General features: G+C 70.7%; 94 protein-coding genes and 2 pseudogenes (1 of these 96 only partly in view). 56 read left to right on the forward strand and 40 right to left on the reverse strand.

The window, feature by feature from the left end:
* Positions 1 to 163 precede the first annotated feature (163 nt).
* The 11 genes and pseudogenes from ACIQNU_RS12445 to ACIQNU_RS12495 all read left to right on the forward strand — a co-directional run.
* Positions 164 to 730 (forward strand): annotated as a pseudogene (locus ACIQNU_RS12445) (TadE family protein); the annotation flags it as partial.
* 12 nt (positions 731 to 742) lie between these two features.
* Positions 743 to 952, forward strand: a complete 210-nt coding sequence (locus ACIQNU_RS12450) for a hypothetical protein (RefSeq protein ID WP_401365653.1) — start codon at positions 743 to 745, stop codon at positions 950 to 952.
* A 5-nt stretch (positions 953 to 957) separates the two neighbouring features.
* Positions 958 to 2,301: a CpaF family protein gene (locus tag ACIQNU_RS12455; RefSeq protein WP_401364878.1), complete on the forward strand. Its 1,344-nt coding sequence runs from the start codon at positions 958 to 960 to the stop codon at positions 2,299 to 2,301.
* 79 nt (positions 2,302 to 2,380) lie between these two features.
* Positions 2,381 to 3,322, forward strand: a complete 942-nt coding sequence (locus tag ACIQNU_RS12460) for a type II secretion system F family protein (RefSeq protein WP_401364881.1) — start codon at positions 2,381 to 2,383, stop codon at positions 3,320 to 3,322.
* Positions 3,323 to 3,324: 2 nt separating this feature from the next.
* Positions 3,325 to 4,227 (forward strand): DUF5936 domain-containing protein, encoded by a 903-nt coding sequence (locus tag ACIQNU_RS12465; RefSeq protein ID WP_401364884.1) that lies wholly within the window; start codon positions 3,325 to 3,327, stop codon positions 4,225 to 4,227.
* A gap of 5 nt (positions 4,228 to 4,232) precedes the next feature.
* A complete protein-coding gene (locus tag ACIQNU_RS12470; protein WP_401364886.1) occupies positions 4,233 to 5,576 on the forward strand; it encodes a sensor histidine kinase in 1,344 nt (447 codons plus the stop codon).
* Positions 5,566 to 6,381, forward strand: coding sequence for a response regulator transcription factor (locus tag ACIQNU_RS12475; protein ID WP_401364889.1), 816 nt, complete (start codon positions 5,566 to 5,568; stop codon positions 6,379 to 6,381). Before ACIQNU_RS12470 ends, ACIQNU_RS12475 begins: the two co-directional genes overlap by 11 nt.
* A gap of 141 nt (positions 6,382 to 6,522) precedes the next feature.
* On the forward strand, positions 6,523 to 6,726 hold the full coding sequence (locus tag ACIQNU_RS12480) for a hypothetical protein (protein ID WP_401364892.1): 204 nt from the start codon (positions 6,523 to 6,525) through the stop codon (positions 6,724 to 6,726).
* A gap of 11 nt (positions 6,727 to 6,737) precedes the next feature.
* A complete protein-coding gene (locus tag ACIQNU_RS12485; protein ID WP_401365613.1) occupies positions 6,738 to 7,334 on the forward strand; it encodes a pilus assembly protein TadG-related protein in 597 nt (198 codons plus the stop codon).
* Between the two features lie 15 nt (positions 7,335 to 7,349).
* Positions 7,350 to 7,952 (forward strand): hypothetical protein, encoded by a 603-nt coding sequence (locus ACIQNU_RS12490; RefSeq protein WP_401364895.1) that lies wholly within the window; start codon positions 7,350 to 7,352, stop codon positions 7,950 to 7,952.
* Positions 7,942 to 8,634, forward strand: coding sequence for an OmpA family protein (locus tag ACIQNU_RS12495; protein ID WP_401364897.1), 693 nt, complete (start codon positions 7,942 to 7,944; stop codon positions 8,632 to 8,634). The genes ACIQNU_RS12490 and ACIQNU_RS12495 overlap by 11 nt, the downstream gene beginning before the upstream one ends.
* Positions 8,635 to 8,650: 16 nt before the next feature.
* Here ACIQNU_RS12495 and ACIQNU_RS12500 read toward each other — a convergent pair whose 3' ends face one another.
* Positions 8,651 to 9,154 carry a DinB family protein gene (locus tag ACIQNU_RS12500; RefSeq protein ID WP_401364900.1) on the reverse strand — a complete coding sequence of 168 codons (504 nt, stop codon included), beginning with the start codon at positions 9,152 to 9,154 and terminating at the stop codon, positions 8,651 to 8,653.
* An 83-nt stretch (positions 9,155 to 9,237) separates the two neighbouring features.
* Here ACIQNU_RS12500 and ACIQNU_RS12505 point away from each other — a divergent pair, with 83 nt between their 5' ends.
* A complete protein-coding gene (locus ACIQNU_RS12505; RefSeq protein WP_401364903.1) occupies positions 9,238 to 10,017 on the forward strand; it encodes a class I SAM-dependent methyltransferase in 780 nt (259 codons plus the stop codon).
* A gap of 21 nt (positions 10,018 to 10,038) precedes the next feature.
* On the opposite strand, the gene ACIQNU_RS12510 is transcribed toward ACIQNU_RS12505, so the two are convergent.
* Positions 10,039 to 11,220: a winged helix DNA-binding domain-containing protein gene (locus ACIQNU_RS12510; RefSeq protein WP_401364906.1), complete on the reverse strand. Its 1,182-nt coding sequence runs from the start codon at positions 11,218 to 11,220 to the stop codon at positions 10,039 to 10,041.
* Positions 11,221 to 11,388: 168 nt separating this feature from the next.
* Here ACIQNU_RS12510 and ACIQNU_RS12515 point away from each other — a divergent pair, with 168 nt between their 5' ends.
* Positions 11,389 to 11,748, forward strand: coding sequence for a winged helix-turn-helix transcriptional regulator (locus tag ACIQNU_RS12515; RefSeq protein WP_401365615.1), 360 nt, complete (start codon positions 11,389 to 11,391; stop codon positions 11,746 to 11,748).
* A gap of 282 nt (positions 11,749 to 12,030) precedes the next feature.
* On the opposite strand, the gene ACIQNU_RS12520 is transcribed toward ACIQNU_RS12515, so the two are convergent.
* Both ACIQNU_RS12520 and mgrA read right to left on the reverse strand, forming a co-directional pair.
* Positions 12,031 to 12,369 carry a DUF192 domain-containing protein gene (locus ACIQNU_RS12520; protein WP_401364909.1) on the reverse strand — a complete coding sequence of 113 codons (339 nt, stop codon included), beginning with the start codon at positions 12,367 to 12,369 and terminating at the stop codon, positions 12,031 to 12,033.
* A 546-nt stretch (positions 12,370 to 12,915) separates the two neighbouring features.
* A complete protein-coding gene (gene mgrA / locus ACIQNU_RS12525) occupies positions 12,916 to 13,953 on the reverse strand; it encodes an L-glyceraldehyde 3-phosphate reductase (RefSeq protein WP_401364911.1) in 1,038 nt (345 codons plus the stop codon).
* A 128-nt stretch (positions 13,954 to 14,081) separates the two neighbouring features.
* Here mgrA and ACIQNU_RS12530 point away from each other — a divergent pair, with 128 nt between their 5' ends.
* The 6 genes from ACIQNU_RS12530 to ACIQNU_RS12555 all read left to right on the forward strand — a co-directional run bounded on the left by ACIQNU_RS12530 (position 14,082) and on the right by ACIQNU_RS12555 (position 24,072).
* Positions 14,082 to 14,843, forward strand: a complete 762-nt coding sequence (locus ACIQNU_RS12530) for an isoprenyl transferase (RefSeq protein WP_401364913.1) — start codon at positions 14,082 to 14,084, stop codon at positions 14,841 to 14,843.
* A 348-nt stretch (positions 14,844 to 15,191) separates the two neighbouring features.
* Entirely contained in the window at positions 15,192 to 16,514 is a 1,323-nt protein-coding gene (locus ACIQNU_RS12535) for a PhoH family protein (protein WP_401364916.1), read from the forward strand.
* A gap of 445 nt (positions 16,515 to 16,959) precedes the next feature.
* Positions 16,960 to 17,658, forward strand: coding sequence for a transglycosylase SLT domain-containing protein (locus ACIQNU_RS12540; RefSeq protein ID WP_401364919.1), 699 nt, complete (start codon positions 16,960 to 16,962; stop codon positions 17,656 to 17,658).
* A 145-nt stretch (positions 17,659 to 17,803) separates the two neighbouring features.
* Positions 17,804 to 19,213, forward strand: a complete 1,410-nt coding sequence (locus tag ACIQNU_RS12545) for an AI-2E family transporter (protein ID WP_401364922.1) — start codon at positions 17,804 to 17,806, stop codon at positions 19,211 to 19,213.
* Positions 19,214 to 19,288: 75 nt separating this feature from the next.
* On the forward strand, positions 19,289 to 22,735 hold the full coding sequence (locus ACIQNU_RS12550; protein ID WP_401364925.1) for a PQQ-binding-like beta-propeller repeat protein: 3,447 nt from the start codon (positions 19,289 to 19,291) through the stop codon (positions 22,733 to 22,735).
* A 14-nt stretch (positions 22,736 to 22,749) separates the two neighbouring features.
* Entirely contained in the window at positions 22,750 to 24,072 is a 1,323-nt protein-coding gene (locus ACIQNU_RS12555) for a hypothetical protein (RefSeq protein ID WP_401364928.1), read from the forward strand.
* Positions 24,073 to 24,152: 80 nt separating this feature from the next.
* On the opposite strand, the gene ACIQNU_RS12560 is transcribed toward ACIQNU_RS12555, so the two are convergent.
* Both ACIQNU_RS12560 and ACIQNU_RS12565 read right to left on the reverse strand, forming a co-directional pair.
* Positions 24,153 to 24,686, reverse strand: coding sequence for an alkyl hydroperoxide reductase (locus ACIQNU_RS12560; RefSeq protein WP_401364931.1), 534 nt, complete (start codon positions 24,684 to 24,686; stop codon positions 24,153 to 24,155).
* Positions 24,687 to 24,688: 2 nt separating this feature from the next.
* Positions 24,689 to 25,243: a peroxiredoxin gene (locus ACIQNU_RS12565; RefSeq protein ID WP_401364934.1), complete on the reverse strand. Its 555-nt coding sequence runs from the start codon at positions 25,241 to 25,243 to the stop codon at positions 24,689 to 24,691.
* A 154-nt stretch (positions 25,244 to 25,397) separates the two neighbouring features.
* Here ACIQNU_RS12565 and ACIQNU_RS12570 point away from each other — a divergent pair, with 154 nt between their 5' ends.
* Positions 25,398 to 26,396 (forward strand): LysR substrate-binding domain-containing protein, encoded by a 999-nt coding sequence (locus ACIQNU_RS12570; RefSeq protein ID WP_401364937.1) that lies wholly within the window; start codon positions 25,398 to 25,400, stop codon positions 26,394 to 26,396.
* A 289-nt stretch (positions 26,397 to 26,685) separates the two neighbouring features.
* Here the strand turns inward: ACIQNU_RS12570 and ACIQNU_RS12575 are convergent, their stop codons facing one another.
* The 5 genes from ACIQNU_RS12575 to ACIQNU_RS12595 all read right to left on the reverse strand — a co-directional run bounded on the left by ACIQNU_RS12575 (position 26,686) and on the right by ACIQNU_RS12595 (position 31,581).
* On the reverse strand, positions 26,686 to 28,983 hold the full coding sequence (locus ACIQNU_RS12575; protein ID WP_401365617.1) for an ABC transporter permease: 2,298 nt from the start codon (positions 28,981 to 28,983) through the stop codon (positions 26,686 to 26,688).
* Between the two features lie 80 nt (positions 28,984 to 29,063).
* Positions 29,064 to 29,750, reverse strand: coding sequence for an ABC transporter ATP-binding protein (locus ACIQNU_RS12580; protein ID WP_401364940.1), 687 nt, complete (start codon positions 29,748 to 29,750; stop codon positions 29,064 to 29,066).
* Entirely contained in the window at positions 29,747 to 30,271 is a 525-nt protein-coding gene (locus ACIQNU_RS12585) for a PadR family transcriptional regulator (RefSeq protein ID WP_401364942.1), read from the reverse strand. Before ACIQNU_RS12585 ends, ACIQNU_RS12580 begins: the two co-directional genes overlap by 4 nt.
* A 204-nt stretch (positions 30,272 to 30,475) precedes the next feature.
* Positions 30,476 to 30,742, reverse strand: a complete 267-nt coding sequence (locus ACIQNU_RS12590) for a hypothetical protein (RefSeq protein WP_401364945.1) — start codon at positions 30,740 to 30,742, stop codon at positions 30,476 to 30,478.
* On the reverse strand, positions 30,688 to 31,581 hold the full coding sequence (locus tag ACIQNU_RS12595) for an SPFH domain-containing protein (protein ID WP_401365618.1): 894 nt from the start codon (positions 31,579 to 31,581) through the stop codon (positions 30,688 to 30,690). Before ACIQNU_RS12595 ends, ACIQNU_RS12590 begins: the two co-directional genes overlap by 55 nt.
* A 354-nt stretch (positions 31,582 to 31,935) precedes the next feature.
* Between ACIQNU_RS12595 and ACIQNU_RS12600 the strand changes: the two genes are divergently transcribed.
* Positions 31,936 to 34,212 (forward strand): transglycosylase domain-containing protein, encoded by a 2,277-nt coding sequence (locus ACIQNU_RS12600; RefSeq protein WP_401364948.1) that lies wholly within the window; start codon positions 31,936 to 31,938, stop codon positions 34,210 to 34,212.
* 15 nt (positions 34,213 to 34,227) lie between these two features.
* On the opposite strand, the gene ACIQNU_RS12605 is transcribed toward ACIQNU_RS12600, so the two are convergent.
* From ACIQNU_RS12605 to ACIQNU_RS12630, 6 genes are all read right to left on the reverse strand, one after another.
* On the reverse strand, positions 34,228 to 35,691 hold the full coding sequence (locus ACIQNU_RS12605) for a catalase (protein ID WP_401364951.1): 1,464 nt from the start codon (positions 35,689 to 35,691) through the stop codon (positions 34,228 to 34,230).
* A 126-nt stretch (positions 35,692 to 35,817) separates the two neighbouring features.
* Entirely contained in the window at positions 35,818 to 37,923 is a 2,106-nt protein-coding gene (locus ACIQNU_RS12610) for a SpoIIE family protein phosphatase (protein WP_401364954.1), read from the reverse strand.
* Positions 37,924 to 37,998: 75 nt separating this feature from the next.
* A complete protein-coding gene (locus ACIQNU_RS12615) occupies positions 37,999 to 38,718 on the reverse strand; it encodes a class I SAM-dependent methyltransferase (protein ID WP_401364957.1) in 720 nt (239 codons plus the stop codon).
* Between the two features lie 116 nt (positions 38,719 to 38,834).
* Positions 38,835 to 39,494 (reverse strand): DUF402 domain-containing protein, encoded by a 660-nt coding sequence (locus tag ACIQNU_RS12620; protein ID WP_401364960.1) that lies wholly within the window; start codon positions 39,492 to 39,494, stop codon positions 38,835 to 38,837.
* Positions 39,495 to 40,219: 725 nt separating this feature from the next.
* A complete protein-coding gene (locus ACIQNU_RS12625; protein ID WP_401364963.1) occupies positions 40,220 to 41,605 on the reverse strand; it encodes a class II fumarate hydratase in 1,386 nt (461 codons plus the stop codon).
* 95 nt (positions 41,606 to 41,700) lie between these two features.
* Positions 41,701 to 43,419, reverse strand: coding sequence for a fumarate hydratase (locus tag ACIQNU_RS12630; protein ID WP_401364966.1), 1,719 nt, complete (start codon positions 43,417 to 43,419; stop codon positions 41,701 to 41,703).
* Between the two features lie 234 nt (positions 43,420 to 43,653).
* On the opposite strand from ACIQNU_RS12630, the gene ACIQNU_RS12635 reads away from it, so the two are divergent.
* Together ACIQNU_RS12635 and ACIQNU_RS12640 are read left to right on the forward strand one after the other, a co-directional pair.
* Complete coding sequence (locus ACIQNU_RS12635) at positions 43,654 to 44,352, forward strand: DUF1707 domain-containing protein (protein ID WP_401364969.1); 699 nt, start codon at positions 43,654 to 43,656, stop codon at positions 44,350 to 44,352.
* A gap of 223 nt (positions 44,353 to 44,575) precedes the next feature.
* Entirely contained in the window at positions 44,576 to 44,950 is a 375-nt protein-coding gene (locus ACIQNU_RS12640; RefSeq protein WP_401364972.1) for a WhiB family transcriptional regulator, read from the forward strand.
* A 116-nt stretch (positions 44,951 to 45,066) separates the two neighbouring features.
* On the opposite strand, the gene glpX is transcribed toward ACIQNU_RS12640, so the two are convergent.
* Positions 45,067 to 46,101: a class II fructose-bisphosphatase gene (gene glpX / locus ACIQNU_RS12645; RefSeq protein WP_401364974.1), complete on the reverse strand. Its 1,035-nt coding sequence runs from the start codon at positions 46,099 to 46,101 to the stop codon at positions 45,067 to 45,069.
* Between the two features lie 190 nt (positions 46,102 to 46,291).
* On the opposite strand from glpX, the gene ACIQNU_RS12650 reads away from it, so the two are divergent.
* Positions 46,292 to 46,873, forward strand: coding sequence for a DUF4245 domain-containing protein (locus ACIQNU_RS12650; RefSeq protein ID WP_401364977.1), 582 nt, complete (start codon positions 46,292 to 46,294; stop codon positions 46,871 to 46,873).
* A 131-nt stretch (positions 46,874 to 47,004) separates the two neighbouring features.
* Positions 47,005 to 47,595 carry a malonic semialdehyde reductase gene (locus ACIQNU_RS12655; protein ID WP_401364979.1) on the forward strand — a complete coding sequence of 197 codons (591 nt, stop codon included), beginning with the start codon at positions 47,005 to 47,007 and terminating at the stop codon, positions 47,593 to 47,595.
* A 72-nt stretch (positions 47,596 to 47,667) separates the two neighbouring features.
* Here ACIQNU_RS12655 and ACIQNU_RS12660 read toward each other — a convergent pair whose 3' ends face one another.
* The 3 genes from ACIQNU_RS12660 to ACIQNU_RS12670 form a co-directional block, all read right to left on the reverse strand.
* The gene (locus ACIQNU_RS12660) at positions 47,668 to 47,901 is read right to left on the reverse strand and encodes an exodeoxyribonuclease VII small subunit (protein WP_401364981.1); all 234 of its coding nucleotides are present in this window, start codon (positions 47,899 to 47,901) and stop codon (positions 47,668 to 47,670) included.
* A complete protein-coding gene (xseA, locus tag ACIQNU_RS12665) occupies positions 47,898 to 49,130 on the reverse strand; it encodes an exodeoxyribonuclease VII large subunit (RefSeq protein ID WP_401364982.1) in 1,233 nt (410 codons plus the stop codon). Before xseA ends, ACIQNU_RS12660 begins: the two co-directional genes overlap by 4 nt.
* 83 nt (positions 49,131 to 49,213) lie before the next feature.
* A complete protein-coding gene (locus ACIQNU_RS12670) occupies positions 49,214 to 50,614 on the reverse strand; it encodes an APC family permease (protein ID WP_401364985.1) in 1,401 nt (466 codons plus the stop codon).
* 117 nt (positions 50,615 to 50,731) lie between these two features.
* Between ACIQNU_RS12670 and ACIQNU_RS12675 the strand changes: the two genes are divergently transcribed.
* Together ACIQNU_RS12675 and ppgK are read left to right on the forward strand one after the other, a co-directional pair.
* On the forward strand, positions 50,732 to 51,760 hold the full coding sequence (locus tag ACIQNU_RS12675; RefSeq protein ID WP_401364987.1) for a 4-hydroxy-3-methylbut-2-enyl diphosphate reductase: 1,029 nt from the start codon (positions 50,732 to 50,734) through the stop codon (positions 51,758 to 51,760).
* Between the two features lie 29 nt (positions 51,761 to 51,789).
* Complete coding sequence (ppgK, locus tag ACIQNU_RS12680) at positions 51,790 to 52,539, forward strand: polyphosphate--glucose phosphotransferase (RefSeq protein WP_401364990.1); 750 nt, start codon at positions 51,790 to 51,792, stop codon at positions 52,537 to 52,539.
* 51 nt (positions 52,540 to 52,590) lie between these two features.
* Here ppgK and ACIQNU_RS12685 read toward each other — a convergent pair whose 3' ends face one another.
* Complete coding sequence (locus ACIQNU_RS12685) at positions 52,591 to 53,202, reverse strand: DUF6542 domain-containing protein (protein ID WP_401364993.1); 612 nt, start codon at positions 53,200 to 53,202, stop codon at positions 52,591 to 52,593.
* Positions 53,203 to 53,450: 248 nt separating this feature from the next.
* Here ACIQNU_RS12685 and ychF point away from each other — a divergent pair, with 248 nt between their 5' ends.
* A complete protein-coding gene (gene ychF / locus ACIQNU_RS12690) occupies positions 53,451 to 54,539 on the forward strand; it encodes a redox-regulated ATPase YchF (RefSeq protein WP_401364996.1) in 1,089 nt (362 codons plus the stop codon).
* Positions 54,540 to 54,678: 139 nt separating this feature from the next.
* Here ychF and ACIQNU_RS12695 read toward each other — a convergent pair whose 3' ends face one another.
* Positions 54,679 to 55,266 (reverse strand): hypothetical protein, encoded by a 588-nt coding sequence (locus ACIQNU_RS12695; RefSeq protein WP_401364999.1) that lies wholly within the window; start codon positions 55,264 to 55,266, stop codon positions 54,679 to 54,681.
* Between the two features lie 21 nt (positions 55,267 to 55,287).
* On the reverse strand, positions 55,288 to 55,608 hold the full coding sequence (locus tag ACIQNU_RS12700; RefSeq protein WP_401365001.1) for a DUF4326 domain-containing protein: 321 nt from the start codon (positions 55,606 to 55,608) through the stop codon (positions 55,288 to 55,290).
* A gap of 147 nt (positions 55,609 to 55,755) precedes the next feature.
* Between ACIQNU_RS12700 and ACIQNU_RS12705 the strand changes: the two genes are divergently transcribed.
* Positions 55,756 to 57,954, forward strand: coding sequence for a DEAD/DEAH box helicase (locus ACIQNU_RS12705; protein WP_401365003.1), 2,199 nt, complete (start codon positions 55,756 to 55,758; stop codon positions 57,952 to 57,954).
* 46 nt (positions 57,955 to 58,000) lie between these two features.
* Here ACIQNU_RS12705 and ACIQNU_RS12710 read toward each other — a convergent pair whose 3' ends face one another.
* Both ACIQNU_RS12710 and ACIQNU_RS12715 read right to left on the reverse strand, forming a co-directional pair.
* Entirely contained in the window at positions 58,001 to 60,775 is a 2,775-nt protein-coding gene (locus tag ACIQNU_RS12710) for a discoidin domain-containing protein (protein WP_401365006.1), read from the reverse strand.
* A gap of 143 nt (positions 60,776 to 60,918) precedes the next feature.
* Entirely contained in the window at positions 60,919 to 62,121 is a 1,203-nt protein-coding gene (locus tag ACIQNU_RS12715) for a pyridoxal-phosphate dependent enzyme (protein WP_401365008.1), read from the reverse strand.
* Positions 62,122 to 62,343: 222 nt separating this feature from the next.
* Here ACIQNU_RS12715 and ACIQNU_RS12720 point away from each other — a divergent pair, with 222 nt between their 5' ends.
* The 7 genes from ACIQNU_RS12720 (at position 62,344) to ACIQNU_RS12750 (ending at position 70,985) form a co-directional block, all read left to right on the forward strand.
* Positions 62,344 to 63,948, forward strand: coding sequence for a S8 family peptidase (locus tag ACIQNU_RS12720; protein ID WP_401365011.1), 1,605 nt, complete (start codon positions 62,344 to 62,346; stop codon positions 63,946 to 63,948).
* 423 nt (positions 63,949 to 64,371) lie between these two features.
* A complete protein-coding gene (locus ACIQNU_RS12725) occupies positions 64,372 to 65,484 on the forward strand; it encodes a DUF4190 domain-containing protein (RefSeq protein WP_401365014.1) in 1,113 nt (370 codons plus the stop codon).
* Between the two features lie 132 nt (positions 65,485 to 65,616).
* On the forward strand, positions 65,617 to 66,369 hold the full coding sequence (locus ACIQNU_RS12730) for a GntR family transcriptional regulator (RefSeq protein WP_401365016.1): 753 nt from the start codon (positions 65,617 to 65,619) through the stop codon (positions 66,367 to 66,369).
* Positions 66,370 to 67,065: 696 nt separating this feature from the next.
* Positions 67,066 to 67,248, forward strand: coding sequence for an SPOR domain-containing protein (locus ACIQNU_RS12735; protein ID WP_401365019.1), 183 nt, complete (start codon positions 67,066 to 67,068; stop codon positions 67,246 to 67,248).
* A 30-nt stretch (positions 67,249 to 67,278) separates the two neighbouring features.
* Positions 67,279 to 67,674 (forward strand): (deoxy)nucleoside triphosphate pyrophosphohydrolase, encoded by a 396-nt coding sequence (locus ACIQNU_RS12740; protein ID WP_401365021.1) that lies wholly within the window; start codon positions 67,279 to 67,281, stop codon positions 67,672 to 67,674.
* Between the two features lie 93 nt (positions 67,675 to 67,767).
* On the forward strand, positions 67,768 to 68,211 hold the full coding sequence (locus tag ACIQNU_RS12745; protein ID WP_401365024.1) for an ATP-binding protein: 444 nt from the start codon (positions 67,768 to 67,770) through the stop codon (positions 68,209 to 68,211).
* Positions 68,212 to 68,366: 155 nt separating this feature from the next.
* Positions 68,367 to 70,985 (forward strand): SpoIIE family protein phosphatase, encoded by a 2,619-nt coding sequence (locus ACIQNU_RS12750; protein ID WP_401365027.1) that lies wholly within the window; start codon positions 68,367 to 68,369, stop codon positions 70,983 to 70,985.
* A gap of 58 nt (positions 70,986 to 71,043) precedes the next feature.
* Here ACIQNU_RS12750 and ACIQNU_RS12755 read toward each other — a convergent pair whose 3' ends face one another.
* Together ACIQNU_RS12755 and ACIQNU_RS12760 are read right to left on the reverse strand one after the other, a co-directional pair.
* Complete coding sequence (locus ACIQNU_RS12755) at positions 71,044 to 71,760, reverse strand: PspA/IM30 family protein (RefSeq protein WP_401365030.1); 717 nt, start codon at positions 71,758 to 71,760, stop codon at positions 71,044 to 71,046.
* A 134-nt stretch (positions 71,761 to 71,894) separates the two neighbouring features.
* Positions 71,895 to 74,141, reverse strand: a complete 2,247-nt coding sequence (locus tag ACIQNU_RS12760; RefSeq protein WP_401365032.1) for a TPM domain-containing protein — start codon at positions 74,139 to 74,141, stop codon at positions 71,895 to 71,897.
* Positions 74,142 to 74,287: 146 nt separating this feature from the next.
* On the opposite strand from ACIQNU_RS12760, the gene ACIQNU_RS12765 reads away from it, so the two are divergent.
* Entirely contained in the window at positions 74,288 to 75,379 is a 1,092-nt protein-coding gene (locus ACIQNU_RS12765; protein WP_401365035.1) for a hypothetical protein, read from the forward strand.
* A gap of 66 nt (positions 75,380 to 75,445) precedes the next feature.
* Here the strand turns inward: ACIQNU_RS12765 and ACIQNU_RS12770 are convergent, their stop codons facing one another.
* From ACIQNU_RS12770 to ACIQNU_RS12790, 5 genes are all read right to left on the reverse strand, one after another.
* Positions 75,446 to 76,909, reverse strand: coding sequence for a glucoamylase family protein (locus ACIQNU_RS12770; protein WP_401365619.1), 1,464 nt, complete (start codon positions 76,907 to 76,909; stop codon positions 75,446 to 75,448).
* Between the two features lie 291 nt (positions 76,910 to 77,200).
* Complete coding sequence (locus tag ACIQNU_RS12775; protein WP_401365037.1) at positions 77,201 to 78,400, reverse strand: glycoside hydrolase family 1 protein; 1,200 nt, start codon at positions 78,398 to 78,400, stop codon at positions 77,201 to 77,203.
* Between the two features lie 66 nt (positions 78,401 to 78,466).
* Positions 78,467 to 79,384, reverse strand: coding sequence for a carbohydrate ABC transporter permease (locus ACIQNU_RS12780; RefSeq protein ID WP_401365040.1), 918 nt, complete (start codon positions 79,382 to 79,384; stop codon positions 78,467 to 78,469).
* Entirely contained in the window at positions 79,381 to 80,400 is a 1,020-nt protein-coding gene (locus ACIQNU_RS12785; protein ID WP_401365043.1) for a carbohydrate ABC transporter permease, read from the reverse strand. The genes ACIQNU_RS12780 and ACIQNU_RS12785 overlap by 4 nt, the downstream gene beginning before the upstream one ends.
* A 5-nt stretch (positions 80,401 to 80,405) precedes the next feature.
* A complete protein-coding gene (locus tag ACIQNU_RS12790; RefSeq protein WP_401365046.1) occupies positions 80,406 to 81,659 on the reverse strand; it encodes a sugar ABC transporter substrate-binding protein in 1,254 nt (417 codons plus the stop codon).
* A 380-nt stretch (positions 81,660 to 82,039) separates the two neighbouring features.
* Here ACIQNU_RS12790 and ACIQNU_RS12795 point away from each other — a divergent pair, with 380 nt between their 5' ends.
* Complete coding sequence (locus tag ACIQNU_RS12795; protein ID WP_401365048.1) at positions 82,040 to 83,101, forward strand: acetylxylan esterase; 1,062 nt, start codon at positions 82,040 to 82,042, stop codon at positions 83,099 to 83,101.
* A 76-nt stretch (positions 83,102 to 83,177) separates the two neighbouring features.
* Here ACIQNU_RS12795 and ACIQNU_RS12800 read toward each other — a convergent pair whose 3' ends face one another.
* A complete protein-coding gene (locus ACIQNU_RS12800) occupies positions 83,178 to 84,293 on the reverse strand; it encodes a LacI family DNA-binding transcriptional regulator (RefSeq protein ID WP_401365621.1) in 1,116 nt (371 codons plus the stop codon).
* A gap of 191 nt (positions 84,294 to 84,484) precedes the next feature.
* Here ACIQNU_RS12800 and ACIQNU_RS12805 point away from each other — a divergent pair, with 191 nt between their 5' ends.
* On the forward strand, positions 84,485 to 84,817 hold the full coding sequence (locus ACIQNU_RS12805) for a hypothetical protein (protein ID WP_401365051.1): 333 nt from the start codon (positions 84,485 to 84,487) through the stop codon (positions 84,815 to 84,817).
* A gap of 3 nt (positions 84,818 to 84,820) precedes the next feature.
* Here ACIQNU_RS12805 and ACIQNU_RS12810 read toward each other — a convergent pair whose 3' ends face one another.
* The 4 genes from ACIQNU_RS12810 to ACIQNU_RS12825 are packed head-to-tail and all read right to left on the reverse strand — an operon-like array spanning position 84,821 to position 88,787.
* On the reverse strand, positions 84,821 to 85,651 hold the full coding sequence (locus ACIQNU_RS12810; RefSeq protein ID WP_401365053.1) for a succinate dehydrogenase/fumarate reductase iron-sulfur subunit: 831 nt from the start codon (positions 85,649 to 85,651) through the stop codon (positions 84,821 to 84,823).
* A complete protein-coding gene (locus ACIQNU_RS12815; protein ID WP_401365055.1) occupies positions 85,648 to 87,630 on the reverse strand; it encodes a fumarate reductase/succinate dehydrogenase flavoprotein subunit in 1,983 nt (660 codons plus the stop codon). Before ACIQNU_RS12815 ends, ACIQNU_RS12810 begins: the two co-directional genes overlap by 4 nt.
* A complete protein-coding gene (locus ACIQNU_RS12820) occupies positions 87,630 to 88,451 on the reverse strand; it encodes a hypothetical protein (protein WP_401365057.1) in 822 nt (273 codons plus the stop codon). Before ACIQNU_RS12820 ends, ACIQNU_RS12815 begins: the two co-directional genes overlap by 1 nt.
* Positions 88,452 to 88,496: 45 nt before the next feature.
* Positions 88,497 to 88,787 (reverse strand): hypothetical protein, encoded by a 291-nt coding sequence (locus ACIQNU_RS12825; RefSeq protein ID WP_401365060.1) that lies wholly within the window; start codon positions 88,785 to 88,787, stop codon positions 88,497 to 88,499.
* A 1,920-nt stretch (positions 88,788 to 90,707) separates the two neighbouring features.
* On the opposite strand from ACIQNU_RS12825, the gene ACIQNU_RS12830 reads away from it, so the two are divergent.
* The 12 genes from ACIQNU_RS12830 (at position 90,708) to ACIQNU_RS12885 (ending at position 107,679) form a co-directional block, all read left to right on the forward strand.
* Entirely contained in the window at positions 90,708 to 93,110 is a 2,403-nt protein-coding gene (locus ACIQNU_RS12830) for an ABC transporter substrate-binding protein (RefSeq protein ID WP_401365623.1), read from the forward strand.
* 363 nt (positions 93,111 to 93,473) lie between these two features.
* Positions 93,474 to 95,381 (forward strand): translational GTPase TypA, encoded by a 1,908-nt coding sequence (gene typA, locus ACIQNU_RS12835; RefSeq protein ID WP_401365063.1) that lies wholly within the window; start codon positions 93,474 to 93,476, stop codon positions 95,379 to 95,381.
* A 559-nt stretch (positions 95,382 to 95,940) separates the two neighbouring features.
* Positions 95,941 to 97,572, forward strand: a complete 1,632-nt coding sequence (locus ACIQNU_RS12840) for an ABC transporter substrate-binding protein (RefSeq protein ID WP_401365066.1) — start codon at positions 95,941 to 95,943, stop codon at positions 97,570 to 97,572.
* Positions 97,573 to 97,733: 161 nt separating this feature from the next.
* On the forward strand, positions 97,734 to 98,666 hold the full coding sequence (locus tag ACIQNU_RS12845; RefSeq protein ID WP_401365624.1) for an ABC transporter permease: 933 nt from the start codon (positions 97,734 to 97,736) through the stop codon (positions 98,664 to 98,666).
* Positions 98,659 to 99,615, forward strand: coding sequence for an ABC transporter permease (locus tag ACIQNU_RS12850; RefSeq protein WP_401365068.1), 957 nt, complete (start codon positions 98,659 to 98,661; stop codon positions 99,613 to 99,615). The genes ACIQNU_RS12845 and ACIQNU_RS12850 overlap by 8 nt, the downstream gene beginning before the upstream one ends.
* A gap of 11 nt (positions 99,616 to 99,626) precedes the next feature.
* Positions 99,627 to 100,685: an ABC transporter ATP-binding protein gene (locus tag ACIQNU_RS12855; protein WP_401365071.1), complete on the forward strand. Its 1,059-nt coding sequence runs from the start codon at positions 99,627 to 99,629 to the stop codon at positions 100,683 to 100,685.
* On the forward strand, positions 100,678 to 101,826 hold the full coding sequence (locus ACIQNU_RS12860; protein WP_401365073.1) for an ABC transporter ATP-binding protein: 1,149 nt from the start codon (positions 100,678 to 100,680) through the stop codon (positions 101,824 to 101,826). The genes ACIQNU_RS12855 and ACIQNU_RS12860 overlap by 8 nt, the downstream gene beginning before the upstream one ends.
* 238 nt (positions 101,827 to 102,064) lie before the next feature.
* Positions 102,065 to 103,684, forward strand: coding sequence for an ABC transporter substrate-binding protein (locus tag ACIQNU_RS12865; protein WP_401365076.1), 1,620 nt, complete (start codon positions 102,065 to 102,067; stop codon positions 103,682 to 103,684).
* 31 nt (positions 103,685 to 103,715) lie between these two features.
* Complete coding sequence (locus ACIQNU_RS12870) at positions 103,716 to 104,639, forward strand: ABC transporter permease (RefSeq protein WP_401365079.1); 924 nt, start codon at positions 103,716 to 103,718, stop codon at positions 104,637 to 104,639.
* The gene (locus ACIQNU_RS12875) at positions 104,632 to 105,606 is read left to right on the forward strand and encodes an ABC transporter permease (RefSeq protein WP_401365082.1); all 975 of its coding nucleotides are present in this window, start codon (positions 104,632 to 104,634) and stop codon (positions 105,604 to 105,606) included. The genes ACIQNU_RS12870 and ACIQNU_RS12875 overlap by 8 nt, the downstream gene beginning before the upstream one ends.
* Positions 105,607 to 105,611: 5 nt before the next feature.
* Entirely contained in the window at positions 105,612 to 106,586 is a 975-nt protein-coding gene (locus ACIQNU_RS12880) for an ABC transporter ATP-binding protein (protein WP_401365085.1), read from the forward strand.
* Positions 106,579 to 107,679, forward strand: a complete 1,101-nt coding sequence (locus tag ACIQNU_RS12885) for an ABC transporter ATP-binding protein (RefSeq protein ID WP_401365088.1) — start codon at positions 106,579 to 106,581, stop codon at positions 107,677 to 107,679. Before ACIQNU_RS12880 ends, ACIQNU_RS12885 begins: the two co-directional genes overlap by 8 nt.
* Before the next feature lie 149 nt (positions 107,680 to 107,828).
* Here the strand turns inward: ACIQNU_RS12885 and ACIQNU_RS12890 are convergent, their stop codons facing one another.
* Positions 107,829 to 110,003, reverse strand: coding sequence for a prolyl oligopeptidase family serine peptidase (locus tag ACIQNU_RS12890; RefSeq protein WP_401365091.1), 2,175 nt, complete (start codon positions 110,001 to 110,003; stop codon positions 107,829 to 107,831).
* Between the two features lie 163 nt (positions 110,004 to 110,166).
* Between ACIQNU_RS12890 and ACIQNU_RS12895 the strand changes: the two genes are divergently transcribed.
* The 5 genes and pseudogenes from ACIQNU_RS12895 to ACIQNU_RS12915 all read left to right on the forward strand — a co-directional run.
* Positions 110,167 to 110,361, forward strand: a complete 195-nt coding sequence (locus ACIQNU_RS12895; protein WP_389880896.1) for a hypothetical protein — start codon at positions 110,167 to 110,169, stop codon at positions 110,359 to 110,361.
* 71 nt (positions 110,362 to 110,432) lie between these two features.
* Complete coding sequence (gene mshB / locus ACIQNU_RS12900) at positions 110,433 to 111,350, forward strand: N-acetyl-1-D-myo-inositol-2-amino-2-deoxy-alpha-D-glucopyranoside deacetylase (protein WP_401365094.1); 918 nt, start codon at positions 110,433 to 110,435, stop codon at positions 111,348 to 111,350.
* Positions 111,347 to 111,865: a DUF6113 family protein gene (locus tag ACIQNU_RS12905; RefSeq protein WP_401365097.1), complete on the forward strand. Its 519-nt coding sequence runs from the start codon at positions 111,347 to 111,349 to the stop codon at positions 111,863 to 111,865. The genes mshB and ACIQNU_RS12905 overlap by 4 nt, the downstream gene beginning before the upstream one ends.
* Positions 111,866 to 112,048: 183 nt before the next feature.
* Positions 112,049 to 114,001 (forward strand): hypothetical protein, encoded by a 1,953-nt coding sequence (locus ACIQNU_RS12910; RefSeq protein ID WP_401365100.1) that lies wholly within the window; start codon positions 112,049 to 112,051, stop codon positions 113,999 to 114,001.
* A gap of 234 nt (positions 114,002 to 114,235) precedes the next feature.
* Positions 114,236 to 114,501: pseudogene (locus ACIQNU_RS12915) on the forward strand (DNA-binding response regulator); the annotation flags it as partial.
* Positions 114,502 to 114,578: 77 nt separating this feature from the next.
* Here ACIQNU_RS12915 and ACIQNU_RS12920 read toward each other — a convergent pair.
* Positions 114,579 to 115,343, reverse strand: the 3' portion of a protein-coding gene (locus ACIQNU_RS12920) for a tetratricopeptide repeat protein (protein ID WP_401365103.1). It continues 45 nt past the right edge of the window; the window shows 765 of its 810 coding nt (coding positions 46–810); the start codon falls outside the window, past its right edge; it ends in the stop codon at positions 114,579 to 114,581.

Consider the following 115,343-nt stretch of genomic DNA (forward strand, 5'->3'; position numbering starts at 1 on the left):
GGCGGTGATGGTGCCTGGAGCTTTCCTTCCGTCGCCGGGGCGCGCAGTGACTGTTGAGCGGTCCGGTGGTGCGGCGTTCGGTGTGAAGGTGCCCGGTTCCTTCGATCCGCCGCAGTGGGGCGCAGCCACGGTTGAGCGATGGGGCGGTGGGGTGCTGGCGGTGATGGTGCCTGGAGCTTTCCTTCCGTCGCCGGGGCGCGCAGTGACTGTTGAGCGGTCCGGTGGTGCGGCGTTCGGTGTGAAGGTGCCCGGCACCTTCAATCCGCCGCAGCGGCGCTCAGCCATCGTCGAGCGATCCGGCGGTGCCGAGCACGGCTCAAGCTCCGCGCAGCGGTCGGGTGTTGGGTCTGGACGAGTGCAGTGGCCGGGTGTCAGGCTCGACTCAAGCTCCGTGCAGCGGTTGGGTGTTGGTACCGGATCAGGCCGAGCGCAGCGGCCCGCTGCCGAGGCTGGCTCAAGCTCCGTGCAGCGGCCGGTTGTCGGGTCGGGCCGAGCGCAGCGGCCCGGTGTCGAGCCCGGCTCAAGCCCCGCGCAGCGGCCCGGTGCGGCACGATCGTCCGGTACCGGGTCCCGGTCAAGCCCCGCGCAGCGTCTGCGGCCCTCGGGTGACCGAGGCGTCAGTATTCTCGAATTTGTTGGGTTTCTTCCCATTCTTCTCTTCATCGGGCTCGCCACCATCCAGCTCGGCCTCGTCGGGTATGCCGTCAGTCAGGCCGGGTCCGGGGCGCGGGCCGCCGCTCGGGTGCAGTCGCAGGGGGAGGACGGCGCCGCGGCCGGGCTGGCCGCGATGGACGGCCGGCTGAGCGCCCGGGTCGACCCCGGCGGCGGCCCCGGCACCGGCGACACCACCACCGCCACGGTCACCGTCCGCGTCCCCCTCCTGCTCCCGTTCGTCGGCTCCGGCTGGGAAGTCGAGCGCAGCGTGACCATGCCCAACGACCGGAGGGAGTGAGGACCATGAGCCTGAGGTCCCGTATCAACGCCCCCGACGACGGCGGCGGACCCGGCCGCGAGGACGGCCACCTCGTCGCCGTCTACCGCGCGAAACTCCTCGAAGAGATCGACCTCGCCGAGATGTCGTCCCTGGCAGCCGCCGAACGCCGCGTACGCCTCGAACGCGTACTCGGCCACCTCATCAGCCGCGAAGGCCCGGTCCTGTCGACCGCCGAGCGCACCCAGCTCATCCGCCGCGTCGTGGACGAGGCCCTGGGCCTCGGCGTACTCGAACCGCTGCTCGCCGACGCGTCCATCACCGAGATCATGGTCAACGGCCCGGAGTCCATCTTCGTGGAGCGGGCCGGCCGCGTGGAGCAACTGCCCCTGCGCTTCGCGTCGAACGAGCAGCTGATGCAGACCATCGAACGCATCGTCTCCACCGTCAACCGCCGCGTGGACGAGTCCAACCCGATGGTCGACGCCCGCCTCCCCACCGGCGAGCGCGTCAACGTCATCATCCCGCCGCTCTCCCTCACCGGCCCCACCCTCACCATCCGCCGCTTCCCCCGCGCGTACACCCTCCCCGAACTCATCGGCCTCGGCACCCTGGACGAGCAGATGCTGATGCTGCTCTCGGCGTTCGTCCGCGCCCGTTTCAACGTCATCGTCAGCGGCGGAACCGGCTCCGGGAAAACCACCCTGCTCAACGCGCTCTCCGGCCTGATCCCGCCCCGCGAACGCATCATCACCATCGAGGACTCCGCCGAACTCCAGCTCCAGCAGGAACACGTCATCCGCCTGGAGTCCCGGCCCCCGAACGTCGAGGGCAAGGGCCGCGTCACCATCCGCGACCTCGTCCGCAACAGCCTCCGGATGCGCCCCGACCGCATCATCGTCGGCGAGGTCCGCGGCGGCGAGACCCTCGACATGCTCCAGGCCATGTCCACCGGCCATGACGGCTCGCTCGCCACCGTCCACGCCAACACCGCCGAAGACGCGCTGATGCGCCTCCAGACCCTCGGCTCGATGTCCGAGGTGCAGATCCCCTTCGAGGCGCTGAAGGACCAGATCAACTCGGCCGTGGACGTCGTCGTCCAGCTCACCCGGCACATCGACGGCTCCCGCAAGATCGCCGAGGTCGCCCTGCTCGTCTCGCACGGCCGCGAACAGTTCCGTATCGCCACCGTCTCCCGCTTCGTCCCCCGCCCGGTCGCCGCCGACCGCATCGTCCACGGTCACTTCGAACACCTCCCGCTGCCCCGCCCGGTCGCTGAGAAGCTGTACGGCGCGGGCGAACCGATCCCGCCCGCGTTCGGCGTGGTCGAAAGCCTCGACCTCCTCCCGACCCGGCAGGCCATCGGATGAGCCCCCGTGACCCCCGTGACCCGCGTAGCCCCCGTACGCCTCAGCGCGTCCAGAAAGCCACCCCGGCCAGGAGCCCGGCATGACTGACCCCACCCTCCTCGCCCTCGGCGCCACCGTCCTGTGCGGCACCCTCGCCGTCGCCGGCGTGCACAGCTACGCCTCCGGCCGCGCCCAGCGCCAGGCCCTCGTCGACCGGCTCTCCGGCACCGGACCCCTCCGCGGCGCCACCGGCCGCGCACGCCGCTTCGCCGCCGTCGACCGCAGACTGCGCCGCACCCGCCTCGGCCGCGCCATCCAACTGCGCCTCTCGGCGACCGGACTCGACCTGACGGCGGGGGAGTTCTTCACCTACGTCACAGCCGTCGTCGTCGCCCTCTGGCTGATCGCGGCCTCCGTACTCGCCCCCTTCTTCGGCCCGATCGCCGGGCTTGTCGGCGTATGGAGCGCGGTCTTCTTCCTCAACTGGCAGCGCCAGAAACGCATCGAGGCGTTCATCAACCAACTCCCCGACGTGGCACGGCTCCTGGCCAACGCGACCGCCGCCGGACTCGCCCTGCGCACCTCGCTCGCCATGGCGGCGGAGGAGCTGGAGGCCCCGGCAGGTGAGGAACTGTCCATGGTCGCGGACCAGTTGACGATGGGCCGCTCGGTGGACGACGCCCTCGGCGAACTCGCCGCCCGCCTCCCGTCCCGCGAGCTGGTCGTCCTCGTCACCACCCTCGTCCTCGCCAACAAGGCGGGCGGCACCGTCGTCAGCTCGCTGCGGAACCTCACCCAGACCCTGGAGGACCGCAAGGAGACCCGCCGCGAGATCCGCACCATGCTCTCCGAGGTCAACGCCACCGCCTTCACCGTCCCGCTCCTCGGCCTCGGCTCGCTCCTCCTCGTCAACTCCTCGAACGAAGGAGCGCTCGCCCGCGTCACCGGCTCCCCGGTCGGCCAGGCCCTCGTCCTGATCTCCCTCGGCCTCTACGGCGTCGGATTCGTCGTCATCCGCCGCCTCGGCAAGATCGAGGTGTGACCGTGAACACCACACTGGCCGGCCTGCTGCTCGCCTTCGTCACGGGCGCCGCCGTACTCGGCGTCTGCCTCGGCATCCGCATGTACCGCGCGGAGGCCAAACTCCCCGGCGACCTCGCCCTGGCCCTCGAAGTCGGCGCGTCCCGCGTCTCCAAGGCCGACTCCGCCGTCGACCGCCTCGGCATGCGCCTCGCGCCCACCGTGCTGCGGATGATGGGCCGACGGCGGGTCGACGCCAAACGCCGCCGCATCGACATGGCGGGCAACCCGGGCGGCCTCACCCTCGACCGGTACGCGGCCCGCCGCGCCGTCTACGGCATCTTCGGCACCGTCCTCGGCCTGGTCTTCCTCAGCAACGGCCAGACCCTGTTCGCCGCCTTCACCCTCGCCTTCGGCCTGTTCGCCGCAGACGCCCTCATCTGGCAGGCCGTCCGCGAACGCCGCGCCGTCATCGACCGCGTCCTGCCCGACTTCCTCGACGTCCTCGCCGTCGTCGTCTCGGCGGGACTCGGCTTCCGCCAGGCCCTGGACCGGGTCGCCGAGCGGTACGAGGGTCCCTGGGCGGACGAACTCCGTATCACCCTGCGCCAGATGGACATGGGCGTCAGCCGCCGCCAGGCCTTCGACGAACTGCGCCGGCGCAACGAGTCCGAGCAGGTCTCCCAGTTCGTCTCCGCCCTCCAGCAGGGCGAGGAACTCGGCTCCCCGATCGCGGACACCCTCATCCAGATCGCCACCGACATGCGCCGCACCGACGCGCAGAACGCCCGCCGCCGCGCCGCCAAGACCATCCCCAAGGCGACCATGGTCACCCTCGTCTTCATGCTCCCCGCCACGATGATCCTCATCGCCACGGGCATGTTCCTGGGCTCGGGCACCGACTTCGGCTCGATTCTGGGGAGGTGAGGGAGGTGAGGCGACGTTCCGCGACCTCGGCGCTGGCGACCCGGCCCGGCCCCTGGCCGTCCGCCATAGAGGACGACGCGCCCGCGCCCAGCCTCCGTATCCAGCTCAGCGCCCTCCAGGCCCTGTGCCGCCAGGTGTGCGGCGTCCGCCTCGCGATGATCGCCCTCGGCACCCCCTTCGCGACGACCGGCGCCGCCGACGGCGCCCCGCGCTACTTCGTGCTCGCCGCCGCCGTGTTCAGCTTCATGGGCTCGTACGCGATGCTCCGCGACTGGGAGCGCTTCGGCCCGCGCGTCCTCGCCCACCCCACCCTCCTCGGCGCCGACCTGCTCCTCGGCTCGGTCCTCCTGCTCGCCGCGTCCCCGGCGTCCCCCCTCGGCTACGCGGCCGTCTGCACCCCCCTCCTCTCCGGCCTCCTCTACGGCTGGCGCGGCGCCGGAGTCTTCACGGGCATCCAGATCGCCGTCCTCCTGTCGGTCTACCGGGCCTGGGAGCACCGGCCGGGCGCCGGACCCAGCGCCCTGCTCCTGGCCGGGTTCTGCATCGGCGCCGGCATCATCGGCGTCACCCTGCGCAACCTGATCTTCCGCTTCGGCGCGGCGGGCCAGGCGCTCGCCGAGGCCAACGCCCGGCTCGCCGTACGCGACGCCGTCGAGTCCGAACGCGCCCGCCTGGCCCGCGAGATGCACGACTCGGTCGCCAAGACCCTCTACGGCCTGGCGCTGTCGGCCGACGCCCTGGCCGCGTCGGCGGACCGCGAGGACCCGGCGGCGCTGCGCCACCGCGCCGACCTGGTCGCCCGCTCGGCCCGGCACGCCGCCGCCGAGTCCCGCGACCTGCTCGACGGCCTGCGCCGCCACACGGAGGCGGGGAGCGAAGACGCGGTCGACCTGTTGTCGGAACTAGGTCTGCGCGCCGAGGACTTCACGACCCGTACGGGGATACGGACCCGGGTCGTGCGGACCGGCGCCGACCGGGCATTGCTGCCCGGGTGGGCGGCGCGTGAGGTGCTGACGATCGTGGACGAGGCGCTGGAGAACACACGGCGGCACGCGGCGGCGACCCGGGTGGAGATCTCCCTCGCCGGCACGGGCGCCGACGACCTGACCCTGACCGTCACGGACGACGGCCCCGGCTTGCCACCCGACTCCACCCTCGCCGCCCTGCGCGCCGACGGCCACTACGGCCTGATCGGCATGGCGGAACGGGCCGCCGCGCTGGGCGGGGTGCTGACGTACGGCGGTGGCGGCGACGGTGGCTTTGGCGGTCCGGGCGAGGGGCGTGTGCCGGGCACGGCGGTCACGTTGACCCTGACGGCGCCGAGGGGGTCGAGATCCCATGCCGGATGAGGAGGCCGAAGGGGCGCTGCGGGTCGTGGTCGCGGACGACAACCCGGTCGTAAGGGCCGGGCTCACCGCGCTGCTCGACGGCCGGGCGGGCATCCGGGTGGTCGCCGAGGCGGCCGACGGCGCGGGTGCGGTGGCGGCGGTACGGCGGTGCCGTCCCGACGTCCTCCTCCTGGACGTCCGGATGCCCGGCACGGACGGCCTGGCGGCACTGTCGGCGCTGGCGGGTCGGGTACCGGTGCTGATGCTGACGTACAGCGGGGACGCGGGGACGGTCCGGGAGGCGGTGCGGCTGGGGGCGCGGGGGTATCTGGTGCACGGGGAGTTCACGGCCGGGGAACTGGTGGCGGCGGTGCGGTGGATGAGGGACGGCAGGGGTACGTTCACGCCGACGGCGCGGGATGCGTTGCTGGAGCGGAGGGTGGCGCGGGGGTCGAGTGTCGGGGATCCCCTTATGGTTGGCGGGACTTCGCCGGTGGTGACGTCGATAGCTTCGCAAATGCAACGGGTTGTGGGACAGTTGGAGAGGGCTGGCGAAGGGGACAGGTCGGCGGACCGCTCAAACCACTCGCCACGGTGGGACCGGCGTGCGTACGGCCTGAGTTCTCGGGAGGTGGAGGTCATGGATCTCATCGCGTCCGGCATGAACAACCGGCAGATCGCCGCGGCCTGCTTCATCAGCGAGAAGACGGTCAAGAACCACATCAACCGGATCTTCGCGAAGGTGCAGTGCGTGAGCCGCAGCGAGGCGATAGCGCGGTGGCTGGGCACGGCACACGCGGCAGTGGGGGAGGCGAACCCACGATGACCCGCCACAACGACCCGCCACAAACCGGCCAACTTCCCCCACGGGGGGAGGGTTGGGCCCCTGGACCCACGAGGGAGACTTACTTCATCGCTTACGTTGCCGTGGTCGGCAGTCTGACCGGCCGGAGGGAAAGGACGCGCGATGACGACACGGCTGAGCCGGTGGGCGGGCAGGGTAACCACACGAACCCGGGGACGGAACCGGGACGCGGGCGCGGGGTTCGTGGAGTATGCGGGGTTGTTGATCATCATTGCGGGGATCTTTACGCTGATCGACCAGATCGGTCTCGACGGAATGATCTCGGGCGCGATCCGTACGGCCGTCACGTCCGTCATCGGAGGCTGACTCGGAGTCGTCTGCGATGCGATCGAGGGCAAACCCTTCCGATCTACATTTGGTTGTCGGGGATTCTGCTCTTCGTCGCGTTCGCCTTCTTCGCCTTCGCCCAGGCGGCCTCGGCCCGCAGTGGCGCCCAGTCAGCGGCGGACGCGGCAGCCCTGGCCGCGGCGCAGGACGCTCGTGAGGAACTGGTGCTCGGTCTGGAGACGGCGATAGGGAACGCGGACGCCGACTGGCTCGACTGGCTGGATGGCGACCTCTTCCCGGGGAACGGTGCCGATGCCGCCGCCCGACGCCTGGCGGCACAGAACGACTCGGCGGTCCAAGGCGCCGCGCAACGCGTCGTCGTGAACGGCTATCCCGGCTACCGGGTGGAGATCAAGACCAACTACACGGTCGGAGATTCCATCATCCCTGGCACGGAGTCGATGCGAGCCAAGGCTCATGCCCAGGCCGTCATCAAGCCACGTTGCGACTTCGACCTCGAAGCCGACCCGAAGAAGCCCGTCGTGCTGGACTGTGACGGCGAAACCATCGACATCGATCCCGGGGACTTCCGGCCGGACGATCTGCCCGAGGCGTCCGTCCTGTTCTCCGTATATCTGGCCGAGTGAAAGGAAGCCCCACCGATGAACTTCCGGCACAGCAGGAAGGGCCACAGGGCGGTGACGGCCGCGGCTCTCACGACCGGGCTGGTCCTCACCATGGCCGGCTGTGGCGGTGGAGGTGGCGACGATCCGAAGGACAGCGGCGGCTCGTCCTCGTCAGAGCCGGCCAAGGGCGGCGACGGAGAGAAGGACAGCCCGTCCCCTTCGGCCGGCACCGATCAGATCGTGGCGGAGGTGCGGGGGGAGAACGGCATCACCCTCACCGTCACTTCTGCGGTTCGCGACCCCGGCGGCTTCCTGACCCTCTCCGGCAAAGTGACCAACGGGAGCGGCAAGTTCTGGGTGGCTGCGAACTGGCGGGGCGACGAGCGCGAACTGAGCCCGAACGGCGCCTCCATGGCCGGAGCTTCCGTCGTGGACAGCGCGGGCAAGAAGAAGTACCTCGTACTCAGGGACACTCAGGGTCGATGCCTCTGCACGAAGTTCGAGGGAGGGGGTGTCGACGGAGGGCAGTCGGCCGACTGGTACGCGCAGTTCCCCGCCCCGCCGAAGAGCACGACGAAGGTGGACTTTCAGGTCGGTGCCATGCCGCCGGCCTCTCTGGAGATCTCAGATGGCCAGTAACCAGATGTCCCCGCGCCCCACAACTGCCGGACTCGCCGCCGTGGTCCTCCTCACGACCCTGACCGTGGGCGGCATCGGTGTCGGATCCGCCCAAGCCGACGACCCCACCCCCGGCGCACCCCCGGGCAGCGTCACCAGTGCCGTTCCGCCCGAGGTGGATGCCAACAGTCCGGGGCTGCGGTTGGCGGACGGGGCGACTCTGGCGGATGTCAAGGTGCTCGACATCAAGTCCGTCGTGGAGGACCTCGGCGGTGAGGAACGCCGCGAGGACACCAACCAGGACGTGAAGTTCGCGCTCCAGGCCGAGGTCCTGTTCCCCAAGGACAGCAGCACACTCAACCCGGACGCCCGATCCCGTATCCGCGCCATCGCCGACGAGATCAAGAGCCAGCGGGCCACGAACATCCGCGTGTTCGGCTTCACGGACGACCTCGGCTCCTACGAGCACGGCAAGGTGCTGTCGAAGAAGCGGGCCGACGCCGTCCACGACGCGCTGGCCGCCGACCTCGGCCCCGAGATCACCTACGAGGTCCGCGGATACAGCGAGGACTACCCCATCGCCGACAACACCTCCGAACAGGGCCGCAGGAAGAACCGCCGGGTGGAGGTCTCCTTCCCCCGCGGCGAACAGCCGGCGAGCGAGAGCGGAGGCGACACCGCCGCCGGATCCAGCACCCCCTGACCACAGTCCGCCGTCGTCACCCCGGCCGATGGTCCCCCGTCGCGCCGTCGATCAGCTCCCGCATGACATCGGCATGCCCCGCGTGCCGTGCCGTCTCCTCCACCATGTGCAGCAGCACCCACCGCATCGACACCGTCGCCCCGTGCCACGCCGTCCCCAGCGCGTCCAGCCCCGTCTCCTCGATGGCGGCGTCGGCGGCGGCGCGGGCCCGGCCGTAGAACGCGAGGATCTGTTCCGGTGTCTCGTCCGGGCCGAGCGCCATGTCCTCGGTCTCCGCGTCGAACCAGAGCGGCTCGTGTGCCCGCCCGAACGTCTCGCAGAACCACCCGTACTCGACCGTCGCCAGATGCTTCACCAAGCCGATCAGCGTCAGCCCGGACGGCAGGACCGTCCGCCGCAACTGTTCGTCGTCCAGCCCTTCGAGCTTCCACAGCACCGCGTCCCGATGGCGGTCCAGGCTCACCTGCAGGCTTTCCTTCTCGCCGCCGGTGTAGGGCACCCGTTGCGTCTGTTTCGTCATGCCCGGAACGTAACAGCGGCCTCTGACATCCACCCGGCGATAAACGGTTCGCCAGGTCACGGCGCCCCTGGGACCATCGGAGCATGACCCGTACGCCCCCCGCGCCCCGTACCTTCGACGACCTCGTCGCCGAAGCCGCCGCCGCGCCCGTCGAGGGGTGGGACTTCTCCTGGTTCGACGGCCGGGCCACCGAGGAGCGCCCGTCCTGGGGGTACGCCGGGCTGATGGCCGGGCGCCTCGCCCGTGCGACGGCCGCCCTCGACATCCAGACCGGCGGCGGCGAAGTCCTCGCCTCCGCGCCCGCGCTGCCGCCCCTGACCGCCGCCACGGAGGCCTGGCCGCCGAACGTCGCCCGCGCCACCGCCCTGCTCGCCCCGCGCGGCGTGGTCGTCGTCGCCTCGCCCGAGGACGCACCGCTGCCCTTCGCGGACGGCGCGTTCGACCTCGTCGTGAGCCGCCACCCGGTCAGGGCGCACTGGCCGGAGATCGCCCGGGTCCTGCGACCCGGCGGCGGCTATCTCTCGCAGGAGGTCGGACCGGCGAGCGTCTTCGAGGTCGTCGAGTACTTCCTCGGCCCGCAGCCCGAGGCCACCCGTACCGCACGCGACCCCGGGCGGGCCCGCCGCGACGCCGAGGCGGCCGGTCTCCGGATCACCGATCTGCGCGCCGAGCGGCTGCGGATCGAGTTCCTCGACATCGGCGCGGTCGTCCACTTCCTGCGCAAGGTCATTTGGATGGTGCCTGACTTCACGGTCGAGCGGTACCGGGTGCGGCTGCGTGAGCTGCATGAACGGATCGTGGCCGAGGGCCCGTTCGTGGCCCACAGCAGCCGCTTCCTGATCGAGGCCCACAAGCCGGAGTGACGTAGGGGCGCCTGTCACGGGTTACGCGTGTGCCCCCACCGTCACCTCGCCCACCACCAACTCCGGTACCGCCTCCATCACTTCCCCCACCCGCGCGACCTCCGCCGCCAGCTCCCGTTCCTGGGCCGCCGTCAGCCGGTCCAGGGGCTCCACCGTGACCGTCGCCCTGCGGCCCCTGCGCCGCTGGTGCCAGACCCCCGCGACCTCCCCGTCGACCAGGAGCAGCGGAAAGTTCCCGGCCTGCCCGCCCGCGAGGGCCCGTACGGAGGCCCGGCCGGGGAAGAGCCGCGCGCGGGGGTGGCAGGCGATGCCGTACGCGTCGAAGTACGGCAGCAGCCGCACCCCAGGCACCCCACCCACCGCGCCCGCCGCCTCCTCCTCCGGGAAGTCCGTGTCACCGGCCGCCACCCACGCCGTCCCGCCGCCCGGCACCGGCTCGAAGGGGACCGGTTCGATCGCGCCGGCGACGGCCAGCGACGCGAACAGCTTTCCGGTCCACCCCTGCGGCGCCGCCGCCCACCGGGCGAAGTCGTGGGCGGTGGCGGGCCCGTAGGCGTACAGATAGCGGCGTACGTACGCGGCGACCGCCTCGTCCCGGGGCAGCGGGTCGTGGTGCGGCGGGCGGGTGTACGTGGCCTTGCGGCCCCGGTCGGGTGCGAAGCAGAGGGCGCCGCGCTGGCCGGCGAGGTGCATGACCTGCCGCCAGCGCGGCCACATCCCCTGGAACGCGGGCATCACCAGGTCACCGGCCCACGCCCCGGTACGCGCCACCACCTCGTCGCCCAGTTCGTCGGCGGTGAGCCGGGCCCCGTCGAGCGCGTCGCCGATCGCCGCGACGACCTGCTCGCTCTGCTCGGGCGACATCCGCACCCCGGACGCGAACGAACCCTTCGGCGGGATCGCGGGCAACGCGGCCGACCAGAAGGGGAGTTCGGCGGCGGGCAACAGATGCAGGGTGCCGCGCGGGCCGAAGGTCTTCACGAGGGTGCCGTCCGTCCACAGCGCGTCGCGGACGTTCTGCCGGGTCACGCCGTCCATGCGGACGCCGAGGGAGATCTCCGCCGCGGACATCACCTGCGCGTGCACGCCGAGCATCGCGCCCGCCACCTCGGCAACCGTCGTGTCCTCGGTGGCGCGGATCCGCAGGAACTGGCGTGCGGCGCGCCGGGCCCCGGCCCGCGCCCATGTGATCGTCGGTGTCATGAACGCGAGGCTAGGCACCGATTAGGCCGAGTTCTGTCCGCATTGCCGACACTGACAGACACTGGCAGGTACTGCCCGGCGGTACGTGGCCGGTGACCGGAAGCAGCTTCGGCAGTACTGTCGATCCGGTAAGCGTGGTGCGTGGGCGAGGAGTTGGAGGGGTTGGGGATGGCCAAGGGCAAGGGTCCGTACAGCTGTGGTCTCGACGCCGCCGTCGATGTCGTCGGCGGGAAGTGGAAGCCGATGATCCTGTGGGCGCTGTACGCGGGCGAAACGCTCCGGTTCGGGGAGCTGCGCCGCGCCGTGAGCGGGGTCAGCGAGAAGATGCTGATCCAGCAGTTGCGGGAGCTGGAGGCCGACGGGATCGTGCACCGCGAGGTGTACCGGGAGGTCCCGCCGAAGGTGGAGTACTCGCTGACCGATCTCGGCGAGCAGCTCAACACGGCGCTGATTCCGCTCGGGCTGTGGGGGGAGCGGCACATGGACGAGGTCGTCGCCCGCAAGCACCCGCACCACACCCCGGCCTGAACGGGCCTTGACCGGCCTGGACCGGCCTGAACGGGGTGCCCGATGGCCGGAAATCTCACTCACCGGGCCGCCGCCGAACCGCCCCGCGCGCACCAACCGCACCACCCGCCCCGGAGGGCGTTTTCCGTATCGTTATCGAGCCTGGCTCGCATCAGGGCGCGGCTCCACGTAAGTTCAGACCAAGGTTATTCGCGTCAGCAAAGCTGCGCGGGCGGTACCGCGCAGTGGAGGGGGCTGCGCGGTGCCGGAACAGAGCCAGGGCCGTGCAGGGCCGGTGCCAGATCAGTTTTCGGCCATCTTCAGACGGGTTCCCGGGGTCAGCCCCCAGCCCCTCATGGCCCCCGCCTCGGCCTCCAGGACGTACCGCGCCCGCAGTCGCGGGAGACCGATCCGCCCCGGGCGCATGGTCCGTACGGAGAGCACTCCCAAGTCGCGGTCCAGATGGGCCACATCGATCGCGAACCGCATCCCCAGGGTGTGCACCGACCGCGTCCTGGTCAGCAGAAGTGCCCCGTCGATGCCCGTACGCCCCAGCAGCCCCCGGCGGCGCGCCGCACCCGTCCCCGCGATCTCCAGCGGGACCGCCGCCGCGCGCCCCGGCACCACAAAGCTCGTCGCCACACAGGGGAGGCTAGCCCGCCCGAGCGAGTCCCCCGTCAAGCGGACGTCCCCCCTCGCCTCACCCGGGAGGAGTACGGCACGCGCGTACGACACGCCGGCGCTTCACCCCCGCGCACCGGCGGTTTCACCGGCCGGAACCCGTCTGTCGCGCGCCCTGTGGCGTTGCCGGACGGTAGCGGAGAGTAGTTGTCCGGCGGTGATGCGCGCAGCATCACTTACGAAGGGTTATGGTGGAAACCCCCCCTCGGGCCGGTCCGTCTCCCCCCCCACGGACCGGCCCGTTTTTCTGCCCAGGCCCGCGGGGAAGGTTCCCGGGTTCCTGGAAGTGCCCGCCGTCCCGGGTTATTCGAAGGGCCCGTCCCGGGTTGCTCGAAGGGCCGGCCCTTCGAATCCGCCGCAACGGCGCTCAGCCACCCCACACCTGACCGGCGGTGCCAAGCCCACCTCGCCCCCGCCCCCCGGGAAGACTGAAGGGCGGAGCCCTTCAGAACGGAGCAGCGGCCCCCACCCGACGGCGCCCGACCCACCGGTCCACCGCCGGAGGCACTAGCGGCGACCCGCCCAAATATTCGTCCCCGGCGTAGACACCGCGAACGTGTCGATCTCCGCCAGTTCCTCGTCCGTCAGCTTCGGGCCCGCGAGCGCCGCCACGTTCGCCTCCAGTTGCGCCACGCTCGACGCGCCGATCAGGGCCGACGTCATCCGCTCGTCCCGCAGCACCCACGTGAGGGCGAGCTGGGCCAGGGACTGGCCCCGGCGGGTCGCGATCGCGTTCAGACCGCGCAACCGGCCCACCACGTCCTCGCTCAGCAGATTCGGGTCGAGGGACTTGCCCTGCGCGGCCCGGGAACCCTCCGGAATCCCCGCCAGGTACTTGTCCGTCAGCAGCCCCTGGGCGAGCGGCGCGAAGGAGATGCAGCCCATCCCGGCGTCTTCGAGGGTGTCGAGCAGCCGGTCGTCCTCGGTCCAGCGGTTGATCATCGAGTACGACGGCTGATGGATCAGCGGACGTACGCCCATCGAGGTGAGAATCCGTACCGCCTCGGCCGTCTGCTCACTCGTGTACGACGACACGCCGACGTACAGCGCCTTGCCCTGCTGGACCGCCGACGCCAGCGCGCCCATGGTCTCCTCAAGCGGCGTGTCGGGGTCGAAGCGGTGCGAGTAGAAGATGTCGACGTAGTCCACGCCCATCCGCTTCAGGGATGCGTCGAGCGACGACAGCAGGTACTTGCGGGAGCCCCACTCCCCGTACGGGCCCGGGTGCATCAGATAGCCGGCCTTGGTCGACAGGATCAGCTCGTCGCGGTACGGCGCGAAGTCCTGTGCGAAGAGCTTGCCGAAGTTCAGCTCGGCGGAGCCGGGCGGCGGACCGTAGTTGTTCGCCAGGTCGAAATGGGTGACGCCGAGATCGAAGGCGCGCCGAAGGATCGCGCGCTGCGACTCCAGGGACCGGTCGTCGCCGAAGTTGTGCCACAGGCCGAGGGAGACCGCGGGCAGCCGCAGCCCGCTGCGGCCCGAGCGCCGGTACTCCATGGAGTCGTAGCGCGCCGTTGCCGCCTGGTACAGAGACGTGTCGTTCATGAGTCCGAAACTACTTCAGCGGGCCCGCACCCCACAGCGGCACCCACCCCTCACAGCGGTAGGGTGTCGCCCTCGGGGAAGCCGAAGCCAGGCCCCCGGGGACCCGATTGCCAGAGGGGCTGACAAGAGTGAACTTGCGCGACCTGGTGTACCGGCTCTACGCCCGCCGCGTGGAAGGCCGCCTCGACCACGACCAGGTCCCCAAGCACATCGGCGTCATCCTGGACGGCAACCGGCGCTGGGCCAAGGCCTCCGGAGGCACCACCGCGCAGGGCCACCGCGCGGGCGCCGACAAGATCTCCGAGTTCCTCGGCTGGTGCGCCGAGACCGAGGTCGAGGTCGTCACCCTCTGGATGCTCTCCACGGACAACTTCGACCGGCCCGAGGACGAGGTCGGCCCGCTGCTCGGCATCATCGAGGACGCCGTCACCGGTCTCGCGGCCGACGGCCGCTGGCGCGTCCACCACGTGGGCACCCTCGACCTGCTGCCAGGCCGCACCCAGACCGTCCTCAAGGAGGCGGAACAGGCCACCCACGGCAACAGCGGCATACTCGTCAATGTCGCCGTCGGCTACGGCGGACGCCAGGAGATCGCCCACGCCGTGCGCTCCCTGCTCCTCGACCACGCCCAGCGGGGCACCAGCTTCGAGGAGCTGGCCGAGCTGGTCGACATCGACGTCATCTCGGAGCACCTGTACACGCGCGGCCAGCCCGACCCGGACCTCGTCATCCGCACCAGCGGTGAGCAGCGGCTCTCCGGGTTCATGCTGTGGCAGTCGGCCCACTCCGAGTACTACTTCTGCGAGGTCTTCTGGCCGGCCTTCCGCAAGGTCGACTTCCTGCGCGCCCTGCGTGACTACGCGGCGCGCCACCGGCGCTACGGGGGCTGACCGGGTCCCCGGACGGGCGGTCCCGGGGGGTCACTGGTGACGCGAGTCACCCGACGTTCACCCACGCGCCGTCATATGCCATGGCATGGCCAGGCGTATTGAAGGGAATAAGCCACCCAGGTCGACATCCCGAGCAGTACCGGAAAGGGATGTCGGATCTCAGCGGACGGCATCGGCCGTCCGCCCGGGAGGCTCTTTGCACCAGGTGCACCGTACGTACCGTGCGGACGAGGCAGAGGGCCGGAGTTCGGCCCGTGTCTCGCGGCCCGAACCCGGTTCGTTCCTTCCCTTTGGGGTGCCCCGCGCCGCCGTCGCTCCCCGACCTCATCCGAGGGGGTACGTCCTTCCGTGGTGACCAGCACGAAGCGCCGTCTGCCAGACCGGCGCACCTATGTCCTCGACACCAGCGTCCTGCTGGCCGACCCCAACGCGATGACACGTTTCGACGAGCACGAAGTGGTGCTCCCGATCGTCGTCGTCACGGAGCTGGAGGCCAAGCGGCACCATCCGGAGCTAGGGTATTTCGCCCGGCAGGCCCTGCGCCTGCTCGACGACTACCGCGTCCGGTACGGCCGACTCGACGCCCCCATCTCGCTGGGCGACCTGGGCGGCACACTGCGCGTCGAGCTGAACCACTCCGACCCGGGCGTCCTCCCGGCGGGCTACCGGCTGGGGGACAACGACTCCCGGATTCTCGCCGTCGCCCGCAACCTCCAGGCCGAGGGGTACGACGTCACCGTCGTGTCGAAGGACCTGCCGCTGCGCATCAAGGCGTCGTCGGTCGGTCTCCTCGCGGAGGAGTACCGCGCGGAACTCGCCATCACGGACTCCGGCTGGACCGGAATGTCCGAACTGACCCTCTCGGGTGAGCAGGTGGACCTCCTCTTCGACCAGGAGACCCTGTATGTCCCGGAGGCGGCGGAGATGCCGGTGCACACGGGGCTGACGATCCAGTCGGAGCGCGGCAAGGCGCTCGGGCGGGTGACGGCCGACGGGCAGGTCCGGCTGGTACGCGGGGACCGGGAGGCGTTCGGCATCAAGGGCCGCAGCGCCGAGCAGCGCATCGCGCTCGATCTGCTGCTCGACCCGGACATCGGCATCCTGTCGATGGGCGGCCGGGCCGGCACCGGCAAGTCGGCGCTCGCGCTCTGCGCGGGTCTCGAAGCCGTCCTGGAGCGCAGGCAGCACCAGAAGGTGATGGTCTTCCGGCCGCTGTACGCGGTGGGCGGGCAGGAGCTGGGGTATCTGCCGGGCTCCGAGGCCGAGAAGATGAGCCCCTGGGCGCAGGCCGTCTTCGACACGCTGTCGGCGGTCACCAGCCGCGAGGTCATCGAAGAGGTCACCGCGCGCGGCATGCTGGAAGTGCTGCCGCTCACCCATATCCGGGGCCGCTCGCTGCACGACGCGTTCGTGATCGTCGACGAGGCCCAATCCCTGGAGCGGAACGTCCTGTTGACCGTTCTGTCCAGGATCGGGGCGAATTCGCGGGTGGTGCTGACCCATGACGTCGCCCAGCGGGACAATCTCCGGGTCGGGCGGTACGACGGTGTGGTCGCCGTGGTCGAGAAGCTGAAGGGGCATCCGCTCTTCGCCCATGTCACGCTCACCCGTTCGGAGCGCTCGCAGATCGCGGCCCTGGTGACCGAAATGCTGGAGGACGGGCACATCTGACCGAGAAGTAGGGGTCCGGCCATGACCTGGTGATCGGTCCCGATCCGTCATCTCGTGGTGATGGCACTTATGTTGGCGCCGCCCGGAAGAGCCTGAGAGCTTAGCCGGGCGGCGCCTCCATGTGCGGGAACTTCCCCGAAACTTCTGTGACGAACGAGGTGTGAGCTTTCACACTCAACGCGGAATTGCCTTGCGGCGTCGGGCTGCGGCAGAGTCTGGGTCCTGTCAGGCCCCCGCATACGACACACCTGTATCCCCAGCGATACGGCACCACAGAACTCCATAGCGTCGTCGTATGCCGCCCGAGCACCATGCGGCGCTCCCGTCAAGGGAGTTGCCCACCGGGCCCGTGCCTCCCGTGACCCCGTAGTACGGAGGCCAGTGCCAGGGGCACGATTGCGTCCGCGAGGGTCACCTAAGCGGGCGATGCTGGAAGGACAACCGTGTGAGCCGGATTTCGGTCCGGGGATTCGCAGTGGCCTCGGCCACCGCGGTCACCACTGTCGGCGCCGTCGTGGGTGTTGCCTCGGGCAACCCCCAGCAGCCCTCGAACGACTTCGAGGCGACGGCCGGCGAAGCGACCCTCCTCGCCAACATTCCCGCGGGCCAGCAGGCCCAGGTGCAGACCGCCTCGCTGACCCAGCAGGCCGACGCCCAGGCCATCGCGGCCGACACCGCTGCGAAGAAGTCCGCGGAGGAGACGGCCCGTAAGAAGGCCGCCGAGGACGCTGTCGCCAAGCAGAAGGCAGCGGAGAAGGCCGAGAAGGAGGCCAAGGAGCGCGCGGAGGCCGAGAAGGTCGCCAGCCGTTCCGCCACCCGCGACGCGTCCAGCTTCGCCCCGCAGAGTTCGTACTCGATCGCGCAGATCCAGGCGATGGCCCGCTCGATGGTCCCCGCGGACCAGTTCCAGTGCTTCAGCAACATCGTGAACCACGAGTCGACGTGGAACTACCGCGCGGTGAACCCCTCTTCGGGCGCGTACGGCCTCTTCCAGGCCCTGCCCGCGTCGAAGATGTCCTCGGCCGGCTCCGACTGGCAGACCAACCCGGCCACCCAGATCAAGTGGGGCCTCAGCTACATGGACGGCCGCTACGGCAGCCCGTGCGGCGCCTGGTCCTTCTGGCAGGCCAACAACTGGTATTAGCCCCGGGCACCGCGTACGCGCTCGTCGCGTACCGCTCAACCTTCCGAAGCCCCTCGCCGTCCTACGGTGAGGGGCTTCGGCCCTGTACGGTTCTCTACGTTCCGGGGGAGTGGTGAGCGGGAAAAGCGGGGGAAACGGACAGATCATGGCGCGCGTACCAGGGTGGCTCGACCGGCTCGGGTCGGGGCTCTCCCGCTTCGGCAAGGAACTCGGCGAGGAGTGGGACGCCCGCCGGACGCGCGCCGAGCAACGGGCCGCCGCCGAGGACGACATGCCGGGCCCCGGCGAGGACACCGACCCGACGGTGCCGGACCACGTACCGCCGCCCCCGGCCTACGCACCGGCCATAGCCCCCCGCACCGACCCGGTCGCCGCCGTGCCCTGGGGGCTGCGGGTCGCCGCCGAGGCCGGCTGGCGCCTCCTCGTCCTCGCCGTCGTGCTCTGGGTGCTGATGCGGGTCATCAGCTCCGTACAGCTCGTCGTGTTCGCGTTCGTCGCCGCGCTCCTCGTCACCGCCCTGTTGCAGCCGACCGTCGCCCGCCTCAAGGGGCTCGGTGTGCCGCGCGGGCTCGCGACCGTCCTCACCGCGATCCTCGGCTTCGTCGTCATGGGACTGGTCGGCTGGTTCGTGGTGTGGCAGGTCATGGAGAACATCGACAACCTGTCCGACCAGGTCCAGGACGGCATCGACGAGTTGCGCAAGTGGCTCCTCAACAGCCCGTTCCATGTGACCGAGGACCAGATCAACGACATCGCCAAGAACCTGCGGGACGCGATCGGCGCCAACACCGACTCGATAACGTCCGCGGGCCTGGAGGGCGTCACCGTCATCGTGGAGGCCCTGACCGGGATACTCCTCGCGATGTTCTCGACGCTGTTCCTCCTCTACGACGGCCGGCGGATCTGGGAATGGGTGCTCAAGCTCGTCCCGACCGCGGCGCGGCCCGGTATCGCGGGGGCCGGGCCGCGCGCCTGGCGGACGCTGACCGCGTATGTGCGGGGCACGGTGATAGTCGCCCTGATCGACGCCATCTTCATCGGCCTCGGGATCTACTTCCTCGGCGTGCCGATGGCGGTGCCGCTCGCCGTGTTCATCTTCCTGTTCGCGTTCATCCCGCTGGTCGGCGCGGTGGTGTCCGGGGCGCTCGCGGTCGTCGTCGCGCTGGTCACGCAGGGCCCGTTCACGGCCGTGATGACGCTCGCGGTGGTGCTCGCCGTGCAGCAGATCGAGGGCCACATCCTCCAGCCCTTCATCCTGGGCCGCGCGGTACGGGTGCATCCGCTCGCCGTCGTCCTGTCGGTCGCCGCGGGCGGACTGGTCGCCGGGATCGGCGGCGCCGTCGTCGCCGTACCGCTGGTCGCCGTGGTCAACACGGTCGTCGGCTATCTGCGGGCGTACTCCCGCGAGGAGGTGCTGCGGCGCTCACCGCAGCCGCACGGGGCGACGGCGACGGGTGTCGCGCCGGTCCTCGACGTGCCGGGCACACCGCCACCGAAGGCGCCACCCAAGACGCCGCCCCCGCCGTCCGATCCGGGGCAGATTGACCGGGACTGAACATTTGCCCACCGGCCCATGAAGATCGTTCCGGGGTGGCCGAAAAGGCGCAGTTGATGGCTAACGTCCGCCCATATGAAACGCATAAGCGCAGCGGCCGGGCTCTGTCTCGGGCTGCTGTTCCTCGTGCTGGGCATCGGAGCCCAGCCCGCAGCCGCCCATGTCTCCCGCGAGCACGCCGAACTCGTCGTCGCCACCGGCGACCGCGTGACCAGCGCCCGGCTCATCGTCCACCGTGACGTGGTCCCGCCCGAACGGGCCGGTGCCTGGGCGTCGGGACTGCTGGCGACCGACTGCCCGGCCACCGGGTCCGGGGTGCCCGGCGACGACGGCGGGGTGCCCGGCGGCACCGTGATCGAGCTGGCGTGGAGCTGCCACGTCGACGCGCTCGACCTCGCCCCGCTGCTCGACCGGGGCCATCTGGCCAAGGTCGTGGTCGAGTTCGACGGCACCACCGTCAACGCCTCCGCCGCGCGCCCCCTGGTCGACGCCGCCGGCGCCCACGCGCTGCCGGGCTTCCCCTGGCTCACCGCCGCGCTCACCACGGCGGCGGGCGTCGCGCTGCTGCTCGCCGCGTGGCGGCTGCCGTGGCTGATCGGACGGGTACGGCGGATACACGGCACGATCGCCGGGGTTCAGGGCGGACGCCGGGTGCCGGTGCTGTCCCGGCGCCGCCTCCGGTACGGGGTCGCCGGGGCCGTCGCCCTGTCCTGCCTCGCCCCCGAGGCGGCGTTCGCCGCGACCGCGCAACCGGACGCCGCCCCCGCCACCGTCACCGTCGAGGGCACCGTCTTCCGCGACGCCAACGGCAACGGCCGCCGCGACCGGGGCGAGCGCCCGATGCCCGGCGTCGACGTCACCGACGGCGCCGTCTGGGCCACCACCCGCGCCGACGGCTCGTACACCCTGGCCGTCGACCCGGCCCGCCGCGAGACCGACGTCGTCAGCGTCGTCTCGCCCGACGGCTACACGCCCGCCCTGCGCGACGACTACGTCCCCCAGTTCTTCCACCAGGTCCCCGAGACCGGCGGCACCGGCGTCGACTTCGCGCTCGTGCCCGACCGGAACGCCGCGAACCCGACCGAGACCTGGGTCATGAACTCCGACCCCGAGATCGGCAACCGCACCGACGCGGAGGCCCGCAGCGCGCTGCCGCAGTGGACCGGGCAGGTGCGGGCGATGTCCGAGGTCGACGGCGCCACGATGCAGATCGCCACCGGCGACCTCACCGTCACGGACTACGCCGACGAGCCCCGCCGGCAGGGCGGCTACGACCTGTTCGCGCGCGGCCTGCGCGAGGGACGCCTCGGCCACCCCTTCTACCCCGTGGTCGGCAACCACGACTTCGGCGGCACCGCCACGTCGAAGGGGTACGCCGGAAGCCTGGAGTACTACCGCCGCAACCTCGGCCCCGAGTGGTACAGCTTCGACCGCAACGGCCGTCATGTCGTCGTCCTGGAGGACAACTACGACGCGAGTGGCCTCGCCCCGCAGCTGGAGTGGCTGAAGCGCGACCTGGCGCGGCACGCCGTCGGCAAGCAGGTCCTCGTCTTCGCCCACCGGTCCCTGTTCACCCAGTGGGGCCCCGGCGCGGGCATGCAGCCCACCATCGACGAACTCGCCAAGTACGACGTCCGGATGGTCGCCGCCGGACACAACCAGCAGGCCGAGTTCCGGCGCGGCGCCTTCCAGCGGTCCGTCGAGATCAACAACCAGGGCACCTACGGCATCGACGGCGCCCGCCCCGACTACAAGGTCCTCGACTTCACCGGCATCACCGACGACCCGCGCACCCGCCGCAACGAGGACACCGGCCATGTCACCGGAGTCCACCGGCAGTTCGACATCGACGACGACGCCGCGCTGGTCAGCCCGGCCCGGGGGAGTGTGTACGGCGACCGGTCGGCGATCCCCGTCGAGGTGTACGCGGAGGACGACGGCCGTACGCCCGCCAAGGCGGTGCTGACCGTGAAGGACCGGCGCGGCCACACCGTCGCCCGCCGCACCCTCCGCTTCGGCGAGAACGCCGCACGGCCCGGCGTACAGAACTGCTACACGCCGCCCGGCGGCACGCCCGAGCCCTGCCCTGCGGTCCGTGGCGCCTGGACCCGGGCCAGTGGGGAGCTGCGCGGGCTGCGCCCCGGGACGTACACCGCCGAGGCCGTCGCGCGGGACACCCGGGGCAAGGAGTTCCCCCGGCACCGCTCCACCTTCGACGTCGTACGCGAGAAGGAACTGGCTCCGGTCGCGGCCGGGCAGGACTGGCTGCGGCAGGGCGGTGGTGAGAGCGGGCGGTCCGCGAGCGGCGACGAACCCGGTGCGCGGCTCTCCCTCGACTGGGCCCGGCACACCGGCGAGCAGTTCAACCTCAACGGCTCCGTCATCGCCGGCGGACGCCTGATCGTCGCCTCGCGCGCCTTCGACTCGCCGTACAGCATGATGCTCGCCTACGACCTCAAGTCCGGCCGCGAGCTGTGGCGCACCTACCTCGACGGCGACGCCGAGTCGGCGCCCACGCTGCACGGCTCCACCGTCTACCTGACGACCGGCGTCGGCCGGGTCTACGCACTCGACGCCCGCACCGGCAAGGTCACGTGGGAGGCGATCGACCGGGAGACACGGACCGGCGACACCGTACGCCGCTACGGCCGCGCGGGCGGACCCGTCAGCGTCTTCCCGCTCACCGGCCGGGACCGTACCGTCGCCGTCTACCAGGACTGGGACACCGTCCGCTGCCGCGACGCGCGCACCGGACAGCTCCAGCCGGGCGGGTTCGGCGCGGCGGCCTCCTGGGGCCAGAACCACAGCACGGTCGTACGGGAGCCCGGCTCCGACACCGCCTATCTGCACTCCTCGTCCAGCAACACCGTCATCGCCATGGACCTCGCGACCTGTCGGCAGCTGTGGGTGAAGGACACGGCGGGCGACATCGACAGCCACTCGTCGCCCGCCCTCACCGACCCCGCCACCGGGCCCGCCCAACTCGTCACGCACACCGCGTCCGGCACCCGGGGCCACGACCCGGAGACCGGCGCCGTGCTCTGGGAGGCCAAGCTCGGCGGCGGCAGCGTCTGCGAGCCGGGCCGCGCCCCGCTCACCAGCCCGGCCGTATGGGGCACGGACGCCTATGTCGCGGGCCGGGACGGTGTCGTCCGCGCCTATGACACGCGCGCGGCCGACCCGTCGAAACCGGTGTGGCAGACCAAGGTCGGCTATCTGCCCGGCGAAAGTCCGCTGGACGACAAGTGGCGGGTCGCCATGGGCTGCTCGGCCGGTGACGGCTCACCCACGATGCATCCGCTGGTGACCCGGTCCCTGGTCTACGTGGGTACCTGGGACGGGCGGCTGCTCGTCCTGGACCGCGCGTCGGGCAGGGAGTTCGCCTCGTACGACCTCGGCGCCGGTGTCGCGTCGGCGCTCGCCGTCAGCGGGGACCGGGTCGTCGCGCTCACGGACGACGGGACGGTCCACGTGCTGGCCGCCCGGAGCACCCGGACCTCGCAGACCTCCCGAAGAAGCTGAGGGGAAGCAGCACCATGCGATCACTCCGAATACGGGTGCCGCGCCTGTTCGTCCTCGTCCTCGTCGTCGTCCCCGCGCTGCTCGCCGGCGGCGCGGGGACGGCGTGGGCGCACCCCTTCGGCGTACCGCCCGTGATCCGGGTCGAGGCGCACGGTACGGCCGTCGACACGAGCTGGTCGGCCCGGCTCGACGACGTCGCCGCGCTCCGGAAACAGGCGGACGGGGACCGGGAGGGCTACCTCCGGTCCCATGTCGCCGTACGCCAGGACGGGCACGCGTGCCCGGTGGAGCAGGCGTCAGGGCTTCGGCTGCGCTTCGTCTGCCCGCGCAAGGTGGACCGTATCGAGCTGACGGTCACCGTCCTCACGGATCTCCACCCCGCCTACCGCACCTTGTCCGTGACGGAATCGGGCGGCGGCGGGCTGCACACGGCCGAGGAGCCGACACGGGAGCTGTCGCTCCTCGCGGGTCCGAAACCGGCGACGGCCGCGGGCAACGGAGGCGGCTGGGCCTGGACCTCTGACCTGACGGCTCTTCTGGACCGGGACGCGGCAATTCCGTTCGCGCTGCTCGTCGCGGCGGCGGTCGGCGCGCTGCACGCCCTCGCGCCGGGCCACGGCAAGTCGCTGGCCGCCGGGTATCTGGTGGGTGGCCGGGGTCGACCGCGCGACGCGGTGTGGCTCGGGGTCATCGTGGCCGTGATGCACACACTGTCCGTGGCGGCCCTGGCCGTGGGCTGGTGGCTGGCGACGACCGGCGCCCCGGACCTCGCGGCCGTCACCGGCTGGCTGCAACTCGTAGCGGCGCTGGTGGTGACCGGGGTGGGTCTGAGCCTGCTGCGGCGACATCTGCGGCGGCGGGACGACGGTCACGGGCACAGCCACGGACACGGACACGATCACGCGCACGACGACGGGCACGGTCACGGGCACGGTCACGGGCACAGTCATGCGCACGGCGGCGACGGGCACGGTCACACCCATGTCATCCCCGACGGCGCCTCGTTGCTGACCTGGCGCGGGCTCCTCGTACTCGGGGCGTCGGGCGGTCTGCTGCCGTCGCCGTCCGCGTTCCTCGTGCTGCTCACCGGCCTGCTGACCGGCCGGGTCGCCCTCGCGCTCGCGATGGTGGCCGCGTTCGGCGCCGGGATGGCGGTGACGCTGACCGGCGTCGGCCTGGTGGTACTGCGCGGCCGGGATGCCCTGCTCGGCCGGGTCTCCAGGTCGCCGGTGCTGCGGGTCTGGGTCGGGCGGATTCCGCTCGCGGCAGCGGCGGCGGTCGCCGTCGGCGGCACGCTCGCCTCGGTCCTCGCGGCGGGACAGCTCTTCGCCGGATAAAGGCGAACGGCGGAAGGGCCCGTACGGACGGGAATGTCCGTACGGGCCCTTCACGGCTCGGTCGACAGGTGGACGGACCGTCAGACGGCGAGGACGGCCTCGGCGTCGAGGGTCGTACCGACCGCCTGGAGCACCGAGGCGATCTTCACGGCCTCCTGGACGGTCTCGCGGTCGACGCCCGCCTTGCGGAGCACCTGCTCGTGCGAGTCGAGGCACTGCCCGCAGCCGTTGATCGCGGAGACCGCGAGCGACCACAGTTCGAAGTCGGTCTTCTCGACACCGGGGTTGCCGATGACGTTCATCCGCAGGCCCGCGCGCAGCGTCCCGTACTCGGGGTCCGAGAGCAGATGGCGGGTGCGGTAGAAGACGTTGTTCATGGCCATGATGGCCGCCGCCGACTTCGCCGCCGTGTACGCGTCGGCGGAGAGGCGCGCCTTGGCCTCCGGCTCCAGCTCGCGCAGCACGATCGGGGAGCGGGTCGCGATGGCGCAGGCCAGGACCGTGCCCCAGAGCTGCTGCTCCGGCAGGTCGCTGTTGCCGATGACCGAACCGAGGTTGAGGCGCAGGTCCTTGGCGTAGTCCGGTATGGCGGACTTCAGCTCATCGAGGGCCATGCTCACTCACCGGCCAGCAGCTTGACCGGGTCGAGGGTGGTCTCGCCCTTGGACCAGTTGCACGGGCACAGCTCGTCGGTCTGGAGGGCGTCGAGGACCCGCAGGACCTCCTTGGGGTTACGGCCCACGGAACCGGCGGTCACCATCGTGAACTGGATCTCGTTGTTCGGGTCCACGATGAACACGGCACGCTGCGCGAAGCCGTCCTCGCCCTCGACACCGCAGTCCCGCATCAGCTCGTGCTTGGAGTCGGCGAGCATCGGGAAGGGCAGGTCACGCAGGTCGTCGTGGTCCTTGCGCCAGGCGTGGTGCACGAACTCGGAGTCGCCCGACGCGCCGAGGATCTGGGCATCGCGGTCGGCGAACTCGTCGTTCAGCTTGCCGAACGCGGCGATCTCGGTGGGGCAGACGAAGGTGAAGTCCTTCGGCCAGAAGAACACCACGCGCCACTTGCCCTCGTAGGACTTGTGGTTGATCTGCTCGAACTCCTCGCCGCTCTCCAGCGACACACAAGCAGTCAGGTCGTACGTGGGGAACTGGTCACCGACAGTGAGCACGCGCTCTCCTTGCAGCGTAGGAACCCCTGGATTGCAGGGGTTTCCTGTGGGTTGGACTGGCCACGATGGTGGCACAGGGTGCATTGATTCGGGAAATAGCTAGACTCGGTCGTGTTGATCGATTTCAGTTATCAGTTACGGGGAGTGGCGACCGATGGTCGGAGACGCGGGCAAGCGCGGGGTGCGGGGCGGCGCGGTGCGGGGCGGGCGGGGGCGGCAGCCGAGCCTCGCTCAGCTACGGGCCTTCGCGGCCGTCGCCGAGCATCTGCACTTCCGGGACGCGGCGGCCTCGATCGGAATGAGCCAGCCGGCGCTGTCCGGTGCCGTGTCGGCCCTGGAGGACGTTCTCGGGGTGCGGCTTCTGGAGCGTACGACGCGCAAGGTGCTGTTGTCGCCCGCCGGGGAGCGGCTTGCGATACGGGCCAAGGCCGTCCTGGACGAGGTGGGCGCGCTGCTGGACGAGGCCGAGGCGGTACGGGCGCCGTTCACCGGGGCGCTGCGGCTCGGGGTGATCCCGACCGTCGCGCCCTATCTGCTGCCGACCGTGCTGCGGCTCGTCCATGAGCGGTATCCGCAGCTCGACCTCCAGGTGCACGAGGAGCAGACCGCGTCCCTGCTCGACGGGTTGGCCGCAGGGCGGCTCGACCTGCTGCTGCTCGCCGTTCCCCTGGGCGTGCCGGGGATTGTCGAACTCCCTTTGTTCGACGAGGACTTCGTCCTTGTCACACCCATGGACCACTGGCTCGGCGGGCGCGAGGGGATTCCTCGGGACGCGCTGCGGGAGCTGAAGCTGCTGCTGCTCGACGAGGGGCACTGTCTGCGGGACCAGGCGCTCGACATCTGCCGGGAGGCGGGGCGGGACGATGCGCCGGTGACGACCACGGCTGCGGGGTTGTCGACGTTGGTGCAGTTGGTGGCCGGGGGGTTGGGGGTGACGCTGTTGCCGCGGAGTGCGGTGGCGGTGGAGACGGCTCGTAGTGGCCAGTTGTCGACCGGGTACTTCGCCGAGCCCGCGCCTACTCGGCGGGTGGCGTTCGCTACGCGGGTGGGGGCGGCGCGGTTCGGGGAGTACGGGGCTTTGGCGGAGGCTTTGCGGGGGGAGCTTTTGGGGTTGCCGGTACGGGTTGTGGCACAGCCACCGGTGCTTGGGTGACCCTTGTCTTTCGGGGCACCCGGCACTTGGGGCTGTGCCCACCCGTTCCGCCGTGCGGAACGCCTGCCCACAGCAGGACCGGAGGTCGGCAGTAGGGCGGGGTGTTGCGCACGGCCGGGCGCCTGCCCACAGCGGGAGCGGAGGTTTGCTGTGGGGCGGGGTGTTGCTTACGGCCGGATGCCTGCCCACAGCGGGACCAGGGGTCCGCTGTGGGGCGGGGGTTGCTCACGGCCGGGCGCCTGCCCACAGCGGGAGCGGAGGTCCGCTGTGGGCAGGCGTTGCAGCGGTTCTATTCGGTGCGGAGGCCGTCCGGGCGCATGAGTTTCAGGAGGGGGGGGAGGCTCAGGACGGTTACCAGGAGGACCACCCCCGCTCCTATGCCCGTCATCGACAGCAGGCTCGGCCAGTCGATCGCCACGCTTGAGCCCGTCATCTTGAGGAGCGCCGCTCCCAGGGTGAGGCCCACCACGCTCGCCAGGATCAGGCCGAGCGCGATCGGGAGCGCCGTCTGCCAGAGGACCGACAGGGTCAGCGTCCGGCGCCGCGTACCGAAGGCGATCAGTGCCGAGAGCAGCTTCTTGCGCTCGCGGAGCTGCTCCAGCTGGGAGACCAGGAGGCTCGCGCCGATCAGCAGCAGGACACAGATCGCGCCGACGAACAGGCCCGTACGGATGGACGCGAAGCGCTCGTTCCGCTCCTCCGACACCATGGTCATGGGCTCGGCGATCGGGCTCAGTGACGCCGCCGCGTTGCGGACGATTTCCCGGCCGTCCTCGACCGACGGGTCGAGCTGGAGGTAGACCGTGCTCAGGAGCGCCCCGGCCGCGGCCTTCGGGAGGGCGCCCGGCGTGGCGAGGAGACCGCCGCGCTCGTACCCGGTCGGGTCCTTGCGGGCGTCGACCCACTTGATGTCGTCCGGCAGTCGCCAGGGCTCACCCTTGCCGCCCCAGCCGCTGTAGACGGGGTCGACGTACAGCGTCCGGCCGGACTTGGCGAGCTTGGGCGTGTTCTCGTCGTACTCGGCGTTCCGCACGGCGAAGACGTCACCGTCGCGGCACGACGTCACCTTGGCGACCTCGCGCAGGGCCGCGCACCCGCCGACGGTCAGCTCGGTCGAGAGGTCCGGGGCCTTCCTCCGCTCGCCCAGCGAGCCCACCGCGAGCGGGGTCGTGTGGGTCACGCCCCGCGTGGCCGACAGGACGCGGTCGGCCTCCCCGATCGGGACGTCGCTGGGCAGCGCGACGTTCATCTGGGCCCGCGAGAGGTCGTTGGTCGTCATCTTCGTGTAGTCGCTCTCGACGCCCGCGAACAGCATCTGAAGGGCGATGGCCCCGGCCACCGCGACCGCGATGCCGTTGACCATGCGGGCCGCCGGGCCACTGCTCAGCTGAAGCCTGCGGACGGCCAACTGCCAGGAGACGGAGCCCTTGCCCAGCCGGGACACGACGGCTTCGACGACCCACGGCAGCAGGGCCGTGATCCCGACCAGGACCAGGACGGTGCCGCCGGTGACGAGCCACTGGTTGAACTCGCCGTTCTCGTTGCCCTGGCCGATCATCGGGTACAGCATCCCCAGGCCGCCGAGCGGGAGCAGCAGACGCCACCACAGCCGGCGGCGCCGGGGCTTCGCGGAGCGGATCACACCGAGCGGTTCGATGACGACACCGCGCAGCGCGAACAGGGTCACGGCGACGGCGGCGGCCGGTACGGCGAGGGCGACCAGGAGCGCCAGCAGCGGCGACGGGTTGAGGTCCTGCGGGAAGGTGGAGATGTTGTACACCTGGACGCTGCCCGCGAACTCGCGCCCCGCCAGGAAGAACCCGGTGCCGAGTACCAGCCCGAACAGGGACCCCGCGACCGCCTCGCCCGCGGCGATCCGGCGGGTCATCCGGCCGTCGGCGCCGACCAGGCGCAGCGCGGCGAGCCTGCGGTCGCGCCGCTCGCCGCCGAAGCGGACAGCGGTCGCGATGAACACGCCGACCGGCATCAGCAGCACGATGAACACCATCAGCACGAGCAGCATCAGGACCGGGTCGAGCGGCTCGGACTCGCGGTCCGCACCGTAGCGGTCGAGGCGTTCGACGCGTACCGCGCCCGATGACTGGACGGTCAGCCGGTCGGACCCCGCGTAGTACGCGAGTTCCTGCGAGCCGATCAGACCACTGTCGCCGATGGTGCCGGTGATCGTGGACGGAAGGCGGTCGCGCAGCAGGGCGCCCGCGTCGGACTTCAGCAGCTCGGCGAGCGCGGGCGAGACGACCATCTCGTCGCGCCCGGGGAAGGAGTCGACGCCGGGCGGCAGCGGGGCGCGCGGGCCCTCGGGCTGGAGTACCCGGCCGCGGATCTCGTCACCGCGGTACGTCGTGTCGGTCTGCGCCACGAGGATCGTGTCGTCGGCCTTCGGCGTGGTCGGCGCGGTGTAGGTCATGTCCTGGCGGTCGCGCTCGCGGTTGTGGCGCTCCGCGAGGGCGTTGGGTATGGCGGTGGTGAGCAGCAGCAGTGCCACGCCGAGCCCGACGCCGACGGCGGTGAGCGCCGTCCGCATCCAGCCCTCGCGCCCGCCCGTCACGGCGAACCGGGCACCCATCCTCAGGTCCCGGATCCAGCCGGTCGCGCCGGTCGGCCCTGCGGGACGGGGCGCGGGCCCCTCGTGGTGCGTACGCGTGCTCATACGACGCGCTCCATGTCGCGCGACTTGCCGTCCCGTACGACGATCTCGCGGTCCGAGTACGCGGCGACGCGGGCCTCGTGCGTGACGAGGACGACCGCGGCGTTCGCCGAGCGGGCCGCGTCGGTCAGCAGCTCCATCACGCGCTCGCCGTTGAGGGAGTCCAGGGCGCCGGTCGGCTCGTCCGCGAACAGCACGCGCGGGCCGGTGACCAGCGAGCGGGCCACGGCGACCCGCTGCCCCTGGCCGCCGGAGACCTCGCCGGGGCGCTTGGACTTGAGGTCGTCGACCTCCAGCCGCTCCATCCACGCGAGGGCGGTCCGCTCGGCGTCCTTGCGGCCCGTGCCGTTGAGGCGCAGCGGAAGCGCCACGTTCTCCACGCAGGTCAGCTCCGGTACGAGCTGGCCGAACTGGAACACGAAGCCGAACTCGCTGCGGCGCAGGGCGCTGCGTTCGGAGTCGTTCATCGCGGTCAGATCGCGGCCCGCGTAGGTGATCGTGCCCGAGTCGGGGGTCACGATCCCGGCGAGACAGTGCAGCAGCGTGGACTTGCCGGAGCCCGACGGGCCCATCACGGCGACGACCTCGCCCGGGTGGATGGAGAATCCGGCGCCGTCGAGGGCGGGCGTCGGACCGTACGCCTTGCGCAGGTCGACGGCGGTGAGCAGGGAGCCTGCGGGGGTCATGGGCGCACTTCCTGGGCGAGCTTGTCGAGACGCGCGGCGGTCAGTTCCAGCCAGCGCAGATCGGCTTCGAGATGGAACAAGGCATGGTCGCAGATGAGCTGGTCGGCGAGGTCGCCCTTGCGCTTGCGTTCCGTGAGCATGCGCATCATGCGCAGATGTTCCGCGCGCTGGGTGTCGAGTATGTCGGCGGCGTCGCGGTGGGTGAGCAGCGCGAGGACGACCTTGGTGTAGAGGGTCGACTGGAGGTAGGGCTCCGGTTTCTCGGGGGTCGCGAGCCAGCGCCGGACATCGGTGATGCCGGCCTCCGTGATCGCGTACCGCTTCCGGTCGGGGCCGCCGCCCGCCTCTATCCCGTCGACCTCGACGAGGCCGTTCTTCAGGAGGCGGGACATGGTCGAGTAGACCTGCCCGTAGTGCAGCGGCCGGTCGTGCCCGAAGCGCTCGTCGAAGGCCCGCTTCAGGTCGTAGCCATGGCGGGGCCCTGACTCCAGTAGCCCCAAGAGTGTGTGACCGATGGACATGAGAGCACTCTACACACGATGTATACCCCCCGTGTATAGCCCCCGTGCATAGCCCTTGGAGGGGCGCCGGTCCGCCTGGATTCCCGCTGTACTTGCTGTGGGCAGGCGTTCCGCACAGCGATGGGGGCACCTCCCGGTCGAGCGAAGCCGAGACTGGGGGAGGGTGGGCACAGCCCAAGGCGTCCGGCGCCCCGGAAGGAAAGGTCAACCCATATCCTCGCCCCCGGCCGGAGGCCTCCCCCGCCGGGGAATCGGCTTGGCCGAGCCGGGCAGGCGGCCCGCGTCCGCCAATGCCCGCCGCAACAAGAACTCGATCTGCGCATTCGTACTGCGCAACTCGTCCCCCGCCCACCGAGCCAACGCCTCGTACACCAGCGGATCAAGCCGCAGCAGCACCTGCTTACGTTGCTGCGGAGTCACTGGTACAAGGTGCCCGTGTTGAGCACGGGCTGCGCCGCCCGGTCCCCGCACAGCACGACCATCAGGTTGGACACCATCGCCGCCTTCCGCTCCTGGTCCAGCTCCACGATGTCCTGCTCGGTGATCCGCGCGATGGCCGCCTCGACCATCCCCACCGCCCCGTCCACGATCTGCCGCCGCGCGGCGACCACGGCCCCGGCCTGCTGCCGCTGAAGCATCGCCGACGCGATCTCGGGCGCGTACGCGAGATGCGTGAAGCGGGACTCGATGATCTGCACCCCGGCGGCCTCCACGCGCGCGTGGAGTTCGACGGCCAGTTTCTCGGTGATCTCCTCGGCGTTCCCGCGCAGCGACAGACCCTCCTCGTCGTGCGCGTCGTAGGGGTACTCGATCGCGATGTGCCGTACGGCCGCCTCGGTCTGCGTCGAGACGAACTCCAGGAAGTCGTCCACCTCGAAGCTGGCCTGCGCGGTGTCCTCGACCCGCCAGACGACGACGGCGGCGAGTTCGATCGGGTTGCCGTAGGCGTCGTTCACCTTGAGGACCGCGGTCTCGTGGTTCCGTACCCGCGTCGAGATCTTCGTGCGCGATGTGAGCGGATTCACCCACCGCAGACCGTCCGTGCGGATCGTGCCCCGGTAGCGGCCGAAGAGCTGGACGACGCGGGCCTCGCCGGGCGCCACCATGTTCAGGCCGCCCATCGCGACGAGCGAGCCGATGATCACCAGGATGCCGACCACGATCAGCGTCGCCTTGGCGCCGGTCGCGTCGGTCCCCGCACCCGCTGCGAGCAGCGCGGCTCCCACCAGAAGCCCCGCCAGGCCCAGGAGCAGGGCGAGTCCACCGCCGATGCTGCGCGCCGCGAACTCCCGCACCCGGGGCGCCGGCATCTCGGGCACCCCCGGGCCCCCGTCGGAGCCTCCCGCCGCCCCTGTGGCAGCCGCCTTCGCCGAAGCGGATGAACGATGCATATCGGACATAATTGCGCCCCCGTTTCCCTTGTTTTCCCGTCTCCCGGGCCCCTGTTGGGCCTAGCAAAGTGATATCAGATTAACCGATGCGGCAACCTTCCGCACCCCCCGATCGTCGGTTCCCATGGGACCGGGTGCTGATTGTCACGTCCGGAAAAGGCCGGATCGGCGGACCTTGTCCCGCCCTGCGGTGTTAGCTTCCTGAGCTGACCTCCCGGTGAGACACCAGTGAGAAGCGAGTACGCGCGAGTACGAAGCGGAGAGAACGGACCCATGGGACGAGCCGAAGAAAGACGAGCACGGCAGCGCGGCGCGCGCCGTGCGTCGCGCGGGCGCTCGTCCGACGGCGGTCGCCGGGGCATACGCCGCTTCTTCACCTGGAAGAAGCTCCTCGGTACGTTCTTCGGCCTCTGCCTGCTCGGCATGGCCGGCTTCATCGTCCTGTACATGCTCGTGGACATACCGGAGGGCAACGCCGACGCGAGGAAGCAGAGCAACGTCTACAAGTACAGCGACGGCTCGCTCATGGCCCGTACCGGAGACGTCAACCGTGAGGTGGTCGACCTCGCGCAGGTGCCGATGGACGTGCAGCGGACCTTCGTCGCCCTGGAGAACAAGTCCTTCTACAGCGACCAGGGCATCGACTTCAAAGGCACGGCCCGCGGCCTGATCAACACCCTGTCGGGCAAGGGCAAGCAGGGTGGTTCGACCATCACCCAGCAGTACGTCAAGAACTACTACCTCACCCAGGACCAGACCGTCACGCGCAAGCTGAAGGAACTGGTCATCTCGCTGAAGGTCGACCGCCAGGCGTCCAAGGAGGACATCCTCGCGGGCTACATCAACACCAGCTACTACGGCCGCGGCGCCTACGGCATCCAGGCGGCGGCCCAGGCGTACTACCGCGTCGACGCCAAGGACCTCAGCGTCGAGCAGGGCGCCTATCTCGCCGCGCTGCTCCAGGCGCCGAGCCAGTACGACTGGGCGACCGCTTCGGACACCGGCAAGCGGCTGGTGCAGGGCCGCTGGACCAAGAGCCTCGACAACATGGTCGAGCAGGGCTGGCTCGACGCCGGCAAGCGGCAGGGCCTGAAGTTCCCGGTGCCGAAGGACCCGCGGCCCGCGCCCGGACTCGGCGGCCAGACCGGCTACCTCGTCAAGGCGGCCAACGACGCGCTCCAGAAGCAGCTCGTCGCCGAGGGGCTGTCCGCGTCCGACGCCGAGGCGCAGGTCGAGGCGGGCGGCTGGACGCTCACACTGAACATCGACAAGGCCAAGCAGCAGCAGTTGGAGAAGGCCGTCAAGGCGCAGCTCACCAGCAAGCTCGAACCGAAGTCCCGCACGGTCGACGGGGACGTCCAGGCCGGTGCCGTCTCGGTCGACCCGAAGACCGGTGCGGTCCTCGCGATGTACGGCGGCCAGGACTACGTCAAGCACTTCACCAACAACGCGACCCGCCGCGACTACCAGCCCGCGTCGACCTTCAAGCCGCTGATCCTCGCCGCGGCCCTGGAGGCGGGCGCCGAGACCCAGACCGGCAAGCCGATCACGGCGGACACGGTCTACGACGGCACCAGCGGCCGTCCGGTCAAGGGCAGCGACATCGCCTTCGCCCCGCCGAACGAGGACAAGGTGAACTACGGCCAGGTCACCGTCCAGAAGGCCATGAACAAGTCCATCAACTCCGTCTTCGCCCAGATGGGCGTCGACGTCGGCATGGACCAGGTCATGAAGACCGCCGGCGTACTCGGTATGGACGTCAAGGGCCTGGAGGCCGTGCCCGCGCAGACCCTCGGCTCGATGGGCGCCAGCCCGCTGGAGATGGCGGGGGTGTACGCGACCCTCGACAACCACGGCAAGAAGGTCACGCCGGCCGTGCTGAAGTCCGCCGATCACAAGGACCGCACGGTCGACCTGCCGAAGCCGATCGGGGGCCAGGTCGTCGAGCGCACCACCGCCGACTCCGTCACCTCGGTGCTCACCGGTGTGGTCGACGACGGCACCGGCAGCGCGGTCCGCAACGCGCGGCAGGACGTCGCGGGCAAGACCGGTACGTCCGACGAGAACAAGTCGGCGTGGTTCACCGGCTACACCCCGGACCTGGTCACCTCGGTCGGCCTGTTCGGCGAGGTCGGCAAGGAGCGCAAGGACGACGGGGGCAAGACCCTGGCGCGCGGCGCGCACACCACGCTCCAGGGCACCGCCGGCGGCGGCCGGGTCAACGGTGGTGGCTTCCCCGCCGAGATCTGGGCCGCGTACACCTTCGACGTGATGGGCTCGCCCAGCGAGTTCGACCTCGACACGGACATGGGCGCGGCCATCGCACCGCCGTCGGAGCCGGCGTCCAGCCCGCCGCCGTCGTCGTCCAGCGCGCCCCCGCCGTCGTCCGAGCCGCCGTCGAGCCCCCCGCCGTCCTCCGAGCCGCCGCCGTCGAGCCCGCCGCCGTCGTCGGAGCCCCCGCCGTCGAACCCGGCGACGATCAAGCCGCCGAGCCCGGACCCGACGACGTCGGACGAGAACCCGCAGAACCCGGCCGCGCCACCGCTCTAGGACGACAGACCCTGGTCAGCCACCGTTGACTTCCTTGGCCACCCGGTCGCCGAGTGTCTTGTCCACGTTGCGCCAGTACTGGATGGCGCGGTCGAGGACCGGACGGGACACTCCGTCGGCGAGGTGCCCGCTGATGTTCGACACCAGCCGGTCGCGGGCCGCGTCGTCCAGGACCTGGCGCACCTGCGTCCCGGCCTGACCGAAGTCGTCGTCCTCGGCGTGCAGCTTGTACGCCTCACGGACCATCTCGCCGGCCGTCTCCCAGCCCGCGGGCTCGCCGTACCGCCCGACGTCCGCGGCCGGACCGCCGTACGAGTTCGGCGCGTACACGGCACCGACGTGCGCCGGCTCGTACCGCATGGGGCCGTCCTTGGCGTACGAGCTGACGCGCGAGTGCGGCCGGTTGGGCGGTAGCTGCGCGTAGTTCGGGCCGATGCGGTAGCGGTGCGTGTCCGGGTACGAGAACAGCCGGCCGAGGAGCATCTTGTCCGGGGACGGGCCGATGCCCGGCACCAGGTTCGACGGCTCGAACGCGGCCTGCTCGATGTGGACGAAGAAATCGTCGGGGTTCTTGTTGAGCGTCATCCGGCCGACCTCGATCAGCGGGTAGTCGCCGTGCGGCCACACCTTGGTCAGGTCGAACGGGTTGAAGCGGTAGTCCGGGGCGTCGTCGAACGGCATGACCTGCACGTTCATCGTCCAGGACGGGGCGTTTCCGGAGGCGATCGAGTCGTGCAGGTCGCGTCGGTGGACGTCGCCGTCGGTGCCGGCGAGCGCGTCCGCGTCCGCCTGGGTGAGGTAGTCGATGCCCTGGTCGGTCTTGATGTGGTACTTGACCCAGAACTTCTCGCCGCCGCCGTTGATCCACATGTACGTGTGGGAGCTGTAGCCGTTCATATGGCGGTACGTCTTCGGGATGCCCCGGTCGCCCATCAGCCACGTCACCATGTGCGCGGACTCCGGGGACAGGGTCCAGAAGTCCCACTGCATGTCGTGGTCGCGCACCCCGCTGTCCGGGCGGCGCTTCTGGGAGCGGATGAAGTCCTGGAACTTGATCGGGTCCCGGACGAAGAAGACCGGTGTGTTGTTGCCGACCAGGTCGTAATTGCCGTGTTCCGTATAGAACTTGAGGGCGAAGCCGCGCGGGTCGCGCCAGGTGTCGGGGGAGCCCTGCTCACCGGCGACGGTCGAGAAGCGGGCCAGCATCTCGGTGCGCTTGCCCGGCTGGAACAGGTCGGCCTTGGTGAACTGACTCACGTCGTTCGTCACTTCGAAGGTTCCGTACGCGCCGCTGCCCTTGGCGTGCACCACCCGCTCGGGGACCCGCTCCCGGTTGAACTGGGCCATCTTCTCGATGAGGTAGTGGTCCTGGAGCAGGATGGGGCCGTTGGAGCCGACGGTCAGCGAGTGTTCGTCGCTCTCCACGGGGATCCCGGCATTGGTCGTCGTGTAGGGGACCTTCGGGGATGCCTCGGTCACGAGCGTTCTCCCGTCGTACAGGGGGCTGACGGGGGACATGGGGGATATGTCCCCCGGGTCGTGGTCGCTTCGGCCACGACGCCAGTCAACTCCGCCGACGGGGGGTCGGCAACTTTTGGACCGGGTCTAATTCCGGTTCAGTTCGAACCAGACCACCTTCCCGGTGGACAGCCGCGTCGCTCCCCAGCGCCGCGCCAGCTTGTTGACCAGGTAGAGCCCGCGCCCACCCTCGTCCGTGGCCCGCGCCTGGCGCAGCCTCGGCAGTTGCGGAACGTCGTCACCCACCTCGCAGCGCAGCACGTCCGTACGGAGCAAGCGCAGCGTCACCGGGCGTGACGCGTAGCGCACGGCGTTGGTGACGACCTCACTGACCAGCAGCTCCACCGAGTCCGTGAGGTCCTCCAGGTCCCAGCGGGCCAGCGCGCTGCGCGCGAGCCGCCGGGCACGGCCCGGGGCCGCGTCCTCGGGTTCCAGGAACCAGTACGCCACGTCGCTCGGCGCGATCCCGTCGAACCGGGCGGCGAGCAGCGCGATGTCGTCGTCCCGGTCGCCGGGGCCCAGCATGTCGAGCACGTCGTCGCACAGGGCCTCAAGCGGCGGCGGATGGTCCGCGCCGGTGAGCCGCGCGGTCGCCGCGAGCCGCTCCCTCAGCTGCTCGATACCGGCCCACACGTCCCGCAGCCGGGACTCCACCAGGCCGTCCGTGTACAGCAGCAGGGTCGCCCCGGCGGGCGCATCCAGCTCGACCGCCTCGAAGTCGACCCCGCCGACGCCGATCGGGGCGCCCGGCGGCACCCGCAGCACCTCGGCCCGGCCGCCCAGATGCAGCAGCACGGGCGGCGGATGGCCCGCGTTGGCGATGGTGATGCGGTGCGATACCGGGTCGTACACCGCGTACAGGCAGGTCGCCATGCGGTCGGTGCCGAGCCGCTGGGCCTGCTCGTCCAGGTGGTGGAGCACTTCCTGCGGCGGCAGATCGAGGCCCGCCAGGGTCTGCGCGGTGGTCCGGAGCTGGCCCATGATCGCGGCCGAGGTCATCGAGTGGCCCATCACGTCACCGACGACGAGGGCGACCCGGCTGCCCGGCAGCGGGATCGCGTCGTACCAGTCGCCGCCGACCCGGGCGGTCTCGGCGGCCGGGAGGTACCGGCTGGCCAGCCGCACCCCGGTCGGCCGGGGCAGCGTCTCGGGCAGCATGGTCCGCTGCAACTCGTCCGCGATGTACGCCTCGCGCCCGTACAGGACCGCCTTGTCGATGCCCAGCGCGCTGTGCGTCGCGAGCTGGGCCGCGACCAGCAGGTCGTCGCCCTCGAACGCGGTCCGGTCGGCCCGGCGCAGGAAGATCGCCGCGCCGATCACCCGGCGGCGCCCCCGCAGCGGCGCCAGGATCGCCCGCCGGCCCTCGGGCACGGTCCGGAACGCGCCGAGGAGTTCCGGCAGCGCGGCGTGCGCGGTCGGCGCGTCCGCGAAGACCGGACGGACCCCGCGCAGCACCTCCGCGAGCGCGCCGCCCGGCCGGACCGTGCACAGCTCCGTCGTGCCCGTGACCTCGGGGTCCATCTGCGGCATGGGCAGCGGGCCGCCCTCGGTGTCCCGGTCCTCCGGGATCCGGTCGGTGCGCCGCAGCCGCAGCACGACGGGCCCGGTGGGCCGCTCGTCGCCGACCGGCAGCGGGTCGCGCAGATAGACGAGGATCGCGTCGGCGAACGTCGGCACGGTGGCCCGGCACAGGCCCATCACGATCTCGTCCAGGTCCATGCCCCGGGCGATCCGCCGGGTCGCGGCGCCCACGAACCGCAGCCGGTCGCCGTCCCTGCGCATCGCGGCGGCGCCCGCCGACAGCGGCGCCACGGTGGAGGTGCCGGTGTGCGCGACGGGACCCTCACCGGGCGCCGGAGTGGGGTCCGGGACGACGGGTCGGGTGCGGTGCGGGTCGGGCTCGGCGCGGGACGACTGGGCGTGCTCGGGGCCGGTGCCGGGGCCCGTTCCCGTGTCGGCTCCTTGGCCCGTGCCGGAGCACGCGCCCGTCGCGCCGTGCGCCGGGTCGCCGGAGCGGCCCTGCACGGGCAGCCCGGTTCCCGGCCCTGCCAGCGGGCCGGCCCCCGTCTCCGGGGATCTCGGCTGCTGGGGCGGTTTCGGGGTACGCAGCAGCGCCCCGCGAGGGTCCGCGGGTGCGGGAGGGCTTGCGGCGCCGCTCGGGCGGCCCTCCTGGGAGGTGGGGTGCTCCGTCACGCGTGTCGAATCCGTCCGTCCGGGGCTGCGCGCGGCGCGCGCGGTCAAGGCGTCACCAAGTGCGTCACGCGGTGATCAGGTGCGTCGGCAGTTGAGGAAGAGCTGATGCTCGGGTGGTGCGTCTGCCCTCGCCGGGGCGTACGAGCGGGTGTCCTCGTCCGTGATCTCGAAGCCCGCTCCACTGACGACCTGGCGCAGTTCGTCCCGCAGGAATCCCGATACCCGGATCGACTGCCCCAGGAACGGAATCTCCGCGTCATCCAGATCTGCCTCCACCATCGAGAGCGCCAGCAGGCCCCCCGGCCTGAGCAGCGTACGGAACTGCCGCAGTGCGTACGGTATTTCAGCACGGGGCAGCATCAACAGCGTGAAAAAGCAGGTGATCCCGTCGAACCGGCCGAGCCCCGCGGGGCCGTCGGCGCGCAGTGACGCCAGATCACGGTTGAGGAACTCGGCCTCCGGCACCTGTGCGCGGGCCAGGTCCAGCATGCCATCCGACAGGTCGACCCCGAGCACGGTGAACCCCGCGTCGACGAGCCCGCGCGCGGTCGGCAGCCCGGTGCCGCAGCCCACGTCGAGCACCCGCGCACCCTCCGGCAGCGCCGCCGCCAGCCGCGCACCCGCCGCGATCTGGCCCTCTTTGTGGGGGAAGGCCTCGTCGTAGCGCCCTCCGATGATGTCGAACGCCTTGGCCTGACCCGTCCGGTCCGGGGCCGTGCTGCCGTACGCGGCGTATGCCTCGGAGCCCTCGTACGCCGCCCGCGCCCCGCCGTCCGCCTCGCTGTTCTCGCTCACGTCCTGCCACCCCTCGATGACATCCTGTCAGACCCCGCGCAAGCACCAGGAGTTGCTGCTGTACGCCGTTGCGGAGGACGATCCTACGTTTGAACCATGGGGGCGCATCAAGGGTCTCATGAGGACACATGCGCGGGCGTACGGTCCCAGTCATCCGGCAAGACCGGAACCGGCCACTTCGGGTCCGGTCTCCACTCCTGCCAGCCGTCCGAGAACGGGCGTCCCCACGCATGGATCACCTCGATCGCCGCCTGACCTGCGTCGCGCACTCTCCGCGCCTGCGCGGCGTCCATCAAACCGGCGCGCTGGGCCTCGGCGAACTCGTCCTCGTCGTGCCACCGCCAACTGCGGTCGGAACGCACCGAGATATCCAGGAAGTGGTCCTCCGAGTCGACGCCGCCGGCCCATCGGGTACGTGGTTCCTCCAGGTTCACGTACCAGTTCTTGAACCGCCAGCCCCGCTCCCAGAACAGCCACACCGACCAGGGCTCCCCGGGCCGCGCCAGCTTCAGCACACCGGTCCCCGACCAGCGGGCGGTCTCCACGGTACGCGGCTTGGTGTAGCGCGTACCGAGGGGTTCGTCGTGCACGGGGGTGCCGTCGGCGAGCACCGGCCGCACACAGGAGGTGCCCGGCGCCATCCACACGGCGAGCAGATCACCGGTGTCCTCGACGACAGTGACGGGCCGGCAGATGTGGAACCGGTCCCCACGCCCGTTCTCCCGATAACGCCACAGAACAGGGCTCCCCGGAGCCCACCTCCCACTCTCTGTCATGGCCAGATAGTAGGTGCCGCAGTCATAAGACACGCCACCACACATCCAGATTCCAGCCAACCAACCAGCCCCCACCCACCCCGACGACTCCCACGGGTCCGGCTGCGGGCGGGCGTTCCGCGCATTCCTGCCGGTCCCGCGCCGGACATCCGCCTCCGCCGACTACCTCCGATCCCGCAGCAGACGGCCGCGCCCGCCGCCCCTCGCGGGTCCGGCTGTGGGGAAGCGCCCCGCGTACTTCTGCCGGTCCCGCTACGGACATCCGCCTCCGCCGATTTCCGCCGGTCCTGCGGCGGACGGCCGCGCTCGCCGACCCTCGCGGGTCCGGCTGTGGGGAGGCGTTCCGGGTACTTCTGCCGGTCCTGCGGCGGACGTCCGCCTCCGCCGGCTTCCTCCGGTCCTGCGGCGGACGGCCGTGCCCGCCGACCCTCGCGGGTCCGTCTGTGGGCAGGCGCCCCGCCCACTCCTGCCGGTCCCGCTACGGACATCCGCTTCCGCCGACTGCCTCCGGTCCCGCGGCGGACGGCCGTGCCCGCCGACCCCCGCCGGTCCCGCTGTGGGCAGGCGCCCCGCCCACTCCTGCCGGTCCCGCTACAGACATCCGCCTCCGCCGACTTCCGCCGATCCCGCCCCGGACACCCGCCCCCGTCGCCCCCCCGGTCCCGCTGTGGGCAGGCGTTCCGCACGGCGGAACGGGTGGGCACAGCCCGATGCGACGGGCACCTCTAAGGCTTCGTCATCCCCAGCACGTCCAGCGCAGCGTCCAGCTCCGCGAGAGACAGTTCCCCCCGGTCCACATACCCCGCCTCCAACACCACCTCACGAATAGTCTTCCGCTCGGCAAGCGCCCGCTTGGCCACAGCGGCAGCGGCTTCGTACCCGATGTACTTGTTCAGCGGCGTCACCACCGACGGCGAAGACTCCGCGTACTCCCGAGCCCGCTCCCGATCCGCCGTCACCCCGTCCACCACCCGGTCCGCGAGCAACCGCGCCCCGTTGCCCAGCAACCGCACCGACTCCAGCACATTCTTCGCGATGACCGGCACCATCACGTTCAACTCGAAGTTGCCGGAGGCCCCCGCCACCGTGACCGTCGTGTCGTTGCCGATGACCTGCGCCGCCACCATCAGCACGGCCTCGGGAATCACCGGGTTCACCTTGCCCGGCATGATGGACGACCCGGGCTGAAGGTCCGGCAGCGCGATCTCCGCGAGCCCGGTCCGCGGCCCGCTCGCCATCCACCGCAGATCGTTCGCGATCTTCGTCAGCCCGACCGCGACCGTCCGCAGCTGCCCACTCGTCTCGACCAGCCCGTCCCGCGCCCCCTGCGCCTCGAAGTGGTCCCGCGCCTCGGTCAGCGGCAACCCGGTGGCCGAAGCGACCTCGGCGATGACGGCGGCCGAGAACCCGGGCGGCGTATTGATCCCGGTCCCCACAGCCGTACCGCCCAACGGCAGTTCCGCGAGCCGCGGCAGCGAGGACCGCAGCCGCTCGACCCCGTACCGCACCTGCGCCGCGTACCCCCCGAACTCCTGCCCGAGCGTCACGGGCGTGGCGTCCATGAGGTGCGTACGCCCCGACTTGACGACGTCCGCGAACTCCCCGGCCTTGCGCTCCAGGGCCGCCGCCAGATGCTCCAGTGCGGGGATCAGATCGCGGGTCACGGCGGCGGTGGCCGCGATGTGGACCGAGGACGGGAAGACGTCGTTGGAGGACTGCGAGGCGTTCACATGGTCGTTGGGGTGTACGGGACGGCCCAGGCGCTCGGACGCCAGCGTGGCGAGCACCTCGTTCATGTTCATGTTGGACGAGGTGCCGGACCCGGTCTGGAAGACGTCCACCGGGAACTGGTCGTCCCAGCGCCCGTCCGCGACCTCACCGGCCGCCTCCACGACGGCGTCCGCGATGTCCTGGTCGACCACGCCGAGCCCGGCGTTCACCCGCGCGGCAGCCGCCTTGATCCGCGCCAGCGCCTCGATGTGCGCCCGCTCAAGGCGCTGCCCGGACACGGGAAAGTTCTCCACGGCCCGCTGCGTCTGCGCCCGCCACTTGGCGTGGGCAGGCACCCGCACCTCGCCCATGGAGTCGTGCTCGATCCGAAACTGGTCCATACGTCCAGCATCGCACCCGGCGCACCCCATTCAGCCCGTCCGGCGTTTGAGGACGAGGCCGTTCAGGCCGAAGGGGGTCTGGGGCGCAGCCCCAGCTACCCGAGCCCAGGCCCCCGTACCGGAATGTTCGTGAACGTAGGCTGCGGCGCCGGGTCCTGGAAGAAGTCGTTGCCCTTGTCGTCCACGACCACGAACGCCGGGAAGTCCTCGACCTCGATCTTCCAGACGGCCTCCATGCCGAGTTCCTCGTACTCGACGACCTCGACCTTCTTGATGCAGTCCTGGGCGAGCCGGGCGGCGGGTCCGCCGATGGAGCCCAGGTAGAAGCCGCCGTGCGCCTCGCACGCGTCGGTTACCTGCTTGCTCCGGTTGCCCTTGGCCAGCATCACCTTGGAGCCGCCGGCCGCCTGGAACTGCTCGACGTAGGAGTCCATACGCCCGGCCGTCGTCGGGCCGAACGAACCGGACGCGTACCCCTCGGGCGTCTTCGCCGGACCCGCGTAGTACACCGGGTGGTCCTTGAGGTACTGCGGCATCTCCTCGCCCGCGTCCAGCCGCTCCTTGATCTTGGCGTGCGCGATGTCGCGCGCCACGACCAGCGGGCCGGACAGCGAGAGACGGGTCTTCACCGGGTACTTGGTCAGCTCGGCGAGGATGTCGTCCATCGGCCGGCTGAGGTCGATCCGGACCACCTCGTCCGACTCGTCGCTCAGGTGCTCGTCGGTCGTCTCCGGCAGGAACCGCGCCGGGTCGGTCTCCAACTGCTCCAGGAACACACCCTCGGCGGTGATCTTCGCGACGGCCTGCCGGTCGGCCGAGCAGGACACGGCGATGGCGACCGGGCAGGACGCGCCGTGCCGCGGCAGCCGCACCACGCGCACGTCGTGACAGAAGTACTTGCCGCCGAACTGCGCCCCGATCCCGATCCGCTGCGTCAGCTCGAAGACCTTCTGCTCCAGATCCTTGTCCCGGAAGCCGTGCCCGAGCGCCGACCCCTCGGCCGGGATCTCGTCCAGGTAGTGCGCGGAGGCGTACTTCGCGGTCTTCAGCGCGTACTCGGCGGACGTACCGCCGACGACGATCGCCAGGTGGTACGGCGGGCACGCGGCCGTCCCCAGCGAACGGATCTTCTCCTCCAGGAACTTCATCATCGAGCCCTCGTTGAGGACCGCCTTCGTCTCCTGGTAGAGGAACGACTTGTTCGCCGAGCCGCCGCCCTTCGCCATGAACAGGAACTTGTACGCGCCGCCGTCCGTCGCGTACAGCTCGATCTGCGCGGGCAGGTTCGAACCGGTGTTCTTCTCGTCCCACATCGTCAGCGGGGCCATCTGCGAGTAGCGCAGATTCAGCCGCGTGTACGCGTCGAAGATGCCGTGCGACAGAGCCTCCTCGTCGCCGCCCGAGGTGAGGACGTTCTGTCCGCGCTTGCCCATCACGATCGCCGTGCCGGTGTCCTGGCACATCGGCAGCACGCCCGCCGCCGCGATGTTCGCGTTCTTCAGGAGGTCGAGGGCGACGAACTTGTCGTTGCCCGACGCCTCCGGATCGTCGATGATGCGCCGGAGCTGCGCGAGGTGGGCGGGCCGCAGATAGTGCTGGATGTCGTGGATCGCCTCTTCGGCGAGCGTACGCAGCGCCTCCGGCTCGACCTTCAGAAAGGTCCGCCCGTCGGCCTCGAAGGTCGACACGCCCTCGGCGGTCACCAGCCGGTACGGCGTGGTGTCCTCGCCCTGCGGGAGAAGGTCCGTGTACGCGAACGCGGAACTGGATGAGCCGGCGGCGGCGGATTCGGGCGTACGGGCGACAGGGGGCATTGCGGCCATTCCTCACTCGGCGGACTGCGGCGCGGCCTCCATTGGCAGCGCGTGGTCCAGCGTAGAGCGGGGAGCGGGACGGGTCCTTGTGAGGTAAGGCTCAGTTTGGCTGCGGGGCCGGAAGCGGCGCATGGGTGGGTGGATGGGTGGATGGGTGGATGGGCGGGGGATCGGCGGGTGGATCGGCGCGGATGGGGTAGTCGCGATCTATCGCGTTTCGGTAGGGTGGTGGCCGTGGACCTCGAAAAGCGACCGACCCAGCCGGAAACGGCCCTGACGGAGCCGACACCGCAGCCGCAGCCCACGGGCCTCCGCGCGTCCGACGCCGAGCGGGACCGTGTGGCCGACATCCTCCGCGAGGCGCTGGCCGAGGGCCGCCTCACCGCCGACGAGCACGCCGAGCGCATCGACGGCGTGTATCGCGCCAAAACGGTCGCCGAATTGCAGCCGTTCGTCCAGGACCTGCCCAACAGCGGCGAGTTCGCCCCGCGCGACACCCGCCGATCGGCCCCGAACCGGCCGGCCGACGGCGCCGTCCCGTCGGTCGCCGAGGAGAACCTGGTCGCGGTGTTCAGCAGCACGGTCCGCAAGGGCCGCTGGCGCGTCGGCCGCAGGACCCATGTGTACGCGATCTTCGGCAATGTCGAGATCGACCTCAGCGAGGCCCTGTTCGAGTACCAGGAGGTCGTCATCAAGGCGATCTCCGTCTTCGGCAATGTCGAGATCCGCGTCCCCGAGAACATCTCGCTGCGCGGCAGCGGCGGCGGTGTCCTCGGCAACTTCGAGGTCACCACGCTCGACTCGCGCGAGACCGACGCACCCGTCGTCTTCGTCGACGGCATCGCCGTGCTCGGCAGCATCGAGGCCCGGCCCAAGCGGGGGCGCCTCATCGGGGATCTCCGGGACCGCATGCGCAAGCACCTCGGCCACTGATTTCGGGCCACCTCCCACGACGGGACACTTCCGGTACGGGACGGGCGGCGGGCGGGCATCGCCGCACCTCAGAGCCGTCGCGCCCGGCGTTCCGCACCTGACCGAGAACGTCCATGCACCACGCCCCTGTACGGGGACTCAGTGCATAGGACCGCGTACAGCGGGTAGGGCTTGCTGCATCGCCGCTACCGCTCCCTCGCGAAGCCGTCGTCAGGAGTAGACCGTGCTGCATCCGCCGCATCAGTCCCTTCAGGTCGCCGCCGTCCCCACACAGCGGGTGCCCGTTCAGGATCGGGACCAGGACGCCCCATGGCACACGGAAGCGGTCTGCCGCCGTGACGAAGCCGGGCTCTTCTTCGCCCCGTCCAAGGAACCCACGGCCGCGAGACTCTCCCGCGAGGAGGCCGCGAAGCGGGTCTGCGCCCGCTGTCCCGTCATGGTCGAGTGCCGCGAACACGCGCTGCTCCAGCCCGAGCCGTACGGCGTGTGGGGCGGCCTCACCGCCGCCGAGCGCCGCGTGGTCCTGGCCCGGCGCCGCCGGCGCGACCTCGAACTCAAGAAGGCCCGCACGGCCGACCCCATCGCGGCGGCCGGCTGACACCGGACCTCCGCCCCAGGGATTTCCGCCGTACGGCGACGGGGGCGCCCTCCCCGCACAAGGAGGGCGCCCCCGTCGCCGTACACGAACGTCTACGCCTGCGTGTACGTCTACGTCTACTTGGCGCGGTCGAAGTCGATGGCGCTGTAGGCGCGCAGCTTCGACAGCCGGTGCTCCGAGTCGATCTGGCGGATGGTGCCGGACTTGGAGCGCATCACGAGCGACGAGGTGGTGGCGGTCTCGGCGCGGTAGCGCACGCCCCGCAGCAGTTCGCCGTCGGTGATGCCGGTGGCGACGAAGAAGACGTTGTCGCCGGAGACCAGGTCGTTCGTGGCGAGGACCCGGTCGAGGTCGTGGCCCGCGTCGAGCGCCCGCTGCCGCTCCGCCTCGTCCTTGGGCCACAACTTGCCCTGGATCGTGCCGCCCAGGCACTTGATCGCACAGGCCGAGATGATGCCCTCGGGCGTGCCTCCGACGCCGAGCAGCAGATCGACCCCGGTGCCCTCGCGCACGGCGAGTACGGAACCGGCCACATCGCCGTCCGAGATCAGCTTGATCCGGGCGCCCGTCTCCCGGACCTCCTTGATGATCCCGTCGTGCCGGGGCCGGTCCAGGATGACGACGGTGACGTCCTCGGGCGACGACCGCTTGGCCTTGGCGACGCGGCGGATGTTCACGGAGACGGGGGCGTCGATGTCCACGAAGTCCGCGGCCTCCGGGCCGGTGACCAGTTTGTCCATGTAGAAGACGGCCGACGGGTCGAACATGGTGCCGCGGTCGGCCGCCGCGAGGACCGCGATGGCGTTCGGCATGCCCTTGGCGGTGAGCGAGGTCCCGTCGATCGGGTCGACGGCGATGTCGCACTCGGCGCCCGTGCCGTCACCGACGCGCTCGCCGTTGAAGAGCATCGGCGCCTCGTCCTTCTCGCCCTCGCCGATGACGACGACGCCGTTCATCGAGACGGTGGAGACGAGGGTCCGCATGGCCCGTACGGCCGCGCCGTCGGCGCCGTTCTTGTCGCCGCGGCCGACCCAGCGGCCCGCGGCCATCGCCGCGGCCTCGGTGACCCGGACCAGCTCCAGGGCCAGGTTGCGGTCCGGAGCCTCGGAGGGGACCTCAAGTTCGGAAGGAAGTTGATGATTCTCGGTCATCGAGACGCACCTTTCTGATACGACGACGGCCGGATGAGGGTGTGTATCGACTCTATCCGCCGATCGCCAGAATGAGCAGAGGGCCCCACGCATGAGCGGACCGGCGCCGGATGTGCTGGTGGGGGTGGCGGTGAGGGGTGGCGGTGAGGGGGGTGGCGGCGCGCGGAACGCCACCTGAGACCATGGGTCCGTGGCTGGCAAGCAAGGCACGAAGAACGTGCGGAACATGATCCTTTCGCTGGGTGTGACGGTCCTCGTCGCGGGATTCGTCTGGCTCTTCATCCCGCACGACGAGACGCAGACGCCGATCAAGCGTGTGGACTACCGCGTCGAGCTGCTGACGGCGCGCCGAGCGGCGCCCTATCCGGTGGCGGCGCCGGAGGGCCTGTCCGAGGACTGGAAGGCGACCTCCGTGCGCTACCGGGGTGACAATTTCAACGCCTGGCACCTGGGCTTCCACGGCCCGGACGACCAGTACGTCACCGTGGAGCAGTCCACCGAGAAGCCGTCGACGTTCATCGACCGGGTCAGCCGGGGCGCCACCGGGACCGAGCGGACCACGGAGATCGACGGCCGGACGTGGCAGCGGTACGCGGGTGAGAAGTTCGACGCCCTCGTCCTCACGGAGAAGGGCGCGACGACGGTCGTCACGGGCACGGCGTCGTTCGACGGTCTGACGAAGATGGCGCGGGCCTTGACGACGGCCGATACGACGGCTTCACCGACCGCCGATACGACGGCCTCCCCGACCGCCTCCGCCACGGCTTCCTAGGCGGGACGCAACCCTCGCGCACTGTGAAGTGGATCACGACGGTCCAGTTTTGGTTGAACCTTCAACCTCATCGTCGTACTGTCGGAACCGACCCCGGATCCCCCCCATTTTCACACCGAGAAGGTTGCCCCATGTCTCTCGTTCTTGACTCCGCCGCCCAGGATCTGCTGTTCCGTGAGGCCCGTACGGCCAACACCTTCACGGACGAGCCGGTGACCGAGGAGCAGATTCAGGCGATCTACGACCTGGTCAAGTTCGGCCCGACCGCCTTCAACCAGTCGCCGCTGCGCATCACGCTCGTCCGCAGCCCCGAGGCCCGCGAGCGTCTGGTGCGGCACATGTCCGAGGGCAACCAGCCCAAGACGGCCACCGCGCCGCTCGTCGCGATCCTCTCCGCAGACAACGAGTTCCACGAGGAGCTTCCGCAGTTGCTCCCGCACTTCCCGCAGGCCAAGGACGCCTTCTTCGCGGAGCGCCCGGTCCGCGAGCGGGCCGCCGCCATGAACGCCGCGCTCCAGGCCGCGTACTTCATCATCGGCGTCCGGGCCGCCGGTCTGGCCGCGGGCCCGATGACCGGCGGCGACTTCGCGGGCATCCAGAAGGAGTTCCTGGACGACGACCACACCCCGCTGATGGTCGTCAACATCGGCCGGCCGGGCGAGAACGCCTGGTTCCCGCGCTCCCCGCGCCTCGCGATCGACCAGGTCGTGACGACGGTCTGAGGCACCGCGCAGGACGACGGGCCCCCGGCGCACCGGCACTGCTGGTAAGCGGTCGGGGGTCTCCGGTCTCCCCTACGCCTTCTCGCCCTCGTCGTCGTCCTCCTCCTCCGCGAGCGCCGCGTCCAGGCGGGCCCGTGCGCCGTCCAGCCAGCGGCGGCAGACCTTCGCCAGCTCCTCGCCGCGCTCCCACAGGGCCAGCGACTCCTCCAGGGTGGTCCCCCCGGTCTCCAGGCGCCGGACGACCTCGATCAGCTCGTCCCGCGCCTGCTCGTACCCGAGGCCCGCCTCGTCCGCCTTGCTGGTCATGCGTCCACCCTATGTGTCGGCTCCGACTCCACCCGTACCGTGAACTCGCCGTCCGCGACCCGCGCGCGCAGCTCCTCGTCCGCCGTCACGTCGTCCGGTGCCCGCACCACATGGCCGTCCGCGCGCTGGAGCACCGCGTACCCCCGGCGCAGGGTCGCGGCGGGGGAGAGCGCCACCACGCGCGCGTGGGTGTGCGTCAGCTCCGAACCGGCGCGGTCCAGGAGGTGCCCGAGGGTGCGCCGGCCCCGGTCGACCAGGCCGCCGACATGGTCGGCGCGCTCGTCGATCATGCGGTGCGGGTCCTCTATCACCGGGCGCGCCAGGGTCTGCGCGAGTCCGCGCTCCTCACGGTCGACGAACGCCCCCACCGTGCGCCGGGCCCGGTCCCGCAGCCAGCGCACCCGCTCGTACTCCTCACCGACGTCCGGGACGACCTTCTTCGCCGCGTCGGTCGGCGTGGACGCGCGCAGGTCGGCGACGTGGTCCAGGAGAGGGTTGTCCGGCTCGTGCCCGATCGCCGAGACGACCGGCGTACGGCACGCGGCCACCGCCCGTACCAGCGTCTCGTCCGAGAACGGGAGCAGGTCCTCCACGCTGCCGCCGCCGCGCGCGACGACGATCACGTCGACCTCGGGCAGTTCGTCGAGTTCCTTCACGGCCTGGACGACCTGCGGCACCGCGTGCACACCCTGCACGGCGACATTGCGGACCTCGAAGCGGACGGCGGGCCAGCGGTGCCGGGCGTTCTCCAGGACGTCGCGCTCGGCCGCCGACGCCCGGCCGCACACCAGGCCGACGAGCTGCGGCAGGAAGGGCAGCGGCTTCTTGCGGTCCGCCGCGAACAGGCCCTCGGCGGCCAGGGACTTCTTCAACTGCTCAAGCCGGGCGAGGAGTTCCCCGACGCCGACCGGTTTGATCTCGGCAGCCCGCAGCGAGAGCTGGCCCCGGGGCGCGTACCACTCGGGCTTCGCGTGGACGACCACGCGCGCGCCCTCGCTGACCACGTCGGCCACCGCGTCGAACACCTGCCGGTAGCAGGTGACGCTCACCGAGATGTCGTACGACGGATCGCGCAGCGTCAGGAAGACGACGCCGGCTCCGGGGCGGCGGGACAGCTGGGTGATCTGTCCCTCGACCCACACGGCGCCGAGCCGGTCGATCCAGCCACCGATGAGACGGGAGACGTCACCGACGGGGAGCGGGTTCTCCGGGGACGTGTTCACAGCCATGCGCCGAGCGTAACGGGCGGCACTGACAGGGCGGGTGGAGAGCGGGGTGGTGGACGGGTGCCGGTCGGTTTCGGGGGTGCCGGTCAGTCGGTGCCCGCCGCCTGACGGGTGCGCCACTGGGCGGCCAGGACCACCAGGCCCGCCACCAGCCAGACGGCGCCCACGACTTGGGCGATGTGGGACGCCTCCACGATGACCGCCACGGTGATCGCCGCGCCGACCACCGGGATCAGCACATGCCGCCACCAGATCACCGGCCCGCCGAGACGGCGTACCGCGAACCAGCCCACCACGCTCGCGTGCAGCAGCGTGAACGCCGTCAGCGCCCCGACGTCGACCACCGACACCAGCTTGTCCAGACCGTCGGCCCGGCGCGCCGCCCACACCGCCGCGACCAGCGTCACGACCGCCGCGACGAGCAGGGCGACACGCGGTGTGCCCGTGCTGGTCCTCGACAGGACGTGCGGCAGCCGCCGGTCGCGGCCCATCGCGAACAGCAGCCGTCCGGCGGCGGCCTGCCCGGCCAGCGCCGCGAACGCCGCGCCGATCGCCTTGCTCACCGCCACCAGATCGTGCAGCCAAGACCCGACGGACACGTCCACGGCGTCGTAGAACGCCGAGCCCTGCTTCGCCGGATCGGCCGCAAGCTGTGCCGACGTCATGGGTTCGAGCAGCGCCACCAGATAGGTCTGCGCCACGAACAGCACGCCCGCGAGGACGAGACAGAACAGCACCGCGCGCGCGACCTTCGCCGAGCCGCCGGTGACCTCCTCCGCGAACGACGCGATGGCGTCGAAACCGAGGTACGACAGGACCGCCACGGACACCGCCCCGACCACCGCCGACAGCGCGAACGTCTCGTCACCCGTGAACGGCGACCACAGGTCCCGCTGCGCACCATCGCGCGCGAGGACGACGACAGCCGACACGACGAAGACCAGCAGGACGACGATTTCCATGGCGAGCACCAGGAACCCCACGCGCGCGGCGGCACGTACGCCCCACAGGTTCAGCAGCGTCGTGACGAGGACCGCGAGCGCCGTCCACACCCACCGCGACACCTCCGGCACCAGGGCGTTCATCGCGATCCCGGAGAACAGGTACGCGACGGCCGGGATCAGCAGATAGTCGAGCATCGCCATCCACCCGGCGATGAACCCGGCGCCCTTGCCGAGCCCCGCGCGCGCGTAGGCGAACACCGAGCCGGCCTGCGGGACGACGCGCACCATCTGCGCGTAGCTGTACGCCGTGAACGCCATCGCGACGGTCGCGACCACGTAGACGAGGGCGACGGCGCCGTGCGACTTGGCGTCGAGGGTGCCGTACACGCCGACCGGGGCCATGGGGGCGATGAAGAGGAGGCCGTAGACGACGAGGTCGCGGAAGCCGAGGTTGCGGTTGAGGCGTTCGTCGCCGGGTGGGTCGCCCCCTGGCCTGCTCGTGCCGCCGGGGGGCCGGGCCTCTCCGCTGCCACCTGCGGACATCTGCGCCTCCGTGGGGGTCTGGCCCGGTGATCCGGCCCGGTCGCGCCGCGGTGGGCGGTCCGGACCACCCAGTTTCCCCAAGGAGCCGATCTTTCACCTGTCGGGCAGGGCCTTACGATGGGTGCCATGACTGCTTCGCCAGCCCGACGCGTCCTGCTCGCCGCCCCCCGTGGCTACTGCGCGGGTGTGGACCGTGCCGTGATCGCCGTCGAGAAGGCCCTTGAGCAGTACGGGGCCCCGATCTATGTCCGCCACGAAATCGTGCACAACAAATACGTCGTGCAGACCCTGGAGAAGAAGGGCGCGATCTTCGTCGAACAGACGGCGGAGGTCCCCGAGGGGGCGATCGTCATGTTCTCGGCGCACGGTGTCGCGCCCGTCGTCCACGACGAGGCCAAGCGCGGCCGGCTCGCCACCATCGACGCGACGTGCCCGCTGGTCACCAAGGTCCACAAGGAGGCCGTCCGGTTCGCCCAGGACGACTTCGACATCCTCCTGATCGGGCACGAGGGCCACGAAGAGGTCATCGGCACCTCCGGCGAGGCGCCGGACCACATCACCCTGGTCGACGGCCCGGACGACGTCGCGAACGTCGAGGTCCGCGACCCGTCGAAGGTCGTCTGGCTCTCCCAGACCACGCTCTCCGTGGACGAGACGATGGAGACCGTCGACGCGCTCAAGGAGAAGTTCCCGCAGCTGATCGCGCCGCCGAGCGACGACATCTGTTACGCGACGCAGAACCGTCAGCTCGCGGTCAAGCAGATGGGCGCCGAGGCGGACCTCGTCATCGTCGTCGGCTCGCGCAACTCGTCCAACTCCGTGCGCCTGGTCGAGGTCGCCAAGCTCGCCGGCGCCCGCGCCGCGTACCTGGTGGACTTCGCCGACGAGATCGACGACGCGTGGCTGGAGGGCGTGACGACGGTCGGTGTCACCTCCGGTGCCTCCGTACCGGAGATCCTGGTCGAACAGGTGTTGGAGCGGCTGTCGGGTCAGGGTTTCGAGGACGTGGAGATCGTGAAGTCGGCCGAGGAGTCGATCACGTTCTCGCTGCCGAAGGAGTTGCGGCGGGATCTGCGGGCGGAGGCGGCGGCGCTGGTCGCGGACCGCGTGGGTGACCGGGGCACGGACCAGGCGTCCGGGAAGTGACTGTCGGTCCCTCGTCGTAACGTAGGGCCATGCAGATCTTCGGCGTGGACATCGGCGGTTCAGGCATCAAGGGTGCGCCCGTGGACCTGGACCGCGGCGACCTGGCGGCAGAGCGGTTCAAGGTGCTGACCCCGAACCCGAGCACACCCGACGCGGTGGCCGACGGGGTGAAGGAAGTCGTCGACCATTTCGGCTGGTCGGGCCCCCTCGGCGTCACGTTCCCGGGCGTGGTCACCGGCGGCGCCACGATCCGTACGGCGGCGAATGTCGACAAGGCGTGGGTCGACACCGACGCGCGCGCCCTGCTCGGCGAGCGCCTGGGCGGCCTGCCGGTGCTCGTGCTCAATGACGCGGACGCGGCGGGCATCGCCGAGATGAACTTCGGCGCGGGCCGCGACCGCCGGGGCACCGTCATCACCCTCACCTTCGGCACCGGCATCGGCAGCGCCCTGTTCATCGACGGCGTGCTCGTCCCCAACACCGAGCTGGGCCACTTGGAACTCCACGGCCACGACGCCGAGACGCGGGCGTCGACCAAGGCCAAGGAGGACCACGACCTGAGCTGGGAGCACTGGGCGCACCGCGTCCAGAAGTACCTGGCGCATGTGGAGATGCTGTTCTCGCCGGAGCTGTTCATCGTCGGCGGCGGAGTGAGCCGCAAGGCGGACAAGTTCCTGCCGCTGATCGAGGGCATCAAGGCGGACATCGTTCCGGCGGAGCTGCGGAACAACGCGGGGATTGTGGGGGCGGCGATGGGGGCGGCGAAGTCGGCGGCGTGACCGTGTCGACCCTTCGTTGGTACGGGTACGGGTACGGGTTCGCGGTCGTGGTCACACCGGGCGGCGGCGGGGCTGGGGTGCGCGCGGGGCGGTGCGCGGGTTGGTACGGGGATTGGTGCGGGGGGAGCGGCGCTGGGCGGCGCGGCGACGGCTCATCAGCCGCAGCTTCCGTACGGTCACGATGACGCCGGCGACCAGCGTGCCGCCGTACAGCCAGCCCGCGTGCATGGCCAGCGCCGTGAACAGCCCCATGAGCTTGCCGGCGAGCCCGGCCGAGCCGTCGGCGATCGGCAGGATGCCGACGGCGAACGCGATGGGGACGCAGACCGGCGCCGTCACCAGGTCCGCGCGCCGCACCCAGAGCGCCGTCAGCGCGCTGACCAGCACGAACAGCACCCCGTACACCCCGATCGAGCCACCGAACAGCAACTGGTCCAGGCAGGCGAGCAGGAACATCGACCCGATGCAGAACAGCGCGCTGCCGAGCCCGGTGAGCCGGGGGTTGGGCAGGCGGCGCAGCCTGCGCGCGAGGGGCGATGCGGGACGGCGTGCGGTCGAGGCGTCCCGGTTGAACGCGTCGGCGCCGTGCGGCCCCGCCTGCGGCGGCAGCGGCGCGGTTCGTCGCGGTCGGTACTGAGGAGGACGCGTCCTGGGTTGCTCCACTGGACCAACTTAGGTCGGTTTATGTGTCGAACGGGTCGCTAGACACGCGCTTTGGCCGAGCTTGGCCGTGCGTTCGACACGACGGCGGTACGCCGTGGGGCCGCGGTGGTACATCCGGGTGCCACCTGGGGGCGTCGCGGTACGTAGACTGGGGGATCGGCCCGCGCGCGAACACCGCCGGGCCCCCGCCCAGCCTTCACGGTCCGGGCGCCTCAGCCGCCCAGCCCTCACGTACGGGAAGTCGCAACGTGTCGCTCACGATCGGAATCGTCGGTCTGCCCAATGTCGGCAAGTCGACCCTGTTCAACGCCCTGACCAAGAACGACGTGCTGGCGGCCAACTACCCGTTCGCCACGATCGAGCCCAATGTGGGCGTGGTCGGCGTCCCCGACCCGCGCCTGACGAAACTGGCGGAGATCTTCTCCTCCCAGCGCACCCTCCCCGCGACCGTCGACTTCGTCGACATCGCGGGCATCGTGCGCGGCGCGAGCGAGGGCGAGGGCCTGGGCAACAAGTTCCTGGCGAACATCCGCGAGTCCGATGCGATCTGCCAGGTCATCCGGGCCTTCAAGGACGAGAACGTCGTCCATGTCGACGGCAAGGTCTCGCCGAAGGACGACATCGAGACGATCAACACCGAGCTGATCCTCGCCGACCTCCAGACCATCGAGAAGGTCCTGCCGCGCCTCCAGAAGGAGTCGCGGATCAAGAAGGACATCGCGCCGAAGGTCGCGGCGGTCGAGGCGGCGAAGGAGATCCTGGAGTCCGGCGAAACCCTGTTCGCGGCGGGAATCCGCCAGGGCACGGAGGCGGCGGAGCCCCTCCACGACCTGCACCTCCTCACGACGAAGCCCTTCCTCTACGTCTTCAACGTGGACGAGGACGAGTTGACGGACGACACGTTCAAGGAGGAACAGCGCGCGCTGGTCGCCCCGGCCGAGGCGATCTTCCTCAACGCCAAGCTGGAGTCCGACCTCGCCGAACTGGACGACGAGGAGGCCCTCGAACTCCTCCAGTCCGTCGGCCAGGACGAACCGGGCCTCGCCACCCTGGCCCACGTCGGCTTCCGCACCCTCGGCCTCCAGACCTACCTCACGGCAGGCCCGAAGGAATCCCGCGCCTGGACGATCAAACAGGGCGCGACGGCCCCCGAGGCAGCGGGCGTCATCCACACGGACTTCCAAAAGGGCTTCATCAAGGCCGAGGTCATCTCCTTCACCGACCTGATCGAAACGGGTTCGGTAGCCGAGGCCCGAGCGAAGGGCAAGGCTCGTATGGAGGGCAAGGAGTATGTGATGCAGGACGGGGATGTGGTGGAGTTTCGGTTCAATGTGTAGTGGGTGACGTACCGCCACGTCGCTGATCGGCAAACATTCAGGTCAGAAGGCCCCAGCCCCATCGCGGGTGAGGCCGGCTGACCCGCTGTGCTACGCGCTCGACGTTCACCCTCGCCGGTTCCGGTCCCCGTCCCAGGGTTCACGCCTCGGGAGTGGGGAGTGAAAGCGGAGGTGGGAACAGTAGTTCGTACGGTTCGTTGTGCTCCGTTGACGTGGGGATGTACGCCGGGACCGTCCGGGTCGCGCAAGTGTGGAGGTGGGGGAGCGCGTCCGTCAGGGGGAGGGGGATGAGGTTCAGGGTGGTGAAGAAGGCGGTGCGGTGGGTCGCCATGTTCGGGTGGTCCTCCTGGAGGGTTGCTTCCAGGTTTGTCGGGGGGAATCCCGCGCCCAGGTCCTGCCAGTACGGGAAGGTCGCCAGCAGGCGGAGCGCTTCCCTCAGGGTCTCGCCCACCAGTGTTGCCTGGCCCTCCGAGTCCGCGTACAGGACCGGGCGGGGCGTGGTGTGCGGGGCGCCGCAGAGGTAGTACGTGCCGCCCGCGCCGCAGCCCGCTATCGGGTGCAGCGGTATGCCCGTGGGGAGCCGCAGGTCCTCGACCGGGTCCCGGCGGTCGATGTCGAAGTCGCACGGCCAGGCCAGGTAGTCCGCCAGAGCGGGGTCGCTCTCTATGCGGGCCAGAAGCGCGTCCGACGCGTCCGGTGACGGCGCAGGTGGCTGGGGTGCGGTCATGAGAGTGAACGTAACAGCCTGCTACGACACTCCCGCGTCCGCCAACTCCGCGATCACCTCCGCGTGGCAGCGCAGCGGTACGCACCAGCAGCCCAGGCGGTGGCCTCGCAGATCCGGGAGCAGGGTCAGGAGTTCCGGGTGGGACAGGAGGTACGCGCGGTAGCGGGTGACCACCTCCTCGCGGGTGCCGTCGCGGCCCGGCCGGTACGGGCAGTACAGAGGGGAGCCCGCCAGGTGCCAGCCGCCGCGGTGCATGGGGCGGCCCACGTAGACGACGTCCCCGTACGCGGGGTCGTCGCGGTGCCCCTTCAGGTTCACGACCGTCGTACGCCCTGGTTTCATCGTCCTCGTCCGCTCCCTCTCGTTCCGCCTCGTTCCTCGCATTGTTCTCCTGCGGGGGACCGGGGGCACGTTGTCAGTGGGCCGTGGAACCATGGATCGATGGTCGGGGGACGACGGTGACGTGAGGGGCGAGAGGCGGGGGGTGCGATGGGGGTGGAGATCGGTGAGGGTGCGCCGCTCACGCGGCGGCAGCTGAAGGGCCTCATCGGCGGGGCCGAGCGGCTGCACGGCTCCGCGCGCTCCCTCCTCGCCGATCACGAGCAGGCCCGCGCCGCCGTTCGCGCGGCGCTCACCCCGATCCGGGACGGACTCGTCGCCGAGGAGCTGGGCGGCATTCCGGTCGCCCGGCTCAAAGACGTCACCGAGGGCCGGCTGCGGCTGACCGCCGTCGAGGCCGCAGGTTTCGCCACGGTCCGCGCGGTGTACGAGGCGAACCGGCACGAACTGCGGCAGATCCCGGGCGTCGGCCCGCAGACCGCCGACCAGGCACTCGCCGCCGCCCGGCAGATCGCCCGCGCGGTCGAGGACACCGTGTCCGTACGCGTGGACGTAGACGCCCCCGACGCGCGCACGACCGCCCTGGTCACCGCCCTGCACCGGCTCGTCGACGCCGGACCGGAGCTGAGGCGGGCCGTGGACGCGGCCGAACGGCTCGACACGCGTCTCGCCGCACTCCTACCGCAGGCCCGGCCCGCGACCCGGCGGCTGCGGATGCTGTTCGCGCGCCGTGCCACGCGCGGGCGCGCGCTCGCCGCCGTCACCGAACTGCGGCGGCTCGCCGCCGAGTCCGCCGCCCGCGAGCTGCCGTTGCTGATCGGGCAGGCGAGCGTCGACCTGCTGCGGGAGCCCGCGTCCGACGTCGAGGCATGGGTCGACTTCGAGCTGCGGTCGGCCGAGTACTACAGCCTGCTCGCCGAGGCGTCCGGTGGCGGGCCCGACCCGGATGCCGCCGAGGGGTTCCTGCCCGCCGAGGTCGCCGAGAGGGTCCGGGCGCAGCCGCTGGACGACACCCACCGCCGGGTCTCGCTGCGCGGGTACCAGTCGTTCGGGGCGCGCTTCGCGCTCGCGCAGCGCCGGGTCGTCCTCGGCGACGAGATGGGGCTCGGCAAGACGGTGCAGGCCATCGCCGTGCTCGCCCATCTCGTGACCGAAGGCCACCGGCACTTCCTCGTCGTCTGCCCGGCGAGCGTCCTCATCAACTGGACGCGCGAGATCCGGGCGCGCAGCGCGCTGAAGGCGGTGCCGGTGCACGGCCCCGACCGGCTGGACGCGTACGCGGAGTGGCGTACCGGGGGCGGGGTCGCAATCACGACCTTCGACGTGCTGCGCGGGTTGCCCACCAAGGGTGGCGGAGGTGACGGTGACGGGGCCTCGTGGCCGGTGCCCGCGCTGCTCGTCGTGGACGAGGCGCACTACGTGAAGAACCCGGACGCCCACCGCTCCCGGGCCGTCGCCGCCTGGGCCGGCCGCTGTGAGCGCGTGCTGTTCCTCACGGGTACGCCGATGGAGAACCGGGTCGAGGAGTTCCGGGGTCTGGTGCGTCAGCTCAGGCCCGAGCTGCTGAAGTCGGTGCAGGGCAGCGACGCGGTCGCCGGTTCGCACGCGTTCCGCAAGGCGGTCGCGCCTGCCTATCTCCGCCGCAACCAGCAGGACGTTCTCACCGAACTGCCCGCGCTGCTGCGGGTGGACGAGTGGGAGGAGTTCAGCGCGGGGGACCAGGACGCCTACCGCGTCGCGGTGGCCGACGGGAACTTCATGGCGATGCGCCGGGCCGGATACGCGCGCGCGGAGACCTCCGCGAAGCTGGCACGCCTGCGGGAGCTGGTGGAGGAGGCCGCCGCGAACGGCCTGAAAGTCGTCGTCTTCTCCTACTTCCGTGACGTTCTCGCGACGGTCGAACGTACCCTGGGGGACGAGGTGTTCGGGCCGATATCGGGTGACGTGCCCGCCGCGCGACGGCAGCGGATCGTGGACGACTTCACCGCCGCCGACGGGCACGCGGTGCTGCTCTGTCAGATCGAGGCGGGCGGTGTCGGGCTCAATCTCCAGGCCGCGTCCGTCGTCATCCTGTGCGAGCCGCAGGTCAAACCGACCCTGGAGCACCAGGCGGTGGCCCGCGCGCACCGGATGGGCCAGGTACGACCCGTCCAGGTGCACCGGCTGCTCGCCGCGGACTCCGTCGACCAGCGGATGCTCGACATCCTGGAGAACAAGGCGCGCCTCTTCGACGCCTATGCCCGACGCAGCGAGGTCGCCGACGCGGCGCCGGAAGCGGTGGACATATCGGACGGGAACTTGGCTCGACGGATCGTCGAGGAGGAGCAACTCCGGCTTGCGGCGGGGTGAGGGTGGGGGGTGGGGGTGCGGGGGTTGGGGAGGCCCCCGCCCATACCTATCGCACCACCAACTCCCTTACCTCCTCCGGCTTCCCACCCGTCTCCGTCAGCCGTACCCACCGCGCCTCGACCCCCGTCCCGTCCCCCACCTCGTCCCCCACCTCGTCCCCCGTCCCGTCCCCCGCCCCATACTCCGTCCAGCGCTCGCCGTCCTCCGACGTCTCCAGCCGGTACGCGCGCGTGCCCGTGACGTCGACCCCGGTGACGCGGGTCGTGCGGCTCAGGTCCACCGTCAGGGACGCGCCCGCCGTCTCCGGGCGCCAGCCTGTCGTCGGGTTGCCGTCGACGGCCGCCGCCGCGTACAGGCCCGGCTCCTCCGATGTCGCCGTCGCCGGGCGGCAGCGCGCCAGGTCGGGTGTCGGGGTGAGGTCGGGGCGGCGGGTCTTCAGTACGGCGGGGTCGCCCGGCGCGACCGTGAAGCGGCCCTGCGGGCTGTCGATGGCGAAGGGCGCGCCGGACACCAGCCGGACCGTCGTCTCGTACGGGCCGATCGTGATCTCGTACGTCCGTCCGCGCCACCGCATCCCGCGCAGCGTCACCCCCCGCTCCCCGTCCGCGAGTTGGGGCGGCAGCGTCGGGTCGAGGTGCAGGACGGCTTCCTCGCGCAGGCGCAGGCCCGTCAGGCCGTGCGTGAAGACCTGGAGGAAGCCGCCCTTGCCGGTGAGGAAGTCCTGCGCGGGCGTGCCGGCGAGCGGATCGCTCGAACCCGCCTTCGTGCCGCGCGCCTCCGAGAACAGCGCGAACGGGCCCCGGTAGAACGGCCGCGACGCCCGCTGGAGGAACGTCCAGGTCGCGCAGCCCGGTTCGCCGATCGCGGCGGCGTCGATCGCGTGCACCGAGTCCGTCATCGCCGGGCCGTCCGGATCGGTGCGGGCCGTGTAGTAGTCGAGGGTCGCCGCCGCCGCGCCCTCGGGCATCGGCCACTCCAGCGGGTAGATCAGCAGCACGGTGTCCGCCTGCTTGATCTGCGAACCGGTGTAGCCGTCGTACTGGAGGAACACCTTCCGCGCCGGGTCGTACGGGATGCGCAGCCGGTCCGCGATCGTCGTCCAGGCGGCGGGGGCCGTGGTGCCGGTGGTGCGGGCCGCGCGGACGGCGGCGCGCAGGGCGGTGGCGGCGACGGCGTTGGTGTAGACGCCGTCGTTCACGCCGTTGCTGTACTCGTCGGGGCCCGCGACGTCCTTGATCGAGTAGCTGCCGTCGGTGTTCGCGGTCACCCGGGACGCCCAGTACTCGGCGATGCCCCGCAGCAGCGGCTCGCCGTGGTCGCGCAGCCAGGTGCGGTCGCCGGTGGCGAGGTAGTACTGCCAGGCGGCGAGCGCGATGTCGCCCTGGAGGTGGTTCTGTGTCACGCAGTGCGGCGGATACCAGCTCTGGCACTCCTTCCACAGGTCGCCGTCGCGCGCGCTGGTCCACGGGTAGAACAGGCCCTTGACCCAGGTCTTCGCCGCGTTGTCGGCGGCGGCCGGGCGGGTGCGGTCGCGGTAGTCGAGGACGGGCCGGGCGAGGGCCGGACGGGTCGCGAGGAGGGCCGGGAACATCCAGGTCTCGGCGTCCCAGAAGATCTGCCCCGCGTAGTTGTCACTGGTCAGCCCGGCGGGCGCGACACTGTTGCGGGCGCCCTCGCGCAGCGACGACAGGAGGCCGTACTGGGCGGTGCGCAGCCGGAGTTGGAGGTCCGGGCGCGCCGGTACCTCGATGTCCGACGACCACAGGTCGCGCCAGGCGGCGGTGTGGGCGGCGAACATCTCGCCCCAGCCCCGGGCCGCCGCCCGCTGCGATGCCGCCCGCGCGTCGTCGCCCGGCGCCCGCGAGGTGAGCGCCGTGTCGACGCCGACGTACTTCGTCACCTCGTACGTCCGGCCCGCGCGCACGGGGAACACCGCCGACTGGCGGGCGCTCAACCCCTCGGCGGGGCGGGTCGCCCGGGTGCGGCCGAGGGCGCGCAGCGTCGAGACGACGGCACCGTCCACGCCCGGTTCGCCGTCGGCGCCGTCCGTGCGGAACGTGACCGCCATCGACCGCCCGCCCGCCGCGCCCCCGCCCGTCTGCGTGATCCGCCGCGCCCCGCGCCCGTCGATGCGGTCCGTGACCGTCGCCTCGCCGTCCCAGTGCGGTGTCATCCGCAGCCGTACCGCGCCGGTGTGCGGTGACGTGCGGTCGGTGAGGACGTCGTACTGCAGATCCGTCCGGCGGCCGTCCGACGCCGTCCAGGTCATCGACGTACGGACGAATCCGCAGCGCAGGAACAGGGTCTGCCGGTAGTGCGAGACGCGGCTCTTCGGCCCGTAGGTCTCGCCGGCCGCCGGGATACCGCGCGCCGCGCCGCTGCCCGCCGTGACGTCGAGGCCCGTCCAGTTCGGCAGCGCGGCGATCGCGTCGCGCCCGGCCGTGCTGGCCGGGCCGCGCCCGTACAGGCCCGACACGAACGCGCCGTCGTAGCGCGGTGTGTACAGCGGCCAGCCCGTCTTCTCGCCGGACGCCGCGTAGCCCGTCCCGGAGGGCGGGACCCGGACGCCGAGATAGCCGTTGCCGACGTACGCGTGGTACGTGTCCGTCGGGTCGACGCGGGTGGTCGACGGGGACCAGGAGGGGGAGCCGGGGGCGCAGGGGCGTGCGTCGGGTTCCGGTGTGGTGGCGGTCGGTGGGGTGCCGGAGGGTGTGGTGGCGGTCGGCGTGGTGGCGGATGCCGGGGGTGGTGGCAGGAGCAGGACGATTGCGGCGACGGCGACGGCCGGGGCGAGCGGACGGTGGATACGCGGCAGGGTCACCGTCCGACCCTGGGCCGGGGGCGGCCGGGGGCACCGCACGCGCGCCGGGGCTGTCCCACGGACGGGCGTCCCACGGACGGACGCCGTCCACACTCCCGCGACCGGCCCGGGGACGACCCCCTCCGACGCCGAGCAGCGCGGGGTCACCCCCGGGCCAGCCCCGTCTTCACCCCCGCCCCGCACAGCGGGACCACCGCCGTCCGGGCGCCGAGGAGGCCGTCGCGTACCGCCGCCCAGCACGCGACGCCCGTCGACTCCACGTACAACCCCCTTGATGCCAGGTCGAGTTGGGCGTGCCGGATCTGGTCCTCGGTGACCGTCAGGAAGGTGCCGCCCGACGCGCGGACCGCGCGCAGGATCTGGCGGGCGCGCGGCGGGCGGGTGATCGCGATGCCCTCCGCGAAGGTCGGCGCCGCCGGGACGGTGCCCACCAGGTCGTCCGCGCCCGCGTGGAACGCCTCGGCCAGCGGCGCGACCGCCGCCGCCTGCACCGCGTACAGCGCGGGCCGCCGGTCGATCAGCCCGGCGCCGTGCAGCTCGGCGACGGCGAGGGCCGCGCCCAGGAGCAGTGTGCCGTTGCCGACCGGGACGACCAGGACGTCGGGCAGCCGTCCGCCGAGGTCTTCCCACAGCTCGTGGACGTAGGTCTTCGTGCCGTGCAGGAAGTACGGGTTGTAGATGTGCGAGGCGTAGAAGGTGCCGGGCTCGTCGGCCGCCGTGCGGGCCGCGGTCGCCGCCGCCTCGCGGTCGCCGGGGACGATCTCCAGTCGGGCGCCGTGCGCGCCGATCTGCTCCAGCTTCTTCGGCGACGTGCCCTCGGGGACGTACACCGTGCAGGGCAGGGCGGCGCGGGCGCAGTACGCGGCGACGGACGTGCCCGCGTTGCCGCTGCTGTCCGCGATCACCCGCGCGGGCCGCAGCCGGGTCGCCAGCTCGGCGAGGAGTACGGCGCCCCGGTCCTTGAACGACAGCGTCGGCATCAGATAGTCGAGCTTCGCCGACAGGCCGTCCTTCAGCGCGACGAGCGGGGTGCGGCCCTCGCCCAGGGACACCGAGGGGGAGGCGAGCGGCAGTACCTCGGTGTAGCGCCAGAGGGAGTTGACGCGTCCGGCGAGGGAGCTGAGCGGCGCGGGGTTCGGCGAGAAGTCGAGATCGAGGGGGCCGCGGCAGACCGGGCAGCACCAGGCGGGCGAGGAGCCGGGGACGCGGGTGCCGTCGGCGGGGCAGAAGCGGTCGGGGAGGGCGGTGGTGGTGGTGAGTGGCCGGTCGGACGGGGTGGACGGGTGGGACGGGTTCGATGAGTTGGAAGGGTTCGACGGGTTCGACGGGTCGGACATCGGTGTCATGAGCGCAGCGTAGAGGCGCGGGAGGTGCCCGGTGACTGTGTGTCATGGCGTGTATGTGGCACGCGTGTTACGTCTCTCGGAGCCTCTTGTGGAAATCCTGTGTGACCGTCAATCTTTCGCAAAGCGGCCGGTGTTGGCATGACCCTGACGTCGACCGCGCCGCTGATCCGTGCCCCACGCACCACCCCCACCAGCGCACCATCGATGAGGAGGATCCCTCAGATGGCAGTGATACGTCATGCCCGCACCCGGTCGGGCGACCGTTCACGACGAAGACTCTCCACCGTCGGCGTACTCGGCGCCACGGCAGCCGCCCTCGTACTCGGCGCCGCGTCGGCGCTCCCCGCGAGCGCGGCCCCCCACCAGCAGGAGGGGCGCATCCAGTACGCGGGCGCGCCCGGCGCGATAGCCGACAGCTATATCGTCACCCTCCGTGACAGCGCCGCCCGTTCGGGTTCGAGCGAGGGCAAGGCGCTCGCGAAGGAGTACGGCGCGACGATCGAGCGCACGTACACCAAGGCCCTCAACGGCTATGCCGTACGCCTCTCCGAGGGGCAGGCCAAGAGGTTCGCGGCCGACCCGGCGGTCGCGTCCGTCGTCCAGAACCGGACCTTCCACATCGATGCCACCCAGACGAACCCGCCGTCGTGGGGCCTGGACCGCATCGACCAGAAGGCCCTGCCGCTGGACAGCAAGTACACGTACCCGGACGCGGCGGGCGAGGGCGTCACCGCCTACGTCATCGACACCGGCGTCCGGATCAGCCACAGCGACTTCGGAGGCCGCGCCTCCAACGGCTACGACGCGATCGACAACGACAACGTCGCCCAGGACGGCAACGGCCACGGCACGCATGTCGCGGCCACGGTCGCCGGCACCTCGTACGGCGTCGCCAAGAAGGCGAAGATCGTCGCCGTACGGGTCCTGAACAACGCGGGCTCCGGGACCACCGCGCAGGTCGTCGCCGGTATCGACTGGGTGACCCGCAACGCGGTCAAGCCCGCGGTCGCCAACATGAGCCTCGGCGGCGGCGCGGACACGGCCCTCGACACGGCCGTCCGCAACTCCATCGCCTCCGGCATCACCTACGCGGTGGCGGCCGGCAACGACGGCCTGAACGCCTCCAACTACTCGCCCGCGCGCGTGGCCGAGGCCATCACGGTCGGCTCGACCACCAGCACGGACGCCCGCTCCAGCTTCTCCAACACCGGCACATCGCTCGACCTCTTCGCGCCCGGCTCGTCGATCACCTCGGCGTGGAACACCAGCGACTCGGCGAGCAACACGATCTCCGGTACGTCGATGGCGTCGCCGCATGTGGCAGGCGCGGCGGCGATCTACCTCGGCGCCAATCCGGCGTCGACACCCGCGCAGGTCTCCGCGGGTCTGGTCGCCGCGTCGAGCACGGGCGTCGTCACGAACGCCGGCACCGGCTCACCGAACCGCCTCCTGAACGTGGGCGGCGGCACCACGAATCCGCCGGGTCCGCGGTTCGAGAACACCGCGGACTATGCGATCGCCGACAATGCCACGGTCGAGTCACCGATCACCGTGACGGGCGTCGCGGGCAACGCGCCGTCCGCGCTGGGCGTTCCGGTGAACATCGTGCACACGTACATCGGTGACCTCCAGGTGCAGTTGATCGCGCCGGACGGTTCGGCTTACACGCTCAAGGCGTACGGGACCGGTGGCAGCACGGACAACATCAACACCACGTACACCGTGAACGCCTCGTCCGAGGTGGCGAACGGGGTGTGGAAGCTGCGGGTCAGTGACAACGCGGCGCAGGACACCGGGCGGATCGACTCCTGGGCGCTCCAGTTCTGATCGCTTTTCGCGGCGGCGGGACCGGGCGTACGAGGTCAGCCCGCGTTCCGTCGCCGCCCGTGCCCCGCATACGATGCGCCCAGCCGTCCGCAGGAGCGGGCGCCGCCGGTCGTAGGAACCATCACCAGGAGCACGGTACCCGTGGACATACCCCCGCCGCCCGGCTCGGGCGCGCCGCAGCCGCCCGAGGGGCAGCCGAATCCGTACGCGCCGCCGACGGGGGGCGGTCCGCAGGGTCCTGGTCCGCAGGGTCCCGGTCCGTATGGTCCGGGGCCTTACGGTGGCGGCGGTTCCGGTCCGTACGGTTCCGGTCCGCAGGGTCCGCAGGGGCCGCAGGGGCCGGGGGGTCCGCAGGGTCCTCCCGGGTACGGGTATCCCGGGCAGCCGCCGGGTCCGTACCCGCCGCAGTGGGGCCAGGGGTATGTGCCGCAGGGGCCGCAGCCCCCGCTCAACGGCTTCGCCATCACCTCGCTCGTCTTCGGCATCCTGTGCTGTCTTCCGCTGGTCGGGCTGATCCTCGGGATCGTCGCGCTCGCCCGGATCAACAAGACGGGCGAGCGGGGCAGGCCCATGGCGATCACCGGAATCGTGCTCTCCGGGATCGGCTCGCTGTTCCTGGTGCTCATGGTGGCCAACGGTGGCGTGAGCGCCTTTGTCGACGGTTTCCGTAAGGGCTTTGAGGACGCCGCGCGGGACAGCGTCACGTTCACCGTTGACAAGGGCGAGTGCTTCAACACCCCGGACGGCAGCCTCGAAGGCGTCACGTACGACGTCGAGACGGTGTCCTGCGACCAGAAGCACGACGGCGAGGTGTTCGCCAACTTCAACATGCCCAAGGGCAGTTACCCCGGCGACGAGCGGATCACGGACACCGCCGACGAGAAGTGCTACGCGCTCATGCCTCAGTACGCGATGGACTCCTGGGCCATACCGGACGACGCGGACGTCTACTACTTCACACCCACCCGCGACAGCTGGTCCTTCGGCGACCGTGAGATCACCTGCCTGTTCGGCAACACGGACGCGGGCGCCCAGCTCACCGGGTCGCTGCGCAACGACGGCTCCACGCTCGACCCGGACCAGGTCGCGTATCTGGAAGCCGCCCAGGTGCTGAACGCGGCGCTCGACACGGCGCCCGACGAGCAGTACGTCGAGAAGGATCTGCCCGGCCACAAGGCGTGGGCGAAGCGGGTTGAGTACGCGCTCGGTCAGCGGGCCGGGATGCTCCAGACACACGACTGGCCCGCGGCGAGCGCGGAGCCGGTCGCCGCGATGCTCCGTGATCTGGAGGCGGCCGGCAAGGAGTGGGGTCTTGCGGCCAAGGCGTCCGACGCGGACACCTTCTACGTGCACTACGACAAGGGCAGCGGGCTGATCGACAACAAGAAGGCGGTGCAGGTGCGCGAGGCGCTGGCGCTGGAGACGACGCCGCCGCGGGACGCCCCGAACGGGGACTCGTCGGGCAGTGGTTCGGGTGGCGGGTCGGGTGGCGGTTCGGGTGGCGACGTCGACCCGGGTGCGGGAGCCGACGTGTGACACGGGTATACCCAGGGAAACCCCCTGGGTAACCGCCCGTCATCACTTCGAGTGATTCCTTGGCCTTTGGTTGCGGTCAACAACCCACGGTTGCCAGGCTGTTGCTGTCTGTCAATCTGATGGGAGTGGCTTGTGACTTTCGGTGAGCAGCCGGCGTATCTGCGCGTCGCGGGGGATCTGCGCAAGAAGATCGTCGACGGTTCGCTGCCGCCCCACACCCGGCTTCCGTCGCAGGCGCGCATCCGCGAGGAGTACGGCGTCTCGGACACCGTCGCGCTGGAGGCCCGCAAGGTGCTGATGGCCGAGGGGCTGGTCGAGGGCAGGTCGGGGTCCGGCACCTATGTACGGGACCAGCCGGAGCCCCGGCCGATCTCCCGCTCCGGATATCGGCCCTCCTTCGGGGCGACGCCCTTCAGGCAGGAGCAGGCGGAGGCCGGGGCGCGCGGGACCTGGGAGTCCCGGAGCGAGCAGATCGAGGCGGACCGGGCCGTCGCCGACCGGCTCGGAATCAAGGCGGGGGAGCGGGTGATGTGCACGCGGTACGTGTACCGCGATGCCGGTGAGGTGATGATGCTCTCCACCTCATGGGAGCCGCTTGCCGTCACCGGGCGTACGCCGGTGATGCTTCCCGAGGAGGGGCCGCTCGGGGGGATGGGGGTGGCGGAGCGGATGGCCGCGATCGATGTCGTCGTGGACAACGTGACGGAGGAGGTCGGGGCGCGGCCCGGTCTCGCGGAGGAGTTGATGGCGCTTGGGGGGGTGCCGGGGCATGTGGTGATCGTCATCAAGCGGACGTTCTACGCGTCGGACCGGGCGGTCGAGACGGCGGACATCGTGGTGCCGGCGGATCGGTATCGGATCGCGTATCACTTGCCGGTGAAGTAGGGGGTTCGGTCGGCGTCGGGTTGGGGTTGGGGTTGGGGGGCCGGGGCCGGGGCCGGGGGTGGGGACGGGGGTCGGGAGGGGGCAGGGTGGGGAGCGGTTGAAGGGAGTGGGTGGTGCGGTCGGTCGGGCAGTGGTGGTGGAGGAGGCCGGGTGCGGCTCGTGAGGCGCGTGGGGTGGGTGAGTGTTCGGTGTACGGGGTTGTGGGGCGCGTCGAGTCGGTGCGCCGTCACGCTTGCGGTTCCAACTGGAGGTTGGGGGGCGGGGGTTGGCTGTTTTGGAAAGTGGCCAGATCGGGGAGAGGTGCAAGGATCTGGCCACTTTTCCCGGGAGGGTTTCCTGTGGGGCTCAACTTCCCCCTGGTTCGCGGTCGTTGGTGGGGGAAACGAATCTGGCCGTTTCTTCACGGGGTTCCTCCTGGCCGATCAACTCCCCCCTACTGAACCCCCGTACAGCGACGCCCACCCGCCTTCCCCAGGACGCGTGTGTGGACCGGGGCGGTTCGGCCTGTGAAATCTCGGTGCTCCGGGGGGCGCGCGGCGCGTTTGCGCCCCGGTCGGCCTGGCTGGTTGCGTACCTCTTTGTGAAAACACGTATCCGCTGAGTGAAGGTCGGGCGTAGGCTCGGGCATATGCGGAGTGCGGTTTCCTTAGTGAGCGGGGCACTGGGCGGGGTGCGGGTGGCATTTGGAGAGGCGCGATGACCGACGGCACGTCCACGCTTCCCTGGCTCGTCATACGGCAGGACGACAACGGCAACACGTATCGCGTGGGACGGTACGCGACCAGGGCGGAAGCCCAGAAAATGGCCGACAGCCTCGATGACCGGGGGCACAAACAGCTGTACTGGGTCGAGCGGGTCGGCCAGAACGGCACGCGCTGACCGGCGCCCGGCTCCCGTAGGCTCCCCGGCATGAACGAACCGATCGTGGTCGTCGGAGCCGCCCTCTATGACGCCGGACGCCTGCTCGCGGCGCGCCGAAGTGCGCCCCCCGAGGTCGCGGGGCGCTGGGAACTCCCCGGCGGCAAAGTCGAACCCGGTGAACTCCCCGCCGACGCCCTCGTCCGTGAACTGCGCGAAGAGTTGGGCATCAAGGCCGAGGTCGTCGCCCGGGTTCCCGGTGAGTGGCCCATCAGGCCCGGTCTCGTCCTTCAGGTGTGGACCGCCCGGTTGATCTCCGGGACCCCCGAGCCGCTTGAGGACCACGACGCTCTCCGCTGGCTCGGGCCCGACGAGATCTGGGACGTCGACTGGCTGGATCAGGACATCCCCGCCGTCGAGACCTGGGTGAGGACCTGGGAAAAATGAGGGCACGGTAAGAGACGGGCGCCCTTTCTTACCTCTACACGCCCCTCGACGGGGTAATACCTACTCAATTCCGGGTATGGGGCCAATAACCCCATGAAATCGGACATGGTCGTGTCGTCGGCCCGGGAAGTGATCCGTGTGATCGACACCGAAGGTGCCCGCGCCGAGTGGATCTTCCCGGCCGACCCCGGTGCCGTACGCACCGCGCGCGTCGCGGTACGCCGGCAACTCGGCGACTGGAAGCTGGACGTACTCGGGGACATCACGGTCCTGCTCGTCAGCGAGCTGGTGACCAATTCCCTGCTCTACGCCGCGGGCCCGATCGGCGTACGCCTCGTACGCCCCCCGGACATCCCCGACGCCCTGCTCGTCGAGGTCTCCGACCAACTCCCCGATCCGCCGCACGAGCGCAGCGCCGATCCCGACGACGAAGGAGGCCGCGGCCTTCAACTGGTCGCCTTCTCGTCGCGCCGCTGGGGGACTCGTCCTGGCGGGTCCGGCAAGACCGTGTGGTTCGAGCTGGCCCTACCGGGTTAGAAGACGGGAGGTGCCGGTCCTGACCGGTCCAAAAACTGTCGGGACCGAGCTGTGATCGTGAACACCGTGTCGTGCGGGGCCGTAGTGCTGGATACTGCGGGCAGCCGCCACTGGTGACCGGTACCGGGCGCGGTGAGCTGGAGGGGACGGTTCGCGTGAGCGAGATACCAGCGAAGGCCATGGCGTCCGGAAGACCGTCGGAGGGCGCGATGGGTGACGCGGTGTGGCAGAACAGCCCGCCGGGCTCGATCTACGACTACATCAAGGTCGCCTCGTTCTCGCTCGGCCCCGACGGGCTCATCGACCAGTGGAGCGCCCGCGCCGAGCAGTTGTTCGGCATCTCCGCCGAGGCCGCCGTCGGCAAGGACCCCATCGAGGCGTTCGTACCGCCCCATCTGCGGGAACGCGGTCAGCGCAAGATGGCCGAGATCCTCGACGGGCGCGAGTGGACCGGGTCGGTGCCCTTCCGGCTGCCCGCCCGTGCCGAACACGGCGGCGGAGAAGGTGGAAGAGACGGTGGGGGAGACGGCGCCGGGGCCGTCGGGATCGCCGAGGTCTACGTCATGCCCACCGAGAACGAGGCCGGCGAACGCGCCGCCCTCTGCATCGTCGTGGACATCCGCGCCCTCCGCCGCATCGAGACCGACCTCGCCGCGTCACAGGCCATTTTCGGTCAATCTCCCTTCGGCTTCCTGCTGTTCGACACCGACCTCAAGGTCCAGCGCGCCAACAAGCGCTTCGCGACCGTCTTCGGCGGCCACGCCGACGACCACCGCGGCCGGACCGTCCACGACTACCTCCCGCGCCAGGAGGCCGACCGGCTGACCGCCGCGCTCCGCCGCGTCCTCGACACCGGCGAGGCCGTCAACGAGATGCAGATCGTCGGACCCTCCCCGCACTCCTCCGAACGCCGCCACTGGTCCGTCAACCTCTACCGCGTGCACAGCGGTTCGGGCCGCCCCATCGGCGTCGCCGGCATCGGCACCGACGTCACCCGCCGGCACGCCGCCGCCCGCGAGGCCGCCCACGCCCGCCGCAACCTCGCCCTCCTCAACGAGGCCGGATCCCGCATCGGCAACTCCCTCGACCTGGAGACCACCGCCCGCGAACTCCTCGACGTCGCCGTCCCCGGCTTCTGCGACCTCGCCTCCGTCGACCTCTACCAAGGGCTCCTCGACGGCGACGACACCCCCACCGGCGGCGGCGCCGTCGTCCGCGCCGACACCGGCTCCGGAAGCGCCGCCCTGCGCCGCGTCGCCTTCGCCAGCGCCGTCTCCGACGCGCCGTTCACCGGCGGACCCGCGCCCGTCGCCGTCGGCGCCATGCACCAGTACGCCTTCAGCTCACCGTGCGCCGAGGCCCTGCGCACCGGCCGCCTCCAGTACGTCCCCGGCGAGGGCGGCCAGCTCATCCAGTCCACGCTCGCCGTGCCGATGGTCGCTCATGACACCGTCGTCGGCCTCGCGCAGTTCTCCCGTACCAAAGGCAGCGAGCCCTTCGGCGACCGGGACCGCGCCCTCGCCGCCGAACTCGCCTCACGCGCCGCCGTCTCCATGGACAACGCCCGCCTCTACCGCCGCGAACACCAGCGCGCCCTGATCCTCCAGCGCTCCCTCCTGCCCCCCGGCGACCCCGTCGCCGCCGGACTCGACATCGCCTGCCGCTACCTCCCCGGAAACGCCGCCACGGAGGTCGGCGGCGACTGGTTCGACGTCATCGAACTCCCCGGCCACCGCACCGCGCTCGTCGTCGGCGACGTCATGGGCCGCGGCCTGCGCGCCGCCGTCGCCATGGGCGAACTCCGCACCGCCGTCCGGACCCTGGCACTCCTCGACCTCGAACCCGCCGAAGTCCTCTCCGCGCTCGACGAGATCGCCCGCGGCCTCGGCACCCCCGGCGGCGTCCAGCAGGCCACGCGCGTCGCCCGCCCCGCCGCGGACGCCGACCTCTCCGAGGTCTACCTCGCCACCTGCGTGTACGCGGTCTACGACGCCGTCACCCGCCGCTGCACCTTCGCCAACGCCGGCCACCTCCCTCCCGTCATCGTGGAACCCGGCGAATCCGCCCTCATGCTCGACATGCCCCCCGGTATGCCGCTCGGCGTCGGCGGCGAACCCTTCGAAGAAGTCGCCGTAGACCTTCCCGAGGGCGCCCTCCTCGCCCTCTACACCGACGGCCTCGTGGAATCCCGCGACCACCCCCTGGACGAGGGCCTGCACGCACTTGTCGGAGCCCTCACCGACCCGGAACAGCCACTCGAAGACGTCTGCGACCACGTCCTGGGCACCCTCGACACCCACCACGGCGAGGACGACATCGCCCTCCTCATGGCCCGCGTCCAGGGCCTGCCCGCCTCGTCCGTCGGCGACTGGACCCTGCCCCGCGAGCCCCGCAGTGTCGGCCACGCCCGCGAGTTCGCCCGCGCCAAGATCCTGGGCTGGGACCTCGAACCACTCTCCGACACCGCCGAGTTGCTGGTCAGCGAACTCGTCACCAACGCGCTCCGGTACGGCGAGGGCGAGATCCGGCTCCGGCTGCTGCTCGACCGGACCCTGGTCTGCGAGGTCTGGGACACCGGGCTCGTCCAGCCGCGCCGCCGCCGCGCCCGCGTCACCGACGAGGGCGGCCGGGGACTCCAGCTCGTCGGACTGCTCAGCGCCGCGTGGGGCTCACGGCGAACGCCGCTGGGCAAGACGGTCTGGTTCGAACTGCCGCTGCCGGACGGGGACAGCGCGGAGGTGGACGCGACGGAGGCGCTGCTGAGCATGTTCTGACCGTCACCGGACGGCGGGCCGTACGGTCACGCAGTCACGCAGTCACGCAGTCACGCGGTCACGCGGGGGACTTGAGCGCCGCGAGGCGCGCCTCTATCTCCGCCGAGTCCCCCAGGCTGTCCAGCTTCTCGAACTGCGCGTCCAGCGACGAAGCGGCGAGTTCCTGCTTTCCCACGGCCTTCGCCTCCTCCCTGCGTACCTTCTCCTCGAACCGGTTCAACTCGCTTGTCGGGTCCAGGACGTTGATGTTCTTGGCGGCGTCCATCATCTGGTTCTGCGCCTGGGCCGTCTTGGAGCGGGCTATCAACTGGTCCCGCTTCGACTGGAGCTGTATCAGCTTCTCCTTCATCTGGGTCAGCCCCGACTTGAGCTTGTCCACTACCTCCGTCTGTGTGGCGATCGTCGGCTCCGCTTCCCTCGCCTCGCGCTCCGACTGCAACTGCCTTTGCAGGGCGACCTTCGCGAGGTTGTCGAAGGTGTCCGCCTCGGCGGCGTCGCCGGACCTGCGCAGTTCGTCCGCCTTCTTGCTCGCGGCCAGCGCCTTCGCTCCCCACTCGGCCGCCGCGTCCACGTCCTCGCGGTGGTCCTGCTCCAGCATCCGCAGATTGCCGATCGTCGTCGACACCGCGTCCTCGGCCTCCCTGATGTTGTTCGTGTAGTCACGGATGAGCTGGTCGAGCATCTTCTGCGGATCCTCGGCCTGGTCGATGAGTGCGTTGATGTTGGCCTTCGCGAGTTGGGCGACACGGCCGATGATGGTCTGCTTGCTGGTCATGGTCTGGCTCCTCGGATGGTGAACGGCCGGACAGGCGTGGGGAGTTCCGTACACCTGCGATAAATTCCGTATAAGTGCCGATCTCGGGCAAGTGCTGATCTCGGACACGTGGTGGTCTCGGACAAGTGCTGATCTCAGAAGCGGCCACCTCCGCCTCGCCGCCCCCGCGTCCCGCCCCCGCCGAAGCTCCCGGGGCCGCCCCCGAAGCCGCCGCCGAATCCGCCGCCTCCGAAACCGCCCCGCCCCCGGCCCCGGCCGCCCATCCCGCCAAGGATTTCGCCGAGGATGATCCCGCCGAGCACGGCACCGCCCATCCCGCCACCGGCCCGCCCGCCGATACCGCCGACACCGCCGCCCACGGAACCCCCGTACGGATTCCCGTACGACCGCACGTCCCGCTCCGCGTACTGCCGTGCCTGCCGGGCCATGGCGTCGGCCTGCTGGGCCTCGGCGAGCGCGCCGGACGGGTCGCCTCCGGACGTCGGACCGGACGCCGCGAGCTGTTCCGCGCGCGCGAGGTGCCGCTGCGCCTCGGTCAGCCGGGTGCGGGCCTCGCTGCCGACGGCGCCGCGGTGCGTCGTGACGAAGTCGGTGGCCGCCGAGACCCCGCTGCGGGCCGTGAGCATGGCCTGGTCGAGGAGCGAGCGGGCGCGGCTGTCCGCGACCTCGCGGGCGCGCGCGCCCGCCAGTGACTCGTCGAGCGCGGCGTCGGCGGCCTCCAGGCGGCGCAGCGCGTCGATCGGGTCGTAGGGGCCCGCCGCCATCTCCCGGTGCACCTCGGCCATGACCGCGTCGGCGCGCGCGATACGGCCCCGCAGATCCGCCGTGGACACGCCGGGGACGGTGCCGTCGAGCATGCCCCGGGCGTCCGCGAGGTCGGTCTCGGTCTCGGTGAGCGCGCCGGGCAGTTTGGCGTCGGCGGCGGCGAGTTCACCGGCCAGCCGCTCGATCGCGTCCACGAAGGTGCCCGCCTGGTCGACGGCGCCCTCGGACGCCCGCAGGAACACCGCCGCCTTGCCGTTGTCGCCCGCCGCGATCGCGTCCCGGGCCTGGTCGAGGCCGGCCGACGCGAACACCAGCCGGTCCCTGGCCTGCTGCACATGGCCCGCGACGGGCAGCGCGGCGGTCGGTGCGTACGTGTGGGCGAGCCGGGTGAGGGCTTCCTGCGCCGCGCCGGTCCTGCCGTCGACCTGGGCGTACGCCTGCCGTGCGCGCTCCAGGGCCTCGGGCGCCGTCCGCTCCAGGGCGCGCAGCCGGTCGAAGTCCGCGGTCTCGGCGTCCAGGCGGCTGTTGGCGTCGGCGCAGCGGGCGATGATCTCGTCCAGCATCCGCCGCTTCGTCGGGTCGTCCTCGGGGTAGGCGTCGTCGAGCTGCTGCCGCAGCCGGAAGGCGGCCGTCAGCTCCGATTGCGCGTAGGCCAGGGCCTCCTGGAACGGGCGTACCGCCTCGTCGCCGAACTGGGCGGCGGCGAAGCCGACTTCCTCCGTACTCGTGCGGACGGCGTCGTCGGTCTCCACGAGCCGCTGCCGCGCCTCCTTGTCGAGCGCCGGCAGCGGGGTGGGCGGGGGCTGCCCGCCGGGGCCCTCACCGCCCGAGCCCCAGCCGCCGTGGGCGCCGCCGGTACGCGTCCCGCCGCCGTCGTGCCGCTTGCGCCGCGAGTACGCGTACGCCGCCAGGGCCCCGGCGCCGCCGACCGCCACGATCGGCAGGATCAGGTCCCCCGGACCGGTCTGGTCGCCGCTGCCGACACCGCTGCCGTTGGGGTCGGCGGGTCCCGGGGTGATCGTCGGGGTGGTGACCGGGAGCCCGGCGAAGGTCGCGTTCATGCCGTTGGCCGCGCCGATCGCCGCGCCCGCCCAGTCGTTCTGCCGCAGCGCGGGCTCGATCGCGGTCGTCGCGACGGTATGGAGCTGGGCGTCGGTGAGCCGGGAGTTCGGGTCGACCGAGTACGCGTACTGGCGCGCGTGGGTGGCGACGGCGAGCAGGACGTCGTTCAGGCCGAGGCCATTGCGGTTGGCCGTGGCGTCGGCCCAGCTCTGTGGGGACTGGCCGGAGAAGTCGCGGACGTAGGCGACGAACAATTGTTCGCCGTGGTCGCGGTCGAGCGTGTCCAGAGCGGTCGTGACAGCGCCCTCGCGGTCGCCGAGCGCGCCCACCGTGTCGGTGATCTGGCCGGTGCGGGACAGCGGGATGGGCTGGACGGCGGGGGCGGCGGCCGGGAGGGGCCGGACGGCGCTGGTGACGGCCGGTGTGGGCTGCGCGGCTTGGGCGACGGTGGGCGGGAGCAGTAGCCACAGCAGCGCTGCCAGTACGGCCAGCGGGGCCAGCGCGGCCACCGGCCTGGCTATGTGCGACGGGGCTCGACTCGGAGAGGACGTCACATTTCGGAGGGTATGGCGCGGTACGGTCCCTCGCGACCCGACGCCGGGTGGGGCTGGTGGGGAACCAGGTGCGTCTACGGGTGCGTTTACTGGTGTGTTTACGCTGCACGGGACGTAGGCGGGGACCTCACGGGGGTGGGTGGCGCATGGTGTCGGGGCGGACGCGGAGTGTTGTCCGAGGTGTCGGACGGAGGCTGCGGCGCGGCTGGGCCGTTCTGTGGGCCGCGGTCTGGCGGGACCGGCGGTGGCCCCGGTGTGTGGCCCTGGGGGTGGTGCTCGTGGTGGTCGTTCCCGTGCTCGCCGCCGGAGTCGCGCTGCGCGTCAATTACGCGGGCGATCCGGCGCCCGGCACCCAGACCCGGGGCCGTGACGCCTTCTGGCTCGGGCACGCCTGGGTCGACGGCCGCAAAGGCGACGACGACATCGCCGCGCTCGCCGCCCGCATACGCGACACCGGAATCCGGGACCTGTACGTCCACACGGGTCCCCTGGAGCACGACGGGACCCTCGACGCCACGCTGTACCCACGGGCCGACTGGTTCGTGAAGGCGGTCCACCGCGCGCTGCCCGGTGTCCGCGTCCAGGCGTGGCTCGGCGACAAACTCGCCACCGAGACCCCGGACGGCATGCGCCTGGAGCGCCCGGCTACCCGGGCGGCCGTCGTCCGCTCGACACGGCAGATCCTCGACGTCGGATTCGACGGCGCCCACTTCGACCTGGAGCCCCTGCACTCCGGTGACCGGAACTACATCGGGCTCCTCGACAGGCTGCGCGAGGTGACTCGGAGCCGTGACGTGCCGCTGTCCGTCGCCGCCCACCAGATCGACCCGCTGCCGTCCCTGCACTCGGTCACGGGCGCCCTCGCCAACCACCCCAAGTGGTGGTCCCAGTCCTTCTTCGCCGAGGTCGCCCGCCGCGTCGACCAGATCGCCGTCATGTCGTACGACACGGCGATGCCCCTGGAGAGCCTGTACGGCGGCTACGTCGCCCAGCAGACGGCGCTCGCCCTGGAGGTCACACCGGCCTCGACGGACCTCCTGATGGGGCTGCCGTTCTACTACGACGACACCTTCGGCCACCGTGGCTCCGCCGAGACGGTCGCCGCCGCCGTACGGGGTGTCCGCCTCGGCCTGTCCCGCACCGACCGCGACCGCGAACGCTTCGGCGTCGCCCTGTACGTGGACTTCGCGGCGCGGGAACGGGACTGGGCGGCGTACCGGGCCGACTGGTCGGGGTGACCCCGGCCGGTCGAAGTGACGCCGGCCGGTCGAAGTGGCCCGGTACGCGCGCGTGGCCGTGCCGTATCAGATGCTGAAACGCTCCTTCCCGAGCATCGGCCGGACCCGTGAGGCGAACCCGCCCGTGCGGAAGGGACGTTGCAGCAGCCCGGGGCTGAGCTGCTGGGCGAGCGCGGCGGCGATCATGCCCTGGTCGAGCGCGAGGACGAAGTCGCTGACGCGGCCCGTGCGGACGTTCACCGAGTCACGGAAGCCGTACCCGTCGTGGTACGCGCCGAAGTCCCGCTCCAGCGCCTTGAGGTTGGCGATGGCCTCCCCGCGCGCGTGGGGCAGCGCGAGGAACGAAGCGTGCGGGGTGACGACGCCGAGCGAGTTGTACCCGTCGACCTGCATACCGATCGCGTCGACGCCGTACTCGCGGTAGCCGCCCTCGGGGATGTTCGCGGGAGAGAAACCCCAGTACCCGTACTTCTCCTCGATCATCCCGTGCTCGATCTGGCTGCGGACATAGCGGTCGTGCGTCGTGCCCCACGCGCGCGGGGACCACTCCGGCTCCGGCACGAACAAGGGCACCATCAGCGCCTCGAACATGGAGCCGCCCCAGGTGGGCACCAGGTCATGGCCCCGGTGGCTGTAGTGCCCGTTCCACACCCGGACCCGCCCGACCTGCGTGTACGCACCGCCGGGTACCTGCTCCTGCTCCCACTCCGGCAGCATCGTGCGGTACATGCACCAGTAGTGCTCCTCGGGCAGGCTGCCGTCGGCGATGCCGAGGTAACTCGCCATCCGGGGCTCGGTGTTGAGGGCGCCGTAGTGGTGTCCGGTGGGCTCGCCGGTGTCCGTCCAGAAGCCGCCGCGCAGCTGCCCGGGGTGGCGGGCCGTGTCCGCCGGGTCGTACGGCGTGTAGTAGTACGACCAGTCGGCGGTGGCCAGCAGCCGGGCGATCCGGGGCCGCAGCGAGGGGTCGGCGTCGGCGGCGATCCGCAACCCGGTGACCAGCCACGCGTTGTCGACGGACGACAGGAAGGGGCGTACCGGGTCGCCGCTGTCCGGCCAGGTGGTCAGCGTCGAACCGTCGTACGCGTCGTACCAGTTGAGCCAGAAGCCGTGGTGCCGCTCCAGCTTCTCGACGGCGGCGACGGTGCGGGACAGCCGGCGGCGCATGTCGCTGCGGCCGATCACGCCCAGTCCGGCCGCGGCGACCGTGGACCACAGGCCGCAGCCGATGTTGGTCGGCGAGGTCTGCCGCGAGGGCACCGGGGCGCCGGGGCGGCTGATGTCGGCCTTGTCGGCGGTGAGCCCGAAGTCGGTTGTCAATACCTCGATCGAGTGGAACGTATCGCGGAACCACTTTCGGAGCAGCGGTGTATCAGAGGTATGAGCGAGCGACGAGGCAGTACGCGACGAGGAACGAGCGGTGGCGGCCCCCGGGCCGGTGGAGCCGGTAGTGGCGGCCGATGCGGGGCCCGCGGCCAGGGTCAGGGCGGCGGCCCCGGCTCCGGCGGCGGTGAGGAACGAGCGGCGGTCCAGGCCGAAGCGGCCGGAGCCGCTGGGGTCCGAGCCGGTGGGGTCCGCGCCTTCGGCGGGGGTGCCGGCGGTGCGGATGCGGTCCGTGCGGGTGCGATCCATGCGGTTCCAACTCCTGGAGAGAGGTGGCGGTGTGGAGTGGTGCGTGGGTGGCGGTGCGTCCGGAGGTGGTGCGTTCGGGGATGGATCCGGGTGAGGGTCCGGGGGCCGGCCGTCGTCAGGAGCGGCCGGCCCCCGGGGATCGGTGGTGGGGGGGTCGGTGGTGGCGGAACTGGTGGCGGGGGTGCGGGCCGGTCAGGAACCGGCGCCGGGCAGCTCCCGGGTGCGGCCCATCGCGCCGAGCCAGACGGCGGACGGCTTCGCGGTCCGCGCGAAGGTCACCGGATCGACGGCGATCAGCCCGAAGGTCGGCCGGAAGGAGCCCCATTCGTAGTTGTCGAGCGCGCTCCAGGTCAGGTAGCCGCGGATGTCGAGGCCGTCCTCCAGCGCGGCGGCGACCTCGCGCAGCGCCCCCGTCAGGTAGTCGACGCGGCGGCTGTCGTCGGCGGTCGCGATGCCGTTCTCGGTGACCACGAGGGGCACGTCACCGACGACCTCGGCGGTGTGCCGCAGCGCGTGCCCGACGGCCGCCGGGTAGTACTCCCACGAGGTCAGGGTGCGCTCGGCGTCCTCGGGCGCCGGGATCGGACCGTCCGCGCCGATCCGGGTGCGGGTGTAGGACTGGACGCCGATCCAGTCGTCGCCGCGCGCGGCCTCGATGAAGACGTCCTCGCGCGGGTGCCGGTAGGCCGCGGTGACCTCGTCGGCGCCGGGCAGCGCCTGGTACACCTGGTTGGCGACCGTCCAGCCCACGTTGATCGCGGAGTTGATGCCCTTCACGGCCTTCACGGCCGCGTGGTGCGCGTCGATGATGGAGCGCGTCGTCTCCTCGTCGGGCGTCGGCAGCCCGGCGGGCGGGAAGCCGATGTCGCCCGCCTTCGCGGCCCCGGCCATCACGGCGATCATGTTCGGCTCGTTGATGGTGCACACATAGGGCACCCCGTCCGCGATGACCGGCGCGGTCGCCTCGACGTACCGGGTGAAGAGGTCGACGGCGCCCTCGGCGGTCCAGCCGCCCCGCTCCTCGAACCAGCGCGGGACGGTGAAGTGGTGCAGCGTCACCATGGGACGCAGCCCGCGCTCGATCGCACCGTCGACCATGCGCCGGTAGTGGGCGAGTTCGGCGCGCGAGAAGTGGCCGGGCGCCGGTTCGATGCGGGCCCACTCGATGCTGAAGCGGTAGTCCGTGAAGCCGAGTTCCGCGAGCAGGTCCATGTCCTCGGGCCAGCGGTGGTAGCTGTCACAGGCGTCGAGACTGGGCTCCTGGACGTGCGAGGTACCGCTGTGCTCCTTCTGCCACCAGTCGCTGTTGGTGTTGTTGCCCTCGATCTGATGGGCAGCGGTGGAGGCACCCCAGAGAAAGCCGTCGGGGAACCGTGTCGGGGCGTGCGTCATCGTCAAGTCTTTCTGGTGGAAGCGGGCCGCGCCGGTGCGGTGGCGGGCGGCCCCGGATGCGGGGGGCTATTTCATGCCGGCGGTGGCGATGCCCTGGGTGAAGTGCCGTTGCAGGACGGCGAAGACGAACAGGACCGGCAGGACGATCAGGAAGGACCCGGCCATCAGCATGCCGTTGGAGCCCGCCGACCGGACGGGGTCCGTTGCGAAGGTGGCGAGGGCCACCGGAAGGGTGTATTTGTCCGGGTCGTTGGTCGCGATCAGCGGCCAGACGAAGTTGTTCCAGGAGGCGAGGAAGGTGATGATCGTGAGCGTCGCGAGGGCGGGTTTGACCAGCGGCATCACGATGCGCCAGAAGATGTACCACTCACTGGCGCCGTCCATCCGGGCCGCTTCGAGCAGCTCGTCCGGGATCGACTGCATGAACTGCCGCATCAGGAAGACCCCGAGGGCGCCGGCCGCGAAGGGCAGCACCAGACCGGCGTAGGAGTCGATCAGGCGCAGTCGGCTCATCAGCACGAACAGCGGGAGCAGCATCAGGTTCGCGGGCACCATCAGTGCGCCGAGCACCAGCCCGAAGATCTTGTTCTTGCCGGCGAACCGCAGCTTGGCCAGGGCGTAGCCGAGCATCGAGCAGAAGACCAGATTGGAGACGGTGACGAGGGTCGCGACGATCAGCGAGTTGAGGAAGTAGCGCGGCAGGTCGAGGCGGTCGAGCAGCTCCGAGAAGTGGGCCAGTGTCCACTCGGTGGGCAGCCAGACCGGCGGGCTGGCCGACAGCTCCTCGGTCGTCTTGAAGGCCGAGAGCGCCATCCACAGGAAGGGCGCCGCCATGACCAGGAGACCCACCGAGAGCAGGACATACGTGAGTGCCCTGCGCGGGCCCCGCCGTGCGGAGGCGCCGGTGGCGGTGCCGGTGCCGGTGGCGGGCGGGGGAGCGGCGGCGGACGGTCGTGCCGCGTCCATGCGGGGTGCGGCGCTCATCGGGTGTTGTCCTTCAGCAGTCGGAGCTGGAGCACCGTGATGGCCATGATCACCACGAAGAGGACGTACGCCATGGCGCTCGCGTAGCCCATGTGGAAGAAGTTGAAGCCCTCGCGGTACATGTTCAGCGAGACGGTCAGCGTGGCGTCGGACGGGCCGCCCTGGGTCATCACGAAGGGTTCCTCGAAGACGTTGAGGTAGCCGATCGTGGTGATGACGGTGGCGTACAGCAGGGTGGGCCGCAGCAGCGGCACGGTGATCCGACGGAACTCGCTCCACATCCCGGCGCCGTCCAGGCGTGCCGCCTCCCGCACCTCGGTGGGGATGGCCTGGAGTCCGGCGATGATCAGGACCATGACGGTGCCGAGGTTGCGCCAGACGGCCATCAGGATCAGCGAGGGCATCGCCAGCTTCTCGGAGCCGAGGAAGTCCGGCGAGGTGAGGCCGATCTCGGAGGCGAGTCCGGCGATCAGTCCGTCGGACGGGTCGAGGACGAAGCGCCAGACGACGGCGACGGCGACGATGCTGGTGACGACGGGGGCGTAGAAGCCGATGCGGAAGAAGGTGCGGGCGCGGTCGATGCCGTTGTTGAGCAGGACGGCGACGAGGAGGCCGAGCACGATGGTGAGGGGGACTCCGACGACCACGAAGTAGGCGGTGTTGAAGAGGGACTTGAGGAACTTCTCGTCACCGAACAGCTTGGTGTAGTTGTCGAAGCCGATGAAGTTGGCGTCGAACGGGTTGGTGACGTTGCGCAGCCCGAAGTCGGTGAAGCTCATCAGGAGCGTCGCGGCGATCGGGAGGGCCATGAAGACCGCGAACAGGACGAGGAAGGGGGTGGAGAACAGCCAGCCGGCCAGGTTCTGCACACCCATCCGCGACCTGCCGCCCCGGCCGCCCCTGCCACCGGGCCCGGCGCCCTTGCGCACGGGCGGGGCGCCCGCCGGGCCGGGGTGTCCCGGCCCGGGGCGAGCGCCGGCCGCGTCCGGCGCGGCCGATCCGGTCGTGGTGCTCATGGCGGCTACTTCACGAGGCTTTCGATCTCGGACTGCGCCTTCTTGGCAGCGTCCTCGGCGGATGCCTTGCCCTGCGTCACCGACTCGATGGCCGCGTCGACCTTCGAGGTGATCTCGGTCCACTCGGCGAGCGTGGGTGTGGTCCTGGAGGACTCCATCTGCTCACGGAAGACCTGGAGGTTCGGGTTGTCGGCGAGTTTGCCGGAGTCCCACGCGGAGGTGTTGGCGGGCAGATCGGCGGTCCGCTCGAACCAGTCCGACTGACCCTTGGTGTCCGTCAGATACGAGATGAACTTCTCGGCGGCGGCCTTGTGCTCGCTGTCCTTGGAGATCACCAGACTGGAGCCGCCCGCCCAGGACACCGACGCCTGGTCGGCGGGGATCTTGGCGACGGCCCACTTGCCTTCGAGATCGGGGTAGCTGTCCTTGAGGAGCGTCATGATCCACGGGCCGGAGAAGAACATCGGCACGTCACCGGAGTTGAAGTCCTTGGTCACGTCGTAGCCGGGCTGGACGCTCTTCTTGGCGAGGCCCTTGTCGAAGTAGGTGCCGTACTCCTTGAGCGCCTTCACCGCGGCCGGGCTGTCGAAGACGGCCTTGCCGTCCTTGTCGACGATGTCGCCGCCGGCCGAGAACAGGAAGGGGTAGAAGCTCTGGACCGTGTCCAGGCCGCGCGGCTGGATGGACAGGCCCCACTTGGCGCCGGCCTTGTCCTGGTAGGCGGTCGCTGCCTGCTGCAACTCCGCCCAGGTGGCCGGGGGCTTGTCGATGCCGGCCTTCTTGGCGAGGTCGGTGCGGTAGTAGAGGACGCGGGTGTCGACGTACCACGGGACGCCGTAGACCTGGCCGTCGACCACGCCGCCCTGCCAGGCCGCCGGGAAGAAGTCCTTCTCGGTGAAGGTCTTGGTGTCGACGGGTTCCAGGACGCCGAGGTCCGCGAACTCGCCGAGGTAGGTGCTGCCCATCTGCGCGATGTCCGGCAGGGTGCCCGCGGCGGCGGCCGACACCAGCTTCTGGTGGGCGACGTCCCAGCCGACCGGGGTGACCTTGACGGTGATGTTCGCGTGGGCCTTCTCGTACGCCTTCGCGACGTCCACGAGCTTCTCGCCCTCGGCGCCCATGGCCCAGACGGTGAGGGTCTGCTTCTTGTCGGCGGCGACTCCCTCACCCGCCGAGCTTCCGCATGCCGTGATTCCGAAAGCCGTCGCGAGTGCGAGGGCGGCCGAGGCGGTTCTGGCGGCGCGATGCGTGGACGGCATGGACGGCTCCTCCTTGAGCGGTCACCGGAGGCCCCGGGGATTCCTGAACCATCCCTGGCGCTCCTGATGTATGCGCTGTCTGTAAGCGCATACATCACTCTGCGGCAGCCCGTTTGAAAACCGCAAGGGGGGTTCATGTCACACTCCGGTAACGTGCCGGGGTGCCCGGACCGTGACCGGAAACCGATGGCGGCCCGCTCCCGGACGCCCCGGAATATCCCCTCGCGGTGCAGGTGAGGCCCTTGTGCACGCTAGGCGGGATATGTGCGGACCGAAAGTGAATGTGTCCGATTCCGCACCTGGGCGGAGGGCGGCTTCCGCACCTGGACCGGGGCGGCCGGGACGGGGGTACGGGCGGGCGCCGGGTTAGGGTCCGGGCCATGTCGCCGCTGCCCGATCCCGTACCGCCGCTGCCCGATCCCGTACCGCCGCTGTCACCCCGGCCGGTACCCTCCGCCCCGCAGTTCCCGCATCCGTACCCCTTCGACCCCGCGTACGGGTACTCCCTCGCGGACCTGCTCCGGGTGCCCGCGCCCGTCGCGCCCGGGGACTTCGACGGGTTCTGGGAGGGCCGGTACCGGGAGGCGCGGGCGGTCGACACCGCGCCCGTCGTGGGGGAGCCGGAGGGGGAGTGGGACGGGGCGCGGGTGTTCGCGGTCGCGTACGGGTCGGTCGGTGGGGAGCGGATCGGCGGGTGGCTCGTGCTGCCGGCCGAGGGGGTGCCGGTCGAGCACGGGTTCGTGGTCGGACACGGGTACGGAGGGCGCGGCGAGCCAGGACGGGACCTTCCGCTTCCGCTGCCGGGAGCCGCCGCGCTGCTGCCCTGCGTGCGCGGACTCGGCACCCGCAGCACCCGGCCCGCAATCCCCGGCGACGCCGACGGACACGTCCTGCACGGCATCGCCTCACGCGAGCGGTACGTCATCGGCGGCTGTGTGGCCGACCTGTGGTGTGCCGCGTCGGCGCTCCTGGACCTCGTACCGGCGCTCGACCGGCCCGGCGGACCCCGCATCGGCTACCTCGGCGAGAGTTTCGGAGGCGGCCTCGGGGCGCTCGCGCTCCCGTGGGACGACCGGTTCGCGGCGGCGCAGTTGACCGTGCCGACCTTCGGGAACCATCCGCTGCGGCTGACGCTGACGTGCACCGGCAGCGGGGAGTCCGTGCGCCGTCATCACCGTACGCACCCGGAGGTCGTGGACGTCCTGCGGTACTTCGACGCGGCCACCGCGGCGACCCGGCTCCGGACCCCGACGCTGGTCGCGCCCGCGCTGTTCGATCCGGCCGTGCCGCCGCCCGGTCAGTTCGCGGTGTACAACGCCCTCGCCGGGCCTCGGGAGCTGCGGGTCCTCACGGCGGGGCACTTCGAACACGACGGTACGGAGGACGAGTACCGAGAGTTGGTGGCGGCCCGGCGGGACTTCTTCGCCCGCCACCTCGGCTGACCCGCGCACACGCCCACGCCCACGCCCACCCCGAACCGATCCGAACCGATCCGACCCGCCCCGATCCGGCGGAAGGTCAGCCGCAGCCGCAGCTCGCCCGGCGGGCCACCGTCACCGGGAGCATCCACGACACCGGCTCACCGGGACGTACGTCCCCGGCGCCTCCGACGTCTCCCGAATCGCCGGCGGACGCGCCGCCTCCGCCACCGCCAAGCCGCCGTACCAGCAGATCCACCGCCTCCTCACCCATCCGCCGCATCGGCTGCCGCACGGTGGTCAGTGCCGGGCGGACGAGCCGACTCAGCGGGATGCCGTCGAAGCCGGTCACGGCCACGTCCTCCGGCACCCGTACCCCGCGCCGCTCCAGGGCGTGCAGCGCGCCCACGGCCATCTGGTCGTTCGCGAAGAGCATCCCCTGCGGGGGCGGATCGCCCCGCCCGGCCGCCCGGTCGAGGAGGGCGTCCGTGGCAAGCGCGCCCTCCGCCTGCGTCATCATCGGCGCCCGCAGATCGGGCGCGTCCGGTACGGGGAGCCCGGCCGCCCGGCACGCCGCGCGGTAGCCCCGGAACCGGGCCGCCACGTCGGGCGAGTCCTCGGCGCTGCCCACGAAGACGAGCCGCCGCAGACCGTGGTCCTCGATGAGATGCCGGGTCAGTTCGCGCTGACCGTCCTCGTTGGCGACCTCGATATGGTCCAGATGGTCGAGCTGCTGCGGTTCGCGCGGTCCGGCGAGCATCACCACGGGCAACCGCCGCGAGATGACCTCCAGATCCTCGGTGGGTACGGTCCGTGCCAGCACCGCGAAGCCGTCGACCCGGCCCGCGACCTTGGCGACCTGGCTCTCGGGGCCGCCCTTGAGGGACGCGGCGATCAGCAGGGCGTACCCATGGCGGCGCGCCGCGCGCTCCATGCCGCGGATGATCTGGTCGGAGTAGAGCATCGCGGCATCGTCGTCGTCGGAGTCACCGGCCTCCGTCTCGGCGTCCGGATCGGAGTAGTCCGGAAAACACAGCCCGAGCACTCCCGTGGAACGGCTGGCCAGGCCCCGCGCGTTCCCGCTCGGCACATAGCCGAGTTCCCGCGCGGCGGCGAGTACCCGGTCCCGGGTCTGCTGCCGTACCGAATCCGGCGTGCGGTAGACCCGCGACACCGTGGCGATGGAGACGCCCGACCGCTCGGCGACGTCGTACACCGTGGGGGCTGTGCTCACCCGACCGACCGCCTGCCCTGTCCGTACCGATTGCGCCGTATCGGCGCTCTGAAAGCGCATTCACCCTAGGCTTGTGCGCGTACGGGGAGCAAGGCGGGACCCTGCCGCCGGGGCGGGACGCGGCGGCAGGCCGGGGCGGGACAAGGGACACCAAGGGGTGGGGAAACGTGCTGGTGGCTTTCGCATGGGCGATGGCGGTGATCGCGGTGCTCGCCGCGGCGGAGGGAGTCGCGGCGGTCCGGACCGGCTGGGTGCTGCCCTGGATACGGCGCAGGGTGCTGCGGCCCCGGCTGTGGGGTTACGGGATGCTGATCACGAGCATCGGGGTCCCGCTGGCCCTGACGACCCCCGTGTTCCTGGGACGGTCCGATGCGCTGCGCGATCCTGTCGTCTTCATCGGCTATGTCCTGATCGTCGGCGGGTGCGTCGTCCAGGCGTTCGGGTATCGGCTGGACCCCGCCGACCGCGCCCCGGAACCAGGAGTCCCAGGGCGCGGCGGTTCATGAAGGTCAGGACGGTGACGACGGCCGGCGCAGGATCTTGTTGCCGAGCCACACCAACGGGTCGTACTTGCGGTCCACGGCCCGTTCCTTCAGGGGGATCAGGGCGTTGTCCGTGATCTTGATGCCCTCGGGGCAGACCTCCGTACAGCACTTGGTGATGTTGCAGTAGCCCAGGCCGTGTTCCTCCTGGGCCGTCGCCTTGCGGTCGAGGCCCGACTCCGCCGCCGCGTCCAGCGGATGCATGTCGAGTTCCGCGACCCGCATCAGGAACCGGGGCCCGGCGAAGGCGGACTTGTTCTCCTCGTGGTCACGCACCACATGGCAGGTGTCCTGGCACAGGAAGCACTCGATGCACTTACGGAACTCCTGCGACCGGTCCACGTCCTCCTGCTGCATCCGGTACTCACCGGGCGCCAGCTCGGGCGGCGGTACGAAGGCGGGCACCTCGCGCGCCTTCGTGTAGTTGAAGCCGACGTCGGTGACGAGGTCCCGTACCACCGGGAAGGCCCGCAGCGGGGTCACCGTGATCGTCTCGTCGCGTGAGAACACGGACATCCGGGTCATGCAGAGCAGCCGGGGACGGCCGTTGATCTCGGCGCTGCACGAACCGCACTTGCCCGCCTTGCAGTTCCAGCGCACGGCGAGATCCGGGGCCTGGGTTGCCTGGAGGCGGTGGATGATGTCGAGGACGACTTCGCCCTCGTTCACCTCGACGCGGAAGTCCTTCAGACCGCCGCCGCCGACATCACCGCGCCAGACCCGGAAGCGCGCCTCGTAGCTGGTGGACGCGGAGGGGGATGCGGGGGTGGACGGGGGAGTGGATGCGGAGGTCGTCACTCGAACAGCTCCTCTTCGGCGAGGTACTTGACCAGCTCCTCCTTCTCGAAGAGAGCCAGCAGATCGGGCCGGACGGGCTCGGTCTCGACGCGGACCAGGTCGATCTGGCCGCGTACCGGGTCGGTGGCCGCGAGGCCGCCCGTCGGATCGGTGAGCGTGCACAGCAGATTCACGCGGCGCCAGGAACGGTCCATTCCGGGACGGTCCTCACGGGTGTGCCCGCCCCGGCTCTCGGTGCGTTCCAGCGCGGCGCGCGCCACGCATTCGCTGACCAGGAGCATGTTCCGCAGGTCCAGGGCGAGGTGCCAGCCGGGGTTGAACTGCCGGTGCCCCTCGACCCCCGCACGGCGGGCCCGTACCCGCAGGTCGGCGAGTCTCTCCAGGGCCTGTTCCATCTCGCCCTCGCGGCGGATGATTCCGACCAGGTCGTTCATCGTCTGCTGGAGTTCCTGGTGGAGGGTGTACGGGTTCTCGGCCGGCCGTCCGTCACCTGTTCCGGCCTCGGACGCCCCGGACTCCCCGGACTCCCCGGCGTCCCCGGACTCCCCGGCGGAGAACGGACGCAGGGCCTCCGCGGCGGCGGCATCGACCTGACCGTCGTCCACGACCGGCCGGTCACCGGTGAATTCGGCCGCATACCGGGCCGCGTGCAGCCCGGCCCGCCGCCCGAAGACCAGCAAGTCGGACAGGGAGTTGCCGCCGAGCCGGTTGGAGCCGTGCATTCCGCCCGCGACCTCACCGGCCGCGAACAGGCCCGGTACGCCCCGGGCCGCCGCCGTGTCCGAATCGACGGCGATCCCGCCCATCACGTAGTGACAGGTCGGGCCGACCTCCATCGGCTCGGCGGTGATGTCGACATCCGCCAGCTCCTTGAACTGGTGGTACATGGACGGCAGCCGGCGCCGGATCACCTCCGCCGGCATCCGCGTCGACACGTCCAGGAACACGCCGCCGTGCGGGGAGCCCCGGCCCGCCTTCACCTCGGAGTTGATGGCGCGCGCGACCTCGTCGCGCGGCAGCAGCTCAGGGGGGCGCCGGTTGTGGTCCGGGTCCTCGTACCAGCGGTCGCCCTCCTCCTCCGACTCGGCGTACTTCTCCTTGAAGACGTCGGGGATGTAGTCGAACATGAACCGCTTGCCCTCGGAGTTCCGGAGCACTCCGCCGTCGCCGCGCACCGACTCGGTGACGAGGATGCCCTTCACCGACGGCGGCCAGACCATGCCGGTCGGATGGAACTGCACGAACTCCATGTTGAGCAGCGGCGCCCCGGCGAGCAGCGCGAGGGCGTGCCCGTCGCCCGTGTACTCCCACGAGTTGGACGTCACCTTGAAGGACTTGCCGATCCCGCCGGTCGCGACGACCACGGCGGGCGCCTCGATGACGAAGAACCGCCCGGACTCCCGCTCGTAGCAGAAGACCCCGGCGACGCGCCCGTCCTCGTCCTTCAGCACCCGCGTGACGGTGCACTCCTGGAAGACCTTCAGCCGCCCCTCGAACTCCCCGGTCTCCTTCTCGTCCTCCTGCTGGAGGGAGACGATCTTCTGCTGGAGGGTGCGGATCAGCTCAAGCCCTGTGCGGTCGCCGACGTGGGCGAGGCGCGGGTACTCGTGGCCGCCGAAGTTGCGCTGCGAGATCCGGCCGTCCTTCGTACGGTCGAAGAGGGCGCCCCAGGTCTCCAGCTCCCACACCCGGTCGGGCGCCTCGCGCGCGTGCAGCTCGGCCATCCGCCACTGGTTGAGGAACTTGCCGCCGCGCATGGTGTCGCGGAAGTGGACCTTCCAGTCGTCGCCCGAGTTCACATTGCCCATGGCCGCGGCGATACCGCCCTCGGCCATCACCGTGTGTGCCTTGCCGAACAGTGACTTGCAGATCACAGCGGTACGCAGACCCTGCGCGCGCGCCTCGATCGCGGCCCGCAGCCCGGCGCCGCCGGCCCCCACCACGACGACGTCCCACTGCTGCCGTTCCACCTGAGACATCAGAACAACCTCGGATCGTCGAAAACGCCGCTGGCGAGCAGGTACACATAGAAATCGGCGAGTGCCACGCTCACCAACGAGGCCCAGGCGAGCTGCATATGACGGGCGTTCAGCTTCCCGACCCAGCCCCACAGCCGATAGCGCACCGGATGCTTCGAGAAGTGTTTGAGCCGTCCGCCGACGATGTGCCGGCAGGAGTGACAGGACAGGGTGTACGCCCAGATCAGCGTGATGTTGGCGAGAAAGATCAGGGTGCCTACGCCCATGTGTCCCCACGCGTAGTGCTCGTCGCGGAACGAGAGCACGGTGTCGTAGGTGAGGACGCAGGCGACCAGCAGGGCGGCGTAGAAGAAGTACCGGTGGATGTTCTGCAGGATCAGCGGGAAACGGGTCTCACCGGAGTACTTCTTGTGCGGCTCGGCCACCGCGCAGGCGGGCGGCGATGCCCAGAAGCCGCGGTAGTACGCCTTGCGGTAGTAGTAGCAGGTCAGCCGGAAGCCGAGCGGGAAGATCAGGATGAGCAGGGCGGGGGAGAGGCCCCACCAGCCGCCGAATATCTCCCAGTTGGGCCCTGAGCGCATCGGCTCGCAGTTCTCCGCGAGGCAGGGCGAGTAGAAGGGCGAGACGTAGGGGGCGGCGTAGTAGTCCGTGTTCGCGAAGGCCCGCCAGGTCGAGTAGACGATGAAGGCGAACAGCCCGGCCGCGGTCGCGGCGGGCGCCAGCCACCAGCGGTCGGTTCGCAGATGCGGGGCGTCGATGGCGGCGCGCGTGCCCGTGCGCACGCCGCCGCGGTTCGGATGGGGTTCCGTGCCAGTGGCCAACGAATGAACTCCGCTCGGTTCGGGAAGGTGACGACGCCTCCCAGGTCAGGGGGCGTGCCGGTCCCGTGCGCCCAGTCCCTCGTCGTCCGAGTCCGTCCACAGGGAGCTGTCGTACGGGGCGTCGGGGATGTGCACCATGTCGGGGCGGGGCGGGGCCGGTTGCCCCGCCGCGGTGGACTCGCGCAGCAGGGCGACGCTGTCCCGCAGGTGGTCTGCTGCGGTACGGACCCTTCGGATGTCCAGGCCCGTGCCCACCTGCTGTTCCAGTCGGCCCACGGACCGGGTCAGGTCGTCGAGGCAGCGCTGGACTGTCGTCAGGTCATCGTGAACGGCCATGACTTGCCCTCACTTCCGCGGTTGCGGCGGCAACGTTCATGCGCCTGCGAGTGTCGCGCGTCACACGGGGCTTGGGAAGACGCCAGCACGGATTACTGGCCGTAGGGCTGACCGGTGGCTACGCGCGGGGTACTTCGGACCGCAGCTTCATCCCCACCCACCCGCCCTTTTTCGGTACGGGGGGCTTTGGGGTGGGGGTTTTGCGGCGGGGTGGTGTCTGGGGGGAAGTTCTTCTCCCCGCCCACCCGCCCCAATTGGTTTCGGGGTGCCGGGGGGTGGGGGTTCCAGTCAGGTGCGGTGCGTACCCGGGCCGATGTTTTCTCCCCGCCCACCCGCCCCAGATAGGTCCGGGGCGCTTCGGGGCGGAGCTTGACGAGCAGGGGGAGCCCCGGTCCCGAGACTTTTTCCCGCCCACCCGCCCCTATTTGGTTCGGTGTTCCGGGGTGGGTGGGGTTGCTTCGGTTCGGGTGTTCCAGGGTGGGGCTATGCGTTGGGGTGCTCGGGCCGAGGGCTATTCCCCGCCCTGGCGCCCTGTTTTGGTTCGGGGCGATCGGGGCGGGGTTCCTTCGGCCCGGGGTGCTCCTGGGAGGGGCCGTGTGTCGGGGTGCTCGGGCTGAAGGCTGTTCCCGCCCACGCGCCTCTTTGGGGCGGGGTGTTCGGGGTGGGGTTGCTTCGGTTCGGGGTACTCCGGGGTGGGGTCATCGGTCCGAGACACTCCAGGGGAGGGTCCTTCGGCGGGTGTGCCGGCCGAGGAGCTTTCCCGCCTTCTCCGGCCCAAGGCTTCGACCCACCGACCCGCACCCCTTTTGGCCCGGCTGTCCGCGCCCACCCGGATGCGTGGCCGGGAAGCCTTCCGGGGCGGCTGGTGGGGGCTTCCGCCGCCCCGACGCGCCCGCAGTCGCCGACGGCGGGTCACCCCGGAAGGGACGTCCCGCAGCTGACTGTGCTCCTGCGGGGGTGGTGTGGGTGTGGGGTTGCGGCGAGTCGACGGGCGCGAGGTCGCTGGTGGCGGGTTACCCCGTGAGGGTCGCCGGCAGCTGACTGTGCTCCTGCGGGGGTGGTGTGGGTGTGGGGTTACGGCAGTCCACGGGCCCGCAGCCGCCGGCGGTGGGTCACTCCGTGAGGGGCCTCCCGCACCTGACGATGAATCCTGCACGGGTCGTGCGGGTGTGAGGTTGCGGCACGGCGACGGGCGCGAGGTCGCCGGTGGCGGGTTACCCCGTGAGGGGCGCCGACAGCTGACCGTGCTCCTGCGGGGGTGGTGTGGGTGTGGGGTTGCGGCGCGTCCGCGGGCGCGTGGTCGCCTGCGGTGGGTCGCCCCGTGAGGGGGCTCCCGCACCTGGCCGCGCTCCTGCACGGGTCGTGCGGGTGTCGGGTCACGGCGCGTCCACGGACGCGCAGCCGCCGGCGGCGGGTCACCCCGGAAAGGGCCACCCGCACGGGACCACGCTCCTGCACGGGTGGTGCGGGTGGGGTCACGACACGGTCGCGGGCCCGCAGCCGCCGGCGGTGGGTCACCCCGTGAGGGGCCACCCGCACGTGTCCTCGCTCCCGCACGGGTGGTGCGGGTGGGGTCACCACCCCGGGTACGGGGCCCGCAGCCGCCGACGGTGGGTCACCCCGTGAGGGGCCACCCGCACCTGGCCACGCTCCCGCACGGGTGGTGCGGGTGGGGTCGCCGCACCCGGTCAGCGAGCCGCAGGCTCCTGCGTGGGTTGTGGATGGACCCGCACCCGCCCACGGATCCGCACGGGTGGGCGGGCGGGCAACACCCCCCCTGTTGCGCCGCACGGGTGGGGTTCCACCCCCAACGGAGCGTGTCGGCGACACGCCACCCCTCCCCATGGCCATAGATGTGATCAGCTCCATATACCGCCATACGTGATCAATCCGGCCAAGGCCCACCCGGAGGTAGCAGCGATGTCCCACGACGGCCTCAGACTGCGCTCGGTGATGCGCTCCGTCGCCTTCCTCACCACCGGCGTACTCACCGTCACGACGCTCGCGGCGTGCAGCTCCGGCGACGAGTCGGGCACCCCGGCCGCCGGCCAGGACATCGCGCCGACCGCGCGCGACCAGGTCTCGGACGGCGGCACCCTCAACTGGGCGGTGGACTCCGTCCCCGAGACGCTCAACACGTTCCAGGCCGACGCCGACGCCACGACGTCCCGTATCGCGGGCGCCGTCCTGCCGTCGATGTTCCGCCTCGACGCGCAGGGCCGCCCCCAGCGCAACGCCGACTTCCTGGAGTCCGCCAAGGTCGTCACCCGCGAACCCCGCCAGGTCGTCCTGTACAAGCTCAACCAGCAGGCGGTGTGGAGCGACGGCCGCGAAATCGGCGCCGACGACTTCACCGCCCAGTGGCGCGCCCTGTCCGGCAAGGACAACGCGTACTGGACCGCCCGTAACGCCGGCTACGACCGGATCGAGAAGATCGAGCGCGGCGCCAACAACCTGGAGGTCCGCGTCACCTTCGCCAAGCCCTACGCGGACTGGCGCTCCCTCTTCTCGCCGCTGTACCCGAAGGATGTCATGGGCACCCCTGACCACTTCAACGACGGTGCCCGGGACAAGCTGAAGGTGTCCGCGGGACCCTTCGCGCTCCAGAAGATCGACAAGGACGGCGGTGAAGTAACGCTTCAGCGCAGCGCCCGCTGGTGGGGCGCGCCCGCCAAGCTCGACAAGGTCGTCCTGCGCGACGTGCCCCGTAACAAGCGGGCCGCCGCCCTCGCCGACGGCAAGGTCGACCTCGCCGACATCGACCCGTCCGAGGCCCAGCGCGTCGCGCTCGCCGACCGCGACCACGGCGGCCAGGGCGCCCTGACCCACGGCCCCGGCGCCGCGATCACCCCGGCCCAGGCCCTGCGCTCGTGGGCCGTCGCGTACGGCTCCGACGAGGAGGCCGCCGACGAGGAGGTGACCGCGCGCCGCAAGACCCGCAAGGCCATCGCGCGGTACGCCGACGAGCAGGCGGGCCTGCGTCAGTACGTGGTCCGCAAGTCCCTCGAACCCGCGTACACCCAGCTCGCCCTCAACGGCGCCGAGGGCCCCCTCGCCGACGAACGGGTCCGCCGCGCCGTGGCCCGCGCCATCGACCGGCAGGAACTCGCCCGCGTCGTCCTCAAGCCGCTCGGCCTGCCCGTGAAGCCGGTCGGCAGCCATCTCGCGCTGTCGGGCCAGGAGGCGTACGCGGACGGCAGCGGCGCGCTCGGCGGACAGGACACCGCCGAGGCGCAGGCGCTCCTCACCGACGCCGGATGGATCAAGGGCGGGCCCATCAAGGAGGAGAAGAAGCCCAAGACGGCCGGCAGTGAGTCGGAGGAGGGCGACACCACCGACGAGAAGTCGAGCGGGTCCGACGAGGGCACGTACATCGTCGGCCAGACCGACCAGAAGCCCGCGAGCCGCACGGAGCCCAGCCGCACCGAGCGGCAGCGAACCGAGCCCCGGCACACAGAGCCGAAGCACGACGCGGCGCCGCCCGCCGACGACGCCAAGGGCTTCTACCGCAGCACCTCCGTCCTCGCCCCGGCCTCCGCCCCCTACGCCGCCCGCCAGCAGATCGCCCTGCTGCGCCAGGCGGTCACCGTGGCGACCCTCGACGACTCCGACGTCGGCAAGAAGGAGGCCCGCGCCAAGCAGCAGGGCGGCGCTCAGGGCGCGTACGCGCCGAAGGGCACCGCCGCGCCGCCGAGCGGGTCCCCGGCCCCGCAGGGCGCGGGCGCCCCGGCGGGCCCGCTCGCCAAGGACGGCAAGCCGCTGACGCTCCGCTTCGTCCTGCCGTCGGGCCCCGGCTCCGAGTCGCTGCGCGCGGTCGGTGACCGTATCTCGCAGATGCTGGAACGTATCGGCATCCGTACCGAGGTCTCGAAGGTCGCCGACGACAGCTACTTCAAGGACCACGTGGCGTCCGGCCAGTACGACATGGCCCTGTACTCGTGGCCCGCCAGCGCCTACCCGGCGACCGACGCCCGCCCCATCTACGCCAAGCCGGTACCGGCCGCCGACGGCTCGCTCAACGTCGAGCAGAACTACACGCGCGTCGGCACCGACCACATCGACCAGCTCTTCAACCAGGCGATGGGCGAGCTGAACGAGGAGACGGCACGGGACCTGGTCCGCAAGGCGGACTCCCGGATCTGGGCAGCAGCAGGATCGATTCCTCTCTATCAGCGCCCGCAGCTCGTGGCCGTCAAGCCGAACCTCGTGAACGCCGGCGCCTTCGGCTTCGAGACCCCGCGCTACGAGAACATCGGCTTCAAGAAGGCCAACGCCCACCCGGGCGGCAAGGGCGAGAAGGGTGAGAAGGGCGAGAAGAAGTAGTCGCCCGGACCAGCCCGGTCCGGACCAAGATCCGCACCAGGACCCCGTCAAGGTCCGGACCATGTGACCCGCAGCTCAGAACTCGCTCAAATCCCTTGCCCGCGGACCCACCCCGCGGGCAAGGTCATGCGCAACCACTGACCTGCGGTTTCCCCCCAGATCCCGCCCCCTCCCCCACAGGGCGTGCCCGGTCCGGCGGCGACGCTCACGCCGTCGGACCGGGCGGGCCCGCCCGCCCCCGGAGGCCGCCGTCACCCGGGGCCCGTACGATGGGGTGAGGCCGTGGCGTGTCCAGCCCGGCAGGGCGCGTGTATGACAGTCGTACGCGCAGCCGTCCACTCATCCCGGGAGAAGCGCCGCAATATGGCCACGCGCCACGACATCCGTAACGTCGCCATCGTCGCCCACGTCGACCACGGCAAGACCACCCTCGTCGACGCCATGCTCAAGCAGGCCGGTGCGTTCGCCGCCCACCAGCTGGAGTCGGTCGACGACCGGGTCATGGACTCGAACGACCTGGAGCGTGAGAAGGGCATCACGATCCTCGCCAAGAACACGGCGGTGAAGTACCACCCGAAGGACGGCGGTGATGTCGTCACGATCAACATCATCGACACCCCCGGGCACGCCGACTTCGGCGGCGAGGTCGAGCGCGGTCTGTCGATGGTCGACGGTGTCGTGCTGCTCGTGGACGCCTCCGAGGGCCCCCTGCCGCAGACCCGTTTCGTGCTGCGCAAGGCGCTGAACGCCCGGCTGCCCGTGATCCTCTGCATCAACAAGACGGACCGCCCGGACTCCCGTATCGACGAGGTCGTCAACGAGACGTACGACCTCTTCCTGGACCTGGACGCCGACGAGGACCAGATCGAGTTCCCCATCGTCTACGCGTGCGCGCGCGACGGTGTGGCCTCCCTGACCAAGCCGGAGAACGGCACGGTCCCGGCGGACAGCACCAGCCTCCAGCCGTTCTTCTCCACCATCCTGGACACCATCCCGGCCCCGTCGTACGAGGAGACGGCGCCCCTTCAGGCGCATGTCACCAACCTCGACGCGGACAACTTCCTCGGCCGTATCGCGCTGCTCCGTGTCGAGCAGGGCGAGCTGAAGAAGGGCCAGACCGTCGCGTGGATCAAGCGCGACGGCACCGTGTCGAACGTCCGGATCAGCGAGCTGCTGATGACCGAGGCGCTCACCCGCAAGCCGGCCGAGTCCGCGGGCCCCGGTGACATCTGCGCGGTCGCGGGCATCCCGGACATCATGATCGGCGAGACCCTCGCCGACCCGGAGAACCCGATCGCGCTGCCGCTGATCACGGTCGACGAGCCCGCGATCTCCATGACGATCGGTACGAACACCTCGCCGCTGGTCGGCCGAGGCGGCACCGGCAAGGGGGCCAGCGCGAAGGGCGCGGTCAAGGACCGCAAGGTCACCGCCCGCCAGGTCAAGGACCGTCTGGACCGCGAGCTGGTCGGTAACGTCTCGCTGCGCGTGCTCGACACCGAGCGCCCCGACGCCTGGGAGGTGCAGGGCCGCGGTGAGCTGGCGCTGGCCATCCTGGTCGAGCAGATGCGCCGTGAGGGCTTCGAGCTGACCATCGGCAAGCCGCAGGTCGTCACCCAGATCATCGACGGCAAGGTGCACGAGCCGGTCGAGCGCATGACGATCGACGTACCCGAGGAGCACATGGGCGCGGTCACGCAGCTCATGGGCGTCCGTAAGGGCCGGATGGACAACATGTCCAACCACGGTTCGGGCTGGGTCCGCCTGGAGTTCGTCGTCCCCTCCCGCGGCCTCATCGGCTTCCGTACGGAGTTCCTGACCGGTACGCGCGGCACGGGCATCGCCCACTCCATCCACGAGGGCCACGAGCCGTGGTTCGGTGTGCTGACGACCCGCAACAACGGCTCGCTGGTCGCCGACCGCGCCGGTGCCGTCACCGCGTTCGCGATGACGAACCTCCAGGAGCGCGGTGTGCTGTTCACCGACCCCGGCACCGAGGTGTACGAGGGCATGATCGTCGGCGAGAACTCGCGCGCCGACGACATGGACGTGAACATCACCAAGGAGAAGAAGCTCACCAACATGCGGTCGGCCGCCGCCGACTCGTTCGAGGCGATCGTGCCGCCGCGCAAGCTCTCCCTGGAGCAGTCCCTGGAGTTCTGCCGCGACGACGAGTGCGTCGAGGTGACCCCGGAGGCCGTCCGGATCCGCAAGGTGAACCTGGACGCCCGCGAGCGCGCCCGTGCGGCGTCGCGCGCGAAGCACGGCTGAAACACGACGGACAGCGGCTGATGGTCCGTCAAGTCTGCCCGGGTCGCCCCTTCGGGGGTGACCCGGGCACGGCTGTACATATCGGAACTTCCGGGCACCTTCCCGGATGGCGTTCTACGCGCGGGGATTGAGTACTACTCTGCCGTGCGGCGGGCGGCGCGCGCCTCGGTGGCCGATGAGCCCGGGGCAGGTGACGGGTATCTCACCTGACGCCCGATTCCGCAACTGGTTTTTCTCGCACACTCGTCCGGAATGCGGACACAGCTGACCGATAGATATGTAACACGTCCGTTTCGCGGCCATCTATCTCGGATCGGTTTGTCCGGATTTTGGAAGAAGTACGCGCCAGGTGTGATCGAACCGAGACCAAAAGGGTGTGGTCGGGCCGTACCCCATGGCTAATAGTTGAGCCGGAAAGGCTCGGGTCAATGGGTCACGCGCTGTGGGGAGCGCCGACTCACGAGCACACTGGGGCACTCGATCATCTCCGTCAGGGGTGGCGGAATGACGACCTGTGCCCTCTCTTGTAGTGAACAAGTGGACTCATGAGGAGGAACCCATGCGCGGTGCCAAGAGCGCCAAGTGGGTAGCCATAGCCGCGGTTGTGGCGCTGGGTGCGACCGCCTGTGGCGGCAGCGACGGCGGGGACAAGGACAAGGGCGCCGACAAGGGTGCCGTCAACGCGAACGGCAAGTTCTCCGTAGAGGTGGGCGAGCCGCAGAACCCGCTGCAGCCGGCCAACACCATGGAGTCCAACGGCAGCATTGTCATCGACTCGCTGTTCTCGCAGCTCGTCGGCTATGACACCAAGGGCAACATCACCATGGTGAACGCCGAGTCGGTGGACACCAAGGACAACTCGACCTACACGGTCAAGCTCAAGTCGGGCTGGAAGTTCCACGACGGCACCCCGGTCACCGCCGAGTCCTACGTCAAGGCGTGGAACTGGGCCGCCAACGTCAAGAACAAGCAGACCAACAGCTTCTGGTTCTCCGACATCAAGGGCTACGACGACGTCGCTCCCGCGAAGGGCGACCCGAAGTCCGAGACCATGTCCGGTCTGAAGGTCGTCGACGACACCACCTTCACGATCGAGCTGTCGACCCCGATTCCGTACTACGTGTACAAGCTGGGTTACCAGGTCTTCTCGCCGCTGCCCGAGTCCTTCTACAAGGACCCGGCCGCCGCCGGACAGAAGCCGGTCGGCAACGGCCCGTACAAGTTCGTCAGCTGGCAGCACAAGAAGCTGATCGAGGTCGCCCGCAACGACGACTACCAGGGTCCGAACAAGGCCAAGAACGGTGGCGTTCTCTTCAAGAACTACACCAACCTGGAGACGGCGTACGAGGACCTGAAGTCCGGCAACGTCGACGTCCTGCGCCAGATCGCCCCGAAGGACCTGCCGGTCTACAAGCAGGACCTCGGCGACCGCGCGGTCGACAAGCCGTACTCGGCGATCCAGTCGATGGCCCCGGCGTTCTACGGCAAGCAGTTCAAGGACATCGACCCCAAGGTCATCAAGGGTCTGTCGATGGCGATCGACCGCGACACCATCACCAAGACCGTCCTCCAGGGCACCCGTGAGCCGGCCACCGGCTGGGTCGCCCAGGGTGTGCTCGGCTACCAGCCGGACGCCGCGGGCGACGCCGTGAAGTACGACCCGGCGGCGGCCAAGGCGCTCATCAAGGAGGGTGGCGGCGTCCCGGGCAACGCGATCTCCATCCAGTTCAACGCGGACGGCGGTCACAAGGAGTGGGTGGAGGCCGTCTGCGGCTCCATCACCAAGGCCACCGGTGTCGCCTGTGTCGGCGCCTCGAAGGCCGACTTCCAGGCCGACCTCAACGCGCGCCAGGCGAAGGAGGTCAAGTCCTTCTACCGCAGTGGCTGGGTGCTCGACTTCCCGATGAACGCCAACTTCATCCGCGACCTCTTCGGGACGAAGTCCGACGGCAACCAGAGCGGTTTCTCGAACAAGAAGATCGACGCCGACATCAAGGCCGCCGACTCCGCGCCCACGCTGGAGGAGTCGGAGAAGCTGTACCAGGCGATCGAGAAGGAACTGCCGAACTACATGCCGAGCATTCCGCTCTGGTACTACAAGGTCAACGCGGGCTACTCGGAGAAGGTCAGTGGCGTCGACTACGACCAGAGTGGTGACCCGATCCTGACCAACGTCCAGGTCAAGAAGTAACCGCAGACAAGAAGACAGCACGTCACGCCGATGGGACCGGCACGCTCGCCGGTCCCGTCGGCCGGACGTTCACGGCCGGGGGGCCCTTTCCGCACGCACCACACACGGGTGCGCGCGGAAGGGGCCCTGTCGGCTGCCGCTGTGAATGACATGGAGGCATGATGGGGCGCTACGTCGCACGACGACTGCTCCAGATGATCCCGGTTTTCATCGGGACAACGCTGCTGATCTTCCTCATGGTCTACGCCCTGCCCGGCGACCCCGTGGCGGGTCTGTTCGGCGACAAGGGAGGCAGCCCTCAGGCGGTCGCCGCGCTGAGACATGAGTACGGGCTCGACAAGCCGATCTTGGTGCAGTACGTCAACTACATGAAAGACATGGTCTTTCACCTCGACTTCGGCACGCAGATCGCCAGTGGCAGGCCCGTCACGGACATCCTCGGTGAGGCGTTCCCCGTGACGCTGCGGCTGACGGCGCTCGCCTTCACCATCGAGATCGTCCTCGGTCTGGGCCTCGGCATCCTCGCCGGTATGAAGGCCGGCAAGCTCGCGGACACCCTGGTCCTGATCTTCACCCTGCTGATGATCTCGGTCCCGGTGTTCGTCCTCGGCTTCATCTTCAAGACGGTCTTCGCCTTCCAGCTCGGCTGGCTGGACCCGAACGTCAACGACTCCACGAACTACGGTCAGTTGTTGATGCCGGCGATTGTGCTGGCCGGTCTCTCGCTGGCGTATGTGGCGAGACTGACCCGTTCGTCGGTCGCGGAGAACCTGCGGTCCGACTACATCCGCACGGCCACCGCCAAGGGTCTGCCGCGCCGCCGCGTGATCGGCGTCCACCTGATGCGCAACTCGCTCATCCCGGTCGTCACCTACCTCGGCACCGACCTCGGCGCGCTCATGGGCGGCGCCGTCGTCACCGAGGGCCTGTTCAACATCAAGGGTGTCGGTGGCACGATCTTCGAGTCGATCCAGCGCCGCGAAGGCACCACGATCGTCGGTCTGGTGACCATCCTCGTGCTGATCTATCTCGCGGCCAGCCTGCTCGTCGACCTGCTTTACGCGGTCCTGGACCCGAGGATTCGCTATGCCTGACCTGACCAAGACCGCCGCCGAAGCCTCCGAGCAGGCCACGGCGCCCACCGTCGCACCGGCGGATCAGACTCCGGTCGGCAAGGAGAAGACCCGCAGCCTGTGGGGGGACGCCTGGGTCGACCTGCGGCGCCGCCCGCTGTTCGTGATCTCGGCGGTCCTCATCTTCCTGCTGCTGATCATCGCCGCCTTCCCCGGCCTGTTCACGAGCGCGGACCCGACCGTCGGCGACCTGTCGAACCACTACCTGGGCAAGCCGGAACTCTCGCACTTCTTCTCACCCGAGTGGCTCGGCTACGACGTCCAGGGACGCAGTGTCTACGCCCGTGTGATCTACGGTGCCCGCGCGTCGATCATCGTCGGTATCGGTGTGACGCTCCTGGTGACGTTCGTCGGCGGACTCGTCGGCATGCTCGCCGGCTACTTCGGCGGGATCGTCGACTCCCTGCTCTCGCGGCTCATCGACGTCTTCTTCGGTGTCCCGTTCCTGCTCGGCTCGATGGTGGTCATGAACTCCTTCGTCGAGCGCAAGGTGTGGGTGGTCGTCCTGGCCCTCGCCTTCCTCGGCTGGACCCAGATCGCGCGCGTCATGCGAGGCGCCGTGATCACCATCAAGCAGTCGGACTACGTGCACGCGGCGCAGGCCCTCGGGGCCAGTACCTCGCGCATCCTGTTCCGGCACATCCTGCCCAACGCGGTCGCCCCGGTGATCGTCGTCGCGACGATCGCGCTCGGCGGCTACATCTCCGCCGAGGCGACCCTGTCCTACCTGGGTCTCGGGCTCTCCGAGCCGGCGGTCTCGTGGGGCGTCGACATCTCGGGCGGCTCGAACCAGATCCGCGTGGCCCAGCACATCCTGCTGTTCCCGTCGATCATGCTCAGCATCACGGTGCTGTCGTTCATCATGCTCGGTGAGGCCGTCCGCAACGCCCTCGACCCGAAGCTGCGCTGAGGGAGGCGTACGTGACCACCATCGAGAAATCCGCACCGGTGCCCGCTCCCCGCGACAGCGGCGAGCACGGGGGCCCGCTGCTCGACGTGCGCGATCTGCACGTCGAGTTCCACACCCGCGACGGCGTCGTCAAGGCCGTCAACGGCGTCAACTACAGCGTCAGCGCCGGCGAGACTCTTGCCGTCCTCGGCGAGTCCGGCTCCGGCAAGTCCGTGACCGCGCAGGCGATCATGGGCATCCTCGACATGCCGCCGGGGAAGATCCCGCGGGGCGAGATCCTCTTCCAGGGCCGCGACATGCTCACCATGTCCGGCGAGGAGCGGCGCAGGATCCGCGGCCAGAAGATCGCCATGATCTTCCAGGACGCGCTGTCCTCGCTCAACCCCGTCCTGACCGTCGGCTACCAGCTCGGCGAGATGTTCCGGGTCCACCAGGGCATGTCCAAGAAGGACGCCAAGGCCAAGGCCATCGAGCTGATGGACCGGGTCAACATCCCCGCCGCGGCGGCGCGCGTCAACGACTACCCCCACCAGTTCTCGGGCGGTATGCGCCAGCGCATCATGATCGCCATGGCGCTGGCCCTGGAGCCGGACCTGATCATCGCCGACGAGCCCACCACGGCGCTCGACGTGACCGTCCAGGCGCAGGTCATGGACCTTCTCGCGGACCTTCAGCGCGAGTACAACATGGGTCTGATCCTGATCACGCACGACCTCGGCGTGGTGGCCGACGTCGCCGACAAGATCGCCGTGATGTACGCGGGCCGGATCGTCGAGACGGCGCCGGTGCACGAGCTGTACAAGCGGCCCGCGCACCCGTACACCAAGGGCCTCCTGGAGTCGATCCCACGGCTCGACCAGAAGGGCCAGGAGCTGTACGCGATCAAGGGCCTGCCGCCCAACCTGCTGCGGGTGCCGACCGGCTGCGCGTTCAACCCGCGCTGCGACAAGGCGCAGGACATCTGCCGTACGGAGATCCCCGTACTGCACCCGGTGACGGAGCGGGACGGTGGCGAGCTGCCCGGTCGCGGCTCCGCGTGCCACTTCTGGAAGGAGACGATCCATGGCTGAGCGCAGCGAGAACGAGGAGCCGCGGGACGCCATGCCGAACGTCTCCGAGGTGGAGACCGTGGACGCGGCGACCGAGGCCGAAGCGGTCGCGGCCGTCGAGGCGCCGGTCGGGCGCGGTGAGCCGATCCTCCAGGTGCGCGGGCTGGTCAAGCACTTCCCGCTCACCCAGGGCATCCTCTTCAAGAAGCAAGTTGGCGCGGTCAAGGCCGTCGACGGGATCGACTTCGACCTGTACCAGGGCGAGACCCTGGGCATCGTCGGCGAGTCCGGCTGCGGCAAGTCCACCGTCGCCAAGCTCCTGATGAACCTGGAGCGGGCCACCGCGGGCCAGATCTTCTACAAGGGCCAGGACATCACCCGGCTGTCGGGGCGTGCGCTGAAGGCGGTGCGCCGCAACATCCAGATGGTGTTCCAGGACCCGTACACCTCGCTCAACCCGCGCATGACGGTCGGCGACATCATCGGGGAGCCCTTCGACATCCACCCCGAGGTGGCTCCGAAGGGTGACCGGCGCCGCAAGGTGCAGGACCTGCTCGACGTGGTCGGGCTCAACCCCGAGTACATCAACCGGTACCCGCACCAGTTCTCCGGCGGTCAGCGCCAGCGCATCGGCATCGCCCGAGGCCTCGCGCTCAACCCGGAGATCATCATCTGCGACGAGCCGGTGTCGGCCCTGGACGTGTCCGTCCAGGCGCAGGTCATCAACCTGATGGAGAAGCTCCAGGACGAGTTCAACCTGTCCTACATCTTCATCGCGCACGACCTGTCGATCGTGCGGCACATCTCCGACCGGGTCGGCGTGATGTACCTGGGCCGGATGGCGGAGATCGGCACGGACACGCAGATCTACGACCACCCGACGCACCCGTACACCCAGGCGCTGCTCTCGGCCGTCCCGGTCCCCGACCCGGACGCCCGTGAGCACCGTGACCGGATCATCCTCTCCGGTGACGTGCCGTCGCCGGCGAACCCGCCGTCCGGCTGCCGGTTCCGTACCCGCTGCTGGAAGGCGCAGGAGCGCTGCTCGGAGGAAGTGCCGCTCCTCGCGATCCCCGAGCGTTTCAAGGGCACCGACGTGGAGGCGGCGCACGAGTCCGCGTGCCACTTCGCCGAGGAGAAGAACGTCGTGCACGCGGTCTGACCCGAGCCGGCCTTTCCGCGCGACGGAGCGGGGGCGCCCGGAACCCATGAGGTTCTGGGCGCCCCCTTTCGTGTGCCCCGAAGCTCCCGAGGCTCCCGAGGCTCCCGGAGGTGTGGCCGTGCCGTGGTCCGTCCCACCCACTCGGCCGGAGTAAATGTGCGCAAGGTGGGTGATAAGGCGATATTTGGCCCTAGGCATGATCGGGCAGGTGACACAGCACGCTCCGAGGAGGCACGCCATGCGGGGAGTCACGCGCGCCAGACGGGCCCTGTGCGCGGCGGTCGTCGCCGTCGCGGCGACGGCCTGTGGCGGGGGAAGCGGCGGCAGCGTCCCCGGAGTGGCCAGCTCCTCGTGGGGGGACCCGCAGAACCCGCTGGAGCCCGCGAACACCAACGAGGTGCAGGGCGGCAAGGTCCTCGACATGGTCTTCCGCGGTCTGAAGCGCTACAACGCCAAGACCGGCAAGGCCGAGGACATGCTGGCCGACAGGATCGACACCTCGGACTCGCAGAACTTCACCGTCACCCTCAAGGACGGCTGGACGTTCAGCAACGGCGAGCGGGTCACCTCGCACTCCTTCGTGGACGCCTGGAACTACGGCGCCAGTCTGAAGAACAACCAGAAGAACGCGTACTTCTTCGGGTACATCGACGGCTACGACAAGGTCCACCCGGACTCCGGCGCCCAGTCGGCGGACACCCTCTCCGGGCTGAAGGCCGTTGACGACAGGACGTTCACGGTCAAGCTCAACCAGAAGTTCTCGACCTTCCCCGACACGCTCGGCTACGCGGCTTTCGCGCCGCTGCCCAGGGCGTTCTTCGACAACCACTCCGCCTGGCTCAAGAAGCCGGTCGGCAACGGCCCGTACACGATCGACTCGTACGTCAGGGGCTCGCAGATGTCGCTGCGGAAGTGGGACGGCTATCCGGGTCCCGACAAGGCGCGGAACGACGGGATCGACCTCAAGGTCTACACCGACAACAACACCGCCTACACCGATCTGATGGCAGGCAATCTCGACCTGGTCGACGACGTGCCCGCGTCCCAGCTCAAGAACGTCAAGTCCGACCTCGGCGACCGGTACATCAACACCCCCGCCGGCATCATCCAGACCCTGGCCTTCCCGTACTACGACAAGGCGTGGAACGGCCCGGACACCGTCAAGGTCCGCCAGGGCCTGTCCATGGCGATCAACCGGCCGCAGATCACCGACACGATCTTCCAGAAGACCCGCACCCCCGCCACCGACTGGACCTCCCCGGTCCTCGGCGCGGACGGCGGCTACAAGGAGGGTCTGTGCGGGGACTCCTGTATGTACGACCCGGGCCAGGCGAAGAAGCTCGTCCAGGAGGCCGGCGGTCTGCCAGGCGGCCAGGTCAAGATCTCGTACAACGCGGACACCGGGTCGCACCGGGAGTGGGTGGACGCCGTCTGCAACTCCATCAACAACGCCCTCGGCAACGACAAGGCGTGCGTCGGCAACCCCATCGGCACCTTCGCCGACTTCCGCAACCAGATCACGCAGTCCAAGATGTCGGGCCCCTTCCGGGCCGGCTGGCAGATGGACTATCCGCTGATCCAGAACTTCCTTCAGCCGCTGTACTACACCAACGCCTCGTCCAACGACGGCAAGTGGTCCAACCCGGACTTCGACAAGCTGGTGGACCAGGCCAACGCGGAGACCGACCAGGCCAGGGCCGTGAGCCTCTTCCAGCAGGCCGAGGGCGTCATCAGGGACAACATGGCGGCCATCCCGCTCTGGTACCAGAACGGCAGCGCCGGATACTCGGCACGGATCTCGAACGTCGCGCTCAACCAGTTCAGCGTGCCCGTCTACAACGAGATCAAGGTCGGCTGACCCGTCCCCACGCCCTATCCACGGAGGTCCCATGGGACGGTATGTGATCCGGCGTCTGCTCCAGATGATCCCGGTGTTCATCGGAGCGACCCTGCTGATCTTCCTCATGGTGAACGTGATGGGGGACCCCATCGCCGGGCTGTGCGGCCAGCGGGCCTGCGATCCCGCCACGGAAGCCCAGCTCAAGAAGGAGTTCGGCCTCGACAAGCCCGTATGGCAGCAATACCTCACCTATATGGGCAATGTGTTCACCGGCGACTTCGGCACCGCCTTCAACGGGCAGCCCGTCACCGAGCTGATGGCCACGGCGTTCCCCGTGACCATCCGCCTCACCATCGTGGCGATCCTCTTCGAGATCGTCATCGGCATCACCCTGGGCGTCCTCACAGGGCTGCGCCGCGGACGCCCCGTCGACACCTCGGTGCTCGTCCTCACGCTCGTCGTGATCTCGGTGCCCACCTTCGTCACCGGTCTGCTCCTGCAACTGCTCCTCGGCGTCGAATGGGGCCTCATCAGCCCGTCCGTCTCACCCGCGGCACCCTTCAACGAGCTGATCGTGCCGGGCCTCGTCCTCGCCTCGGTCTCCCTCGCCTATGTCACCCGGCTCACCCGGACGTCCCTCGCGGAGAACCGCCGCGCCGACTACGTCCGTACCGCCGTCGCCAAGGGCCTGCCCCGGCGCCGGGTCATCATCCGGCATCTGCTGCGCAACTCACTGATCCCGGTGGTCACCTTCATCGGCACCGACATCGGCGCGCTGATGGGCGGCGCCATCGTCACCGAGCGCATCTTCAACATCCACGGCGTCGGCTACCAGCTCTACCAGGGCATCCTCCGCCAGAACACCCAGACCGTCGTGGGCTTCGTGACGATCCTCGTCCTGGTGTTCCTGGTCGCCAACCTGCTCGTGGACCTCCTGTACGCCGTCCTGGACCCGAGGATTCGCTATGCCTGAACAGTTGCCCGACGGCGGTGCCATCGCCCCGACCGGCGCGGGCGGGGCGATGGACCTCGCCACCTCCGAGGGCTCCACGCTGGAGAAGACCCCCGGCGGCCCGGAAGGTACGGGACCCTCCAAGCCGCGCAGCCTCTGGTCCGACGCCTGGCACGACCTGCGCCGCAACCCCGTCTTCATCCTCTCCGGACTCGTCATCCTCTTCCTGGTGTTCATCTCGCTGTGGCCCGGCGCCATCGCCACACAGAACCCCCTCAACTGCAACCTCGCCAACTCCCAGGAAGGCTCCCGGCCCGGCCACCCCTTCGGCTTCGACGGCCAGGGCTGCGACGTCTACACACGGACCGTCTACGGCGCCCGGACCTCGGTGTCCGTCGGCGTCTGCGCCACCCTCGGCGTCGCGCTCCTCGGCTCCGTACTCGGCGGGCTCGCCGGGTTCTTCGGCGGGGTGTGGGACGCGATCCTGTCCCGGATCACCGACATCTTCTTCGCCATCCCCGTCGTACTCGGCGGTCTGGTGCTCCTGTCCGTGGTCACCACCAACACCATCTGGCCCGTCATCGGCTTCATGGTGCTCCTGGGCTGGCCCCAGCTCTCGCGCATCGCCCGCGGCTCCGTCATCACCGCCAAGCAGAACGACTACGTCCAGGCCGCACGGGCGCTCGGCGCCTCCAACACCCGGATGCTGCTGCGGCACATCACACCGAACGCCGTCGCCCCGGTCATCGTCGTCGCGACCATCGCCCTCGGCACCTATATCGCCCTGGAGGCCACGCTCTCCTACCTCGGCGTAGGACTGAAGCCGCCCACGGTCTCCTGGGGCATCGACATCTCGACCGCGTCCCAGTACATCCGCAACGCCCCGCACATGCTGCTCTGGCCCGCCGGGGCGCTGGCGATCACCGTGCTCGCGTTCATCACGCTCGGCGACGCGATCCGCGACGCCCTCGACCCGAAGCTGAGGTGACCGGGATGCTCCTCGAAGTCCGCGACCTGCATGTGGAGTTCCGCACCCGGGACGGGGTCGCCAAGGCCGTCAACGGCGTCGACTACGCCGTCGACGCGGGCGAGACCCTGGCCGTGCTCGGCGAGTCCGGCTCCGGCAAGTCGGTGACCGCGCAGGCCGTGATGGGCATCCTCGACATGCCGCCCGGCCGCATCACCGGCGGCGAGATTTTGTTCCAGGGGCAGGACATCCTCCAGCTCAAGGAGGAGCAGCGGCGCAAGGTACGCGGCGCAGGGATGGCGATGATCTTCCAGGACGCGCTGTCGTCCCTGAACCCGGTGCTCAGCGTCGGCGCGCAGCTCGGCGAGATGTTCACCGTGCACCGGGGCATGTCCCGCAAGGACGCCAGGGCGAAGGCCGTCGAGCTGATGGAGCGGGTCCGTATCCCGGCCGCGAAGGAGCGGGTCGGCGACTATCCGCACCAGTTCTCGGGCGGGATGCGCCAGCGCATCATGATCGCGATGGCGCTGGCCCTGGAGCCCGCGCTGATCATCGCGGACGAGCCGACCACGGCCCTCGACGTGACCGTCCAGGCCCAGGTCATGGACCTCCTCGCGGAGTTGCAGCGCGAGTACGACATGGGCCTGATCCTGATCACGCACGACCTCGGCGTGGTCGCCGACGTCGCCGACCGGATCGCCGTGATGTACGCGGGCCGCATCGTCGAGACCGCGCCCGTCCACGACCTCTACAAGGCCCCCGCGCACCCGTACACCAAGGGCCTCCTGGAGTCGATCCCACGGCTCGACCAGAAGGGCCGGGACCTGTACGCGATCAAGGGCCTGCCGCCCAATCTGACCCGCATCCCGCCCGGCTGCGCCTTCCACCCGCGCTGCCCGATGGCCCAGGACGTGTGCCGCACCGATCTGCCGCCCCTCGCACGGGTCTCCGCCGAGCGCCGCAGCGCCTGCCACTTCTGGAAGGAGACCCTCGATGGCTGAGCCGGCGGGCCTCGCCCCCGAGCCGGTCGCCGCGGGCGAGCCGATCCTCGAAGTGCGGGGCCTGGTCAAACACTTCCCGCTGACGCGCGGCATCGTCTTCAAGAAGCAGATCGGCGCGGTCAAGGCGGTCGACGGCGTCGACTTCGACCTGCGCCAGGGCGAGACGCTGGGCATCGTCGGCGAGTCCGGCTGCGGCAAGTCGACGGTCGCGAAGATGCTCGTCCACCTCGAAGAGCCGACGGCGGGCGAGATCCGCTACAAGGGCGAGGACATCGCGGGGCTCTCCGGGCGCGCGCTGCGGGCGGTGCGCCGCAACATCCAGATGGTGTTCCAGGACCCCTACACCTCACTCAACCCGCGGATGACCGTCGGCGACATCATCGGGGAGCCGTACGAGATCCACCCCGAGGTCGCGCCCAAGGGGGACCGGCGGCGCCGGGTGCAGGACCTGCTCGACGTGGTCGGGCTCAACCCCGAGTACATCAACCGCTATCCGCACCAGTTCTCCGGCGGCCAGCGCCAGCGCATCGGCATCGCCCGCGGCCTCGCGCTGCGCCCCGAGATCATCGTCGCGGACGAGCCCGTCTCCGCACTCGACGTGTCGGTCCAGGCCCAGGTGGTCAACCTGCTCGAACAGCTCCAGAACGAGTTCGACCTGTCGTACGTGTTCATCGCGCACGACCTGTCGATCGTCCGGCACATCTCCGACCGGGTCGGCGTGATGTACCTGGGCCGCATCGTCGAGATCGGCACCGAGCCGCAGATCTACGAGCACCCGACGCACCCGTACACCCAGGCCCTGTTGTCGGCGGTCCCGGTGCCGGACCCGGACGCCCGGGAGCACCGGGAGCGGATCATCCTCAGCGGCGACGTGCCCTCACCCGCGAACCCGCCCTCTGGCTGCCGGTTCCGTACCCGCTGCTGGAAGGCGCGGGAGCGGTGCGCCCTGGAGGTGCCGCTGCTCGCCGTACCGGCCGAATTCCGGTACGCGGGGGGCGAGGCGGCGCATGATTCGGCGTGCCACTTCGCGGAGGAGAAGCGGGTGGTGCCGGAGGAACGGGGGCCGGAGACGCCGCCGTCGGAACCGACCTGACGGCTCAAATGCACACAAATTCCGTTAACACCTGTGCAACTCCGCCGTCGCGGTCCCGATATACGGACGCGTCAGGCTGAACAGCGTACGGCCGTGCGGGTGCCGTAGACCGGCCGGGGCGCGCCATGTCGCCCCGGCCGGTCGCCCGTTCAGGCCCCGGCGCCGAGCGACCGCTTCAGGAAGTCGACCTGGAGCAGCAGCAGATTCTCCGCGACCTGCTCCTGCGGCGTCATGTGCGTCACGCCCGACAGCGGCAGCACCTCGTGCGGGCGGCCCGCCGCGAGCAGCGCCGACGACAGGCGCAGGGTGTGCGCGGCCACCACATTGTCGTCGGCCAGGCCGTGCACGATCATCAGCGGCCGGTGCGTTTCGGCGGGCGCCACCAGACCGTCGTCGTCCACCAGCGAACTCGCCGTGTACGCCTCGTCGGCAGCCGCCGGATCGCCGAGGTAGCGCTCCGTGTAGTGGGTGTCGTAGAGGCGCCAGTCGGTCACCGGGGCGCCCGCGACGCCCGCGTGGAACACATCGGGCCGCCGCAGCACCGCGAGCGCCGCCAGATACCCGCCGTACGACCAGCCCCGGATCCCCACCCGCGACAGGTCAAGCGGAAAGCGCCCGGCGAGATCCTGGAGCGCGTCGACCTGGTCGTCGAGGGTGACCGTGAAGTCGTGCCGTACCGCCTTCTCCCACGCGGGCGAGCGGCCCGGGGTGCCCCGTCCGTCCGCGACCACCACGGCGAACCCCTGGTCGGCGAACCACTGCGAGGTGAGATGGGCGTTGTGCGCCGCCACGACCCGCTGACCGTGCGGACCGCCGTAAGGATCGAGCAGGACCGGAAGCGGACCGTCGCCCTCGGCGTAAGCGGAGGGGAGCAGGACGGCGCACGGGATCCGGCGCGTGCCCCCTTCCGTGAGTGTCACGCGCGGGCTGAAACCGGGACGTTCCGCGCAGGAGGCGACAGTTGCCACCTGCTTCCCGTCGCGCTCCACCCGCACCTGGGCGCCCGGCTCTCCCGGAACCGACGACACCCACACCGTCACGCCGCCCGAGCGGACCGCCGAGTGCACCCCCGGCTCCTGCGAGAGGCGTTCCATGCCCAGCTCGTTGACGCGGTACACATGCACCTCGCCGGTCTCCGGATCAGCCGCGCCCTCGCCCGCAGAGGCGGAGATCAGCACATCGTCGTCGGACACGTCGAGGACCGCCCGTACCTGCACCTGGTGGCCCGTCAGCGGCCGGTCGCCCACCGCGAGGACCCGGGCGCCGCCCTCGTCCGCGATCCGCACGAGCTGCCCGCTCGGCGACCAGCAGGGCACCCCCGAGAACAGTTCGAGCCACTGCTCGCTCTCGTCGGCGTGCACCATCCGCGTCGAACCGTCGTCCGGATCGACCGCGAGATGTAGCTGACCGCGCTGGTCCCTGGCCTGCACAAGGAGCAGCGGCGCCCCGGCCGACGACCAGTGCACCCGCGCCAGATACGGGTACCGCGCCCGGTCCCAGTCGACCTCGACCCGCGAGCCGTCCAGGCCGAGGACGAACAGCCGCACCTCGGCGTTGGGCGTGCCCGCCGAGGGGTACGCGACCCGGGACGGCTCACGGTCCGGGTGCGCCGGGTCCGCGATCCACCAGCGGCGCACCTTCGCGTCGTCCGCGCGCGCCACGAGGAGCCGCTGCCCGTCGGGCGCCCACCAGAATCCGCGGTACCGGTGCATCTCCTCGGCCGCGATGAACTCCGCCAGGCCGTAGGTGACGGTGTCCGTCTCGGGCTCGGCGAGGGTGACCGGGGCGCCCCACACGCGCGGCGCCTCCGCGTCACCCGCCCCGTCAGGCCCCTCCTGCCCCCCGGCGAGACCCACGACCCGCAGGGCGCCCCCCGCCACGTACGCGATGTGCCGCCCGTCGGGCGACGGGCGCGGGTCGAGCACAGGCCCCGGCACCGGCAGCTCCACGGTCGTGCCCGCGCGCAGCTCCGCCGCGAACAGCCGGCCCGACAGCGCGAACGCCGCCAGCTCCACGGCCGCGTCCGTCGCATAGCCGACGATGCCCGCGCCGCCCTCACGGCTGCGTTCGCGCCGCGCGCGCTCCGCCGCGGACAGTCGCTCCGCCGCGCCCCCCAGAAGCGCCGACGGATCCGCCGCGACCCGCTCCTCACCCGTCGCCGGATCCGTCACCCACAACAGGTTCGCCCGATCGGTACCGGAACGGGAACGCAGAAAGACGACGCGTGTCCCGTCGGGCGCGACGGTGAACGCGCGAGGGGCGCCCGAAGTGAAGCGCTGGGTGCGGGCGTGCTGACGCGGGAACGACAGGGGCTCTGTTGTCATCCCTCGACCTTATGGCGCATGCGCCCCCTCGTGCTGCCGTGAGCCGACCCTGTGCGATCCATGCGTACGCACGGAAAGTTATGATCCGTGGCGCTGGGTGGGTAGGAACCCCTCTGGTGCCCCACGCATGTCCCGAGACCGGTCTTTTAGGAGGTGAACCGCCGTGGCACTCTCGATTTCGGCGGTGGTGCTGCTGGCGATCATCGTCTTCATCCTGGTCAAGAAGTCGGGACTGAAGGCCGCCCACGCCATCGTCTGCATGCTGCTCGGTTTCTATCTGGCCAGCTCCTCCATCGCCCCGACGATCAGCGAACTCACGACGAATGTCGCCGGGATGATCGGGGGCATCAAGTTCTAGCGCCCGGTCGCCATGTTCTTGACTCCCGGCCGATGGACAGCGTGGGGCCGCCGGAATCGTAGGCTGGCCCCATGACGGATGCCCTCCCACGTCGCCGCGCGCTCTTCGTCCACGCGCACCCCGACGACGAGTCGATCACCACCGGCGCCACCATGGCCCGGTACGCGGCCGAGGGTGCCCGGGTCACGCTGGTCACCTGCACCCTCGGTGAGGAGGGCGAGGTCATCCCGCCCGGCCTGGCGCACCTGACCGCCGACCGCGACGACACCCTGGGCACCCACCGCATCGGCGAACTGGCCGCCGCGATGAAGGAACTCGGCGTCCAGGACCACCGCTTCCTCGGCGGCGCGGGCCGCTACCGCGACTCCGGTATGACGGGCCTCCCGCAGAACGACCGCGCGGGCTCCTTCTGGTCCGCCGACCTCGACGAGGCGGCCGGACACCTGGTCGAGATCGTCCGCGAGGTCCGCCCCCAGGTCCTCGTCACCTACGACCCCGACGGCGGCTACGGCCACCCCGACCACATCAAGGCGCACCGCGTCGCCATGCGCGCCGCCGACCTCGCCGCCGAAGGCGCCTTCCGGCGCGACCTGGGCGCCCCGCACACGATCGCGAAGATCTACTGGAACCGGCTTCCGCGCTCCGTCGCCGAAGCGGGCTTCGCACCGCTGCCCGACGCCCTGCCCGACCTGCCGTTCCCGGCCGCCGCCGACCTCGGTGACGTACCGGGAGTGGTGCCCGACGAGGTCGTCACGACCGCCGTGGACGGCACCGCGTACGTCACGGCGAAGGCCGCGGCGATGCGCGCGCACGCCACCCAGATCGCGGTCGCCGAGCCCTGGTTCGCGCTCTCCAACGCACTCGCGCAGCCGCTGTTCGGCACCGAGTACTACGAGTTGGCGCGCGGCACCCTCGGCGGAGTGGTTCCGGAGCGGGACCTGTTCGCGGGCATCGCGTCCGCGAAGACGGAAGGGGCGACGGCCCGATGAGTACCAGTCCGACCGGCAAGAGCCCCGCGGGCAAAGGCCCGACGCGCACCGGACCGACCGGCAAGGGGCCGGCCGGTAAAAGGCCCGCGGGCAAGGCCACCCCCGTACCCCCGTCCCCGGCCCCCGGCGACTACCTCGCGCAGAAGCCCCGGCCGGGCCGGATCCTGCTGTACGTGGTCCTCTTCGTGCTCGGTCTGCTGGTCGGCGCCGCGGGCGCCCTCGTCCAAGGGGGCCTGTTCCCCGGCGGGTTGCTGCTCGCGCTCGCCGGTTCCGCCGGGCTGTACCTCGGCGGCGCGGCCCTGGCCCGGTCCCGCGCGGGGGCCGTCGCGCCCGCCGGGGGATGGCTCGTCGCGGTGCTGCTGCTGACCGCGACCCGGCCGGAGGGCGACTTCATGTTCGCGGCCGGCGCGGGCTCGTATCTCTTCCTGCTCGGCGGGATGGCCGTGGCTGTGATGTGTGCCACCCTGGGCCGGGGGCCGCAACCGGACGGCCGTCCTGTCCGACTTGGCAAGTGACGTACCAGTTCGCCGTATCACGAGGGTCCCGAGCCCGCACAGGTTTCGCACGCCACCGCAGTTTGTGCGCCGCCCGCGGCCAGTATGGTGGTGCGCGCCGCCGAGCCTCCCCCAACCTCCGGCAGGGGGGACCCCCAGAAGTGAGGTCGAGACGGGCGGTGGAGCCAACCGGGAGATCCTGCCTTGAGTCGTGAAACTGACAGTTCGTCCTCCGGGCCTCATGGGCGCGGAGGAGCCGCTTACCCGTCGGGGACGCCGCCCTACGGCACCCCCACACAGGGCGCCGCTGCCCCGGAGGGTGCGGACGAGGGCCGGCCGGGCGCCGGTCCTCCGTCGGACGAGCGCAAGACCGAGACGACCCTGACCACGCGCATCCGCATCAACATCCCCGGCTCGCGGCCGATTCCGCCGGTCGTGATGCGTACGCCGATGTCCGACGCGGACGCGTCCGCGCTCGACGGCGACCGGGACGGGAACGGCGGCGCGGGCCACGGCGGGACGAACGGTTCCGGTACGGGTATGGGCCCGGCCCCCGCCGGCTCCCCGGCGCCGGGCTCCCCGTCGGGCAACGGTTCCGGGCCGGCCGGTTCCGCGGGTCCTGCCGGTCCTGCCGGTGAGAAGACCAGCGACTGGTTCGCACCGCGCAAGTCGGGGCCGCCGCCGGGGGGTTCGGGTACGGGCGCGCCGCCCGCGTCGGCAAACGGGGCTTCCGGCGGAGGGAGTTCACCGGGGGCGGGCCTGGACCCGCTGAGCGGGGACCAGCGCCACGGCGAGCTTCCGTACTTCACGCAGAACACGCAGAACGGGCAGGGTCACGGCCCGAACGGTCTCGGTGGCCCCATCGGCCCCAGCGGTCCGACCGGTGGTCCGGTCGGCGGGGACGGCCCGTTGACCGCGCCGCGCATGAACGACGACACGGCGATCCTCACCCCGCAGCAGCCCGCCCCCGTACCGCCGGGCGGCCATGGCGTGCCCGGCGGTGGCGGGATGCCGGACGGTGCCGGTGACAACGTGTCGGGGCACACCCTCACCAGCGGTATCCCCGTGGTGCCGTCCGCGCAGAACGCGCCCTTCGCGCCGGGCGCCCACCCCGAAGGACCGGTGCCGCACACCCCGCCGAAGCTGCCGGAACCCGTCCAGCAGAACCTGCCGCCCGCGTCGGACCGGTCGTCACGCCCGAAGAAGAAGGGCCGCAACAAGCTCGTCCTGCTGGTCGTCGGCCTCTTCGTGATCGGCGGATTCGTCTACGGCGCGGGCCTGTTGCTCAACCACTCCGACGTCCCCAAGGGCACCACGGTGCTCGGCGTCGACATCGGCGGCGGCACCCGCGACGAGGCCGTCAAGAAGCTGGACGCGGCGTTCGGCGACCGGATCACCAAGCCGATGCAGCTCGCCGTGGACGGCAAGAAGGTGCCGCTGCGGCCCGACCAGGCCGGACTGACCCTCGACACCGACGCGACCGTCCAGGCGGCGGCGGTCAGCGACTACAACCCCGTCTCCGTCATCGGCTCGCTGTTCGGTCAGGAACGCGTGGTCGAGCCGGTCATGCCCGTCGACGAGGAGAAGCTGCGCGCGCAGCTCGCGCGGGCCGTGGAGGGCTCCGCGAGCGGTTCCGCGAACGACGGCACCATCACGTTCGAGCCGGGCAAGGCCGTCGCCGTGTACGGGAAGCCCGGCAAGGGGATCGATGTCGCCGGGTCGACCACGGCCGTCGAGGAGGCGTACCGCACGCAGGTCGAGACCGGCGGCGGCACACCCGTACCGGTCGCCGTCACGACCCAGCAGCCCTCCGTGTCCAAGGAGGAGGTCGACCGCATGATGAAGGAGTTCGCGGAGCCGGCCATGTCGGGCCTGGTCACCATCAAGGCGGGCGCCGCCTCGATCCCGTTCGGCCCGGAGAAGTCGCTGCCGCAGATCCTCAGCGTCACGGCGATCGACGGCAAGCTGGTCGAGAAGTACGACAAAGCAGCGCTGAAGAAGCTCTACGGCACCACGTTCGACGGCGTCCTGATCACCCGGGCCACCGGCCAGAAGACAGCGGTGACCCCGGAGGACGTCATCGGAGTCCTACGCCAGGTACTCCGGGGCAAGACCCCGGCGGAACGCATCGGAACGATCGAGACGAATCCGGCGTAGAGGTAGGGGAGTCGGCGGCAGCCCGGGAGAGCCGGGCCACCGCAGGTCGGCAGGGCCGGGGTTGGGTGCCTAACGGTGGTGGCGATGAAGCCTCGGCGTGTCCCGGGGCTGCTCCCGTCCGAGGGTCCCGATAACGCGGGCCACCGGCCAGAAGACAGCGGTGACCCCGGAGGACGTCATCGGTGTCCTACGCCAGGTACTCCGGGGCAAGACCCGGCGGCCGAGGCGTACGCGGCGCTGCCGGACTTCGAGCTGGTCGTCCGCACCACCTTCGGCGCCCCGGCCATCTCCGCGCGGCCATGGAGTCCGGCGCCGACGCCTTCCTCGTCAAGGACGCCCCGGCCGCCCAACTCGCCGCCGCCGTACGCGCGGTGCTCGCCGGGGAACGCGTCATCGATCCGACCCCGGCCGACACCGCGCTCGCCGAGGGCGCCAACCCGCTGACGGAGTGTGAGCGCGAGGTCCTGTGCGCGGCGGCCGACGGCTCCGGCAACGCCGAGGCGGTACGGATCGTCGGCGAGGTGGGCCAGATGTGAACCTGGGGGCGGTGGGGGCCTGGTTCGGGTTTGGTCCGGTCTCAGTTGAGCAGCGCGCGAGCCGCCCTCGCCTGTCCCCGGATCAACTCCGCCGCCGCGCCGTCCACCGGCTCCACGATCTCCGCGTACGCGTCGAGTTCGGCGGCCCCGAGCCGATACGCGCCGCGCTCGACGAGGAGCCGCGCCCGGTCGTACCGGAGCCGCGCCGGATGCGACGGCAGCAGCAGGGACAGCTCGACGGCCCACAGCGCCACGTCGGAACGTTCGGGCCGGGCCGCCGCCCAGGCGCGGATGTTGTTGAGGATCCGCAGGACGATCTCCAGCGGATCGGCCGGTACCAGCATCGCCGGGTCGAGCGGCGCGCCGGTCGCACCGGCGACGAGCAGATCCGCGTCAGGGCCGGTCAGCACCCGTCCCCCATCGAACGGATCGGCGAGCACCTGATCGGCGGGCGGCCCGAACCCGACCACGAAGTGCCCCGGCAGCGCGACCCCGTACACCGGGGCGCCCGCCCGCCGCGCGACCTCCATCCAGACCACGGACAGCAGGATCGGCAGCCCCCTGCGACGCCTCAGCACCTCGTGCAACAGGGACGACTCCAGCCGCTGATAGTCACCGGCCGTCCCATGGAACCCCTCCCGCTCCCCGAGCACCCCGGCCAGCGCGACGGCCCAGTCCCGAGGCCCCCCTGGCCGGAACGGCACCATCCCGGCCAACCGGTCCAACTCGATCTGAGCCCGGTCCATCCCACCCTCGTCGAGCCCGGGATCGGCGGCAGCCCCGATGAGCAGGCACAACAGAGCGAG

Origin of the sequence: Streptomyces sp. NPDC091292 (genome assembly GCF_044757265.1) — a bacterium.
GTDB lineage: Bacteria > Actinomycetota > Actinomycetes > Streptomycetales > Streptomycetaceae > Streptomyces.

Coding starts and splice junctions, on each gene's coding strand:
- ACIQNU_RS12455 (WP_401364878.1), top strand. CDS start 958: ATGAGCCTGAGGTCCCGTATCAACGCCCCCGACGACGGCGGCGGACCC.
- ACIQNU_RS12460 (WP_401364881.1), top strand. CDS start 2,381: ATGACTGACCCCACCCTCCTCGCCCTCGGCGCCACCGTCCTGTGCGGC.
- ACIQNU_RS12475 (WP_401364889.1), top strand. CDS start 5,566: ATGCCGGATGAGGAGGCCGAAGGGGCGCTGCGGGTCGTGGTCGCGGAC.
- ACIQNU_RS12480 (WP_401364892.1), top strand. CDS start 6,523: ATGACGACACGGCTGAGCCGGTGGGCGGGCAGGGTAACCACACGAACC.
- ACIQNU_RS12490 (WP_401364895.1), top strand. CDS start 7,350: ATGAACTTCCGGCACAGCAGGAAGGGCCACAGGGCGGTGACGGCCGCG.
- ACIQNU_RS12495 (WP_401364897.1), top strand. CDS start 7,942: ATGGCCAGTAACCAGATGTCCCCGCGCCCCACAACTGCCGGACTCGCC.
- ACIQNU_RS12500 (WP_401364900.1), bottom strand. CDS start 9,154: ATGACGAAACAGACGCAACGGGTGCCCTACACCGGCGGCGAGAAGGAA.
- ACIQNU_RS12505 (WP_401364903.1), top strand. CDS start 9,238: ATGACCCGTACGCCCCCCGCGCCCCGTACCTTCGACGACCTCGTCGCC.
- ACIQNU_RS12510 (WP_401364906.1), bottom strand. CDS start 11,220: ATGACACCGACGATCACATGGGCGCGGGCCGGGGCCCGGCGCGCCGCA.
- ACIQNU_RS12515 (WP_401365615.1), top strand. CDS start 11,389: ATGGCCAAGGGCAAGGGTCCGTACAGCTGTGGTCTCGACGCCGCCGTC.
- mgrA (WP_401364911.1), bottom strand. CDS start 13,953: ATGAACGACACGTCTCTGTACCAGGCGGCAACGGCGCGCTACGACTCC.
- ACIQNU_RS12545 (WP_401364922.1), top strand. CDS start 17,804: ATGGCGCGCGTACCAGGGTGGCTCGACCGGCTCGGGTCGGGGCTCTCC.
- ACIQNU_RS12550 (WP_401364925.1), top strand. CDS start 19,289: ATGAAACGCATAAGCGCAGCGGCCGGGCTCTGTCTCGGGCTGCTGTTC.
- ACIQNU_RS12555 (WP_401364928.1), top strand. CDS start 22,750: ATGCGATCACTCCGAATACGGGTGCCGCGCCTGTTCGTCCTCGTCCTC.
- ACIQNU_RS12560 (WP_401364931.1), bottom strand. CDS start 24,686: ATGGCCCTCGATGAGCTGAAGTCCGCCATACCGGACTACGCCAAGGAC.
- ACIQNU_RS12570 (WP_401364937.1), top strand. CDS start 25,398: ATGGTCGGAGACGCGGGCAAGCGCGGGGTGCGGGGCGGCGCGGTGCGG.
- ACIQNU_RS12575 (WP_401365617.1), bottom strand. CDS start 28,983: ATGGGTGCCCGGTTCGCCGTGACGGGCGGGCGCGAGGGCTGGATGCGG.
- ACIQNU_RS12580 (WP_401364940.1), bottom strand. CDS start 29,750: ATGACCCCCGCAGGCTCCCTGCTCACCGCCGTCGACCTGCGCAAGGCG.
- ACIQNU_RS12585 (WP_401364942.1), bottom strand. CDS start 30,271: ATGTCCATCGGTCACACACTCTTGGGGCTACTGGAGTCAGGGCCCCGC.
- ACIQNU_RS12595 (WP_401365618.1), bottom strand. CDS start 31,581: ATGCCGGCGCCCCGGGTGCGGGAGTTCGCGGCGCGCAGCATCGGCGGT.
- ACIQNU_RS12600 (WP_401364948.1), top strand. CDS start 31,936: ATGGGACGAGCCGAAGAAAGACGAGCACGGCAGCGCGGCGCGCGCCGT.
- ACIQNU_RS12620 (WP_401364960.1), bottom strand. CDS start 39,494: ATGACAGAGAGTGGGAGGTGGGCTCCGGGGAGCCCTGTTCTGTGGCGT.
- ACIQNU_RS12625 (WP_401364963.1), bottom strand. CDS start 41,605: ATGGACCAGTTTCGGATCGAGCACGACTCCATGGGCGAGGTGCGGGTG.
- ACIQNU_RS12630 (WP_401364966.1), bottom strand. CDS start 43,419: ATGCCCCCTGTCGCCCGTACGCCCGAATCCGCCGCCGCCGGCTCATCC.
- glpX (WP_401364974.1), bottom strand. CDS start 46,101: ATGACCGAGAATCATCAACTTCCTTCCGAACTTGAGGTCCCCTCCGAG.
- ACIQNU_RS12655 (WP_401364979.1), top strand. CDS start 47,005: ATGTCTCTCGTTCTTGACTCCGCCGCCCAGGATCTGCTGTTCCGTGAG.
- ACIQNU_RS12660 (WP_401364981.1), bottom strand. CDS start 47,901: ATGACCAGCAAGGCGGACGAGGCGGGCCTCGGGTACGAGCAGGCGCGG.
- xseA (WP_401364982.1), bottom strand. CDS start 49,130: ATGGCTGTGAACACGTCCCCGGAGAACCCGCTCCCCGTCGGTGACGTC.
- ACIQNU_RS12670 (WP_401364985.1), bottom strand. CDS start 50,614: ATGTCCGCAGGTGGCAGCGGAGAGGCCCGGCCCCCCGGCGGCACGAGC.
- ACIQNU_RS12675 (WP_401364987.1), top strand. CDS start 50,732: ATGGGTGCCATGACTGCTTCGCCAGCCCGACGCGTCCTGCTCGCCGCC.
- ppgK (WP_401364990.1), top strand. CDS start 51,790: ATGCAGATCTTCGGCGTGGACATCGGCGGTTCAGGCATCAAGGGTGCG.
- ACIQNU_RS12695 (WP_401364999.1), bottom strand. CDS start 55,266: ATGACCGCACCCCAGCCACCTGCGCCGTCACCGGACGCGTCGGACGCG.
- ACIQNU_RS12700 (WP_401365001.1), bottom strand. CDS start 55,608: ATGAAACCAGGGCGTACGACGGTCGTGAACCTGAAGGGGCACCGCGAC.
- ACIQNU_RS12705 (WP_401365003.1), top strand. CDS start 55,756: ATGGGGGTGGAGATCGGTGAGGGTGCGCCGCTCACGCGGCGGCAGCTG.
- ACIQNU_RS12715 (WP_401365008.1), bottom strand. CDS start 62,121: ATGACACCGATGTCCGACCCGTCGAACCCGTCGAACCCTTCCAACTCA.
- ACIQNU_RS12720 (WP_401365011.1), top strand. CDS start 62,344: ATGGCAGTGATACGTCATGCCCGCACCCGGTCGGGCGACCGTTCACGA.
- ACIQNU_RS12735 (WP_401365019.1), top strand. CDS start 67,066: ATGACCGACGGCACGTCCACGCTTCCCTGGCTCGTCATACGGCAGGAC.
- ACIQNU_RS12740 (WP_401365021.1), top strand. CDS start 67,279: ATGAACGAACCGATCGTGGTCGTCGGAGCCGCCCTCTATGACGCCGGA.
- ACIQNU_RS12745 (WP_401365024.1), top strand. CDS start 67,768: ATGAAATCGGACATGGTCGTGTCGTCGGCCCGGGAAGTGATCCGTGTG.
- ACIQNU_RS12755 (WP_401365030.1), bottom strand. CDS start 71,760: ATGACCAGCAAGCAGACCATCATCGGCCGTGTCGCCCAACTCGCGAAG.
- ACIQNU_RS12765 (WP_401365035.1), top strand. CDS start 74,288: ATGGTGTCGGGGCGGACGCGGAGTGTTGTCCGAGGTGTCGGACGGAGG.
- ACIQNU_RS12775 (WP_401365037.1), bottom strand. CDS start 78,400: ATGACGCACGCCCCGACACGGTTCCCCGACGGCTTTCTCTGGGGTGCC.
- ACIQNU_RS12780 (WP_401365040.1), bottom strand. CDS start 79,384: ATGAGCGCCGCACCCCGCATGGACGCGGCACGACCGTCCGCCGCCGCT.
- ACIQNU_RS12785 (WP_401365043.1), bottom strand. CDS start 80,400: ATGAGCACCACGACCGGATCGGCCGCGCCGGACGCGGCCGGCGCTCGC.
- ACIQNU_RS12790 (WP_401365046.1), bottom strand. CDS start 81,659: ATGCCGTCCACGCATCGCGCCGCCAGAACCGCCTCGGCCGCCCTCGCA.
- ACIQNU_RS12795 (WP_401365048.1), top strand. CDS start 82,040: ATGTCGCCGCTGCCCGATCCCGTACCGCCGCTGCCCGATCCCGTACCG.
- ACIQNU_RS12815 (WP_401365055.1), bottom strand. CDS start 87,630: ATGTCTCAGGTGGAACGGCAGCAGTGGGACGTCGTCGTGGTGGGGGCC.
- ACIQNU_RS12825 (WP_401365060.1), bottom strand. CDS start 88,787: ATGGCCGTTCACGATGACCTGACGACAGTCCAGCGCTGCCTCGACGAC.
- ACIQNU_RS12830 (WP_401365623.1), top strand. CDS start 90,708: ATGTCCCACGACGGCCTCAGACTGCGCTCGGTGATGCGCTCCGTCGCC.
- typA (WP_401365063.1), top strand. CDS start 93,474: ATGGCCACGCGCCACGACATCCGTAACGTCGCCATCGTCGCCCACGTC.
- ACIQNU_RS12840 (WP_401365066.1), top strand. CDS start 95,941: ATGCGCGGTGCCAAGAGCGCCAAGTGGGTAGCCATAGCCGCGGTTGTG.
- ACIQNU_RS12845 (WP_401365624.1), top strand. CDS start 97,734: ATGGGGCGCTACGTCGCACGACGACTGCTCCAGATGATCCCGGTTTTC.
- ACIQNU_RS12850 (WP_401365068.1), top strand. CDS start 98,659: ATGCCTGACCTGACCAAGACCGCCGCCGAAGCCTCCGAGCAGGCCACG.
- ACIQNU_RS12860 (WP_401365073.1), top strand. CDS start 100,678: ATGGCTGAGCGCAGCGAGAACGAGGAGCCGCGGGACGCCATGCCGAAC.
- ACIQNU_RS12865 (WP_401365076.1), top strand. CDS start 102,065: ATGCGGGGAGTCACGCGCGCCAGACGGGCCCTGTGCGCGGCGGTCGTC.
- ACIQNU_RS12870 (WP_401365079.1), top strand. CDS start 103,716: ATGGGACGGTATGTGATCCGGCGTCTGCTCCAGATGATCCCGGTGTTC.
- ACIQNU_RS12875 (WP_401365082.1), top strand. CDS start 104,632: ATGCCTGAACAGTTGCCCGACGGCGGTGCCATCGCCCCGACCGGCGCG.
- ACIQNU_RS12880 (WP_401365085.1), top strand. CDS start 105,612: ATGCTCCTCGAAGTCCGCGACCTGCATGTGGAGTTCCGCACCCGGGAC.
- ACIQNU_RS12885 (WP_401365088.1), top strand. CDS start 106,579: ATGGCTGAGCCGGCGGGCCTCGCCCCCGAGCCGGTCGCCGCGGGCGAG.
- ACIQNU_RS12890 (WP_401365091.1), bottom strand. CDS start 110,003: ATGACAACAGAGCCCCTGTCGTTCCCGCGTCAGCACGCCCGCACCCAG.
- mshB (WP_401365094.1), top strand. CDS start 110,433: ATGACGGATGCCCTCCCACGTCGCCGCGCGCTCTTCGTCCACGCGCAC.
- ACIQNU_RS12905 (WP_401365097.1), top strand. CDS start 111,347: ATGAGTACCAGTCCGACCGGCAAGAGCCCCGCGGGCAAAGGCCCGACG.